The 97,596-nt window shown below is 61.4% G+C and carries 94 protein-coding genes and 1 pseudogene; 47 read left to right on the top strand and 48 right to left on the bottom strand.

What is annotated here, in order from left to right; all coding sequences use genetic code 11:
• Window positions 1-319: 319 nt before the first annotated feature.
• Together AC2YI2_RS30615 and AC2YI2_RS30620 are read right to left on the bottom strand one after the other, a co-directional pair.
• On the bottom strand, window positions 320-556 hold the full coding sequence (locus tag AC2YI2_RS30615; RefSeq protein WP_487390322.1) for a hypothetical protein: 237 nt from the start codon (window positions 554-556) through the stop codon (window positions 320-322).
• A 55-nt stretch (window positions 557-611) separates the two neighbouring features.
• Window positions 612-1,115, bottom strand: a complete 504-nt coding sequence (locus tag AC2YI2_RS30620; protein ID WP_487390323.1) for a hypothetical protein — start codon at window positions 1,113-1,115, stop codon at window positions 612-614.
• A gap of 159 nt (window positions 1,116-1,274) precedes the next feature.
• Between AC2YI2_RS30620 and AC2YI2_RS30625 the strand changes: the two are divergent.
• A pseudogene (locus AC2YI2_RS30625) lies at window positions 1,275-1,426 on the top strand (IS3 family transposase); the annotation flags it as partial.
• A gap of 212 nt (window positions 1,427-1,638) precedes the next feature.
• Here the strand turns inward: AC2YI2_RS30625 and AC2YI2_RS30630 are convergent.
• The 5 genes from AC2YI2_RS30630 to AC2YI2_RS30650 all read right to left on the bottom strand — a co-directional run bounded on the left by AC2YI2_RS30630 (window position 1,639) and on the right by AC2YI2_RS30650 (window position 8,048).
• Window positions 1,639-2,616, bottom strand: coding sequence for an ABC transporter ATP-binding protein (locus tag AC2YI2_RS30630; RefSeq protein ID WP_487390324.1), 978 nt, complete (start codon window positions 2,614-2,616; stop codon window positions 1,639-1,641).
• 3 nt (window positions 2,617-2,619) lie between these two features.
• Window positions 2,620-3,444, bottom strand: a complete 825-nt coding sequence (locus AC2YI2_RS30635) for a carbohydrate ABC transporter permease (protein ID WP_487390325.1) — start codon at window positions 3,442-3,444, stop codon at window positions 2,620-2,622.
• Window positions 3,441-4,301: a carbohydrate ABC transporter permease gene (locus tag AC2YI2_RS30640; protein WP_487390326.1), complete on the bottom strand. Its 861-nt coding sequence runs from the start codon at window positions 4,299-4,301 to the stop codon at window positions 3,441-3,443. Before AC2YI2_RS30640 ends, AC2YI2_RS30635 begins: the two co-directional genes overlap by 4 nt.
• Before the next feature lie 69 nt (window positions 4,302-4,370).
• Window positions 4,371-5,648 (bottom strand): ABC transporter substrate-binding protein, encoded by a 1,278-nt coding sequence (locus tag AC2YI2_RS30645; protein WP_487390327.1) that lies wholly within the window; start codon window positions 5,646-5,648, stop codon window positions 4,371-4,373.
• Between the two features lie 60 nt (window positions 5,649-5,708).
• The gene (locus AC2YI2_RS30650; RefSeq protein WP_487390328.1) at window positions 5,709-8,048 is read right to left on the bottom strand and encodes an alpha-L-rhamnosidase; all 2,340 of its coding nucleotides are present in this window, start codon (window positions 8,046-8,048) and stop codon (window positions 5,709-5,711) included.
• A 92-nt stretch (window positions 8,049-8,140) separates the two neighbouring features.
• Between AC2YI2_RS30650 and AC2YI2_RS30655 the strand changes: the two genes are divergently transcribed.
• The 4 genes from AC2YI2_RS30655 (at window position 8,141) to AC2YI2_RS30670 (ending at window position 14,107) form a co-directional block, all read left to right on the top strand.
• Window positions 8,141-9,217: a LacI family DNA-binding transcriptional regulator gene (locus AC2YI2_RS30655; RefSeq protein ID WP_487390329.1), complete on the top strand. Its 1,077-nt coding sequence runs from the start codon at window positions 8,141-8,143 to the stop codon at window positions 9,215-9,217.
• 343 nt (window positions 9,218-9,560) lie between these two features.
• Window positions 9,561-10,622, top strand: coding sequence for an aldo/keto reductase (locus tag AC2YI2_RS30660; RefSeq protein WP_487390330.1), 1,062 nt, complete (start codon window positions 9,561-9,563; stop codon window positions 10,620-10,622).
• A 446-nt stretch (window positions 10,623-11,068) separates the two neighbouring features.
• Entirely contained in the window at window positions 11,069-13,027 is a 1,959-nt protein-coding gene (locus AC2YI2_RS30665; protein WP_487390331.1) for an adenylate/guanylate cyclase domain-containing protein, read from the top strand.
• 189 nt (window positions 13,028-13,216) lie between these two features.
• On the top strand, window positions 13,217-14,107 hold the full coding sequence (locus tag AC2YI2_RS30670) for a calcium-binding protein (RefSeq protein WP_487390332.1): 891 nt from the start codon (window positions 13,217-13,219) through the stop codon (window positions 14,105-14,107).
• 9 nt (window positions 14,108-14,116) lie between these two features.
• On the opposite strand, the gene AC2YI2_RS30675 is transcribed toward AC2YI2_RS30670, so the two are convergent.
• The gene (locus AC2YI2_RS30675) at window positions 14,117-15,322 is read right to left on the bottom strand and encodes an MFS transporter (protein WP_487390333.1); all 1,206 of its coding nucleotides are present in this window, start codon (window positions 15,320-15,322) and stop codon (window positions 14,117-14,119) included.
• A gap of 154 nt (window positions 15,323-15,476) precedes the next feature.
• Between AC2YI2_RS30675 and AC2YI2_RS30680 the strand changes: the two genes are divergently transcribed.
• Window positions 15,477-15,734, top strand: coding sequence for a hypothetical protein (locus AC2YI2_RS30680; protein WP_487390334.1), 258 nt, complete (start codon window positions 15,477-15,479; stop codon window positions 15,732-15,734).
• Here AC2YI2_RS30680 and AC2YI2_RS30685 read toward each other — a convergent pair.
• On the bottom strand, window positions 15,700-17,124 hold the full coding sequence (locus AC2YI2_RS30685) for a mannose-1-phosphate guanylyltransferase/mannose-6-phosphate isomerase (protein WP_487390335.1): 1,425 nt from the start codon (window positions 17,122-17,124) through the stop codon (window positions 15,700-15,702). The genes AC2YI2_RS30680 and AC2YI2_RS30685 overlap by 35 nt on opposite strands.
• A 288-nt stretch (window positions 17,125-17,412) precedes the next feature.
• On the opposite strand from AC2YI2_RS30685, the gene lnt reads away from it, so the two are divergent.
• Both lnt and AC2YI2_RS30695 read left to right on the top strand, forming a co-directional pair.
• Window positions 17,413-19,005, top strand: coding sequence for an apolipoprotein N-acyltransferase (lnt, locus tag AC2YI2_RS30690; protein WP_487390336.1), 1,593 nt, complete (start codon window positions 17,413-17,415; stop codon window positions 19,003-19,005).
• 153 nt (window positions 19,006-19,158) lie between these two features.
• Complete coding sequence (locus tag AC2YI2_RS30695; protein ID WP_487390337.1) at window positions 19,159-19,578, top strand: helix-turn-helix domain-containing protein; 420 nt, start codon at window positions 19,159-19,161, stop codon at window positions 19,576-19,578.
• Window positions 19,579-19,628: 50 nt separating this feature from the next.
• Here AC2YI2_RS30695 and blaOXA read toward each other — a convergent pair whose 3' ends face one another.
• A complete protein-coding gene (blaOXA, locus tag AC2YI2_RS30700; RefSeq protein WP_487390338.1) occupies window positions 19,629-20,462 on the bottom strand; it encodes a class D beta-lactamase in 834 nt (277 codons plus the stop codon).
• A gap of 173 nt (window positions 20,463-20,635) precedes the next feature.
• Between blaOXA and metK the strand changes: the two genes are divergently transcribed.
• Together metK and trmB are read left to right on the top strand one after the other, a co-directional pair.
• Entirely contained in the window at window positions 20,636-21,874 is a 1,239-nt protein-coding gene (metK, locus tag AC2YI2_RS30705; protein WP_487390339.1) for a methionine adenosyltransferase, read from the top strand.
• A complete protein-coding gene (gene trmB, locus AC2YI2_RS30710; RefSeq protein WP_487390340.1) occupies window positions 21,871-22,602 on the top strand; it encodes a tRNA (guanosine(46)-N7)-methyltransferase TrmB in 732 nt (243 codons plus the stop codon). The genes metK and trmB overlap by 4 nt, the downstream gene beginning before the upstream one ends.
• A 28-nt stretch (window positions 22,603-22,630) precedes the next feature.
• Here trmB and AC2YI2_RS30715 read toward each other — a convergent pair whose 3' ends face one another.
• From AC2YI2_RS30715 to AC2YI2_RS30725, 3 genes are all read right to left on the bottom strand, one after another.
• Window positions 22,631-23,443: an alpha/beta fold hydrolase gene (locus AC2YI2_RS30715; protein ID WP_487390413.1), complete on the bottom strand. Its 813-nt coding sequence runs from the start codon at window positions 23,441-23,443 to the stop codon at window positions 22,631-22,633.
• Between the two features lie 182 nt (window positions 23,444-23,625).
• Window positions 23,626-23,856 (bottom strand): BQ00720 family protein, encoded by a 231-nt coding sequence (locus AC2YI2_RS30720; RefSeq protein WP_487390341.1) that lies wholly within the window; start codon window positions 23,854-23,856, stop codon window positions 23,626-23,628.
• Window positions 23,857-23,931: 75 nt separating this feature from the next.
• Window positions 23,932-24,366 (bottom strand): Hsp20 family protein, encoded by a 435-nt coding sequence (locus AC2YI2_RS30725; RefSeq protein ID WP_487390342.1) that lies wholly within the window; start codon window positions 24,364-24,366, stop codon window positions 23,932-23,934.
• Window positions 24,367-24,522: 156 nt separating this feature from the next.
• On the opposite strand from AC2YI2_RS30725, the gene AC2YI2_RS30730 reads away from it, so the two are divergent.
• On the top strand, window positions 24,523-25,467 hold the full coding sequence (locus AC2YI2_RS30730; RefSeq protein WP_487390343.1) for a nucleoside hydrolase: 945 nt from the start codon (window positions 24,523-24,525) through the stop codon (window positions 25,465-25,467).
• Window positions 25,468-25,618: 151 nt separating this feature from the next.
• Here AC2YI2_RS30730 and AC2YI2_RS30735 read toward each other — a convergent pair whose 3' ends face one another.
• The 3 genes from AC2YI2_RS30735 to AC2YI2_RS30745 form a co-directional block, all read right to left on the bottom strand.
• The gene (locus tag AC2YI2_RS30735) at window positions 25,619-27,850 is read right to left on the bottom strand and encodes a methyl-accepting chemotaxis protein (protein ID WP_487390344.1); all 2,232 of its coding nucleotides are present in this window, start codon (window positions 27,848-27,850) and stop codon (window positions 25,619-25,621) included.
• A gap of 183 nt (window positions 27,851-28,033) precedes the next feature.
• Window positions 28,034-28,939, bottom strand: coding sequence for a ribokinase (locus tag AC2YI2_RS30740; RefSeq protein WP_487390345.1), 906 nt, complete (start codon window positions 28,937-28,939; stop codon window positions 28,034-28,036).
• Between the two features lie 50 nt (window positions 28,940-28,989).
• Window positions 28,990-30,180 (bottom strand): DNA recombination protein RmuC, encoded by a 1,191-nt coding sequence (locus AC2YI2_RS30745; RefSeq protein ID WP_487390414.1) that lies wholly within the window; start codon window positions 30,178-30,180, stop codon window positions 28,990-28,992.
• 274 nt (window positions 30,181-30,454) lie between these two features.
• On the opposite strand from AC2YI2_RS30745, the gene AC2YI2_RS30750 reads away from it, so the two are divergent.
• From AC2YI2_RS30750 to truA, 6 genes are all read left to right on the top strand, one after another.
• Window positions 30,455-31,996: a globin-coupled sensor protein gene (locus tag AC2YI2_RS30750; RefSeq protein WP_487390346.1), complete on the top strand. Its 1,542-nt coding sequence runs from the start codon at window positions 30,455-30,457 to the stop codon at window positions 31,994-31,996.
• 65 nt (window positions 31,997-32,061) lie between these two features.
• Window positions 32,062-32,574 (top strand): peptide deformylase, encoded by a 513-nt coding sequence (gene def / locus AC2YI2_RS30755; RefSeq protein ID WP_487390347.1) that lies wholly within the window; start codon window positions 32,062-32,064, stop codon window positions 32,572-32,574.
• A 64-nt stretch (window positions 32,575-32,638) separates the two neighbouring features.
• The gene (locus AC2YI2_RS30760; protein WP_487390348.1) at window positions 32,639-32,926 is read left to right on the top strand and encodes a FitA-like ribbon-helix-helix domain-containing protein; all 288 of its coding nucleotides are present in this window, start codon (window positions 32,639-32,641) and stop codon (window positions 32,924-32,926) included.
• Window positions 32,923-33,345, top strand: coding sequence for a PIN domain-containing protein (locus AC2YI2_RS30765; protein ID WP_487390349.1), 423 nt, complete (start codon window positions 32,923-32,925; stop codon window positions 33,343-33,345). Before AC2YI2_RS30760 ends, AC2YI2_RS30765 begins: the two co-directional genes overlap by 4 nt.
• Before the next feature lie 20 nt (window positions 33,346-33,365).
• Window positions 33,366-34,301 carry a methionyl-tRNA formyltransferase gene (gene fmt, locus AC2YI2_RS30770; protein WP_487390350.1) on the top strand — a complete coding sequence of 312 codons (936 nt, stop codon included), beginning with the start codon at window positions 33,366-33,368 and terminating at the stop codon, window positions 34,299-34,301.
• Window positions 34,301-35,089: a tRNA pseudouridine(38-40) synthase TruA gene (truA, locus tag AC2YI2_RS30775; protein ID WP_487390351.1), complete on the top strand. Its 789-nt coding sequence runs from the start codon at window positions 34,301-34,303 to the stop codon at window positions 35,087-35,089. The genes fmt and truA overlap by 1 nt, the downstream gene beginning before the upstream one ends.
• Here the strand turns inward: truA and AC2YI2_RS30780 are convergent.
• From AC2YI2_RS30780 to dapD, 6 genes are all read right to left on the bottom strand, one after another.
• The gene (locus AC2YI2_RS30780) at window positions 35,084-35,677 is read right to left on the bottom strand and encodes a hypothetical protein (RefSeq protein WP_487390352.1); all 594 of its coding nucleotides are present in this window, start codon (window positions 35,675-35,677) and stop codon (window positions 35,084-35,086) included. The genes truA and AC2YI2_RS30780 overlap by 6 nt on opposite strands.
• The gene (dapE, locus tag AC2YI2_RS30785) at window positions 35,664-36,854 is read right to left on the bottom strand and encodes a succinyl-diaminopimelate desuccinylase (RefSeq protein WP_487390353.1); all 1,191 of its coding nucleotides are present in this window, start codon (window positions 36,852-36,854) and stop codon (window positions 35,664-35,666) included. The genes AC2YI2_RS30780 and dapE overlap by 14 nt, the downstream gene beginning before the upstream one ends.
• A 51-nt stretch (window positions 36,855-36,905) precedes the next feature.
• Complete coding sequence (locus tag AC2YI2_RS30790; protein ID WP_487390354.1) at window positions 36,906-37,280, bottom strand: DUF805 domain-containing protein; 375 nt, start codon at window positions 37,278-37,280, stop codon at window positions 36,906-36,908.
• A gap of 2 nt (window positions 37,281-37,282) precedes the next feature.
• Window positions 37,283-37,423: a hypothetical protein gene (locus AC2YI2_RS30795; protein WP_487390355.1), complete on the bottom strand. Its 141-nt coding sequence runs from the start codon at window positions 37,421-37,423 to the stop codon at window positions 37,283-37,285.
• A 62-nt stretch (window positions 37,424-37,485) separates the two neighbouring features.
• Complete coding sequence (locus AC2YI2_RS30800) at window positions 37,486-38,259, bottom strand: hypothetical protein (RefSeq protein WP_487390356.1); 774 nt, start codon at window positions 38,257-38,259, stop codon at window positions 37,486-37,488.
• Between the two features lie 94 nt (window positions 38,260-38,353).
• Complete coding sequence (gene dapD / locus AC2YI2_RS30805) at window positions 38,354-39,211, bottom strand: 2,3,4,5-tetrahydropyridine-2,6-dicarboxylate N-succinyltransferase (RefSeq protein WP_487390357.1); 858 nt, start codon at window positions 39,209-39,211, stop codon at window positions 38,354-38,356.
• 83 nt (window positions 39,212-39,294) lie between these two features.
• Here dapD and AC2YI2_RS30810 point away from each other — a divergent pair, with 83 nt between their 5' ends.
• Window positions 39,295-40,164 (top strand): LOG family protein, encoded by an 870-nt coding sequence (locus AC2YI2_RS30810; RefSeq protein WP_487390358.1) that lies wholly within the window; start codon window positions 39,295-39,297, stop codon window positions 40,162-40,164.
• Window positions 40,165-40,232: 68 nt separating this feature from the next.
• Here AC2YI2_RS30810 and AC2YI2_RS30815 read toward each other — a convergent pair whose 3' ends face one another.
• The 3 genes from AC2YI2_RS30815 to AC2YI2_RS30825 form a co-directional block, all read right to left on the bottom strand.
• Entirely contained in the window at window positions 40,233-40,709 is a 477-nt protein-coding gene (locus tag AC2YI2_RS30815) for an EF-hand domain-containing protein (RefSeq protein WP_487390359.1), read from the bottom strand.
• Between the two features lie 193 nt (window positions 40,710-40,902).
• The gene (locus AC2YI2_RS30820) at window positions 40,903-41,604 is read right to left on the bottom strand and encodes a pyrimidine 5'-nucleotidase (RefSeq protein ID WP_487390360.1); all 702 of its coding nucleotides are present in this window, start codon (window positions 41,602-41,604) and stop codon (window positions 40,903-40,905) included.
• 58 nt (window positions 41,605-41,662) lie between these two features.
• A complete protein-coding gene (locus tag AC2YI2_RS30825) occupies window positions 41,663-43,351 on the bottom strand; it encodes a flagellin N-terminal helical domain-containing protein (RefSeq protein ID WP_487390361.1) in 1,689 nt (562 codons plus the stop codon).
• A gap of 303 nt (window positions 43,352-43,654) precedes the next feature.
• Here AC2YI2_RS30825 and AC2YI2_RS30830 point away from each other — a divergent pair, with 303 nt between their 5' ends.
• Both AC2YI2_RS30830 and AC2YI2_RS30835 read left to right on the top strand, forming a co-directional pair.
• Window positions 43,655-44,737 (top strand): YjgN family protein, encoded by a 1,083-nt coding sequence (locus tag AC2YI2_RS30830; RefSeq protein ID WP_487390362.1) that lies wholly within the window; start codon window positions 43,655-43,657, stop codon window positions 44,735-44,737.
• The gene (locus AC2YI2_RS30835) at window positions 44,727-45,779 is read left to right on the top strand and encodes a M48 family metallopeptidase (RefSeq protein WP_487390363.1); all 1,053 of its coding nucleotides are present in this window, start codon (window positions 44,727-44,729) and stop codon (window positions 45,777-45,779) included. The genes AC2YI2_RS30830 and AC2YI2_RS30835 overlap by 11 nt, the downstream gene beginning before the upstream one ends.
• A 234-nt stretch (window positions 45,780-46,013) precedes the next feature.
• Here AC2YI2_RS30835 and AC2YI2_RS30840 read toward each other — a convergent pair whose 3' ends face one another.
• The gene (locus AC2YI2_RS30840; protein WP_487390364.1) at window positions 46,014-47,054 is read right to left on the bottom strand and encodes a Fe(3+) ABC transporter substrate-binding protein; all 1,041 of its coding nucleotides are present in this window, start codon (window positions 47,052-47,054) and stop codon (window positions 46,014-46,016) included.
• A gap of 173 nt (window positions 47,055-47,227) precedes the next feature.
• On the opposite strand from AC2YI2_RS30840, the gene rirA reads away from it, so the two are divergent.
• Entirely contained in the window at window positions 47,228-47,683 is a 456-nt protein-coding gene (gene rirA / locus AC2YI2_RS30845) for an iron-responsive transcriptional regulator RirA (protein ID WP_487390365.1), read from the top strand.
• 92 nt (window positions 47,684-47,775) lie between these two features.
• A complete protein-coding gene (locus tag AC2YI2_RS30850) occupies window positions 47,776-48,702 on the top strand; it encodes a carbohydrate kinase family protein (protein ID WP_487390366.1) in 927 nt (308 codons plus the stop codon).
• 13 nt (window positions 48,703-48,715) lie between these two features.
• Here AC2YI2_RS30850 and AC2YI2_RS30855 read toward each other — a convergent pair whose 3' ends face one another.
• Window positions 48,716-49,486, bottom strand: coding sequence for a CHAP domain-containing protein (locus AC2YI2_RS30855; protein WP_487390367.1), 771 nt, complete (start codon window positions 49,484-49,486; stop codon window positions 48,716-48,718).
• A 214-nt stretch (window positions 49,487-49,700) separates the two neighbouring features.
• The gene (locus AC2YI2_RS30860) at window positions 49,701-50,357 is read right to left on the bottom strand and encodes a glutathione S-transferase (protein ID WP_487390368.1); all 657 of its coding nucleotides are present in this window, start codon (window positions 50,355-50,357) and stop codon (window positions 49,701-49,703) included.
• A gap of 107 nt (window positions 50,358-50,464) precedes the next feature.
• On the opposite strand from AC2YI2_RS30860, the gene AC2YI2_RS30865 reads away from it, so the two are divergent.
• Together AC2YI2_RS30865 and AC2YI2_RS30870 are read left to right on the top strand one after the other, a co-directional pair.
• Entirely contained in the window at window positions 50,465-51,679 is a 1,215-nt protein-coding gene (locus tag AC2YI2_RS30865) for a polyhydroxyalkanoate depolymerase (RefSeq protein WP_487390369.1), read from the top strand.
• A 19-nt stretch (window positions 51,680-51,698) separates the two neighbouring features.
• Window positions 51,699-52,100 (top strand): ACT domain-containing protein, encoded by a 402-nt coding sequence (locus AC2YI2_RS30870; protein ID WP_487390370.1) that lies wholly within the window; start codon window positions 51,699-51,701, stop codon window positions 52,098-52,100.
• Window positions 52,101-52,107: 7 nt separating this feature from the next.
• On the opposite strand, the gene AC2YI2_RS30875 is transcribed toward AC2YI2_RS30870, so the two are convergent.
• Window positions 52,108-52,980, bottom strand: coding sequence for an NAD(P)-dependent oxidoreductase (locus tag AC2YI2_RS30875; protein ID WP_487390371.1), 873 nt, complete (start codon window positions 52,978-52,980; stop codon window positions 52,108-52,110).
• A gap of 186 nt (window positions 52,981-53,166) precedes the next feature.
• Between AC2YI2_RS30875 and AC2YI2_RS30880 the strand changes: the two genes are divergently transcribed.
• Complete coding sequence (locus AC2YI2_RS30880; protein WP_487390372.1) at window positions 53,167-53,781, top strand: TetR/AcrR family transcriptional regulator; 615 nt, start codon at window positions 53,167-53,169, stop codon at window positions 53,779-53,781.
• A 48-nt stretch (window positions 53,782-53,829) separates the two neighbouring features.
• On the opposite strand, the gene AC2YI2_RS30885 is transcribed toward AC2YI2_RS30880, so the two are convergent.
• Entirely contained in the window at window positions 53,830-54,084 is a 255-nt protein-coding gene (locus AC2YI2_RS30885; RefSeq protein WP_487390373.1) for a DUF1127 domain-containing protein, read from the bottom strand.
• Window positions 54,085-54,342: 258 nt separating this feature from the next.
• Complete coding sequence (locus tag AC2YI2_RS30890) at window positions 54,343-54,627, bottom strand: DUF1127 domain-containing protein (RefSeq protein ID WP_487390374.1); 285 nt, start codon at window positions 54,625-54,627, stop codon at window positions 54,343-54,345.
• A gap of 142 nt (window positions 54,628-54,769) precedes the next feature.
• On the opposite strand from AC2YI2_RS30890, the gene AC2YI2_RS30895 reads away from it, so the two are divergent.
• Complete coding sequence (locus AC2YI2_RS30895) at window positions 54,770-55,720, top strand: LysR substrate-binding domain-containing protein (RefSeq protein ID WP_487390375.1); 951 nt, start codon at window positions 54,770-54,772, stop codon at window positions 55,718-55,720.
• A 3-nt stretch (window positions 55,721-55,723) separates the two neighbouring features.
• On the opposite strand, the gene AC2YI2_RS30900 is transcribed toward AC2YI2_RS30895, so the two are convergent.
• Window positions 55,724-56,104 (bottom strand): YkvA family protein, encoded by a 381-nt coding sequence (locus AC2YI2_RS30900; RefSeq protein ID WP_487390376.1) that lies wholly within the window; start codon window positions 56,102-56,104, stop codon window positions 55,724-55,726.
• Window positions 56,105-56,252: 148 nt separating this feature from the next.
• Here AC2YI2_RS30900 and AC2YI2_RS30905 point away from each other — a divergent pair, with 148 nt between their 5' ends.
• A complete protein-coding gene (locus tag AC2YI2_RS30905; RefSeq protein ID WP_487390377.1) occupies window positions 56,253-58,241 on the top strand; it encodes a CocE/NonD family hydrolase in 1,989 nt (662 codons plus the stop codon).
• A gap of 249 nt (window positions 58,242-58,490) precedes the next feature.
• On the opposite strand, the gene AC2YI2_RS30910 is transcribed toward AC2YI2_RS30905, so the two are convergent.
• From AC2YI2_RS30910 to AC2YI2_RS30920, 3 genes are read right to left on the bottom strand one after another with little or no spacing between them, the layout of a single operon-like run.
• The gene (locus tag AC2YI2_RS30910; protein WP_487390378.1) at window positions 58,491-59,336 is read right to left on the bottom strand and encodes a transporter associated domain-containing protein; all 846 of its coding nucleotides are present in this window, start codon (window positions 59,334-59,336) and stop codon (window positions 58,491-58,493) included.
• Window position 59,337: 1 nt separating this feature from the next.
• Entirely contained in the window at window positions 59,338-60,459 is a 1,122-nt protein-coding gene (aroB, locus tag AC2YI2_RS30915; RefSeq protein ID WP_487390379.1) for a 3-dehydroquinate synthase, read from the bottom strand.
• On the bottom strand, window positions 60,456-61,040 hold the full coding sequence (locus AC2YI2_RS30920) for a shikimate kinase (RefSeq protein ID WP_487390380.1): 585 nt from the start codon (window positions 61,038-61,040) through the stop codon (window positions 60,456-60,458). The genes aroB and AC2YI2_RS30920 overlap by 4 nt, the downstream gene beginning before the upstream one ends.
• Before the next feature lie 160 nt (window positions 61,041-61,200).
• On the opposite strand from AC2YI2_RS30920, the gene AC2YI2_RS30925 reads away from it, so the two are divergent.
• The 6 genes from AC2YI2_RS30925 to AC2YI2_RS30950 all read left to right on the top strand — a co-directional run bounded on the left by AC2YI2_RS30925 (window position 61,201) and on the right by AC2YI2_RS30950 (window position 66,235).
• On the top strand, window positions 61,201-61,365 hold the full coding sequence (locus AC2YI2_RS30925; protein ID WP_487390381.1) for a hypothetical protein: 165 nt from the start codon (window positions 61,201-61,203) through the stop codon (window positions 61,363-61,365).
• Window positions 61,366-61,374: 9 nt separating this feature from the next.
• Window positions 61,375-62,316 (top strand): site-specific tyrosine recombinase XerD, encoded by a 942-nt coding sequence (locus AC2YI2_RS30930; RefSeq protein ID WP_487390382.1) that lies wholly within the window; start codon window positions 61,375-61,377, stop codon window positions 62,314-62,316.
• Between the two features lie 45 nt (window positions 62,317-62,361).
• Entirely contained in the window at window positions 62,362-63,312 is a 951-nt protein-coding gene (locus AC2YI2_RS30935) for an acetyl-CoA carboxylase carboxyltransferase subunit alpha (protein ID WP_487390383.1), read from the top strand.
• Between the two features lie 197 nt (window positions 63,313-63,509).
• Complete coding sequence (locus tag AC2YI2_RS30940; RefSeq protein ID WP_487390384.1) at window positions 63,510-64,952, top strand: L,D-transpeptidase family protein; 1,443 nt, start codon at window positions 63,510-63,512, stop codon at window positions 64,950-64,952.
• Window positions 64,949-65,188 (top strand): sulfurtransferase TusA family protein, encoded by a 240-nt coding sequence (locus AC2YI2_RS30945; protein WP_487390385.1) that lies wholly within the window; start codon window positions 64,949-64,951, stop codon window positions 65,186-65,188. Before AC2YI2_RS30940 ends, AC2YI2_RS30945 begins: the two co-directional genes overlap by 4 nt.
• Window positions 65,189-65,272: 84 nt before the next feature.
• The gene (locus AC2YI2_RS30950; protein WP_487390386.1) at window positions 65,273-66,235 is read left to right on the top strand and encodes a VOC family protein; all 963 of its coding nucleotides are present in this window, start codon (window positions 65,273-65,275) and stop codon (window positions 66,233-66,235) included.
• Between the two features lie 3 nt (window positions 66,236-66,238).
• Here the strand turns inward: AC2YI2_RS30950 and AC2YI2_RS30955 are convergent, their stop codons facing one another.
• From AC2YI2_RS30955 to mepA, 8 genes are all read right to left on the bottom strand, one after another.
• Window positions 66,239-67,015 (bottom strand): dioxygenase family protein, encoded by a 777-nt coding sequence (locus AC2YI2_RS30955; protein WP_487390387.1) that lies wholly within the window; start codon window positions 67,013-67,015, stop codon window positions 66,239-66,241.
• Between the two features lie 116 nt (window positions 67,016-67,131).
• The gene (locus AC2YI2_RS30960; RefSeq protein ID WP_487390388.1) at window positions 67,132-68,004 is read right to left on the bottom strand and encodes a dienelactone hydrolase family protein; all 873 of its coding nucleotides are present in this window, start codon (window positions 68,002-68,004) and stop codon (window positions 67,132-67,134) included.
• A 146-nt stretch (window positions 68,005-68,150) separates the two neighbouring features.
• The gene (locus AC2YI2_RS30965; RefSeq protein ID WP_487390389.1) at window positions 68,151-68,933 is read right to left on the bottom strand and encodes a 3-hydroxybutyrate dehydrogenase; all 783 of its coding nucleotides are present in this window, start codon (window positions 68,931-68,933) and stop codon (window positions 68,151-68,153) included.
• On the bottom strand, window positions 68,917-70,092 hold the full coding sequence (locus AC2YI2_RS30970; RefSeq protein ID WP_487390390.1) for a DUF3734 domain-containing protein: 1,176 nt from the start codon (window positions 70,090-70,092) through the stop codon (window positions 68,917-68,919). The genes AC2YI2_RS30965 and AC2YI2_RS30970 overlap by 17 nt, the downstream gene beginning before the upstream one ends.
• Window positions 70,093-70,140: 48 nt before the next feature.
• Entirely contained in the window at window positions 70,141-70,560 is a 420-nt protein-coding gene (locus tag AC2YI2_RS30975) for an MAPEG family protein (protein WP_487390391.1), read from the bottom strand.
• A 15-nt stretch (window positions 70,561-70,575) separates the two neighbouring features.
• Entirely contained in the window at window positions 70,576-71,127 is a 552-nt protein-coding gene (locus AC2YI2_RS30980; RefSeq protein ID WP_487390392.1) for a hypothetical protein, read from the bottom strand.
• Window positions 71,127-72,623 (bottom strand): IMP dehydrogenase, encoded by a 1,497-nt coding sequence (guaB, locus tag AC2YI2_RS30985; protein ID WP_487390393.1) that lies wholly within the window; start codon window positions 72,621-72,623, stop codon window positions 71,127-71,129. The genes AC2YI2_RS30980 and guaB overlap by 1 nt, the downstream gene beginning before the upstream one ends.
• A 181-nt stretch (window positions 72,624-72,804) precedes the next feature.
• Window positions 72,805-73,836, bottom strand: a complete 1,032-nt coding sequence (mepA, locus tag AC2YI2_RS30990; RefSeq protein WP_487390415.1) for a penicillin-insensitive murein endopeptidase — start codon at window positions 73,834-73,836, stop codon at window positions 72,805-72,807.
• Between the two features lie 248 nt (window positions 73,837-74,084).
• Between mepA and AC2YI2_RS30995 the strand changes: the two genes are divergently transcribed.
• The 5 genes from AC2YI2_RS30995 (at window position 74,085) to AC2YI2_RS31015 (ending at window position 80,849) form a co-directional block, all read left to right on the top strand.
• On the top strand, window positions 74,085-75,914 hold the full coding sequence (locus tag AC2YI2_RS30995; RefSeq protein ID WP_487390394.1) for an extracellular solute-binding protein: 1,830 nt from the start codon (window positions 74,085-74,087) through the stop codon (window positions 75,912-75,914).
• Between the two features lie 132 nt (window positions 75,915-76,046).
• Window positions 76,047-77,141 carry a microcin C ABC transporter permease YejB gene (locus tag AC2YI2_RS31000; protein WP_487390395.1) on the top strand — a complete coding sequence of 365 codons (1,095 nt, stop codon included), beginning with the start codon at window positions 76,047-76,049 and terminating at the stop codon, window positions 77,139-77,141.
• A gap of 1 nt (window position 77,142) precedes the next feature.
• Window positions 77,143-78,255, top strand: coding sequence for an ABC transporter permease (locus tag AC2YI2_RS31005; RefSeq protein WP_487390396.1), 1,113 nt, complete (start codon window positions 77,143-77,145; stop codon window positions 78,253-78,255).
• Window positions 78,252-79,877: an ABC transporter ATP-binding protein gene (locus AC2YI2_RS31010; RefSeq protein WP_487390397.1), complete on the top strand. Its 1,626-nt coding sequence runs from the start codon at window positions 78,252-78,254 to the stop codon at window positions 79,875-79,877. Before AC2YI2_RS31005 ends, AC2YI2_RS31010 begins: the two co-directional genes overlap by 4 nt.
• Window positions 79,878-79,889: 12 nt before the next feature.
• On the top strand, window positions 79,890-80,849 hold the full coding sequence (locus AC2YI2_RS31015) for a 2-hydroxyacid dehydrogenase (RefSeq protein WP_487390398.1): 960 nt from the start codon (window positions 79,890-79,892) through the stop codon (window positions 80,847-80,849).
• On the opposite strand, the gene AC2YI2_RS31020 is transcribed toward AC2YI2_RS31015, so the two are convergent.
• Window positions 80,843-81,922 carry a lactonase family protein gene (locus AC2YI2_RS31020; RefSeq protein ID WP_487390399.1) on the bottom strand — a complete coding sequence of 360 codons (1,080 nt, stop codon included), beginning with the start codon at window positions 81,920-81,922 and terminating at the stop codon, window positions 80,843-80,845. The genes AC2YI2_RS31015 and AC2YI2_RS31020 overlap by 7 nt on opposite strands.
• 198 nt (window positions 81,923-82,120) lie before the next feature.
• Between AC2YI2_RS31020 and AC2YI2_RS31025 the strand changes: the two genes are divergently transcribed.
• Entirely contained in the window at window positions 82,121-83,818 is a 1,698-nt protein-coding gene (locus tag AC2YI2_RS31025; protein WP_487390400.1) for a long-chain-fatty-acid--CoA ligase, read from the top strand.
• Between the two features lie 45 nt (window positions 83,819-83,863).
• On the opposite strand, the gene AC2YI2_RS31030 is transcribed toward AC2YI2_RS31025, so the two are convergent.
• Window positions 83,864-84,235 (bottom strand): nuclear transport factor 2 family protein, encoded by a 372-nt coding sequence (locus tag AC2YI2_RS31030; RefSeq protein ID WP_487390401.1) that lies wholly within the window; start codon window positions 84,233-84,235, stop codon window positions 83,864-83,866.
• Between the two features lie 180 nt (window positions 84,236-84,415).
• Here AC2YI2_RS31030 and pgi point away from each other — a divergent pair, with 180 nt between their 5' ends.
• Entirely contained in the window at window positions 84,416-86,035 is a 1,620-nt protein-coding gene (pgi, locus tag AC2YI2_RS31035; RefSeq protein ID WP_487390402.1) for a glucose-6-phosphate isomerase, read from the top strand.
• Window positions 86,036-86,044: 9 nt separating this feature from the next.
• On the opposite strand, the gene AC2YI2_RS31040 is transcribed toward pgi, so the two are convergent.
• The gene (locus AC2YI2_RS31040) at window positions 86,045-87,205 is read right to left on the bottom strand and encodes a YjgN family protein (protein ID WP_487390403.1); all 1,161 of its coding nucleotides are present in this window, start codon (window positions 87,203-87,205) and stop codon (window positions 86,045-86,047) included.
• Between the two features lie 280 nt (window positions 87,206-87,485).
• Window positions 87,486-88,202, bottom strand: coding sequence for a DUF1428 domain-containing protein (locus tag AC2YI2_RS31045; protein WP_487390404.1), 717 nt, complete (start codon window positions 88,200-88,202; stop codon window positions 87,486-87,488).
• A 102-nt stretch (window positions 88,203-88,304) separates the two neighbouring features.
• On the opposite strand from AC2YI2_RS31045, the gene AC2YI2_RS31050 reads away from it, so the two are divergent.
• Complete coding sequence (locus AC2YI2_RS31050; protein WP_487390405.1) at window positions 88,305-88,751, top strand: MarR family winged helix-turn-helix transcriptional regulator; 447 nt, start codon at window positions 88,305-88,307, stop codon at window positions 88,749-88,751.
• A gap of 289 nt (window positions 88,752-89,040) precedes the next feature.
• Here AC2YI2_RS31050 and AC2YI2_RS31055 read toward each other — a convergent pair whose 3' ends face one another.
• Window positions 89,041-90,537: a CoA-acylating methylmalonate-semialdehyde dehydrogenase gene (locus tag AC2YI2_RS31055; protein ID WP_487390406.1), complete on the bottom strand. Its 1,497-nt coding sequence runs from the start codon at window positions 90,535-90,537 to the stop codon at window positions 89,041-89,043.
• Window positions 90,538-90,661: 124 nt separating this feature from the next.
• Between AC2YI2_RS31055 and AC2YI2_RS31060 the strand changes: the two genes are divergently transcribed.
• From AC2YI2_RS31060 to AC2YI2_RS31085, 6 genes are all read left to right on the top strand, one after another.
• Entirely contained in the window at window positions 90,662-90,958 is a 297-nt protein-coding gene (locus AC2YI2_RS31060; RefSeq protein ID WP_487390407.1) for a putative quinol monooxygenase, read from the top strand.
• Between the two features lie 237 nt (window positions 90,959-91,195).
• Window positions 91,196-92,074 carry a LysR family transcriptional regulator gene (locus AC2YI2_RS31065; RefSeq protein ID WP_487390408.1) on the top strand — a complete coding sequence of 293 codons (879 nt, stop codon included), beginning with the start codon at window positions 91,196-91,198 and terminating at the stop codon, window positions 92,072-92,074.
• 127 nt (window positions 92,075-92,201) lie between these two features.
• The gene (locus AC2YI2_RS31070) at window positions 92,202-94,088 is read left to right on the top strand and encodes a CASTOR/POLLUX-related putative ion channel (RefSeq protein WP_487390409.1); all 1,887 of its coding nucleotides are present in this window, start codon (window positions 92,202-92,204) and stop codon (window positions 94,086-94,088) included.
• A gap of 76 nt (window positions 94,089-94,164) precedes the next feature.
• The gene (locus AC2YI2_RS31075; protein WP_487390410.1) at window positions 94,165-95,418 is read left to right on the top strand and encodes an MgtC/SapB family protein; all 1,254 of its coding nucleotides are present in this window, start codon (window positions 94,165-94,167) and stop codon (window positions 95,416-95,418) included.
• 144 nt (window positions 95,419-95,562) lie between these two features.
• Window positions 95,563-96,642 (top strand): alkene reductase, encoded by a 1,080-nt coding sequence (locus tag AC2YI2_RS31080; RefSeq protein ID WP_487390411.1) that lies wholly within the window; start codon window positions 95,563-95,565, stop codon window positions 96,640-96,642.
• Between the two features lie 17 nt (window positions 96,643-96,659).
• Window positions 96,660-97,175 carry a MarR family winged helix-turn-helix transcriptional regulator gene (locus AC2YI2_RS31085; RefSeq protein WP_487390412.1) on the top strand — a complete coding sequence of 172 codons (516 nt, stop codon included), beginning with the start codon at window positions 96,660-96,662 and terminating at the stop codon, window positions 97,173-97,175.
• Window positions 97,176-97,596: the final 421 nt, after the last annotated feature.

Here is a 97,596-nt window from a genome sequence, read left to right on the forward strand (position 1 = left end):
CCAGTGGGAAGTACGGTCTGATCCGACCAAATTGCGACGGCGTCAGCAAAAACAAATCACCCATGGCAAATCCTCCTGCCATCAGTGAATCAAAACCTCCGCGATATGCAAAGACCGTTAATCAATAGGGCCTGAGTCTAGCTCCAGCGCTTCTCCTTCAATGCTTCGTAGCACGCCAAATTCCTCCGACATTGATTCAAGAGGTGGCTGGTTATCCAAGGTCATTCGACAGAATACATTCTCTCGCTCCCTCCCGCACATCCAAGACAGACCGTCCTTGAGAGCAATTGCGCGATTCCGCCAAGGCTATTGGCCTCGATCAAGACAAAAATCTTCCTTTGATATCACTCTGAGCGTGTCGAATTGAAGAGGCAATTTGATTGATGATGTGTTTTTCCAAATGGCCTAGCCGATGTAGTCCGACGGCCCGCTGCTCTTCTGGGGGGTCGAAACGATAGCCCGAAAAGTACTGCCAACGCGGTAGGTCCGCATGTATCCAGCGCCATTCATGATCACTTTGCCTGTTCGACATGGCATCCGTGTCATCCTCGGCCATAGCATATCCTGCGTTCTAAGAGGCGGCAGTGACCGCGGAGGGGCGAACCACCGTTTTAGAAGCCATGAATCGCAATGGCGATTCCGAATGCGATGACAAACAAAATGCCGACAAAGGTCATCGCGCTCGCTATGAGGGCGGCCACTATCGGATAGGTGTTGCGCCAGGCCAGCGTTGCCGCAGTGATCGCGATGAGGGGCGATATAACGAAAATGACCGGGGTAACCTTGTCGTCGCCGTAAAAGTCGAGTCCTTGATCAATGGCGGCCGGCACCGTCGAAAGCCAGCCCAGCATCAGGCTTCCGGCGACAACAATGGTAGTGCCGCGAAGATCGCGCCGAGTAGCCAGCACGAAAGCGGCGACAGCTGCAACCACCTGGAGCCCGGCCATCGCGGCCGCCACCCATCCGGCGCGTCCGGAGCCTGGGTACCCCACCCCCATGAAAAGATAGGCCACATTCCAAAGGCCCGAATGGGCTTGCAGCGCAGCCGTGAGAACGAGCAGCGGCCACGCCACCCTTGCCGCCAAAGGTTTGTTCTGGTGCTCTTCGCGCGCCATTTCCGTTCTCAAAAACTCGGACTACCGCGGCCATGCAGCAGCCTGATGCCAGGCTCTCTGTGATAAATGGCTTCACACACCGGAATGTCCGCCCGGAAGAGGCATTTTGCCATCCCAGCACTCAATCGACAAGTCGGGGCCAACAGGAGCCAAGGCCCGGCCGAGTTTATCCATCGGCGTGGACCATGGAGGAGCTTCGATGCCGTGGAATTCGCCACGCACGAAGGCTTCTGGAGTCCATCGGAAACATCCATCCGGCCGAAGCCGAGCAGTATTATGCCATGCTGGACGTGCCAGCCATGGCCGCATAACTTAGTGAAATGACCTCCCGCAAACCTGGGGTGGTTCACCTAATTCGACTACGAATCTTCGCTACTTCGTTTTCATGTGCCAATGCTTTGGCATTGTTGCGCACTTGCAAAACGTCGAATCGCTAAGCGGCCTCTTAGCTGCAAATTCTGCATGTGCAGTTTTCAGCCAACTGTCTTTCGGTTGCATGTGAGTTACCGGCTCAGCCAATAGTTCAAAAGCGAAATTCCCGCCCCGGCATTGCCGACGCCCAGACAGTCACCCCCGGCTGGATATCCGTGTCGCCCACAGTTCGTGCCATGAGTGTCCCCACGTCCTCGCTCTCTATATGGACAATCGCATCCGCGCCGAGATGCTCGACGTGGCGGACGAGGCCGTGCCAGGTGCCGCTATCCCGCGACAGGGTGACATGCTCCGGCCTTATGCCATAGGTCTTGCAGCCCAGCCGCGCGGCCACCTCGCCCTCGAACAGGTTCATTTTCGGCGAGCCGATGAAGCCGGCGACAAAAGGCGTGGCCGGCTTATTGTATAGCTCCATCGGCGAGCCGACCTGCTCGATGCGACCGCCATTGAGCACGACGATCTTGTCAGCCATTGTCATGGCCTCGACCTGGTCGTGGGTGACATAAACCATTGTTGTGCCGAGTTTCCGATGGAGATCGGTAAGCTCGAGCCGCATCTGGGCACGGAGTGCCGCATCGAGATTTGACAGCGGCTCGTCGAACAGGAAAACCTGCGGATCGCGCACGATGGCGCGACCGATCGCAACGCGCTGGCGCTGGCCACCGGACAGCGCCTTGGGCTTGCGGTCGAGCAGTTGGTCGAGCTGCAGCGACGAGGCTGCTGCTCCGACCTTCGCCGCGATCTCCTCCTTTGGTCGGCCCGCGAGCGACAGGCCGAAGCCGATATTCTCGCGCACGGTGAGATGCGGATAGAGCGCGTAGGATTGGAACACCATGGCGATGCCGCGCTTGGACGGTTCGGCTTCGGTCACGTCGGCGCCGCCAATTTCCAGGCGGCCGGATGTAATCTCTTCGAGTCCGGCGATCAGGCGCAGCAAGGTCGATTTGCCGCAACCCGACGGGCCGACGAAGACGCAGAATTCGCCGTCTTCGATCGTCAGGTCGATGCCCTTGATCACGTCGACGGCGCCGAAGCTCTTTCTGACGTCGGAGAGAATGACATTGGCCATGGTCTATCCCTTGACGGCGCCGGCGGTCATGCCGGCCACGATCTGGCGGTTGAAGAAGATGAAGACGATCAACGGCGGGATCGTCACCAGCAGGATGTTCATGAAGAGCAGGTTGAACTGCGAGGAGAACTGGCTCTGGAAGTTATAGAGCGTCAGCTGCACCGTCACATTTTCCCGGCCAGGCAGGTAGTAGAGCGGGTTGGTGAAGTCGTTGAAGATCGCGATCGACTGCACGACGATGTTGGTCACGGTCACCGGCTTGAGCAGCGGCAGCACGACACGGAAAAAGATCTGCCAAGGCCTGGCGCCGTCGATGATCGCCGCCTCGTCGAGATCGCGCGGTATGGTCGAAATGAAGGAGCGGTAGAGCAGCACCGAGAAGGACATGCCATAGGCGACCTGGATCAGGATCATGCCCGTGATCGTCTTGAACAGGCCGAGCGACTGCAGCACCCAGATGGTCGGCACGACGGCCGGTGGGATCATCAGGCCGGCGAGCACGAAGCCGTAGATCACCTTGTTCCAGTCCGACGGCCGCCGCTGCAGGACATAGCCGACCATGGCCGAGAAGACGACGAGGAGCGTGACGGCGCAGACGGTGATCAGCGTCGAATTAAAATAGGCAAGCAGCAGCATGTAGTTGCGGGCTTCGATGACCGACATGAGATTGTCGAAGAGATGCCATTCGGTCGGCCATGCGAATCTCATCCTCGAGGCTTCCTGCCGCGACTTCACCGCAGTGAGGAAGATGAAGATGAAGGGCACGATGAAGACGATCGTGACGGCGAGAAGGCTTGAGAGCCCGAGTATGATCTGACGACGCTTCACAGGTCGACCTCGCGCCGATTGAACCAGATGGTGAGCGGCATGACGAGCGTGGCGATCAGCAGAAACAAGATCACGTTGCCTGCGGTCGAGAGACCGAAAAAGCCGGCCTGATACTGCTTGTAGATGACGCTTGCGATGACGTCGGAGGAGAAGCCCGGGCCGCCACGCGTCATCGCCCAGATCAGGTCGAAGGAGCGCAGGCCGCCGATCAGGCTGAGGGTGATGACCGTAATGGTGGCCGGGCGCACCAGTGGCACGGTGATGCGCCAGAACATCTGGCGCCGCGTCGCGCCGTCGATCCGCGCCGCCTCATAGTAATCGGGGCCGATCGAGGCGAGGCCGGCAATGTAGATCAGCGTGGCGAGGCCGACGCCCTTCCAGACATCGACCATGGCCACCGAGACGAGTGCGAGCGATGGATTGGTGAGCCAACCGGGACCATCGATGCCGATGGCTTCGAGCGCCACGTTGATGACGCCCTTGGTCGGATGCATGAGCTCGGAAAAGGTGAGGCCGACGCCGATGGTCGAGACCAGAACCGGAAAGAAGATCACCGTGCGCAGGAAGCCCTGGGCGAAAAGACCCGATGTAAGCAGCACCGCGAGGAGCAGGCCGGCGATCGTCTTGGTGCCGGAGGTTAGCACGGCATAGATCAGGGTATTGACCAGGCCTTGCACGAGGAAGGGTTCGGAGAAGAACTGGCGGAAGTTATCCAGTCCGATGAAGCTTGCCGTCATCAGATCCCAGCGCGTCAGGCTGAACCAGAATGAGGCGATCGTCGGAACGAGGAACAGCGCAGTATAGACCACGGCGGCCGGAGCCACGAACCAATAGGGATAGGGCGACCTGCGCGACATCTCATTCTCCGTGAGAGGTCCCCGCCCTGTCGAGTGGGCGGGGACTGCTGCCAAACCGGTAGGGAGATCTTACCAGTTCGGCAAGCCGAGCTGCTTGGCCTGTTTGCGCACATCGTCGTCATAGAGCTTGGCGGCATCGGCGGCCGAGCGGATGCCGGAGCCGACTTCGACGGTGATCTGCTCAAGCGCAGGACCCTTGATCGGCGAGAGGAATTCGAGCGCCGGCGCGGTGCCGCCTTCCTTCTCGAAATAGGGCATCAGGTCGGCGACGGCAGGCGGCACGTCGGCGGGCAGCTTGCAGCCCTTGACGAGATAGGGGCCCTGCGCGCCATTGGTCGCGGTCTGGATGTCGCAGCCTTCGATCGAGGCGACGAAGTCCAGGAACTTCTTGGCCTCTTCCTTGTGTTCCGAGGTCACCGGAATGAACAGGCCGGCAGGCATCCAGACGGTCAGGCCGTTCTTGGACGCATCGGGACCCGGTTGGGCGAAGAAGCCAACGTCTTTCAGGTTGTCGGGATAGTTCTGCTTGATAGCGCCGATCGCAAAGGTCAGCATCGGATAATGCGCGGCCTCTGCGGTTGCGACCATGCGGATGCCGTCGTCATAGGTGGCGGCACCGAAATCCTCGTTTAGATAGCCGGCCTTGAAGACCTGCTCGAGATATTCGAAGCCCTTCATCGCAGCCGGTGTCGTGGCATATTTCGCCTTGTTGGCCGTGTAGTCGGCGGAAAAGTTCGGCGCCTCGGCCTGCACGTTGTAGAAGTCGGCCAGCACGAAGAGCTGCGAGGTCCATGTGTCGCGGTAGGACTGGGCGACGGCGACCTTGCCTGCGGCCTTGATCTTCTCGTTGTTGGCCATGAACTCGGCCCAGGTCTTCGGCACCGACAGGCCCAGTTCCTGGTAGATCTTGCGGTTATAGAGAATGCCACCGCCCATGGCGGTGTTGATCGGCACGCCGTAGATCTTGCCCTCGGCGCTGACGACGGTCTTGTAGCTGTCGAGGATATTGGCCTGCGCCGGCAGGTCTGTCAGATCGACCAGCGTCTTGGCGGGGTTTAGCGCCTGGAACAGCGAACCGGAATTGTAGAGGAAGATGTCGGTCATCTCACCGGTCGAGAGCCGCGTCTTGATGATGTTGTCACCCTCGGCGCCGCCAGGTCGCTGCTCGATCTCGATCTTGATATCAGGATTCTTCTCTGTGAACGCCTTGGCGAGCGCCTCGGTGGCGGCCACCGTGTCGGGGCTGATGTCCACGAGGAATGTCAGCGTGGTTTCCGCCCAGGCCAGACTGGTCGATGCCAGCATGAAGGCCGCGACTGCCGTCGTTTTCAGGAATGTGTTGCGCATCAGATCTCCTCCTCAGATCAAAAAGGCGTAGCCATGGCGGGCTCATTCCCGCCATGACGTTCAGGTCATGCGAAAGGTAATGACATGGTCGCCGGCTGGCAGTGTGAGGCCCTCGGCGGGTATCGTGGCAGGACGGCCATCGATCGCGATGTCGCCACGCCGGTCGGACGGCACCAGCAGGCCCTCGCTGCCATCGGGCAAACGAAGCGTGTAGCGCACGGTCTTTTCGTCAAGCGTCCAGCCAGCTTCGATCCGGCCATAGACGCAATCATGCCACGCCTTGGCATGGCCGAGTTCGGGCAACACGACGGGGTCGACGATGACGCGGGCGAAGCCGGGCTTGGTTGCGTCTAGCGCGATGCCCGCTACGCTCTCGAACAGCCACTGGCAGACGGCACCATAGGCATAGTGGTTGTAGCTGTTCATGTCGGGATCGTAGATCGTGCCGTCGGGCGCCATGGCGTCCCAGCGCTCCCAGATCGTCGTCGCGCCGTGTTCGACCTGGTAGAGCCAGCCCGGAACCTTGCGGTTTAGGAACACCTTCCCGGCAAGATCGTCGAAACCGAGCTTGGTCAGAGCCGGAAGCAGCGCCGGCGTGCCGATGAAGCCGGTGCCGATCAGATAATCCGCGTCCTCGACGGCCGTGCGGAAATAGGCTCGCGCCGCCTTGTCATGCTCGGCCGGAACGAGGCCGTAGAGGAAGGCCAGCGCATAGGACGTCTGGTCGTGGTGGGCGAGGCGGCCCGAGGGCGAGATATATTCGTGCGCGAAGGCAGTGCGGATGCGTTCGGCGCGCGCCTTCAGATCTGCCGCCGCAGCGGTCTCGCCGATGAGATCGGCAATCCTGGCAGAGAGATCCGTGGAGATGAAATGATAGAGCGTCGCCGCACAATCGTCGGCAATGGTCGGCCGTGGCTTACGGTTGTCGCCGACGGGCTGAAGCCAGTCGCCAAAGGTGAAGCCCTTCGCGCCCCAATGCGACGACGTCTTGACGATCGGACCCTCGCCAAGCGACCAGAGATAGTCGACCCATTTGACCATCGCCGGAAAGCATTCCGTCAGCACCGCCTTGTCACCGTAATGCAGGTAGAGCTGCCAGGGGATGATGACGATGGCATCGCCCCAGCCGGTCGATCCGGCCCAATCGCCACGGCCGCCGATCGGGTGGAGCCGGGTCGGATCCGGCGAGAAATGCGGCACGGCGCCGTCGTCGCGCTGGTCGGCCATCACGTCACGCAGATATTTGCGGAGGAAGGTCTGGCTGTCGGCCAGCCAGCAGGCGGTGCCGGCAAACACCTGCGCATCGCCGGTCCAGCCGAGCCGTTCGTCACGCTGCGGGCAATCGGTCGGGACTTCGATGAAGTTCGAGCGCTGCGACCAGACCGTATTCTCGACCAGCCGGTCCACGGCAGCGACGCCGGAGGAGAAACCGCCGGCGCGCTCCGGTACCGACGAGATCGGGATCGAAGCAATTTCCGTAAGCTGCGCCTTACCTTTGATAGTCACACGCGCATAGCGAAAGCCCTGGAAGGTGAAGAGTGGCGCATAGGTCTCGGGGCCGTTGCCCCTAAGCGTATAGGCTGTCCGGCCGGCGGCGCTGCGATAGTTGCGGTTATCGAAGAAGCGATCGGGTCCCAATATCTCGGAATGTTCGACGAGTACTGTGGCGCCTGCCTCACCTTCGACCGTAAAGCGGACATAGCCACCGCAATTCTGACCGAAATCGTGGACCGTACGACCCTCCTCATCGGTCCAGCGCTCGACCACCTGCAGCGGCGGCAGTTCGCGAACCGGCGCGGTTTCGTGCGGCACGAGAAGGTCGGTGTCGAATGCGAGCGGCTCGACGCCATGCGTGTCCGACATCGCTTCGAGCCGGGCGTCATAATCCTCGCCGTAGTAGATGCCGGATTTGCGGACGGGCAAAAGCCCGCTCTTCCAACCGCCGTCGGTCGCGAGGATGGTCTCGCCACTCGACACGAGGTCGGCAATCGCCGCAATCCGGTCGCCCCAGCAATTGTAGATCGGATTGGCCGCCCACATCATCTGCGACCGGAACCAGCCGTCCGCAAGCCAGATCTCGATGCGGTTCTCGCCCGGACGCAGCAGCGGCGCCACGTCATAGGACTGATAGGCGATGCGATCGTCATAGCAGGTCCAACCGGGCGTCAGCAGATCATCACCGACGCGCTGCCCGTTGATGAAGGCACGATAGAGGCCCTGTGCAGAGATATGCAGCACAACATCGGCGGGCAGTGCAGCAAGCGAAAAATTGCGACCAACGAAGCTGGCAGGCGTGCCCTGGCCAGCATCCGAAAGCGGCGCAATCATCCGGCCGGTCCACTGGCGTCCCGGACGTGCAGCCGCCTGCGCGGCTTCGAGCCTTCGTTCCAGAATAGTCATCGTTCATTCTCCTCCACGAACGCAAGCCCTTACGGCTTCCTCACTGCGCTTGTGTATCGTTCTATGTGTAACGTTATACAAAATGCTTTGCCTTGCAAGATCTTTTTGCGTACCGTCTGATCAAGTTAATCGGTAGATACGAGCGCATGAACAAACCCAACCAGCTCGAGCGCGGCGATCGCGTCACCATCCGGACCGTCGCCGCGGATGCCGGTGTTTCGGTAGCCGCCGTATCGAAGGTCTTGCGCAATGCTTATGGCGTCAGCGATGCATTGCGCCGGAAGGTGGTCGAGTCGATTGAAAGGCTGAAGTACCAGCCGAGCATTGCCGCTCGCGCCATGCGCGGACAAACCTATACTGTCGGCATTCTGCTTATCGACATTGAAAACCCGTTCCTGCCGCAAATTATCAGTGGAGTGAACGAAAGGCTGGCATCGTCGAGCTACAAGGCGATGATCGGCATCGGGCAAGCCAACTTGCCCATCGAAAGCTCGTTCATCGAATCGATGATCGCCAACCACATGGATGGGCTCATTCTGGTCGCGCCGAAAGCGACCGGCGACATGATCAGCCGCTATGCCAAGAAGCTTCCGATCGTCGCCGTCGCACACCACCATGGGGCGGCGACACTCTATGACACGGTCAATGGTGACGACGAGCTCGGCGCACGGATCGCGGTTACTGCACTGCTTGCAGAAGGCCATCAGGATGTGCTGATGCTCTCGCAAGAGACCGGAGAATTCTCGGAAACCGGGGTCACGATTCCTCGCGAGATTGGCTACATCAATGCCATGACCGCGGCGGGGCTCGCGGATCGCGCTCGGATCATACGCATTCCAAACGCCGGACGGGAACGTGATGAAGCGATGAGGAATGTGCTCTCGTCGGACAGGCCACGCGCCATCTTTTGTTGGAGCGACTTGCATGGCATCCACCTGGTCAATCAAGCCAAGACCATGGGGCTCAACCTCCCCCGCGATCTCGCGATTGTTGCCTACGACAATTCCGCAGTCGCAAGCCTGCCACTGATCGATCTGGCAAGCATCGATCAGGAAGGTCGAAAGCTTGGGATCGAAGCAGCCGAATTGTTGCTGAGCCGCATCGGTGGACGTGCGGAAGCGCGGCACTTGCTGATAGAGCCGCATTTGGTCCGGCGCTCGAGCATATAGGGCCAACTGAGACGGCGCACGTGCCGCGGCGAGCTCCGGGCGGCGACGCGACATTGCTCGAAGCCGCCGAGACGATGGGGATTTCACGCTGTCGGGTGGTCGCACGCTCGCCGACGCCATCCGCAAGGCCGGCAAGACCGGCAAGACCCTGACGACCATTTATGTGAGCTGCAACGATCAGGACGACTTGTGCGGCCTCCGTCCTGGCGCCGAGGCTTTCCCGAATGCAAGTGTCCGAACTCTTAGCTCCTTGACGATTGTCCGAAACCCTGCTGCACATGAGAGGCGCCTGCATCTCCAGTTCACGATGCGGCTTTCATGACTCGGGAGAAGGAACACTGCCATGGAATATCGTCTCCTCGGCAAATCGGGGCTGAAGGTTTCAACCATAACGATGGGCACCATGACCTTCGGCGGCAAAGGCTGGGCGAAGACTGTGGGCGATCTCGGCGTCACCCAGGCGCGACGGCTGGTCGACATGTGCCTCGATGCCGGCGTCAATCTCATCGACACGGCCGATGTCTACTCCGACGGCGCGTGCGAGGAGGTTCTGGGTGAAATCATCGGTGGCCCGCGCCGCAACGGCGTACTTGTCGCGACCAAGGCCCGGTTTGCGATGGGAACCGATCCAAATGACGTTGGATCGTCTCGCTATCATCTGATCCGCGCCTGTGAAGCGAGTCTCCGACGCCTGAAGACCGATGTCATCGACCTGTACCAGTTGCACGAATGGGATGGCGTAACGCCGCTTGAAGAAACACTGGAGGCGCTTGACCAACTGGTTCGCCAGGGCAAGGTGCGCTACGTCGGTTGCTCCAATTTCTCCGGTTGGCACATCATGAAGGCGCTGGGCGTGAGCGAACGAGACAATCGCGCGCGCTTTGTCAGCCAGCAGATCCACTACACGCTCGAAGCCCGCGAAGCCGAATACGAACTTTTGCCGATCACCGTTGATCAAGGTCTCGGCGTGCTGGTATGGAGCCCGATCGCAGGCGGGCTGCTGTCGGGCAAGCATCGTCGCAATCAATCGACGCCGGAGGGAACGCGACAATTTGCCGGCTGGACCGAGCCTCCCATCCGAGACGAGAACCGACTTTGGAACATCGTTGATACACTCGTCGATATCGGCGAAGAGCGCGGCGTGTCAGCAGCGCGGGTCGCATTGTCCTGGCTGCTTGGCCGCCCAGGGGTCACCTCGGTTATCGTGGGGGGACGCACACCGGAGCAATTCGCCGACAACCTGGCCGCAGCCGAACTGCGACTGACTGACGAGGAACGGAGCCGTCTCGATTCCGTCAGTGCGCCGCCGATCTTGTATCCGTATTGGCATCAACTCAACACCGCGGCCGACCGCCTAAGCAATGCAGACCGCGTCCTCTTGGGATCCCATCTGGACGCCAAGTAATCCCGTGAGAAGGACATTTCGCGTGGAGCAGGTGAGACCAAGACGCCGGCCCCCATTGCTATCCGACCTCTCCGCTGCCGCGAGATTTGCGGGTCCTCTGAGAGTTCGCTGATCCGTTTATCTTAGTCGCCCAAAAACAAGAAGCCCGGCGCGGGAGGAGGCGCCGGGCTAGCATGAACGACCATCGGTGAGGGGAGGGAAACCGATGGTCTTGATGCGCCGGTCTGGGAGGAGGAAAGGACCGGCTTCACTTGAATATGAGATAGTGTTGTATCACGCTGACGACAAGATGCGGTTTGCGCATGGCTCCCATGAGCCCATTCGAAAGCCGGAATCCGGGTACCACTCATCCGATTGATGGCGCCGTGCCACTGGCGCCGTGAGCGCAAAATCGGCTAGACCAACCTTGACGAACGGCAGCTGATATTGCCGGCTGAGGAGAGCAGATGGCCCTGGCGACTGACGACGTGCGAAAGAACTGGCGCAGACCGACCTTGCGGCTGATCCTGAGCGTCGTCATGGTCGGGCTGGTGCTTGCCGTGGCCGCCTCGCTGATCGCTATCGGCTTTGTCCGTGCGCGCCAGACCGCCGTGGAGCGCGTGCAGGAGCGGATGAACGATTTCTCCGACCGGCTGACCAGCCGGCTGGCGATCATCTCCGGCGACACCGCCACCTTCGTCAACATCTTCGCCACGGCGCTCGGCGCCTTTGCCACCCCGCCGAACGAGCGGCTGGCGGACAAGCTGACCTTCGCGCGCGAGGCCTTGATCCGGTCGCCAACCGTCGACGGGATTTTCATCGGATATGAGGATGGCTCCTTCTTCCATGCCGTGAATCTCCGGGAAGATACCTGGCGCAAGGCGCTCGATGCACCAAAGGAAGCGGCCATCGCCGTGCGCATTGCCGACCGCACCGTTGGCCAGGCAAACACGACGGCGGTGTTCTTCCTCGACGCGAGCGGCAAGAGGCTCCAGGCGCAGCGTGTCGCGCCATCAAATTTCGATCCGCGGCAGCGCGCATGGTACCAGAAGGCGAAGGGCGGCACGACCGCCGTCGGGACCGGGCCCTATGCGACCGCCGTGACCGGCGCCTTTGCCATGACCGTCTCGCAGGCGCATGCACGCAGCCCCGGCACGGTGATCGGCGCAGACGTGCTTTTGACGCGTGTCACCGATTTCGTGACCGAGGAGTTACTCACGCCGAATTCCGTGGTCTTCGTTGCCGACGAGAGCGGAACGCCGGTCATCCATTCCAGCCAGACGGTCATGCAGAAGATCATCGCGGCGACCCATGACAAGGACGCCAATGCCTCGAACGGGGCCGATCCGCTGACCCGTTCGCTGAGCCGGGTGCTGCAGGCTCGCGATGGGCGCGTAGAGGCCGTCAATGTCGAGGATCGCACCTATGTGGTGATGACGGCAAAACTGCCGTCGACGCTCCTTTTTGCCGGCAGCACGATCGTCATGGCGGCCCCGCTCGATGAGTTGCTGGGGCCGGCCTATGACATGTTGTTCCAGGGCCTTGCCATCGCGGGCGGCGTGGTGGTGTTGGTCATCGTCGGCGCGCTTGTGCTCGCCGGCAGGATCACGCAGTCGCTCAACCAGCTGACGGAAAGCGCGCATCGCATGCAGACGCTGGATTTTCAGACCGAGATCGACGTGCCGAGCCGCGTGCGCGAGATCCATATGCTGTCCGGCGCCATGAAGCAGGCGCGGGATGCCATCTTCACCTTCTCGCTCTATGTTCCGAAGGAACTGGTGCGCAAGGGCATCGAGTCGGGCGAATTTTCGAGACGCACAGCGACGCGCCACGAGGTGACGGCGATCTTCACCGATATCTACGACTTCACCACGATCAGCGAGGGCAATTCGCCGGAGGCTGTCGTGACCATGCTGTCTGATTATTTCGACATCCTCAACCGCACGGTCAATGCGAACAACGGCACGATCGTGCAGTTCCTGGGTGACTCCATCTTCGCCATGTGGAACGCACCGGTGCCGGACGAGCATCATGCCGAGAATGCCTGCCGGGCAGCACTCGCCATGCAGGATGCGCTCACCGAGTTCAATGCCGGGCAGAAGCGAAAAGGCTTGCCTGAATTCCGCACCCGGTTCGGTCTGCATACGGGCGACGCCGTCGTCGGCAGCGTCGGCGCCGTCGACCGGCTGCAATATACGGCGATGGGCGACACGATCAATGTCGCCTCGCGGCTCGAGGGCATGAACAAGGAACACGGCACAACCATCCTCGCGAGCCGTGCTGTCTATGAGCAATGTCACGAGACGATCCTCTTCCGCCCCCTTGGCGGAGTCCACGCCAAGGGGCGGAAGGAGGAGATCGAACTCTTCGAAGTCGTGAGCCTGAGACAGACGGCGGCAGCGCCCGCGGCGAAAGCGATTGCCTGACCTTAATCGCGAAAATTTCGCGTCTGGACCGGCGATTTCCGTAGGCCGCGCGGAGCTGTTCGGTCAAATCTGAATATTACAACTTTCTGATACGTGACTCGGTCAACGAGACGTGCCGCAGCCCCACGCACCGGCCCGCCATCGCTCAACTCTCACGCCGGTAACGTACGGCACGCAAGGAGAAATGGCATGGCAATCATAAATTTCAGTACATTGGCTAACAAGGATAAGATCAATCTCGGCGGGGACAAACTCGTCTTCGACGGCGGCATCAGCGCGGCGGATGTCGCGATAGCCGAACTGAAAACCGGCGTTCAGCTCAACGCCGGGGGCAAGACGATTCTCCTGAAGGATTGGGAGCTCGGCAACCTGAACATCGACCAGGTGACCTTCAATAACGGCTCCGAACTCCTGGTCGGCGACAAGGTCTTTGCGACCACCAACGACGACAATGCCAACATGATCGAGCCCTTCTTCCCGGGCAACAAGAACCGGGACCAGTTGCGCGGCATGGGCGGCGACGACGAGTTGACGGGCGGCAAGGGCGACGACCTGATGTTCGGCCAAGGTGGCAACGATACGCTCTACGGTCAGGACGATGACGACTGGCTCGACGGCGGCAGTGGCAATGACATTCTCGAGGGCGGGGCCGGCAAGGACACCATCAAGGGATTTGCGGGCAGCGACACGATCACCGGGGGAACGGAAGCCGACAGGCTCGATGGCGGCAAGGGTGCCGATACATTCAAGATCACGGCGGCCGAGAGTCCGAATGGCGTCGGGCTGTTCGACAAGGTCGTGGAATTCATCTCGGCGAGCGACAAATTCGATCTCGATGCTGCCGGTGACGCAACCAAATATATCGAAGAGCGCCTCAGGACCGGCTCTTACGCCGACGCTTCGAGCAAGGCGACCGAGCTCCTTGTCGCGAATGAAGGCTTGAAGGAATATGTCTTCATCGCCGGCAACAGCAGAGGATGGTTGTTCGGCGACTTCAACAGCGACAGGGTCATCGATGTGGCGATCGAGATCCTGAACGGCGATAGTCTGGCGCGCCTCGACTTCTCCGACATCATCTGACGGTCGAACTCAGCCGGGGCGGTGCCCCGGCAGCTTCGGCAGCAAGATCGTGAGCAGGCCGAGGAGCGGCAGGTAGGACGAGACGCGGAAGACCCATTCGATGCCGTGGCTGTCGGCAAAGTCGCCGAGGAAGGCCGCACCCAGGCCTCCTGCCCCGAAGGCCAGGCCGAAGAAGATGCCGGCGATCATGCCGACGCGTCCGGGTACCAGTTCCTGCGCGAAGACGACGATGGCCGAGAAGGCCGAGGCGAAGATCAGGCCGATGATGATCGCCAACACGCAGGTCCAGAACAGGTTGGCATAGGGCAGCAGCAGCGCAAAGGGGATGACGCCGAGGATCGAGAACCAGATCACGAAGCGTGCCCCGAAGCGATCACCGATCGGCCCGCCCATGAAGGTTCCGACAGCAGCGGCGCCGAGGAACAGGAAGAGTATGAGCTGCGAGTTCTCGATCGACATGCCGAACTTCTCAATCGTGTAGAAAGTGAAATAGCTCGCCATCGAGGACATGTAGACGTTCTTCGTCGCCGTCAGCACGACGAGAATGATCAACGCCCAGAGAACCCGGTTGCGCGACAGCGGCAAGGCCCGGCTCACCGGTGCCTTGGAGGCGTTCAGGCGGCGATGCTCCATGAACCAGCGGCCGACCCAGGTCAGGATCGACATGCCGGCAAAGGCTATGACGGCGATCCAGGCGACGCTGCCCTGCCCGTATGGCAGCACGATGAAGGCCGCAAGCAGCGGGCCGATCGCCTGGCCGGCATTGCCGCCGACCTGGAAGACCGATTGCGCCAGCCCGTGCCTGCCGCCGGAGGCGAGGCGGGCAATGCGCGAGGATTCAGGATGGAACACCGCCGAGCCGAAGCCGATCAGGCAAGCACCCAGCACCAGGAACGCAAAACTATGGGCATTGCCGAGCACGATAAGGCCAAAGAAGGTGCTGGCCATGCCGACGGGCAGCGAATAGGGCATCGGCCATTTGTCGGTGACGATGCCGACGAGAGGCTGCAAAAGCGAAGCAGTCACTTGGAAGGCGAGCGTCAGCAAGCCGATCTGCACGAAGTCGAGATTGTAATTGGCCTTGAATAGTGGGTAGAGGGACGACAGCAGTGACTGCATGATGTCGTTGATTCCATGGCAGATACTGACCGCCATGATCACCGACAGCGTCGTCGTGCCATAACCAACAGGTGCGCTCCGATCCGTGACGGCCATCGGACTCTCCAATACCAAATCTCTCGTTATTTGGACGATTGTCTAGCAGGTCTGGCGACCATCGATAAGGTCACTCGTGCTCCGAAAGGTTCGCCCGGAACAAAAAAGTTCCTCCCGCGTTGCTTCCAATTGGGAGTCTGCGAGGTCATCCGTCATGTCGAGGCAGGCGTGGATTTGCGCTCTTAGTACACTCTTGATCAGCATCGTCCTGTTCGTGATCGGCGCGGCGACGATCCTGATTCTGCCGGGCCTTGCAACCGCGGCCCAGCTTCTGCTGCCGGTCATCGTACTGGTCAGCATTCTCGTTGCGCCCTTCGCGGGCGAGCGGCTCGCGCTCAGGCTGACGCCGGGCGAACACGCGCCTCACGATGAGGACGTCAACTCCGACCGAACGTATCCTCGAGGCGGATGATGTCATCCTCGCCGAGATAGGAGCCGGTCTGGACCTCGATCAGCTCGAGCAGGATCTTGCCGGGATTGGTGAGGCGGTGGACGTCGCCCTGGGGAATGTAGACCGACTGGTTCTCGCGCAGCATCTGGATGGTGTTGCCGATCTGGACCTCGGCGGTGCCGCGCACGACGATCCAGTGCTCGGAACGGTGATGGTGCTTCTGCAGCGACAGCTGCTTGCCCGGCTTGACGAAGAGCCGCTTCACCTGGAAGCGCTCGCCGACAAGGATGGAGGAATAGCCGCCCCACGGACGATAGCTGGTCCGATGCTCCTCGGTGAGCTTGGCGGTCGCCTTGTCTTTCGCGAGTTCCTTGACGACGCGGCCGACATCCTGCGCATCCGAGAGCCTGCCGACATAGACGGCGTCTTCGGAAACGACGACCACCGTGTCCTCTACACCGTTGACGGCTACATGCGTGCCCTCTGACAGGACGAAGGAATTCTTCGAATTGAACAGGCTGACGGGGCCGCGAGTCACGTTACCCTCTGCATCGCCGTCACTTTCCTTCCATACCGCGTCCCACGCGCCGAGATCCGACCAACGGATCGGCGAGGGCACGACAGAAGCGAGCGCTGTCTTTTCGAAGATGGCGTAGTCGACCGAAATGTCAGGCGACGCCGCAAACTCCGCCTCGCCGAGGCGGATGAAGTCCAGGTCTTCGCGCGCGGTCTTGACCGAAGCCTCGGCTGCGTTGAGCACGTCAGGCGCCAGCGCCCGGCATTCGGAGAGGAAGACGGCGCTGTCGAACAGGAACATGCCCGAGTTCCAGTAGTAGTTGCCTTGAGCGATCATCTCCTTCGCCCGATCTTCGTTCGGCTTCTCGACGAAGCGGGCGACGTGATGGGCGCCGCTCGGCTCTTTTTCGCCGGCCTCGACGTAACCGAAGCCGGTGGCAGGTGCGGTGGGCGTGATGCCGAAGGTGGCGAGGCGGCCGTCGCGCGCCGCCTTGGCGGCGGTATCGATGGCGGTGAGGTAAGCGTCATCCAGCGCGATGTTGTGGTCCGAAGCCAGCACATGCACCAGCCGCGGGCCGTTGCGCGAGGCGACCAAGGCAGCGGCAGCGATGGCCGGCGCGGTGTTGCGCGCGGACGGTTCGAGCAGCACGGCTTCGAGCTCGACACCGGCTTCCTGCGCCTGTTCGGCGACGAGGAAGCGGTATTCAGAGTTGGTGACGACGATCGGCTTGTCGTAACGGGTCGGGTCGGCGAGGCGCATCAGCGTCAACTGGAAGAGCGAGAGATCGCCGGTCAGCGCCAGGAACTGCTTCGGGCGCTGCGACCGCGACATCGGCCAGAGCCGCGTCCCCTTCCCACCCGCCAGAATTACCGGAACGATCAGATCATTGGCCATCAGTCTCTCCACCTCATCTGCCCGCCGCCTCACACGGCGCAGCCATCTGCTCAATAGCGCGACACGGCCGGCCGGGCTATCCCCGACCACACCGCGGTCCTCATTGCGCGCGACTGTGGCGCAAAGAGGGTTCCAGAAGGTTAGCGAAGCCGTTGCGCACGGATTTTCTTCGCCGATATCCTTAACGCGCGAGCTTTCGAATTAACCCGCGGCGTTTGGCGCGGACAAGCGCCCCGAAATGCTGCAAAACTGCGCCAAATCGGGTGATTCGGGGATGGGATGGTACGCATGCAGCGGTTCGCGGCCTATGTCATACTGAGTTCGGGCCTCAAACGGTTTCTCATAGCGCTGATCGCCGGAGCCCTCACCAGCCTGTCACAACCGCCTTTCGGCATTTTTGCGATCAATTTCCTGACTTTCCCCGTGCTGCTCTGGCTGGTCGACGGCGGGAGCGGCGATCCGGACCGCGGCTTGATCCGGCGACGGCTGTCGTCCTTCTGGGTCGGCTGGAGTTTCGGGTTCGGCTATTTCGTCGCGGGCCTGTGGTGGACGGGTGCCGCCTTGCTGGTCGAAGCGGACGAGTTCGCCTGGGCACTGCCGCTCGCTATCCTCGGCCTTCCCGCCTGTCTCGCTCTGTTCTACGGCTTCGCGACCTTCATCGCCCGGATGATCTGGACAGACGGGCTGACGCGTCTCCTTGCGCTCGCTGCCGCCTTCGGCATTGCGGAATGGCTGCGGGCGACGGTGCTCACGGGCTTCCCCTGGAATGCGATCGGCTATGCCATGATGCCTTTCCCGGTCATGATGCAATCCGTCGCGGTGACCGGAAGCTATGTGATGAACACGCTCGCCGTGCTCGTCTTCGCGGCACCCGCATTGATCTTCACTGGACGCGGCGGGCGCGCGGCGGCCGGCCTTGCCGTGATCCTGCTCGCGTCCCATGTCGGCTATGGCGCCTACAGGTTGCGGGAAGCGAGCGACATACCGGCTGAGACGACGCGAAAAGTGCGCATCGTCCAGCCGATGATCGACCAGGCCGCGAAGATCGACAATGGCGAGCGAAGCCGCATCTTTGAAGAGCATCTCAAGCTTACCGTCGAGACGCCCAGGGATGGAGGCAAGCGGCCGCATTATGTGATTTGGCCGGAGACGTCGATTCCCTTCATTCTGACCCAGAACCCGGACGCATTGGGGCGCATCGCCGAGGCGTTGGAAGACGGTCAAATTTTGATCGCAGGCGCCGTCCGCACCGAAAACGATGGTACAGGGACGCCGACGCGCTATTACAATTCGGCCTACATGATCGACTCCCAGGGGCAGATCATCGCGGCTTCCGACAAGGTTCATCTCGTCCCGTTCGGCGAGTACCTGCCTTTCGAGGAATTCTGGAACCGCCTGGGACTCACTGCGATTGCGGCCTTTCCGGGCGGCTATAGCGCCGCCCCTCGCTATCAGCACCTGACTGCACCAGACGGAACCAAGTTCCTCCCGCTGATCTGTTACGAGGTGATCTTCCCCGCTGAAAGCGCTGCCGAAGCCAGCACGGCAGACGCCATCGTCAATCTGACCAATGATGGTTGGTTCGGCCGCACGCCAGGGCCGTGGCAGCATTTTCACCAGGCCCGCATCCATGCTGTCGAAATGGGACTGCCGGTCATCCGAAACTCCAATAGCGGCGTATCTGCCATCATCGACAGCTACGGCAGGATACGGACCGGCCTCGATTTCGGAGCGGTCGGGGTTATCGACGGAGATATACCACCCAGGGTCAGGCTTCCATTTTCCGAACTTCCAAGAAGTCTGTACTTTTGGTTGTTGGAACTCAGTCTCATTATGGTACTCATTCTCACCCGTTTGAGTTTCAGTTTCACCCGCAATTGACCAAAAACCCCTAAAAAGGCATAGTATCCTAACCGGCGATTACGCGTTAAAGTGAGTATGCGTACGAAAGCTTCGTAAAAACGGCAGGATGCACGCGATACAATTGACGACTATCAAAAACCGGGGAACACTTCCTAAACAGGATACTAGACGATGGAAAACAAGAAGAAGCCCAACCCGATCGACATTCACGTCGGAAGCCGGATTCGGTTGCGACGGACTATGCTTGGTATGAGCCAGGAAAAACTGGGAGAAGCACTGGGGATCACTTTCCAGCAGATTCAGAAGTACGAGAAGGGTACGAACCGCGTTGGTGCCAGCCGCCTGCAGGCGATCTCCGGCATTCTCAACGTGCCCGTGTCCTTCTTCTTCGAAGATGCACCCGACGGTAATCCCGCCAACACACCTGCCGGTATGGCTGAAGCTTCGAGCTCCAACTATGTTGTGGACTTCCTGTCCTCATCCGAAGGTTTGCAGCTCAACCGCTCGTTTGTGAAGATCAGCGACCCGAAAGTCCGTCGCAAGATCGTCGACCTCGTCAAGGCGCTCGCCGCCGAGACCGAAGCCGAGTGAACGCATACGTTTGCGAGCCCCTTTTTTGGCGGGGGGCCCGCAACCGAAACTCATTTGCCGCGCATCAACGCCGGCAATTCTTCCAGGAAAGTGGCCCGAAGCGCCAAGCCTGACGGTTCGGTCGGCCGCGTCACGCCGATTCGCAAACGGGCGAATGCGATCCTCCGGCCGTGCTTTTCAGCCCAGCCGACGAACCATCCGATCGGACGCGTAGGATCGAGCTTGCCGTTCTTGCGCCTCAGTGACCCACTTCCGGTCTTGCCCTGAACTGTCCAGCCGTCCCCAGCTTCGAAAGACGGGACGATGCTCGCCGTCATGTCCATAGCCTCTCCGCTGACCGGCAGGTCGCGCGCCACAATGCGGCGCATGAAGGCCGCTTGCTCGTCGGCCGAAATCTTGAGCGACGACGAGAGCCAGGACTGTGTCAGGCCATCGCCCTTCCCTGGACTACCATTTGTGTCAGCGTTGCCGTAACCCAGCTTGCGGACATAGGCATCGAAGCGCTTGTTTCCGAGTTTGCGCGTGAGCTCCTGCGAATACCAGACTATCGAGTCCAGTTCCCAGGTCGTCGGATCGACCGGCTTGCGAGCGCGCTTGGGTGCGTCGAATTTGGCGTCATAGTCCCATCGTGGCGTGTGCCGGTCCTTCAGCACGCCGGCGTCATAACCCATTAGCGCAAGCGGCAACTTGAAGGTCGACATCGGCGTGAATCGCTCGTCGCATGTGCCGGTGCGAATGAGCGCGGCACCTGTTTCCTGATCGAGGATGAGCGTGCATTCGATGACATCAGGGGCGGATTTGGCTGATGAAACCGGGAGAACCGCGACGAGCGCGAGAGCCAGCGAAACAACATGCAGAAATGTATTTTCGAGAGAAGGCTTCATCGGGAATTCCTATTGTCCAAAACCACGGATAGACGGCTGAAAGTGGCCAAAAGCGGGCAAAACGTGCCAATATCGGGGGATATAAAGATATATCCATATGTTTGTGCGCTTGTCTTTCGCAAGCGAACTCACTACACAGAGCACCGCCATCTTCATTGAGGGGAATTCCCGTAATGCGCCCAAGCTATCTGTTCACCAGCGAGTCCGTTTCCGAAGGACATCCGGACAAGGTCTGCGACCGCATCTCTGACGAGATCGTCGATCTGGTCTATCGCGAAGCCATCAAGTCCAAGACCGATCCGTGGTCCGTCCGCATTGCCTGCGAGACGCTTGCCACCACCAACCGCGTGGTCATCGCCGGCGAAGTGCGCCTGCCGCACAGCCTGATGAAGAAAGACAAGAACGGCGTGGAGGTGATCAACCCCGCCAAGTTCAAGCAGGCCGCCCGCAAGGCGATCCGCGACATCGGCTACGAGCAGGACGGCTTCCACTGGAAGACCGCCAAGATCGATGTGCTGCTGCACTCGCAGTCGACCGATATCGCACAGGGTGTCGACAACGCTTCCGACCAGCAGGGTGAAGAAGGCGCGGGCGACCAGGGCATCATGTTCGGTTATGCCTGCAACGAGACCCCCGATCTCATGCCGGCGCCGATCTATTATTCTCACCGCATCCTGCAGCTTCTGTCGGATGCCCGTCGCAAGGGCGAAGGCGATGTCGGCAAGCTCGGTCCCGATGCCAAGAGCCAGGTAACCGTCCGTTACGAGAACGGCAAGCCTGCCGAAGTGACCTCGATCGTTCTTTCGACACAGCACATGGATGCAAGCTGGGATTCCGAGAAAGTCCGCAAGGTCGTGGAACCCTACATCCGTGAAGCCCTCGGCACTTTGCCGATCGCCAAGGAATGCAACTGGTACATCAATCCGACCGGCAAGTTCGTGATCGGCGGCCCGGATGGCGACGCGGGCCTGACCGGCCGCAAGATCATCGTCGATACCTATGGCGGTGCGGCTCCGCATGGCGGCGGCGCCTTCTCCGGTAAGGACACGACCAAAGTCGACCGCTCGGCTGCCTATGTCGCCCGCTACCTCGCCAAGAACGTCGTGGCCGCCGGCCTCGCCGACCGTTGCACCATCCAGCTCTCCTACGCCATCGGCGTCGCCCAGCCGCTGTCGGTCTATGTCGATCTGCATGGCACCGGCAAGGTGACCGAGGATCAGATCGAAGCCGCGATCCGCAAGGTCATCGACCTCTCGCCGACCGGCATCCGCCGGCACCTCAACCTCAACAAGCCGATCTATGCGCGCACCGCGGCTTACGGTCATTTTGGCCGCAAGGCAGGCCGCGACGGCTCCTTCTCCTGGGAGAAGCTGGACCTCGTCAAGCCGCTCAAGGACGCGCTCAAGGCGTGACCTCCGAAGACGACAAGATCGACGATACGATCGGTGGGGCGCGGAAATCGCGCTCCACCGAAGCCTTTTTCGGACGCCGCAAGGGCAAGACGCTTCGCCCGAACCAGGAGCGGCTGATCCATGGGGCGCTCGATCGGCTGCGGCTCGATCTCGGTGCGCCAGCGCCCAAAGTTCTCGCCATGCTTTTTCCGGTACCGGTGAAGACCATCCGCCTGGAAAGCGGTTTCGGCGGCGGTGAGCATCTGATCCACCGCGCCGCGACCAATCCCGACACCGGCTTCATCGGCGTCGAACCCTTCGTCAATTCCATGGCGAAGCTGCTCGCCCGCATCGAAGATCTGGGCCTCGAGAACATCCGGCTCTACGACGATGACGCAGTACAGGTTCTCGACTGGCTACCGCAAAGCTCGATCGACCATATCGACCTGCTCTATCCCGATCCCTGGCCGAAAAAGAGACACTGGAAACGGCGCTTCGTCTCCGACGTCAATCTCGAGCGTTTCCACCGCGTGCTGAAACCCGCCGGCCTCTTCTGCTTCGCCTCCGACATCGACACCTATGTGAACTGGGTGCTACAACATATCGACCGCCATGGCGGATTCGAATGGACGGCGCGGAATGCGTCGGATTGGCTGACCGCGTTCGAGGATTGGCCGGGTACGCGGTATGAGGCGAAGGCGCGGCGTGAGGGCCGGAGTTCGGCGTACCTGACGTTTCGGAAGGTCTGAGGGGGTTAGCCACAAGGAAGGCGCCCGTTCAGTTCCACTGGGGTAACTGGCCAAGAAACTCCAACACCGCCCCGTTGAACACATCCGGCCGCTGCACCGGCGCGAAATGCGTCACGCCGGGCAGCGTCACCAACTTTGCCCCCGCGACGCTACGCGCCAGATAGTCCGCATGTTCGGGCCGGATGAACTCGTCACTCTCGGCCTGCACGACCGTCACGGGCACCACGATCTCGGCCAAATCCTTCGCCGAGTAATTCGGCTGCGTCCGCTGCATCAGCCCCACCGCCTCGACAAACTCATCGAACCTTGCCGGCGTCGTCGACAGCGCGGCGTAGTCCTGTTTATGGCGTGAGAAACAGCGTTCGATCAGCGGCGTCATCTCGAAAGGCAGTGTGCCGGAGGGATCGACGTTGCAGGCGAAGAAGAACACGCCGGCGATGCGATCCGGATGATGATGGCCGAGAATCAGGCCCGTGCAGGCGCCGTCGCTCCAGCCCACGATCGCGGCTTTCCCGATGGAAAGCGCATCCATCACGGCGAGCACATCCGTGCCCATCAGATCATAGGAATAGGGCTTGTCATCGCGGGTGCTGCGGCCATGACCACGGCTATCGATGAGGATCGCGCGATAACCCGCTTCGACCAGCGGCGCGACCTGATGGCCAAAGTTTCCGGCATTGCCGAGGCCACCGTGCAGCAGGACCACCGCCGGCCCCGTACCGCAGTCGGCATACCATATCGACGCGCCGTCATTCAAGACACGACCGGTCCTCGCGTCCGCCGGAAGGGGCGTCGCTCCGACTGCGTCGAATCGCTCGAGATTGTCGTCTTGGAACTTCACCATGATCCGGGCCTCGCATTCCATTCGCGAGGCGAAGCTAGGATCACATATCGGCCTCGGTCAAGCCGAGCCGGTCTTCAATAGCTGGCATGTGCGCTCGCACGAGCCATGCGCTGGCGCTTGTACACCAATGCCACGCCGCAGCCACTCAGAACGCGATGCTGCGGAATTCCTGGACCCGCTTAGTGCAATGGCACCGTCTGCAGATCGTCCTCGGCGGCCTTGAAGAAGGTCGAGGAACGGTTGTCTGTCAGCAGGATCGGCGTACCATCAGCGCCGAACAGCGCCCAGAGGTCGATGCCCGGATTGAGATCCGGAGCCTCCGGGAAGACGCTTGCGACGTCCTCGGACCGCATCTTGCGGATATAGCCAACTTTGCCTGCGCCGAGATGCGCGAACTCATTTCTGGTCATGCGACCCGCCTGTGTATACTTGGAGATCATGATAAAACTCCTTCTAATTAGGAGACGCGGCAATTCCACGAATATTCAGTCTGAGACAGAAATATTAATTTTTCGCACCATTTTGGCAGGCTCCGGGCGAACAAGGTCTATCGACAAAAGACCGTTCTTGAGGATCGCGCCGGTCACCACCATGCCGTCGGCGAGCATGAATACCCGCTGGAACTGGCGCGCGGCGATGCCGCGGTGGAGGAATTCGCGCTCGCCCGGCTCTGCCGCCTGACGGCCGCGGATGGTGAGCTGGTTTTCCTCGGTGGTGACGTCGAGATCCTCGTCCGCAAAACCGGCCACAGCCAAGGTGATCCGCAGGCGGTCGGGGTCGCCGGTCACGGGATTGGCGCGCAAACGTTCGATATTATAGGGAGGGTAACCGTCGTTGATCTTGGAGAGACGCTCCAGCGTCTTCTCCATTGCGTCAAAGCCCAGGAGAAGCGGGCTCGCAAAGGGGGTTACACGTGTCATTCTGTCATGTCCTTGGCTGCAAGCGACAATTTTATGGACCTCAGAGAGCATCCACGCCGTTTCATATGGGTTAGAGACAGTCGAGTTGCAAGGCGTTGTTAGGGCGGCTAGATCATGTCGCCGAACGCTTACAGAATACTGAAAGGGAATTGAGGAATGGCGGATGCGCGCAAGGTCATAATCGATACGGATCCCGGTCAGGATGATGCCGCGGCAATCATGCTGGCGCTCGGATCACCCGACGAAATCGAGGTGCTGGGAATCACCACCGTCGCCGGCAATGTGCCTGTGGCGCTGACATCCAAGAATGCGCGCATTACCTGCGACTTCGCCAACCGCAAGGACATCAAGGTTTTTGCCGGCTGCGAGAAGCCCATCAAGCGGCAATTGGTGACCGCCGAGCATGTCCATGGCGCCACCGGCCTCGATGGCCCCGAGCTCTTCGAACCCGAGACACCGCTCCAGCCGCAGCATGCGGTCGATTTCATCATTGACACGCTGCGCAACGAGCCCGCGGGCACGGTGACGCTTTGCCCGCTCGGGGCGCTGACCAACATCGCGACCGCGCTCACCCGTGCGCCCGATATTGCAAGCCGGATCCAGGAGATCGTCCTGATGGGCGGAGCCTATTTCGAGGTCGGCAACATCACACCGGCAGCGGAGTTCAACATCTATGTCGATCCCGAGGCCGCCGAGATCGTCTTCAAGTCCGGCATCCCGATCGTGATGATCCCGCTCGACCTCACACACAAGGTGTTGACACTGAAGGCCCGCGTGAACCGCATCCGCGCGCTCGGCACCCCGGCGGCCGTGGCTTTGGCCGATATGCTGGACTTTTTCGAGCGCTTCGACATCGTCAAATACGGCTCTGATGGCGGCCCGCTGCACGACCCCAACGTCATCGCCTATCTCGTGAAGCCAAGTCTCTATGATGGCCGCATGTGCAATGTGGAGATCGAGACGGGTTCAGAACTGACGCTCGGCATGACGGTCGTCGACTGGTGGCAGGTCACCCAACGCAAGCACAACGCGCTCGTGCTGAAGGATGTCGATGCGGGCGGGTTCTTTGACTTGCTGACGGAACGGGTGGCAAGGCTCTAGGGTTTCGGCGGGATTCACCCTCACCAACTTCAGCCATGCATGAGACGTAGTCGAATGCCTAGACACGCTTGTTGAGGGGTGTTTCCGGTCCCCTCAAACCAAAGAGGCCCGGTCTTCCAACCGAGCCCCTCATCTCAAATGTAGTTAGGGCCTACGCCCGCATCCGCCGTGCGACCGAGCGCAAGTCGCTGGCCGACGCGCCGTCCGACACTCGGAACCGTGCTACGAGCGTCTTCAAGCGCGCCGCTTCGTCGCTGAGCGAGACCGATGCCGCAGTGGTCTCTTCGACCATCGCGGCATTCTGCTGGGTCACCTGATCCATGTGATGCATCGCCGTGTTCATTTCGCGCAGGCCCGCGGCCTGTTCGCTCGACGAGACCGAGATCATGTTGATCAGGCCGTTGATATGAACGACCTGGCCTGAAATGGCTTCGAGCGCCTTGCCGGTCTGGGCGACAAGTGCCACGCCGTCATTGACCTGAGATTCCGAAGTGCTGATCAGCGCCTTGATCTCCTTGGCCGCGGTGGCCGAGCGCTGGGCGAGTTCGCGGACTTCCTGGGCGACGACGGCAAAACCCTTGCCGGCGTCACCAGCGCGGGCAGCTTCGACGCCGGCATTGAGCGCCAGCAGATTGGTCTGGAAGGCGATCTCGTCGATCACGCCGATAATGTTGGTGATCTGCGCCGACGACTTCTCGATGCCGTGCATGGCAGTGATCGCGCTGTTGACGATGGAACCGGACTTGGCGGCTTCCTGGCTGGCGCTGTTCACCGCCGCAGCCGCCGTCTTGGCGTTTTCGGCACTCGAATGGACCTGCTCGGTCAGTTCGTTAAGCGCTGCTGCGGTCTCTTCGATCTGGGCGGCCTGCTGCTCCGTGCGATGCGAGAGGTCGTTGGCGCCAGAGGAGATTTCACTGGTGCCGCCGTCGATATTGGCAACCGCCTGGCCCACCATGCGCAGCGTCTCTTCGAGGCTCGCCACGGCGCCGTTGAAGTTCTGCTTGAGCTCGGCATATTCGCCGGGGAAATCCCTGGTGACGCGGAAGCTGAGATCGCCGGCGGAGAGCTTTGCCAGCGCATCCTTGAGTTCGCTCACCACCAGTTGCTGGACGCGCGCATTTTCGTTGCGCTCGGCTTCGGTGCGGCTGCGGTCCGTCTCGCCCTGCTGGCGGGCTTCGGCCGCTTCGGCTTCGAGGCGGTTGGAGTCCGCCAGGCGACCGCGGAAGGTTTCGAGCGCACGCGCCACAGCGCCGGTCTCGTCGGCGCGATCCTGGCCGGCTACTGGATTGGCGTAGTCGCCGGCGCTGAGGCGACCGACCGAGCCGAGAAGGCCTTCGAGGGGACGGGCAACGAAGCCGCGGGCCGCAAGATAGAGGCCGATCATCGCTGCTGCCATCATGACGAGACCACCGATGATCATCATCATCGTCTGGTCCTGGATCGGCGCGGCGACCGCAGCATCCGGGATATCCATGATCAGCGCCCATTTGACGTTGAGGCCAGTGAGTTCGAACGGATAGACGAGACGGCTGTAGCCTTGACCATTCGCGTTCTCGAGGCCTGGGATCGGCGTCACCTTCCCGTCTGCGATCGCGGCCTTGATTGCTTCCGGCTGGACGCCATCATAGTCCTTGTTGAGCAAGGCTGCATCCGGAGCAACCAGCCACTTGCCATCATGTGAGACGATGAAGACCTTGCCGGTACCGAAGGGCGAGAGCTTGGAGACATTGTCGGCCAGCATGGTCAGCGACACGTCGACGCCAGTGACACCGATGATCTTGCCGTCGACCGTGACGGGATAGGCAATAGAGCTCATCGCAGTCGGCGGAACGATTTCCGAGGCCACATAAGGCTTGGTGATCGCGCCGCCGTTTTCCTTGACCGCCTTGGCATACCACTCGGCCTCATAGTCCTCGCCAAAGGTGCTCAGCGAGATGCCGCCGGTCTTGTCCTTGGTCCAATAGGGCGTAAAGACGCCGTTCTTGTTGCCGGCGACGTCGAGCTTGTCCTTGGACTGTGCCTGCAGTGCGTCAAAGCCCTGCGGCGCCTCGGCGAACCAGCTGCCGAAGGCCATCTTCTGCTGTTCGAGATTGGTCTTGAGAATGTCGATCACGGCCTTGCGGTCGAGAACGCCCTGTTGCTTGCCGTGGGCGATGATGCCCGACATGGTTCGGGCGGCGCTGGCGAGCGCGCTGGTGTCGGTGACGATACCCTGGGCGATCGCCTTGGCCTCGGTCTCGGCCTGCTGGCCGATCAGGGAGCCGACACGATCACGCGTCTGGCTGATGAGAACGAAATTGGTTGCGATCAGCAGAATGGCAATGATCGCACCGGTAACCAGAAGCAGTTTCGGTGCGAGAGACTTCGGAGCGAGCTTCAGCATGATGGCCTCAAGGGAGTGGCGGATAACGCCGCTTCCATCATGGAAACATCATTGCGGGGGCAAATGGCCGGCGATCATCGCGCGGTCCGGGCGGCTGAGACTTGGATAAAGTCAATTGGTTAATGCCGCACAAATGCAAGCTGCGACACTTTGGCAATGTGCAGCTCTGGCCCGGATATCGGCTTATGCCTTGAGGTGTTTTTCGACTTCGGCCTGTATCGGGATCGAAGGCTGCGCGCCGGCCTTGAGGCAGGCGAGTGAGCCGGCAACCGCGGCGCGGCGCAGTGCCACCTCGAATTTGAGGCCCTGATCAAGACCGGCAGCGAGATAGCCGCAAAAGGTGTCGCCAGCGCCAACCGTGTCGATCGGCTCGATGACGAGCCCCTTGGCCTTATGGAGCGCGCCATTGCGAACCGCGACAACGCCTTCCGCGCCGAGGGTCACGATGATCGTCTGTTTCCGTTCCTGGTTGATCTGCATCATCTCGGCTTCACGCGCAGCTGCGTCGAGCCCCGACTTGCCGCAGAACAGCTCGAACTCGGTCTCGTTGGCAATGACGATATCGGCCATCTGTGCGAGGCGCCTGGCATCGGGGGTAATCGGCGCGATGTTGACGACGCTGGTGACGCCCTTCTCGCGCGCCGCTGTCAGCGCCGCCTCGATCGCGGGTGCCGGTATTTCCATCTGCAGCATCAGCGTGTCGCCGCGTTTCATGTCGGAGACGGCCGCCTTGGCATCGTCGACCTTTACCGTGCCATTGGCACCCGCGACAATCGCAATGACATTCTCGCCGTCGGCGCCGACAAAGATCAGCGCGACGCCCGTGGCTGTCGAGGCACTCTTCACCCGGTCGAGATTGACGCCATCGAAGCGCAGATAGGTCAGCGCCGGCACCGCGAATTCGTCCTCGCCGCAGGCACCCGCCATATGCACCGTGGCACCGGCACGGCGTGCCGCAAGTGCCTGATTGGCGCCCTTGCCACCGGGCGCCGTGACGAAATGATCACCGGTGACCGTCTCGCCCGGCTCGGGCAAACGGGTGACGCTGGCGATAAGGTCCATGTTGATGGAACCGAGAACGGTGATCATGGCAGAGCTCTATTGTTTTGATTTCCCCCGTCACTGTTAGGCCCGGTTTCTCAGTCCTCGTCAACCACTCTCAGCTTCAGCTGGCCCGTCCGGCTCTCGACACTCCGTGCAGGCTCGACGGCCGACGTCGCCGCCTCACCGGCTTCGAATTCCATCGCCTCGATCCTCTCGCCGCGCTTGGCGAGCTTGCTGGACGACGTGACGATCTGTTCGACATCCTTCTGGGCCGCTGCGAAGTGGCCCTGCAGCTTCTGGACGCGATCGTCGAGGCGGGTGAGATCCTCCATCAGGCGGATGACCTCGCCCTGGATCAGATGCGCCTGCTCGCGCATGCGCTGGTCGCGGAGAACCGACTGAATGACCTGGATCGACAGCATCAGCAGCGAGGGCGAGACGATGACGATGCGCGCCTTGTGCGCCCGCTGCACCACGCCTTCGAAATTCTCATGAATCTCGGCGAAGATCGATTCCGAGGGCACGAACATGAAGGCGGTGTCCTGGGTCTCGCCGCGGAGCAGGTATTTCTCCGAGATATCCTTGATATGGACCTCGATATCGCGGCGGAACTGCTGGCTGGCTACCTTCGTCCCTTCCGGGCCCGCCTCGCGGATCGCGTTCCAGGCCTCGAGCGGGAACTTGGCGTCGATCACCAGTGACGGCTGGCCGTTCGGCATCCGGATGAGGCAGTCCGGCCGCGAACCGCTGGACAAAGTCGCCTGGAATTCGTAGGCGCCCATCGGCAGGCCATCGGCAACGATGGTCTCCATGCGCGACTGTCCGAAGGCGCCACGTGTCTGCTTGTTGGAGAGGATTGCCTGAAGCCCGACAACGTCCTTGGCCAGAGCCTGGATGTTGTTCTGCGCCGTATCGATGGCGACCAGCCGCTCTTGCAGACGGCGCAGATTCTCGTGGGTCTGGCGCGTCTGCTCGGTCATCGTCTGACCGATCCGGTGCGTCATACCGTCGATACGCTGGTTGATCGACTGGTTGAGTTCGTGCTGCCGCGTGCCGAAAACATCCGCCATTGCGGCGATGCGGCCCTGCATTTCCGTCTGGGCCTTGAGGATCTCGGCCATGCGGAGCTCGGACTCCCTGGCACGTCGTTCGGCATCCTCCTGCTCGGCCCGTCTAGCACGTCCGGATGCGGAGAGCACGAAAAGCACGATGACCAGAAGCAGCCCCAACAGCGCTCCGGCGCCGACGAGAAGCGTGACGAGTGTCACGGGGAACTGACCGATCATGAAGACCGGCGTTTCGGCGGAGATAGAATCCAACATGCCGCAAGCTTATCCGATTCGCTCGCTGCCGCCAGATCAAAACGAGAACGCCCGGCGAGTTGTCCTCAGACGACACAGTATATTTCGGCGATGCGGCGAAGAACTGTCCGCCGACATGACATGCGTCAATTTCTACACGACTATTCGTAATTTTAGATAGCACTACATTAACCATGACTGATCAGAGTTGGAGTGAAACCGAGAAAGCGATTCTCGGGACACACAAAGGCATGAAGAGATGACCGCCCAGGACGACGCGCGCGAAATGCACCGGAAAAGACTGGACTTCCTCGGGCTCGACGACAGCCAGAAGGCGCTGCTCAAGACACTTCAGCCGCTGGTCCGGGAGTCGATCGGCGGCGCTCTCGACACTTTCTACAAGAAAGTGAGATCCACGCCCGAGACCGCACGGTTCTTCCGGGAAGAGGCGCATATAACCGGCGCCAAAGGGAAGCAGGCGAACCATTGGGAAATGATCTCCTCCGGCAAGCTCGACGAGGATTATGTCGCCAGCGTCACGACGATCGGCAAGACCCATGCCCGGATCGGGCTCGAGCCGCGCTGGTATATTGCCGGCTATGCGCTGGTGTTGGAACAGCTGATACACACGACAATGAGCAAGCACTGGCCCAGCATGTTCGGCAAGGGCAAGGCCGAAGGGCTCGCTGCCGAGGTTTCGGTGATCGTCAAGGCCGCCCTGCTCGACATGGATTATGCCATCTCCGTCTATCTCGATGAACTCGCAGGCCAGCGGGAACGGGCGGAAGCCGCCCGCAAGCAGGCGGAAGCCGAGCAGAGCGTGGCGCTCGGCGAACTCGGAAAGGTGCTCGCGCTCCTGTCCGGCGGCGACCTTGAATCCCGCCTGCCGGCCGGGCTGCCTGAGAATTATGCCGGAATGGCCGATCACTACAATTCGGCTGTGGAAACGCTGCGCCAATCGATCTCGATGGTGCGGCTCGCAGCGCAACAGATACTCGGCTCCTCACAGGAGATCAGCGACGCGACAGCGAGTCTCGCCCAGCGCACCGAGCAGCAGGCAGCAAGCATCGAGGAGAGCTCGGCCGCGCTCCACGAGCTCTCGGAGAGCGTGACGGCCACCGCACGCGGCGCACGGAAAGCCGCCAATGTGACCGGAGACGCCCTGTCCGTCGCCCAGTCTTCCGGCGCCGTCGTCTCCGAGGCGGTGGCGGCCATGGGCGCGATCGAACGTTCGTCGACCGAGATCTCGAAGATCATTTCGGTCATCGATGAAATTGCCTTCCAGACCAACCTTCTGGCGCTCAATGCCGGAGTGGAGGCTGCGCGGGCCGGAGAGGCAGGACGCGGCTTTGCGGTCGTCGCGCAGGAGGTCCGCGAACTGGCCCAGCGGTCCGCCAATGCGGCGAAGGAAATCAAGACGATCATCGCCCAGAGTTCCAGCCAGGTTCAGACCGGTGTCGCGCTCGTCAACAAGTCCGGCGAGTCGCTCGGGGATATCGTCGATCGGGTGCACGAACTCGACAGCATCATCCAGGGTATCGCGGCAGCCACCGCGGAACAGTCCTCGGGCCTGACCGAGGTCTCGGCCGCGATCGGCGACATGGATACCATTACACAACAGAATGCCACCATGGTCGATGGAACCTCCCGCCAGATCGCCGATCTGACGAGCGAAGTCGAGCGGCTCACCATCGCGCTCAGGGGCTTCAAGAGCCGCGACCCCGACAGCGACGTTCCCGCGCTTGACCGGAATGACCGCCGCCGGACCGAAGGAAACTGGAAGCGCGCTGGAGCCGCCTGATTTTCCATGACATGGGTGGTGCCGGAATATTGCAAGACCAACCGGCCTGTATTAAGTGACGTGGCATGACGATCAAGCCCCTCATAATCCTGCCCGACCCGGTTCTCCGACAAGTCTCCATGCCCATCGAACAGGTGGACGATGCCGTGCGAAACCTCTCGGCTGATATGCTGGAGACGATGTATGACGCTCCGGGGATCGGCCTGGCAGCGATCCAGGTCGGCATCCCGCGTCGCATGCTGGTGATCGATCTCTCCAAGGAAGACGAGGAGAAGAAGCCGCAGGTCTTCATCAATCCGGAGATCCTGCAATCTTCCGACGAGCGCTCGACCTACGAGGAGGGCTGCCTTTCGATCCCGGACTATTATGCCGAAGTCGAGCGCCCGGCCCGCATCACCGTCAAGCATATCGGCCTCGACGGCAAGGAGCAGGTCACCGAGGCCGAAGGCGTCCTGGCAACCTGCCTGCAGCACGAGATCGACCACCTGAACGGCGTGCTCTTCATCGACTACATTTCGCGGCTCAAGCGCGAGATCGTGATCCGGAAGTTTGCTAAGGCGTCCAAAATCAGAGCTTGAGCCCCATCCTTGATCGAACGCCGCGCAGCGCCTATGATATCAGTGATATCATGGGAGTGTCGTTGTGGGTGATCTGCTGATCAGGAATGTGCCGGAGGATCTGAAGCGGGAGCTGACGGAGGCCGCGCGTCAGGCCGGTAGCAGCCTATCGGACGAAGCCAAGCGGCGCCTCAGACACTCGGCTCCCGAGGAAACCTCCGTACCGCAAACGGGCGCTGAATTCCTTCAATCCATTCAAGCGCTCTTCGCAGATATTCCCGATGAGGAGCGGGAGGAATTTGCGAAGATCATGGACGAGATCGAGGAGGAGAGGAAGAAGGACTTCGGACGCCCCTTCAGCTTCGAAGAATGATCGTCATCGACACCAATGTGATCTCCGAAATCACGAAGCCTCGACCCGACGACAAAGTGCTGAAGTGGTTTGTGGCGAGCAGCCCGCCAGAGCTCTATCTGTGCAACGTCACAGTCATGGAACTCGAATTCGGTGCCGAGCGGTATCTCATTAAATACGGGTCGCTGAAATACCAACAGTTCGTAACCGGTCTTATCGATAGCCGCTTTCGAGATCGAATTCTCGACTTGGATCGTGACGCTTTTGCTAACGCCGGTCGACTGCGCGCACGTCGCGAAATGAGCGGCCGGATGATATCGGTTCAAGACGCCATGATCGCCGCCATCTGCCTCCAGCATGGCGCCACCCTCGCCACGCGCAACACAAAAGACTTCGAGGGGCTTGATTTGAAGCTCGCAAACCCGTTTGAAGGCGCCTGAAACTTCGACGGACGATACCAATGGCACTTCGCATCATCTTCATGGGAACGCCGGACTTTTCCGTGCCAGTGTTGAAAGCGCTGCACGCAGCAGGCCATGAGATCGTCGCGGTCTATTCCCAGCCGCCGCGGCCGGCCGGGAGACGCGGGCTCGAACTCACGCCCTCGCCCGTCCATCGTGCGGCCGAGGCGCTTGGCATCCCGGTCCGGACACCGCCCAACTTCAAGGATCCAACCGATGTCGACGCCTTCCGCGCGCTCGAGGCTGATGTCGCTGTCGTCGTCGCCTACGGCCTGCTGCTGCCGGAATCGATTCTGTCAGGCACGCGGCTCGGCTGCTATAACGGTCATGCCTCGCTCCTGCCGCGCTGGCGCGGTGCCGCGCCGATCCAGCGCGCGATCATGGCCGGCGATGACGAGACCGGCATGATGGTGATGAAGATGGACAAGGGGCTCGATACCGGCCCGGTAGCGCTCACGCAACGCCTCGCCATCGGCGAGACGATGACGGCGGGAGAGCTTCACGACCGCCTGTCCGAGGTCGGCGCGACGCTGATGGTCGAGGCCATGGCGAAGCTGGAGAAGGGCGATCTGCCGCTGACGCCGCAGCCCGTCGAGGGCGTGCTCTACGCCGCCAAGATCGGCAAGGCAGAGAGCCGGATCGACTTTGCCAAGCCAGCGCGCGACGTCCACGACCACATCCGCGGCCTCGCCCCCTTCCCTGGCGCGTGGTTCGAGGCCGAGATCAATGGCAAGGCGGAGCGTATCAAGGTGCTGAAGACCGAGATGTCCGTCGGCACCGGCAGACCGGGCACGGTGCTCGACGATCGCCTGGCCATCGCCTGCGGCACAGACGCGGTTCGTCCGCTGCGCCTGCAGCGCGCCGGCGGCAAGCCACTCGATCTGGCCGACTTCCTGCGCGGCACCCCTCTGCCCGCCGGCACGAGGCTCAGCTGATGCCGCGTTACCGCATGACCGTCGAATATGACGGCACGCCCTATGTCGGCTGGCAGCGCCAGGACAATGGCCACTCCGCGCAAGGCGCGATCGAAAAGGCAATCCATGCCATGACCGGTGAATGGGTATCGCTCCGCGCAGCGGGGCGGACCGACGCCGGTGTTCACGCCTTTGGCCAGGTTTGTCACGCGGATCTCAGCCGAGATTGGAAAGCCGAGACCGTCGCCAATGCCGTCAACGCCCATCTGGTCGCGGCGGATGAACGTGTGGTGATCCTCCATGCGGAGAAGGTGCCGGAGACGTTCGATGCCCGCTTCTCCGCCACCAAGCGGCATTACCTCTATCGTATCATCTCTCGGCCTGCGCCGCTGGCTATCGAGGCGATGCGCGCATGGCATATCAGGAAGCCTCTCGACCATGAGGCGATGCACGAAGCCGCCCAGATGCTGGTGGGCCATCACGACTTCACCACCTTCAGGTCCATCCGCTGCCAGGCGAAGAACCCGAAGCGGACGATGGAACGGATCACGGTGACGCGCAGCGGCGAGCTGGTGGAGATCCGCGCCTCGGCCCAGAGTTTCCTGCACAATCAGATCCGATCCTTTGCCGGCACGCTGAAGATGGTTGGCGACGGCCGGTGGTCGCCCCAGGATGTGAAGGACGCGCTTGAAGCACGCGACCGCAGCCGTTGCGGCCCGGTCGCCCCGCCGCATGGCCTCTATTTCATGGACGTGGAATATGGCGATACCTCGAAGCTCTTGCGCTACGAGGATGACGACGATCTATGATTCCACCAGTCCCAGCATCGTCAGAAGCTGCGACTGCACCATCAGCGGCACGGAAAACACCACCATGACCAGCACGAAGGCCGGCAGTTTCTGGCCTCCGAGTATCGCGATGGAGATCCGATAGGTGACGTAAACGTAGGTGCCGAGCGTCAACAGGTAGAGGAGCGCCGCCGAGGTATCGGCCGGCGCCCAGATCTGGATGAGACTGACCGGCACATAGGCCCATTGCAGCGGCACGGACAGCCAGTTGAAGGCAATGATCAGCGGCACTGCCACCCGGCCGAAGCCGGCAATACGCGCCAGGACCAACACCACCAGCAGCGGGATCAGCCAATTGGCGGCCTCGACCACGGCAAGCTTGAAGAAGAAGGACGGGCCCGTTTCGGTGCCTTGCGGCATCTGGGCCAGGAAATAGAGACGAAACGATGCCCAGCTGAGCAGCGTCGGTGGAAGACAGAACGGGATCGCCCACCACGACCGCCAGAAGCCGCGTTCGCTGAGGTCGAGAAACTGGAATCCCTCGGCCTTGCCGATCAGCAGCAGCCAGAGGCCGCGCATGTAGTATCCGACTTCGTCAAGCCGCGGCATCGGCAAACCAGCGCTCGATGAAGGTCTCGTAGATACCGGTCAGCGCTTCGAGGTCGGCGACCGCGACATTCTCATCCACCATATGCATGGTCTGGCCGACGAGGCCGAATTCGACCACCGGGCAATAGTCCTTGATGTAGCGCGCATCCGAAGTGCCGCCGGTCGTCGAGAGTTTCGGCGTGCGTCCGGTGCGCGCCTCGACCGCTGCGGTCAGGGAGGCGATCAGGCGATCGTCGCGGGTCAGGAAGACCTGGCTCGGCCGTTCGGCCCAGACGATGTCGTAACGCGCCGGCATCCGGTCGGGCCGCAGATCGTTGTCGGCGGCAGATGAATTTAGCCGGCGAATGATCTCGGCCTGGACACTCTCTGACGTCCACCTGTCGCTATGGCGGATATTGAAGGAGAAGGTTACGCGCGACGGGATGACGTTCGTCGCCTTGTTGCCCGTGTCTATGCTGGTGACCTCCAGGTTGGATGGCTGGAAATCGGCCGTGCCTGCGTCGAAGGGCGGGTTCATCAGCGCCTCAGCCATCTTGAGCGCCGCGCGCACCGGATTGTCGGCGAGATGCGGATAGGCCACGTGCCCCTGCACGCCATGCACGGTCACGGTGCCCGAGACAGAGCCGCGCCGGCCGTTCTTGATCATGTCGCCGAGTTGGTCGGGATTGGTCGGCTCGCCGACGAGGCAGGCATCCCACCGCTCACCCCTGGCGTGCGCCCATTGCAGGAGCTTGATCGTGCCGTTGATAGCCGGTCCTTCTTCGTCACCGGTAATCAGGAAAGACACCGAGCCCTTTGGGACGCCATGTTTCTCGATATGACGCGCCATCGCCGCCACGAAACAGGCAATGCCCCCCTTCATGTCCACGGCACCGCGGCCATAGAGGATGCCGTTCTCGATCTCGGCGCCGAAAGGCGCATGCGTCCAAGCCGCCTCGTCGCCGACAGGAACGACATCAGTATGGCCGGCGAACATGAGATGCGGACCACTGCTGCCTAGCCGGCCATAGAGGTTCTCGATATCGGGCGTGTTCTCGTCGGTCGAGACGATGCGCTCGATCACAAACCCGAGCGGCGCAAGCATGGCCTCCAGCGCGGCGAGCGCGCCGCCTTCGGCGGGCGTCACGGAGGGGCATCGGATCAGGGTCTGGAGATTGGCGATAGGATCAGTCGACATGGTGGGCAACGGATAGCCGATCAGCCGCAGTCTGTCACGGGTCTTTCCCGTCTATCTCGGCTGGTTGGGATAGCTGCCGTAGTGGTTGGCCGGGCCGGACGGGAACAGCAGGAAGAAGAAGAGTGCGAAGAAACTGACGACAGGCACGAAGAGCAGGAAAGCCAGCAGACCGGGGTGGCCAAGGTCGTGCACGCGCTTGATCGTCAACATCACCATGGAAACAATGCTCAGGAGCGCAACGACGATCAAGCCGAGGAAGGCAAGGATGAGAAGCCCATCGGCATTCAGGCGATCGCCGGCGAACATCTGGCCGATAGCGGCAAATTGCAGTGTGAACCAGAACAGAATGCCGAGCGCATAGGGGCCACGGGAAAGGCGACCCGAAGGACTGAAGAAGAACCACAGGCGGGATGGCTCCTGATCCATCGTCAAATACCGAACTTGCTCATGATGACGCCGCGGCACGTGCGCTCCAGCTTGGCGGCCGGGACCGAAAAGCTCCTCGCCGCCAAGGGATGCGGCGAGTTGGCAGAAGCCAGGGCAGCAAGCAACGGCAAGGCATTTTTCATGGAGCTTCCCTGGCGGATCGCAGAACTTCTGTCACGCCGGGCACCGCCACGTCAATCCGCGCTCAGAAGCCGTAGCCGAAGAGTGCGCTGATCTTGTAATTTCCATCCACCTTGCTGAAGCAGACATGCTTCTGCACCAGCGTCTGATGAGGCTCGATGTCTCCCATGTATCCCTTGATGCCGGCAGAGGAGATCATCGGGTGCCAGCGTTCCATGAACACGTTTTCCTTTCCCATCGCCATCAGGGTGCGTGGCGGAACGACAGCGACAACGGCCGATTTGCGGCTTTTGCCGACATAGAGCGTGATCGCCTTCCGGTAGAAGACGAGCTCGTCGATTCTCACGCCGGTCTCGCGCGCGAACTTCCCGACCGCCATCTGGTCGAAATCGAAAGCCGCATCGCGGCAGATCATGCCTGGAACATCGGGCAGCGTGCCCCAGGGATGTTTTGGATCTATGCGAGAGGCGATGTCCGTCATTGCGTCGGAACGATATTCCGACACTTCCTCTTGGCGGATCGAGCCCTTCTTCGCCTGCAATGTGAAGACCGAGTTCATGAGGTAGTCGGACGCGATATCCGCCCGCGCCTCGAAAGGCCGGAGCGGCGTCTCGTTCTTCATGAAGGTCTTCACTTTGGGTGCAAACAACCGGTCGATGGCCGCAAAATCGTACTCGGCGCGTCCGGTCCATTCATTCAGCACTTGTTCGCTGAACTCGACGAGTTCAGCATCGGGCTCAACGACATTCTTGTAGCCGACGACGATGCCTTCATCGGCCAAAGCCGGAATCGAAAACGCCGTCATCGCGGCGGCGAGGAATATTCTCTTCAGGATCATGTCCGTCTCCAATATCGGAGACCATGACGCATCGGCGCAAACAAAAATTCCGGCCTTTCAGCCGGAATTTCAATCTCATCGATTGCGCGCCCGATCAGTCGCGCAGCAATTCGTTGATACCGGTCTTGGAGCGGGTCTGCTCGTCGACGCGCTTGACGATGACCGCGCAATAGAGGTTCGGCGCCGGCTGGCCGTTGGCCATGGCCTTGCCAGATGCCATCGAGCCGGCGACGACGACCGAATAGGGAGGAACTTCGCCATACATAACTTCGCCGGTGGCGCGATCGACGATCTTGGTCGACTTGCCGATGAACACGCCCATGCCCAGTACCGAGCCTTCGCGGACGATGCAGCCTTCGACGACTTCCGAGCGGGCGCCGATGAAGCAATTGTCCTCGATGATAGTCGGGCCAGCCTGCAGCGGCTCAAGCACGCCACCGATGCCGACGCCGCCGGAAAGGTGGACATTGGCGCCGATCTGGGCGCAGGAGCCGACGGTCGCCCAGGTGTCGACCATTGTGTTGGCGCCGACATGGGCGCCGAGATTGACGAAGGACGGCATCAGCACGGCGCCGGGGGCGATATAGGCCGAGCGGCGGACGACCGCGCTCGGCACCGCGCGGAAACCGGCAGCCTCGAATTCCGACGCACCCCAGCCATCGAACTTGGACGGGACCTTGTCCCACCAGACCGCATCGCCCGGGCCGTTCTTGACCACTTCCATGGCGTTGAGGCGGAAGGAGAGCAGGACCGCCTTCTTGACCCATTGATGCACGTCCCAGGCACCGTTATGCCCACGCGTCGCGGCGCGCACCTTGCCGGCATCGAGCAGATTGAGCACCTCTTCCACGGCGTCGCGGACTTCACCGCGGGTGGACGTGTTGATGCTGTCGCGGCTTTCGAAGGCAGCGTCGATCATCTTTTCGAGCGAGGCGAGATCGGTGGCGGTCATGTCAATTCCTTAAACTTTGAAGGATTATTCTGGCCATCTTTGGGTATGCCGGCTGGCCGGCTCTATAGCGGATGGGAATATCGATGGCAAAGGGGAAAACCGACAGTTTGCGGCGCAAGGACGGTGCCTGGGCACCCCTCGAAAGCAACCGCGCGGACAAGTCCCGCGCCGCCATGGTTCCCGCTACTCCGCAGTCTCTTTCACCGTCCTACCGGCTAGCCTATGCGGACACCGACTTTCTCTCCCGGGAAGAGCTCCGCCCCATCCGCCTGCAGCTCGAACTTTTGAAGGTCGAGATGGCGTTGACCGAGCGCGACATCCGCTCGACGATCGTGCTCTTCGGCGGCGCCCGCATTCCGGCACCGGGCCAGGAGGCCTGGGCAGCGCGCAACGATATCCAGAAGCGCAATCTCGAAGCAGCCTCGGTGTATTACCAGGAGGCGCGGCTCTTCGCCCGGCTCTGCTCGGAATGGTCGGCCGGTTTCGGTTACAAGGAATATGTGGTCGTGACTGGCGGCGGACCGGGAGTGATGGAAGCCGGCAACCGCGGCGCTGCCGAAATCGGCGCCCCGACCATCGGCCTCAACATCGTGCTGCCGCATGAGCAGGCCCCGAACCCCTATGTGACGCCTGACCTCTCCTTCAACTTCCACTATTTCGCGATCCGCAAGATGCATTTCCTGATGCGGGCCAAGGCGATCGCAATCTTTCCCGGCGGCTTCGGCACGCTGGACGAGCTCTTCGAGGCGGTGACGCTGATGCAGACCGGCCGCATGGCGCGCATTCCGATCCTGCTCTTCGGCGTCGAATTCTGGCGGCGCGTGATCAATCTCGAGGCGCTGGCCGAGTTCGGGACGATCTCGCCCGAAGACGTGACGCTGATGCAGTCGGTCGACACGGCCGACGAAGCCTTCCGCATCATCCAGGATTTCTACCGTGAAGAGCCGGCCTGAGACCCGACATGAGAAAGGCGGCTCGCCATCGCGAACCGCCTCGGTGTCACAACTAGAGCGCTATCGGCTTATCGGCTGAAGTCGGCCGCGGAAATGTAGCCATCGTTGTTCTTGTCGCGCTTCTTGAACATGCGCTCGGCGACGCGCTCCATCTCGCCCTTCGACAGCACGCCGTCGCCATTGGCGTCGATCTTGTCGAAGCGCTTGTTGATGCGCTTGGCCGGGAACTTCACGAACTGCAGGCGGCCCTTGCCTTCAGCCTTGGCGCGCTTGCGCTCGGCCTTGAGCACAGCCTTTGCGCCGGAAACTTCGGACGAGCTCAGCGCACCATCGCCATTTGTGTCGATCTTGGAGAAGGTAACGGCGATGCCGCGGCTCATTTCGCTCTGCGAGATCTTGCCGTCGCCATTGAGGTCGGCGCGCTTGATCATGCGATTGATGCGCTTTTCCTTCTTGATCGGATCCTTCGCGGCAAAGGAAGGCGCCGCTGCGGTGACGGCGAAAATGCCAGCGAGCGCAGCGATCAGTGCGGTCTTGATTTTCATGATTCAGCCTTTCGTCGATAGAACGCGTCTATCTTTAAATGCAGCCCGTGCTGCTTGGTTGCTTCCTCTGGGCGGCTCGCGGGAAAGAGTTACGGTTCGACCGATCCGCCGCCAAAGTTGAAGCCTGTATAGAAACAGCCGGCTGAATGCGGGCTGAATGGGCGGTTCATTCTACATAAGGCCGCGAAAATACTCAAATGATCGCTTTCAGGAAGCCCGAAAGACGATTGGTGACGAAGTCGATATTGCCATCGTCCTCATCGAATTCTTCCCATCGTTCCAAACCCTTATGGCCAGGCTCCGGAATAATGAGAACCGTCTTCATGCCGAGCAGTCGAGGTACGATAAGATTGCGCGGCAGGTCTTCGAACATGGCGGCATTCTTGGTATCGACCCGGTGCAGGCTGGCGAATTTGTCGTAAGTCGCATTGGCTGGCTTCGGCACGAAATCCGCGGCGACGATGTCGAAAATATCCTCGAAATGCTCGAGAACACCGAGCGCGCGGGCTGCCGCTTCCGCGTGCTTCACCGTCCCGTTGGTGAAGATGAACTTGCGGCCCGGCAGCGCCTTGATCGCATCGGCGAGATCGGGATCGGCCAGCACCGGCGAATAATCGATCAGGTGGGCTGCTTCGAGGAAATGATGCGGATCGACGCCATGATGGTGCATCAAGCCGGCCAGCGTCGTGCCATGGTCGTAGTAATATTTCTTCTGCAACGCGCGAGCCTCGCCATATTCGAGCCCCAGCAGGTCCGAGACATAGGCCGTCATGTTCCTGTCGATCTGCGCGAAGAGATCGACGTGATGCGGATAGAGCGTGTTGTCGAGATCGAACACCCAATCGGTCACATGGGCGAAATCGGCCTTGGAGGGAAGTGCGGTCTGTGCGGTCATGCAACTCGCCTAGGCCGAGCGGCCATTCATTGCAAGTGTGAACTGCCGCGGCAAGCGCTTATCTGTAGAGCTGAAGGATGCCATCGCTCTTGGTATTGGCGATGTTCAGCGACTGGATGCCGAGCTGCTGCTGGGTCTGCAGCGCCTTCAGTCGCGTCGAGGCCTCATTCATGTCGGCGTCCACCAGCCGTCCCACGCCCTTTTCGATTGTCTGGCGGATCCTCTTGGCGAAGTCGTGCTGGGTCTCGATTCTCGTCCCGATGGCGCCGAGCTGGGTGGCAGCATTGGTGGTCTTCCTCAGCATTTCCTCGATGCCATCGAGATAATGGTCGAGCGATACCGCTGTGTCGGTGACATCGACGTCCTCAAGGTCGAAATCGAGCAAGAAGCCGATATTGTCGCGGACATTGCCAAGCGTCATCTGCGGCGCCTTGCCGCCGGCATCCGGATAGACGGCGTGATCGGCCGTCAATTCGATGTCGTTGCCACTGGCGATCGCCACCATGCCATGACTCTGGCCGGCAGCCGTCAGGACAGCGGCCAGCTCGCCAGCAGAACTGACGACGCCATCGCTCGTGCCGAGTGCAGCGTCGACGGTCGATCTGTCGATGGTAACAGTCGAAGTGCCACCGCTGCCGATCTTCACATCGAAGCTGAATTCCGAGCTGTTGTGCACGGTGAAGGTGGTGTCGAAGCCGAATGTGTAGCTCGGATACATATTGTCGTGGTCGATCACATGCACATTGCTTTCGAGACCCAGTCCGGAGCCGAAGCTCGACGTGACATTGCTGATCGCGATGCTCGATCCCGGATGACCGGATTGCTCCGTGGACGCGATTTCAAAGCGGCTGGGATCGTTGCCAGCGCGGTAGGAATTGGTCGTCGCCGGTATGCCATTGGTCTGGAAGTAATGTTCGAGCACGGCTCGCATGGCGCCCGCCGAGCCGATTGTCCCCGTCGCCGTGCCGAGTGCCGCGTCGATGACGTTCTTGTCGAGGGTGACGGTGGTGGTGTTACCCGACGAATAGGCGCTCTGATCGACTGTTAGGTCAAAGGAAAGCGTATCCGTCGCGCCGAATGTCTTCGGTCCGGTGAAGCCGTGATCCTGATGACCGACATGGCTTTCCGTCGTGAAATTGACATTGCGGAAGCCGCCGATCGTACCGAGGCTTCTGATGTCCTTCTGCAGCGATCCACCGCCGCCCTCGTTGATCATGCTGATCCTGGCAAGATCGAGGTCGATCGTTTTGACGGAGACCTGATTCTGGCTCGAGCGAACGAAGGACGCGACGATCTCCGTATTGAAGGTCGAGACATCGGCAAGATCCTGCGCCAAGCCCGTCTTCAGCCAGTTGACGCCGTTGAAATTCGACGACTGGGCAACCTGATCGACCTGCCGCTTGAGCTGTTCGATCTCCGTCTGGATCTTCCCCCTGTCGACGCCAGGTTCGCGCGCGGCGACGATCTTGGCCTTGATCTCGTCGAGAATGCCGATGCCCGATGTCAGCCCGCTATAGGCGACGTCGACCTTTGCGGCGCCGAAACCAAGCGCATCCGTGACCGCCGAGATAGCCATGTTGTCGGAGCGCATGGTTGTGGAAATCGACCAGTAGGCGGAGTTGTCCGACGAGTCCCGCACCCGGAGGCCGGAAGAGGTCTGTGCTTCAGCGTCCTGCAGGCCAGACGATGTCGCGCGTAGTACCCTCAAAGCGGCCGTGGCGGCAGCGTTTGTCTGAATACTGGTCATGCTCATTACCAAATTGCTTTTGTGAAAGAATCGCTTTTTGCGGGCATAAGTTCATTGACTTCATTCAAAGGTATGTAGGGTTAATGAAGATTGAAATCAGAGCGTGTTTCATTATTGTTTTTCACCAATTCCGGCATTTGAGCTCAACCGTTCGATATCGCACCGACCCTGCCGGGCTCCCTTTGCTCCGCGGCGGCTTGTCGGCCGCATCGACAAATGCTCATATCCGCCGGCGCAACCGAATAAGGCCACGCTGCCGACCGTTGCCTTGGAAGTCTGAATGTTTCGTTGAAAGGGCGGCCGATGGCCTTTGTCGATAGAGGGGCGAGCGATCTCGTGCGGGCCGAATTTCGCGGCAATGCCAGCGAATATTTCGGCATCTGGATCGTCAACATCCTGTTGACCATCATCACGCTGGGCATCTATTCGGCTTGGGCCAAGGTGCGGCGGATGCGCTATTTCCGTGGCAATACCTATCTCGACGGCCATTCCTTCGACTACCATGCCAAGGGCCTGCAGATTTTTCTCGGCCGCTTCATCCTGTTCATCGTGCTGTCGATCATCAATGTGGTCACCTCGGTATATCCGCTGCTGGCCATTGCGACGCCGTTCATCTTCCTTGCGATCCTGCCTTGGTTCGTGGTGCGGAGTCTCAAATTCAATGCGCGGGTAACCAGCTACCGCAATATCCGCCTTGATTTCACCGGCACGCCTTGGGGCGCCTTCAAGGCGGTGATCCTCGGCAGTCTCGTCTCGGCGTTCTCGCTCGGCATCCTGGCGCCTTTCGCCAGCCGTTGGGTGAATCGCTATGTCTTCAATCACCTGCGCTACGGTGATCGCGGTTTCGAGACCGACCCCAGCTTGGGCGCGCTCTATCGCGGATGGATCGTTCCCGCCTTGATGGTCGTGTTGGGCCTGCTGATTACGGCAGCACTCCTCTGGATCGTGGTATGGCCCATGGTCATTCAGTCGTCGGGCGCGCTGAACAATTACAGCGAGGAGCAGCAGATCGTCCTGACGGTTCTGGCGCTTTATGCCGTGGCCATCCCCATCCTCATCGTCTTCGTCGTGGCGGGATTCATCTATGGCGTCATGGTGCGCAATGTCGTGTTGAATTCTACGATCTTCGACGAAGCTCACCCGCTCTACAGCGACCTGTCGCGCGGCCGCTTCTTCTGGATCTACATATCGAACTTCGTGATCACCCTTGTCACGCTCGGCCTGATGCGCCCCTGGGCTGCCTGCCGAGAGGCGCGCTATATGGCCGAGCACACCGGCATCATCCCCAAGGGCGCTATCGGCGAGATCATGGCGTCGATCCAGGCATCAGGCTCTGCGATCAGCGCCGAATATATGGACATGGAGGGCATGGACTTTGGCTTCTGACGGCGTGGAAGTCGCCCGCGGCACCTGGCATCCGCCGCGCTCGAATGCGGCCATGGGCGCGAGCCTGCTGGCCGATGGTCTGCGGCTCTCGATCCGGCTCGACGACGGCTCGATCGTCTGCCGCGACGAGCTCAAGTCGATCCGGATCTCCGACCGGGTCGGCAGCGTCCCGCGGCGGCTCAATCTGCACAACGATTCGATGTTCGAAACATCGAACAATGATGCGATCGATGGACTGCTCAAGGCACACAAGGCCGATCGCACCGGCTGGATCGCCGAACTCGAGCAGTTCCGGCCGCGGCTGATCGGCTTCGTCGTCCTCGTCTTCCTGCTGGGTGCCCTGATCTACCGCTATGCGTTGCCGGCGCTGGTCGAGGTGGCCATCCTGGTGACGCCGCCCGTCGTGCCACAATGGCTCTCATCGGGCACGCTCGCCTCGCTCGACCAGACCATGCTGTCGCCCAGCAAGCTCAGCGCCGCCGAGCAGAAGACGATCCGGGACAGCTTCAACAAGATCGCGAGTTTCTCGACGCGCGGCGTCGCCAACTACAATCTCAATTTCCGCGATGGCGGCCTCATCGGAGCCAATGCCTTCGCGCTTCCCGACGGCACGCTCGTGCTGACCGACCAGCTCGTCCGCATGGCCGGCAGCGATAGCGAAATGATTCTCGGCGTGCTGGCGCATGAAATCGGCCATGTCGAGAAAGACCATGCGCTCCGGCAGATGTATCGGGCGGCGGGCCTTGCCGGCCTCATCATGCTGATCGCCGGCGATGTCGGCGCGGGCGGCGAAGAAGTGCTGACGGACGGCGCGGCGCTTCTTGCGCTATCCTATTCCCGCAGCGCCGAGAGCGAGGCGGACCACGTTTCCGTCCAGCTGATGGCCAAGGCCGGCCATGACCCTGCTGCGATCGGCCGCTTCTTCAAGCTGCTGGAGGAGAAGCTTGGCGACAAGGGCGGCACCAACATGCTCTCGACCCATCCCGGCACGCCGGAACGGCGCCGGCAGATCGATGATTGGGCGAAGGAAATGGGGAAGTAGGGGTCGCGATAGCGGTGATTACCCCTCACCAACTTCGGCCGAGGGTTCACTCCGTTCACCCGGCCTTCGTATCCTCTCCCACAAGGGGAGAGGTAAACTCGCGGCACCGCCTTGCCTCAAGTGAGGCCGGCGACTGAGGCGCCTACCTCTCCCCTTGTGGGAGAGGATAGCAAGCCCGCATCAGACATAGTCGAATGCCTGGGCGCGCTTGGTGAGGGTTAAACCAACTCACCTCTATTCCGTCGGCCCGTCGTTCAAACCAACCTTGTCGACCAGTTCCGACGCCAGCTTGCGATTCTTGGCGATCTCGACCAGCGGCAGCGTATCGGGCTTGATCGGGCCGAAACCCTTGACGATGGCAGACGGCTCTGCGCCCGGCAGAACGGGATATTCGAAAACCTGCTCGGCATAGATCTTCTGCGCGTCGCCTGCAGAGAGGAATTTCATCAGCTTCAGCGCATTGTCCTTGTTGGGCGCATTCTTCGCCAAGGCCATGCCGGAAATGTTCACATGAGTGCCACGATCGCCGGCATTCGGGAACAGGATGTTGACAGCACTCGCCCAATCCTTCTGCTCCGGCTCCTTCTCATTGGTCATCATGACCCCGAGATAGTAGGTGTTGGCGAGGCCGAGATCGCATTCGCCAGCGAAGATCGCCTTGGCCTGACTGCGGTCGGAGCCATTGGGCTTGGAAACGAGATTGGCCTTGAGGCCCGTGAGCCACTTTTCGGTATAGTCGGCGCCGTGATGGGCGATCATCGAGGCGAAAAGGCCGATATTGTAGGAATGCTGCGCGTCGCGCATGCAGATCTTGCCCTTCCACTTGGGATCGGCGAGTTCCTCATAGGTGATCGCAGTGTCCTTCACGCGTTCCTTGGAGGCATAGATCACGCGGCCGCGCGTGGTCAGGCCGAACCAGGCGCCGTCAGGGTCGCGGAAATTGGCCGGGATGTCCTTGTTGATGGTCTCGTCACTGACCGGCTGCGTCACGCCGCCGTCCTTGGCTTCCGTCAGGCGGGCGATGTCCACAGTAAGGATCACGTCGGCGGGGGAGTTCTCTCCCTCGGCCTGGATGCGCTCGACGAGACCCTTGTCCAGGAAAAGCACGTTGGTCTTGATGCCGGTTTCCTTGGTGAAGGCGTCGAGCAGCGGCTTGATCAGTTCGGGCTGACGATAGGAATAGACGTTCACTTCGCCATCGGCGAGAGCGGGAAAAGCTGCGCCGAGCAGCGTCAGCGTCGAGGCGAGTGAAAGAATCGATGTGGCTTTTGCCATGGTGCCCTCCAAACTTGGCTAATTTAGTAAACTTTTGGTCTAGTACGTCGGTTGCACCATAAGTCAATGGCTGAATCGCATTCCTAACATGATTGTGATTTTCCACTTTTTGGAATTGTTCCAAACTACATTACCGTCTATATAGACGGTTACGAACCGCCCAGGAGAACCGCATGCGGCTGACAAAGCAGACGAATTATGCAGTGCGCATCATGATGTACTGTGCCGCGAACGGCGACAAGCTGAGCCGCATTCCCGAGATTGCCAGGGCCTACAACGTTTCCGAGCTGTTCCTGTTCAAGATCCTGCAGCCGCTGCACAAGGCCGGCCTGGTCGAGACCCTGCGCGGTCGCAACGGCGGCGTGCGGCTCGGTAGAGCTGCCGACAAGATCACGCTTTTCGATGTCGTCCGCGTCACGGAAGAGAGTTTCTCGATGGCGGAATGCTTCGATGAAGGTGCCGTCGATTGCCCACTGATCGACAGCTGCGGGCTGAATTCGGCGCTGCGCCGCGCGCTCAACGCCTTCTTCGACGTGCTGTCGGAATATACGATCGACGACCTCGTCAAGGCGCGCCCCCAGATCCATATGCTGCTCGGCCTCGAAATCCCGGCAACCGCCGCCGCCTGACCCGATTTCCGCCGGCGCATCGAAATGCGCTGGCATTTTCATGGCCGTTGTTCTAATCGATTGAAAGACACATCGAGAGGGAGGCTTCGGACATGATCCTGTGCTGCGGGGAAGCGCTGATCGACATGCTGCCGCGTCAATCGACGCTCGGCGAAAATGCCTATGCCCCCTATGCGGGCGGCGCGATCTTCAATACGGCCATCGCACTCGGCCGGCTCGGCATCCCCACCGGCTTCTTCACCGGCCTTTCCGACGACATGCTCGGCGACGTGTTGCGCGAGACTCTCAAGGCGTCCGGCGTCGATGACAGCCCCTGTGCCATCTCGTCGCGCCCAACCACGGTAGCCTTCGTCAAGCTGGTCAACGGGTCAGCGACCTATGCTTTCTATGACGAGAACACCGCCGGCCGGATGATCACCGTCGATGATCTGCCCACGCTCGGCAATGATATCGAGGCGCTGCATTTCGGCGCGATCAGCCTGATCCCCGATCCCTGCGGCGGCACATACGAGGCCCTGCTTGCGCGCGAGCACGAGAAGAGCGTCATATCGCTCGATCCGAATATCCGCCCAGGGTTCATCAAGAACAAGCAAGCCCATTACGACCGCATCATGCGCATGGCGGCGCAGTCTGATATCATCAAGTTTTCTGATGAAGACCTCGAATGGTTCGGCATGTCAGGCGACCACGACACGCTGGCCGGCAAGTGGCTCGACATTGGCCCAAAGCTGGTGGTCATCACCAAGGGCGCCGAGGGCGCAGTCGGCTACACCAGATCGCACAAGGTCGAGGTCCCCAGCGAGAAGGTCACGGTGGTCGACACGATCGGCGCCGGCGACACGTTCGACGCCGGCGTGCTGGCTTCACTCCGTCGCGACAATCTCCTCACCAAGGCCCAGGTTGCGAGCCTTGACGAGAAAGCGATCCACAATGCGTTGGCGCTGGCAGCCAAGGTCGCCGCGGTCACTGTCTCGCGCGCCGGCGCCAATCCGCCCTGGGCGAAGGAAGTGGGGCTCTAAGAGCCCAGCGCGATCAAGGCACGCGGCCCCAGCCCAGTATCTTGTCGATCTGCCCAAGCGTGTAGGTATAACGCCGCACAAGCGACGGGAACGGGCCGCGATTGCCTTCGATCGTCTTGACGAGACCGTCCTCGTAGGCCTCGACAATGCCGATATGGCCCATCCAACCCGTCTTGGTGCCGCGCCAGAAGACGATGATGTCACCGGGTTCCGGCGGATTGGCGACACTTGCCAAGTAGGTCCAACCCTTGTCCTTGAACCGCTTCAATGTCTCGCGCGCGCCGGCCGTCGCCTGATAGGGCATATTGCCCGGATTGCCTTCCTTGAAGCAGTAGGAGACGAAGGATGCACACCAGCTTGCGCCTTCGGGCGCGCCAGTCACGGCGTGATAGCGCATCACATCCGCACCCTTGTTGTCGCCGCCCTTCTCGCCCTTGCCGACTTCCCGGCGGGCAATCTTCAGCGCGTTCCAGCCGATGTCTGATACGGTCGCCGGCTTGCCGGTGTCGGCCGGCGCAGGCGCGGGCGGAAAGTCGGGCAGATGCTTTCGGCCGAGTGCGACATCAAGCGCCCATTGCGTCAAGGGCCCGACCTCGCCGTCGACCTTCAGTGGCTGGAAGTTCGGACCGATATTGGCGGACTGGAATGCCATCACGGCAAGCTTCACGGCCGAGGTAAAGACATTGCCATTGTTGCCTTCGGCTTCGAATCCGGCACCCTTGAGGTCGTTGATGAGCTGGAATACCTGCACGCCAGCGAGACCAAGTTTGAGAAGTCCAAGCATATTTCTCCTCCTGGCGACAAAGGTCGCCTTGCCGCACGAAACGCACGTGCAGCCTGTTTGAGTTTCAATGAGTTGGCTTGGAACCGGCCCCGTATTTTAGACTGGCATATTTACCATAAATTGCAATAAAAACAAATGCAACCAAATTCTAGGCAAGCGAGAATCGGGTTGCAATCGCTCGGAGGTCGAAACGGAGTTAAGGAAATTAGCCGGCTTAAAACTCGACTTCGAGCTCGATGATCTCGTCGGCTTCGGCCTTGGCGCCCTCGGTCCATTCGCGCATCAGGTCCCAGTCAAGTATGCGGTCGCGATAGGCCGCGAGGTCGGGCGGAAGATCGACGGCGTAAGTCAGGAAACGGGAGCAGACCGGCGCATACATGGCGTCAGCGACACTGGGATGTTCCCCGAAGAGCCAGGGACCACCATAGGTCTCTAGACATTCCGACCAGATCGCCTTGATGCGTTCAATATCAGGCCGCGCGCCGGTGAAGACCTTGAAGGTCTCGTGCCGTGCCTTGATGTTCATCGAGAGTGCCGAGCGGAGATTGTAGAAGCCGGAATGCATCTCGCCGCTCACCGCACGGCAATGTGCCCGGACCACCTTGTTCTTGGGCAGCAGGTTCTTCTTCGGGAAGGTCTCGTTGAGATATTCGGCGATCGCCAGCGTGTCCCAGACCACGACATCGCCATGGGTCAGCCGCGGCACCAGAACAGAGGGCGAGAGGAGCAACAGCTCGCGCCGCGCATTGGGGTCGTCGAGGTCGATCATGACCTCCCGGAAGTTCAATCCCGCCATCTTGCAAAGCAGCCAGCCGCGCAGCGACCAGGACGAATAATTCTTTGATGAGATGGTGAGAGACGTCTCCGGCATTTCGATCTACTCCGCGCACTCTGCCGCCCCAAAAAGAAGTGCTGGCCAGCCCGGAAAAAATGCACTAGTTTTTCGCATTGCACAATGGAAAAGGTACGGGGGTGGGCATGCTGTACCGGGGTTACCAGCTGCAGGATGATCTCTGGGCGCCATGGCGCCTATGGGCGCGCAGCATGCTGGAAACGTTGAACTCCCGCTTTGGCGGCATGCGGAAATTCGTCGCCGGAGAATATCTCGCGGCGCTCGAAATGATCTCGCGCAACGAGTTGACGCACGCGCGCCCCGATTTCGCAATTGCGAAGGTGGCGACCGGCAACACCATGGCCGACGTGACCGAAGACGTCGCGCTCGACCTGCCTTTCGGCAAGCTTCTGCATTTCAAGAAGGATATCGAGGCACCTCAGCCAAAAGTGCTCGTGATTGCTCCGCTCTCCGGGCATTTCTCGACGCTTCTGCGCGGCACGGTGGAAACTTTGCTGCGCGACCATGACGTCTACATCACCGATTGGGCCAATGCGCGCGACGTACCGCTTTCGGCCGGGGCTTTCGGCGTCGACGACTATGTGGCCTATGTCATCCGCTTCCTGGAAGCGATCGGTCCGGGTGCGCATATCCTCGCGGTCTGCCAACCCTGCGTCCAGGGGCTGGCAACTGTCGCTGTCATGTCGCAGGAGAGCCATCCCTGCACGCCGCGGTCCATGACGCTGATGGCCGGCCCGATCGACCCGCGCGAGAGCCCGACCGAGGTCAATGAATTCGCTGTCTCCAAGTCACTGAAATGGTTCGAAAACTCAGTCATTTCGACGGTGCCGGCGCGTTATGGCGGAGGCGGGCGGCGTGTCTATCCCGGTTTCCTGCAATTGATTGCCTTCATGGCGATGAACATGGATCGCCACCGCAACGCCCACAAGAAGCTCTTCGACCATCTCGCCAAGGGCGAGATCAAGGAAGCCACCAAGATCAAGGACTTCTACGACGAATATTTCGCCGTCCTCGACCTGACCGAGGAATTCTATGTCGAGACCATCGACCGCGTGTTCCACAGGGCGGAGCTTGCGACAGGCGATTTCAACTACCGCGGCAAGAAGGTCGATCCCGCAGCCATCCGCCGCACCGCCCTGCTGACCGTGGAAGGCGGCCGCGACGACATCTGTTCGATGGGACAGACTGCCGCGGCACATGAGCTCTGCTCGTCGCTCCGGCCGCATCTCAAGCGTCATCACTTGCAGGCCAATGTCGGCCATTACGGCGTGTTCAACGGCAGGCGTTGGGAGAACGAGATCTATCCGGTTGTGCGCAACCACATCCTCAGCATGGAATAGGACCGAAGCGGGAGGCGACATGGCGGGCGAAGAAGATCTCGGAAAGCTGCTCGCGACCATGCAGCCGGAGTTACAGCCGGGCGCCTTCGTCTTTGCGACAATAGAGGGCCATGACATTCCAGCGGGGCTCGAACCGATCGGCACCTTCCAGGAAGCCGAAGGCACGACCCTGATATTACCGGCCCATGATGCCGGGCACCCAGCTATTGTCGCCAGCAAACCGTTGCAGCAGATTACTCTGACCGTGCATTCCTCGCTCGAAGCGGTCGGGCTCACTGCCGCCTTCGCGACGGAGCTCACGCGTCATGGCATCAGCGCTAACGTCGTGGCTGGATATTATCACGACCATATTTTCGTGGGCGCGAATGACGCCGATCGGGCGATGGCGGCTTTGAGAGGATTGTCGGAACGGTATCGATAAATCGCTCTCAACCTTTCTGCCGATCCTTCAACTCCAAGAACAGCCCGGCGTGATCCAGGTCCGCCCCATCGAGTTCATGCACGAAGCGATGGAACCGCTGCTGCTGCAGCTCCGCCTGTGGCAACTTTAGCCTTAGCGCTGCCGCTTCTTCCAACAGGTTGTTCAAATCCTTGAGCTGCAACGACGACCGGCCGCCGGGCGTGAAGTCGTTATCCGCCATGCGCTTGCCGTGCTGCTGGAGGATCACCGAATCGGCAAATCCCCCCTTCAGCGCCTCGCGCAATCGGTTCATGTCGGCGCCGGCAGACTGCATCAGCAGCATGGCCTCGGCGACAATGCCGATCGTGGTGGCGACAATGCCCTGATTGGCGAGCTTGGCGAGCTGGCCGGTGCCGGGCGGGCCGACAAGGGTGGGGCGACCCATGGCCGAGAGCGCCGGCCTGGCTGTCTCGAAAGCCGCTTCCTCGCCGCCGGCCATGATGGCCAGCGTGCCGTCGGTGGCGCCCTTGGTGCCGCCGGAGACCGGGGCGTCGAGTGCGCTGATAGCCTTGGCCTTGAGAAGATCGAAATGGTCGCGCGCCTCGCGTGGCTTGATCGAACTCATGTCGATGAAGACAGCGCCCGGTCTCATCGCTTCCGCCACGCCGCCGTCGAGAAGCGCGCGTACCGCGCTCCCGTCCGACACCATGGTGATCACGATATCCGAATCCCGCACGGCATCCACCGCAGAACCGGCAATATCCGCGCCATCAGCGCGTAGCGGCTCCGCCTTGTCGGCGTTGCGATTCCAGGCCGCCACGGGGAAGCCGGCCTTGAGAAGATTGCGCACCATGGGCGCGCCCATGAGACCGGTTCCGAGAAAGGCGATTCTGAGCGGCATGAGCATGATCCGGTTGGCGTGGCAGCCGGCGCCTTATAGCAATCCACACCCGAAGCTACAATTCGCCACCGTAATACTGACGATCGTCAATAAATGAACAATTTATTTCGGCACGACATGATCCGGGGCTTGGCTTCTGCGTAGAAACTCCTCAGGTCTAAATTATGGAATCGGAATACAGTTGGAATGGATACTCGTCTCAGGCGTCCCCCGAAGCAACAGCGCAGTCGCGGAAGGGTTGAGGAAATTCTCGCCGCAGCCAAGAAGCTGATCGGGGAAAAGGGTATCGATGCGGTCAAGATGCGCGAGATCGCCGCGCTGGCAGGCGGGCCGATTTCCTCCGTCTATCAATATTTCCCCAACAAGTCGGCCATCCTCGCCATGCTTTTCGCGCAATGGTCGGAAGAACTCGACGGGCTTGTCGAAGCCCGGTTTTCTGAGGTCACCGACGTCGCCGAGCTGATGGAGGCCGCTTCCGAGCTGCTTGATTACTTCTACTCCCGCGTGACGGAGGACTCGACGATCCTCGACCTGCTCAACGCCGTGCAGGCCGACAAGGCCCTGACGCATCTCGATCTCGCGGCCACACGTCGTCAGGCGGAGTGCTTCTGTCGAAACGGCGAGCGTTTCATACCCGAGATAAGACATGAGGAATTCCGCCGCGCGGCTTTCCTGATGTTCCATCTCGCCTTTGGCGCGGTCCGCCTGGCGGTCTGGGAACAGCCGGACAATGCCAGCGTGCTCGGCGACTTCAAGGCGATCATCCGGGGGCAGTTGTCTCTGTTCACCGCCCCCGTTTGAAACGCGCGCCATCGTCAGGCGATAGATTTATCCGGCTCGGTTGCGTGATTAGCGACCCATGCCGCGGCTGCGGGCGTGGTCCAGCATGGCCATGCGGTCAGCGCCGAATTCGGCGCCCGAAGCGCGCAGGACGTCGGCGCGCGAAAGGCCGATATCGCGGAGCAGATAGTCTTCCATCGCTGCAAGATCCTGCAAGGCGCGACGGTTGTTGCGATAGGCGGCGACGAGGCGGACGACCGAAGCAATGAGGCCGGTCGAGGCGAGGGGGTGGGCGGCGCCCTGGCTTTCAGTGATCATGGTCATCGTTGTGTTCTCCTGTAGTTGGACGGCGTTATACAGTTGGAGAACAGGCGCTGGCTGTTTCAAAGGTTACACGATGGAAACAGCTTTGAACCACGGCGGAAACTCTTGAAACAACAAAGAAAAAGCCCGGCCGGTTGCCTGGGATGGCAACAGACCGGGCAAGAATGCAGGGTAGCTTGGCGGACACCCTGCGGGGAAACGGTTCAGTCGGGAGGTCAGAACGTTTCAAACTCTACAACGCATGCTGACAAGAAACTGTCAGCGGTGGCGCACGCCCTTGAGCGGATTCTGCCGCGCAACGATGAGGTGCTGGGTCGGATCCAGGCTCGGCATCTTGAGCGCACTCTCGACGTCGCGGCGGGTCAGGCCGATATCGGCGAGTTGCGCATCGTCGAAGTCGCGCATGCTCACGACGAGCCGGCGATTTCGCCAGGATGTCAGCATCGAACCGGCGTGCTCAAAAAGCGCGACCACGCTGAATTTTGACAAATAGCTACCTCTGCCCGCAATCGCGCTTGCGGGCGCTTCTTCACAGATGGACATGGGTCTCTCCTTGACCGGCCCGCTTACTTGGCGGTTGGTCGGGCCGTCGTTTCGATGCTGAAAAGATGCAAGAAATCTATTGATCAGTCCAACGAATGTTTTTAATGATAACCATCAATCATCCTTATGAATGAGCTTCGTCATGGTCTCACCTCTCGATATTGATCAATTGCAGACATTCGTTGCCATCTCCGACGCCGGCAGTTTCACCAAGGCCGCCGACAGGGTGTTCAAGACCCAGTCCGCTGTTTCCATGCAGATGCGGCGACTGGAGGAGCGCATCCGAAAGCCGCTCTTCGTCAAGGACGGACGGGGCAACCGACTGACGCCCGAGGGTGAGAAGCTGCTCAACTACGCCCGCCGGATCATCCGCCTCAACAACGAGGCTGTCGCCGCTTTCGACGACAACCGGCTCGAGGGCACCTTGCGCATCGGCACGCCTGACGATTATGCCGACCGCTACATGCCCGAGATCATCCAGCGCTTCGCCCGCTCGCATCCCAATGTCGAACTCTACATCGTTTGCGAGCCCTCCGTGGACCTTGCCGAGAAGATGGCCAAGGGCGAACTCGATATTGCGCTGGTGACCCACAATCCGCTCGAGCGTGAATCCGAGGTGGTGCGGACCGAGCCGCTCTGCTGGGTGATGTCGGCCAACCATCCGCTGCCTGAGAATGCGCCGGTGCCGCTCGCAGTGGGCCGCCGCGATTGTCAGTGGCGTCGGCTCGCCTGCGCCTCACTCGATGCGATCGGCCGCGAATACCAAATCCTGTTCACCAGCTGGTCGTCGACCGTCGTGGCCTCGGCCGTGCTCGCCGGCATGGCAGTTTCCGTCCTGCCGGAATCGGCGTTGCGCACAGGCATGAAGGTACTCGGCCAGCCCGATGGCTTTCCGCCGCTCGCGCCGGTGCAGATCGGCATCATGAAGCGGACGGGCCTGTCGACTTCGCTCACCAATGCCATCACCGCTCATATCAGCGCCTGCCTCGACAATATCACGCCGCCTGGTGTGGACGATGAGATGGCGCGCGACATCGGCGTCTTCCCGCGTACCGGCCGCGTGCGCGCCGCGGCTCTGACGCCGGGCTGGTAAAGGCTAGCGGCCACCCAGCAGCCAGCCTGCCAGGGCCGCTGCCGCAAGCAGCCAAGTCACGACGATCACAATGAGGCCCGCACGACTCTTGGGCAGGCGGCCGGCTGCGTCGGCTTGGCTACGCAGTTCCGCCAGCGTAATGGCGGGAATCAGCCTTACCGCCAGCAGGATGCCCGCGGGGACGATAATGAGGTCATCGAGATAGCCGAGCACTGGTACGAAACCCGGAATGAGATCGATCGGCGACAGCGCATAGGCGACCGTCGCAGCTGCAATTGCCTTTGCGTACCAGGGCACACCGGGATGCCGCGCCGCAAGCCATAGGGTCGCGATGTCGCGCTTGATGATCCGAGCCCAGGCCTTCATTCGTTCCAGGAAAGTCATGAGGTCAGCTTAGTCTGAGCACGGGGCCAATGCGAGCAGCGGAATCAAAGCAGCACTGGCCGCTTTCCAACAATCGACGGCTGGACAGTCGACCTAATATGTCTGAGTTTCTCCCCCGAGATTCTCCATCCAATCGCGAGTGCATACCATGACCGGCCGTTCCTTCACCACCATCGAAAACCAGTGGATCACGCTGAAAGACGGCACCCGCCTCGCCGCCCGCATCTGGATGCCCGACGATGCCGAGAGCGACCCCGTCCCGGCGGTGTTCGAGTTCCTGCCCTATCGCAAGCGTGACGGAACGAGCCCGCGCGATGAATCGACCTATCCGGTCTTCGCGGCCGCAGGCATTGCCGGCGTGCGCGTCGACATCCGCGGCTCGGGCGAGTCCGACGGCGTGATCGACGGCGAATATACGCCGCTCGAATTGGCCAACGCGGTGGAACTGATCGAATGGATCGCAGCACAGCCCTGGTCGAACGGCTCGGTCGGCATGATGGGCATTTCCTGGGGTGGCTTCAACTGCCTGCAGGTGGCGGCGCTCCGACCCAAGCCGCTCAAGGCGGTGATCTCGATCGCCTCGACCGTCGACCGCTACAACGACGACATCCACTACAAGAACGGCACGCATCTCTCCGCCCAACTCTCCTGGGCAGCTACGATGCTGGCCTATCAGTCGCGTTCCCCCGATCCTGAGCTCACCGGAAACCGCTGGCGCGAGATGTGGCAGGAGCGGCTGGAGAAGGAGCCCTTCTTCATGGAAGAATGGCTGCAGCACCAGCGCCGTGACGACTTCTGGAAGCATGGTTCGATCTCGGAGAATTTCGACGATGTCGAAATCCCATCGTTGGTCATCGCCGGCTGGGCCGACGGCTATCGCAACACCCCGATCAAGGCAATCGAGGGCATGGGCGCGAAGTCCAAAGCGATCATCGGGCCGTGGGTTCACAAGTACCCGCATTTCGCCTGGCCGAAGCCGCGCGCCGATTTCCACGGCGAGGCGATCCGCTGGTGGAACCGCTGGCTGCGCGACGAGCAGAACGGTGCGGAGGACCTGCCGCAGGTGCGGGCCTATATCATGGACGCGGTGAAGCCTGCTTTGCGCCGTGACTTCGATCCTGGCTTCTGGATCGCCAAGGAGCGCTGGAGCGCCCCGGAGAAGGATGTTCTCGCCATCGGGACGGACGGCACCCTCGGCAAGGCCAAGGGCGGCACAGGCGATGTCCTGCTGCGCTCGCCACTTGATACCGGCACGTCCTCGGGCGAATATTTCACCCTTAAGCCCGATGTCGAAATGGCCATCGACCAGCGCGGCGACGATGCCGGCTCGCTGGTGTTCGAGACGGATCTGCTCACCGAAGCGCAAGATTATCTCGGCATGGCCAAGCTCAAGCTCGTTCTGAAATCCGACGCGCCGCTCGCCAATCTCTGCGCCCGCATCGTCGACGTCCATCCCGACGGCTCGTCGCTGCGCGTTGCCTTCGGCGTGCTCAATCTCGCGCATCGCAAGTCCAACGAACATCCCGAGGCACTCACGCCCGGCGAGGCGACCGAGATCGAGATGGATCTCGACGCCATGGGCTACCGCTTCGCGCCGGGCCACCGCATCCGGCTGTCGCTCTCGACCAGCTACTGGCCGATCATGCTGCCGCCGCCCTATGACGCCACGCTGACGATCGATACGGGTTCGATCGAACTCTCGCTGCCGAAGCTCGGCGCAGCCGAGCGGATCGAGATGAAGGAGCCGGAGGATCCCAATCCCCTGCCCAACTACCTCGAGCAGTTGCCCGCCGCCTCACGCCGCAGCGTCACCCGCGAACTGTCGACTGGCAAGACGGTCTACCGCATCCATGAGGACACAGGCCGCTACGAACATCCCGATACCGGGCTCGGCACGCGCCAGGTCCGCGAGGAGGAATGGTCGATATCAGAAGGCAATCCGCTGTCGATGGTCGGCGAGGCGAGCTGGGTCTGCGACATGGCTCGCGACGGCTGGTTCGTCCGAACGGTGTCTAGCGCGAAGATGACCTGCACGGCCGAGAACTGGGTGATCAGCGCCGAGGTGAAGGCGTTTGATGGGGACGAGCAGTTCTTCGAGAAGATGTTCGAGAAGGTTATTCCGCGGGATATGATGTAACGAGGAGTCCGACGTTTTCACCCCTCACCAACTTCGGCCAAGGTCTCGCTGCGCTCGCCCGGCCTTCGTATCCTCTCCCACAAGGGGAGAGGTAAATTCACGGCACCGTCTCGCTTCACCGGGAGAGGCGCTTGTAGCACCCTACCTCTCCCCTTGTGGGAGAGGATAGCAAGTCCGCGAGAGGCAAAGCCGATCGCTGGACGCGCTTGGTGAGGGGTGAAAGGCAGCTCGCGAGCTGTGCGGGAAACCCTACCGCCCCGGCGGCGCCAGCAGCAGAACCTCATTTGCCGGCCGGATCCTTAGCCGGGTAATTCTATTCTTCGCCCGCTTCATCACGATGAATCTCTTCCCGTGGAAAGTGAACGACTGGCGCTCCTCCGGGATGGAGCGGCTCTCATAAATCACCAGTCCCGCGATCGTCGTCGCATCCTCGTCCGGCAGCGACCAACCCATGGCCCGATTCAAGTCGCGGATCGAGACCGAACCGTCGACGACAATCGACCCATCCGCCTCCTTGCGCACGCCCGACAGGTCCGGCTGGCGGTCGTCGTCGATGTCGCCGACCACCTCTTCCAGGATATCCTGCATGGTGATCAGGCCCTGGACATCGCCGTATTCGTCGACCACGACGGCGAAATGCGTGTTGCGGCGCAGGAAGGCAGCAAGCTGGTCCTTCATGCTGGTGGTATCAGGCACGAACCAGGGCCGGTCGGCGATTTTCATGACCTCGAGCGTCTCCGGCCGGGCCTCGCCATTGGTCAGCGCACGGAGGATGTCCTTGGCGTGGATGACGCCGACGATATTGTCGGTCGAGTTCTTCCAGACCGGCATGCGGGTGAACTGGCTGTCGAGAATCGCACGCACCACGGCCTCGGGCGGATCATCAGCGTTGATCCCCTTCATGACCGTGCGGTGGATCATGACGTCGGAAATCTCGCGCTCGTCGAGTTCTTTCCAGCTGTCTCGCGCTCGGGCGCCGCCATTGCCGTGTTCACGCGGCGTGCTGCCGTTCTGCTCGGGTTCGCGCCCGCCGTCACGTTCGCCTTCGCCCGCGATGCGGGTCAGCCAGTGGCCGAACGAGGCAAGCCAGCGCATGTCAGCCCCCCAGCTTTTCCCGGAGGAAGGACAGGACTTCGGAGGCCGGCACGTCGTCGGCGACGAAAGACTGACCGAGACCGCGGGTGAGGATGAAGGTCAGCTTGCCGCCCTTCACCTTCTTGTCCTGGGTGATGGCTTCGAGCAGCATCTCAGCCGGCGGCAGGCCGCCAGGGATCTCACCCATGGAGACCGGCAGGCCGACCTCCTTGAGATGCTTTTCAACGCGCCTGGCCACATCCGGGCTTGCAAGGTTCATGCGGGCGGAAAACTGGTGCGCCAGCACCATACCGATCGCCACGCCCTCGCCATGGACCAGCCGCGCGGAGTCATATTCCGTCGCCGCTTCCAATGCGTGGCCGAAGGTATGGCCGAGATTGAGCAGAGCCCGCAGACCATTCTCGCGCTCGTCCTGCGCCACGACATCAGCCTTGGCCTGGCAGGACGTGGCGATGGCCTGGATGCGCGCCGCACCACCCTTCTCGAACATGTCGCGCCAGTTTGCTTCCAGCCATTCGAAGAAGTCAGGCTTGTCGATCAATCCGTATTTTGCGACTTCGGCATAGCCGGCGCGGAATTCCCGCGGGCTCAGCGTATCGAGCACGTCGGTATCCGCCAGCACCAGATCCGGCTGGTGGAACACGCCGATCAGGTTCTTGCCGTGGCGCGAATTGATGCCGGTCTTACCGCCGACCGAGGAATCGACCTGGGCCAACAGCGAGGTCGGGATCTGGATGAAGCGCGTGCCGCGACGGACGATACCGGCGGCGAAGCCAGTGAGGTCGCCGATCACCCCACCGCCGAGCGCGATGACCGCATCGTTGCGCTCGATCTTGGCTTCGAGAATGTGGTCGCAACTGCGGATCAAGGGATCGAAACTCTTGGTCTTCTCGCCGGCCGGCAGTGTCAGCGGGAAGACGGAAATGCCCTCGGCCGAGAGGCTCGCGGTTAGCACTTCGAGATAGCGCGCGCCGACATGCTCGTCGGTTATCACTGCCATGCGGCGGCCCTTGAGGCGGGCGGCGATTTGCTTGCCGGCGCGTGCGATGAGGCCCGGCCCGATCAGGATGTCATAGGACCGGTCGCCAAGTTCGACGCGGACGGTCTTTTCCAGTTCAGTCATTTCGCATTCTCATTTGCAAGCGATGCCACGGCGGCGATCACCTCGGCGGCCACGATGTCTTTTTTCACGTCGCGCGATTTCACCGCGAGATCGGCCTCGGCATAAACAGGATAGCGCGCGATCATCAGGTTCTCGAGCGTCTGCTTCGGGTTCTCGGTCTTGAGCAGCGGACGGTTGTCGCGCTTGATCACCCGCTCCCACAGTGTTTCGAGATCGGCATCGAGCCAGATCGAGACGCCGGCGGCCTTGATCGAGCCGCGCGTGTCGCCGTTCATGAAGGCGCCGCCGCCGGTCGAGAGCACGCGCGGGCCTGATCGCAGCAGGCGCTTGATCACGCGGTTCTCGAGCTTGCGGAACTCCGGCTCACCATATTTCTCGAAGAGTTCGGCGATGGTCATGCGGGAGACGCGTTCGATCTCGTGGTCGGAATCGATAAAGGGTATGCCGAGTTCGGAGGCGACCAGCTTGCCGATAGCCGACTTGCCCGCACCCATCAGCCCGACGAGCACGAGATTGCGCTTGCCCAGAACCTGTTTGGCACGGTCGGCCGTCGTCGGCTCGAAGATCGCCATCCCCTCCATGTGCTTCTCGTTCCCGCGTGTTTCAGTGTGTCCTAGGGGCAGGACATTCGTGCGTCAAGGCCGCGCACTTCTCGGCTTTCACCCTTGCACAAGCGTTTGAGCCCGACCATAACAGGAAAGCCTGTCCCCGAATCGAGATCAAGGACCCCCCGGCCGGCCGATGCCCACACTGTTCCGCTTCCTCTACTGGTGCGCGCTGATTGCCGGTATCATCTATGCCATCCTCTTTTCGCTCGCCCATCTCGTCGAGCCGAGGCCGCGGGATGCGACGATCGAGATCCCATCGGAGCGGACCAACCCGCCGTCTCAGGTACCCACCCAGTAAGGAGAGACCATGCGCGATCTCTCGGCCGCCCATGCAGAAGCCTTCCTGGAAATGATGAGCGCCGAGCGCGGCGCAGCCAAGAATACGCTTACCTCCTACGAAAAGGACCTCGACGAGCTATCGGCATTCCTGCGCACGCGCAACACGACACTCGGCGCTGCCGGAACCGCGGACCTGCAAGCCTTTCTCGGGCAGATGGCCCGGGAGGGCTACAAGGCCTCATCGCAGGCGCGGCGGCTCTCCGCGATACGCCAGTTCTACAAATTCCTCTATGCGGAAAACATCCGCGGCGACGACCCGACCGGCATCCTGGACGCGCCCAAGAAGGGCCGGCCGCTGCCGAAGACCCTGAGCCAGGCCGATATCGACCGGCTGCTGTCTCTCGCGGCCGAGGAAGCTGTGCGGGAAGGTCCGGGGCGGCTGGAACGGCTGCGCCTGCTGGCGCTGCTCGAACTCTGCTATGCCACCGGCATGCGCGTCACCGAGCTGGTCTCGCTCTCGGCGCGCGTCCTTGCCGAGAGTGGCCGCTTCCTGATCATCCGCGGCAAGGGCAACAAGGAACGGCTCGTGCCGCTCACCAAGGCCGCCATGGCCGCCGTCGCCGCCTATGGCGCAGAACTGAAGGCCGTGCATGGCGACAAGGAATTCGCCTATCTCTTCCCGGCCGACAGCGCCACCGGCTATCTTGCCCGGCAGGTCTTTGCTCGCGATCTCAAGAGCCTCGGGGCTCGCGCCGGCATATCGGCGGCGGCATTGTCGCCGCATGTGATCCGCCACGCTTTCGCCAGCCACCTCCTCGCCAATGGAGCCGACCTCCGCGTGGTCCAGGAACTGCTGGGGCATTCGGACATTTCCACCACTCAGATCTACACCCATGTACTGGACGAGGCATTGCGGGAACTGGTGGAAACGCATCACCCTCTTGCAAAAGCCGCAAAAAACGGGGATTAGAGCGCCACCGGCGGGAACTATCCCTGACGCTGTGAACGGGTGACCATGCACAACTATCTCGATTTCGAAAAGCCGATCTCCGATCTCGAAGGCAAGATCATCGAGCTCAAGACGCTCGCCGAGCAGGACGAGAGCATCGACACCTCGGACGAGATCAACCGGCTCGAGGCCCGGGCGCGCGACGCGACGATCGACATCTATTCCAAGCTGACGCCCTGGCAGAAGACCCAGGTGGCCCGTCATCCTGACCGTCCGCATTTCATCGACTACCAGCGCCAGCTGTTCTCGGAATTCACCCCGCTTGCCGGCGACCGCAAATTCGCCAATGACGATGCGATCCAGGCCGGCTTTGCGCGCTTCCGCGGCGAACCCGTCGTGCTGATCGGCCAGGAAAAGGGCAACGACACCAAGAGCCGCATCCGCCACAATTTCGGTTCGGCACGGCCTGAAGGCTATCGCAAGGCCATCCGCATCATGGAGATGGCCGATCGTTTCAGGCTGCCGATCGTGACGCTGATCGACACCGCAGGCGCCTATCCCGGCGTCGGTGCCGAGGAGCGCGGCCAAGCCGAAGCGATTGCCCGCTCGACCGAAGCCTGCCTCAATGCGCGCGTTCCGATCGTTTCCGTCGTCATCGGCGAAGGCGGTTCGGGAGGCGCGATCGCGATCGCGACCGGCAATCGCGTCTATATGCTGGAGCATGCAATCTATTCCGTGATCTCGCCGGAAGGTGCGGCATCCATCCTGTGGCGCGATTCGACCCGCGCCAAGGAAGCGGCGCAGAACATGAAGATCACCGCCGAGGACCTGAAGTCGCTCGGAATCATCGATGGCATCATTCCAGAGCCCGTCGGTGGCGCTCATCGAGCGCCTGAGAGGGTCATCAGCCAGACCGGCGATGTCATTGCGCAGGCGCTCGGCGAACTCAAGGGATCGGGCGATCTCCGCCAGGATCGGCGCCAGAAATTCCTTAATATGGGCCGCCAGCTCGGTTAGCACCCTTGCCGGCCGATTTTCGCCTAAACTCGGCCACATTCCTTCTCTCTGAAACGATTGCGGTTTCCCGCGACGGATTGGCTTGCACTGGTTAACCGGATGTGAATAGTCCGGTAACCAATTTTGCCGTATATAGCGAGCTGGAATCGCGGCGCCTCGCCGGCGCGCAAGTGGACAAGGTTGGATACGTTTTGGGCATGCGTTTCTCTCACGGACTTGTACTGGCGTTGGGGCTGGGCCTTTTGACGGGCTGCAGCACAGAAGAGACGCTCGGTGTCGAGCACGTCTCGAACCGGGTGGAACATCCGCTTCCGGCGAAGATGCGCCAGAAGCTCGTCAAGATGAATCTCACCATGTCGTCGCCGATCATGATGCGCATCTTCAAGCAGGAAGCGGTCATGGAGGTGTGGAAGGCCAATTCGCAGGACCGCTACCAACTCGTCGGCACCTATCCGATCTGTGCATGGTCGGGCCAGCTCGGCCCGAAGAAGAAGGAAGGCGACCGCCAGGCGCCGGAGGGCTTCTACACGGTCACGCCCGCCCAGATGAATCCACGCTCGGGCTACTATCTCTCCTTCGACATGGGCTATCCCAACAAGTTCGACCGGGCCTATGGCCGCTCGGGTCGCAACCTGATGATCCATGGTGCCTGCTCGTCGTCGGGCTGCTACTCGATCTCCGATGCTGCCGTGCTGCAGGTCTTCGCCTTCGCGCGCGACGCCTTCAAGGGCGGCCAGAAGAGCTTCCAGATCCAGGCCTTCCCGTTCCGGATGACCGCCGAGAACATGGCCAAGCACCGGTCCTCGGAACATTACGAATTCTGGAAGAACCTCAAGGTCGGCTACGACCATTTCGAGATCACGCATCGTCCCCCGGTTATCGACGTCTGCGGCAAGAAATATGTCTTCAACCAGGTCGGCGGCTGCGATTCCGGCACGCCGCCGGCGCTGACTTCAGCCTATCAAAGCTATTCGAAGACCTACGAGACCGCCTTCAACGCGGCGGCGAACAAGTATCCGGCCTCCTGGAAGGATACGACCGAATGGGACCGCAAGGCACAGGAACGTCTTGCTCGCCGCATGGGCAAGGTGGCCAACATCCCGAACGACGCCAACTATGTCGTCGTCGATCCGTCGGCCAAGCGTACCGAGACGTCTGACTCGGTCGCCTCCTATAGTGAGGCGAAAAAGAAGATAGAAGCCAAGATGCGCGGCTTGCCGCCGACCGTCGAATATATCTCGGTCGCCGAAGTCGAATACCGCAAGAAGATCGCCGCGGAAAAGCAAAAGGAACTGGAAAAGATCGAGAAGCGCCTGGCCAAGGCGAAGATCCCGGTTCCCGAAGCCAATCCCGTCAAGCCGGTGATGCAGGCCTATGCGGCCGAAGAGCAGGAAGCCGAGGTTCCGTTCTGGAAGGTCTGGGAAAAGAAGATCAAGGCCGCCCCGCCCGTTGAGGTGACCACGGCCGATCCGGCAGCACTTCCTGTCATGACCGAAGGTACGCAGTCCAAGAAGAAGATGGACGAAAAGGTTTCCGCCAAGACGCCGGCCGATGGTGCCGAAGAAAAGCCTGTCGCTGCGCCGGTCGTGACGACCGAAGCCGACAAGCCGAAGGAAAAGCCGTTCTGGAAGGTCTGGTGAAGCCGGACGACGCGCTTATCCGGCTCGATCTCCGCGGGTTGAAATGCCCCTATCCCGTCCTCAAGACCGAGAACCGCCTGTCGGCGGTTCGATCCGGCACGCTGCTCGAGGTCGAGACCACCGACCCTCTTTCCGCCATCGATATTCCACATTTCTGCAACGAGAACGGCCATGAACTCGTCTCGCAGGAGAAGACGGATGGCGGCCACCGCTTCGTGATCCGCAAGAAAGTGTGAACGCTCTATCTCCCCGGCGCGATGTTGCATTTCCCCCTCGATAGGCTCATCTCTTGTCGAAAGCAGCCAGCCTACGGGAAAACCATGTCAGAACACGATCTATCCCGCCGCGCCGTGCTCCAGTTCGTCGCTACGGGAACCATTGCCATGTCGCTAACTTCGCTCGCCCCTGCCGCAGAGGCAGCACCCAGTTTCGCCGTCACGCGGCCGATCCATATCCGCTCGGTGTCGCTGAAAGTACGCGACCTGCCCATGATGACCGGGTTCTATAACCAGATCATGGGCATGGATATCTTTTCACAGGACGAGAGCGAGAGCGTGCTTGGCAAGGATGGCCAGGCGCTGTTGACGCTGAAGGCGCGCCCCGCCGGCGAGCCCGACAGCGGCCGTTCGGCCGGCCTGTTCCATACGGCTTTCCTGATGCCGGACCGCGCTTCGCTCGGCAAATGGCTGATCTTCGCCGTCAAGAACGGCGTGCCCTTTACCGGCTTCTCGGATCATCTCGTCTCGGAAGCGCTCTATCTCGACGATCCCGAGGGCAATGGCATCGAGGTCTATGCCGACCGCGCGCCCGAGACCTGGCGCTGGAACGGAGACCAGATTGCCATGGCAACGGAAAGGCTGAACATCGACAGCCTCGTCGCCGGCCTGCCGGGCGACGCCACCATGCCTTACGTGGCACCCGAAGGCTTCCGCATCGGGCATGTGCATCTGCGTGTCGGCGATACCGCCAAGGCCGAGGACTTCTATCTGAAGACCGCCGGGCTCGACATGATGGCCAAGATCCCAGATGCCAGCGCGATCTTCCTCGCCAATGGCCGCTACCACCACCATATCGGCGCCAATGTCTGGCGCAGCCGCGGCGCGGGCCTGCGCGACGAGAAGATGAACGGCCTCGACGACCTCGCCTTCTCGGTTTCCGAACCCTTGATGGACGGCCTGCGCCGCCGGCTCACGGCCGCGGGCAGCGACTTCCACGAGCAGGGCGACACGGTCGAAGCGCTGGACCCGTGGGGCACGCGCGTCAAGTTCGTCAGCGCGGTGTGAGACTCAGGCCGCGACGCCGATCGTGATCGAGGACGATAGCACGCCGCCGTCGAGCTTTTCGAAGTCGAACATGTAGTTTTCCGTGTCCTTTATCGGGATGATGTTGTCGTCACCGTTGCGGGTGTCCCGCGCCGGCCGGCCTTCGTAATCCGGATGCTGGCCGTAGACGATGTCGCTCAGATTGTCGTCGAAATAGATTTGGCTGACCAGCAATTCCCGGCCCCCTGTCACGATCCGGCAGTGAATGTGGATCGTGCGGCCCGAATACCAGCCCGGATAGGCGGTCATGAATGCCGCCACACCGTTGGCATCCGTCGATTGCCGGCCACGAAAGGCCAGTCCCTGCAGCGCCTCGGCATCATCGAGGGTACACATGGCGGCGGCTTCGCGACCGGAATAGACGCCACGATGGTCGGTATGCCAGATTTCCACATCGGCGCCTTCGATGGGGCGGCAATCGCCGGCATGAACCAGCCGGAAGGCAACGCGCATCGGCAGGCCCGTCCTGCCTTCGGTAATGTCGGGCCGCACCGGCACGCCGTTGACATGGCAGGGTCCGAGCGTCTGGGCAACGGTCGTGCTGCAATTCGGTCGCTCGCGAAAGACCGGCGGCGGCAACTTGCCGGTTGACACGGCTCGCGTCCCGCCAGAGAGGAAATCGCTGCCTTTCCAGTCGAAGCTCCGCGCGGCTATGGCGCCATGCCGTCCTGGCCAGAGCGCAACACCTGCCGCACTGCCTGCGACGGCCAGTCCACCAAGGATCAGGGTCCTTCTCTTCATGCTGCTTCTCAAGCTCGTCGTCGCCGGGCTGATCTAGCGCAAGCCGTGAAAATTCCAAACTAAATCATAGTCGATAAGTGGTGCGGCCGGGACGGGGGCGAGCCCCGGCCGCGGGGTCAGCCGAGTTTCTGCTTGAAAAACTCGACTGTCCTGGACCATGCCAGGTCGGCCGCTTCCTTGTTGTAGCGGGCCGCCGAGGTATCGTTGTTGAAGGCGTGGTTGGCGCCCTCATAGATGAAGATCTGGAAGTCCTTCTTGTTAGCCTCAAGCGCCGCCTTGTAGGCGTCGATGCCTTTGTTGATCCGATCGTCGAGCCCGGCATAGTGCAGCATCAGCGCCGCCGTGATCTTGGGCACGTCCTCGACCGGAGGCTGAGCACCGTAATAGGCGACGCCCGCCTTGAGATCGGGCGACAGCGTTGCCAGCCGGTTCACCTGGCCGCCTCCCCAGCAGAAGCCGATCGCGCCGACATTGCCGGTCGAATTCGCATGCGTCTTGAGAAATTCCACTGCGGCAACAAGATTGGTGCCATAGATGTCAGGCGTGATCGCGCCGATCATCTCGCGCGCCTTGTCCTCGTCCTCGGGCGTGCCGCCCGAGGGGGACAGCATATCCGGCGCCATGGCGAGAAAGCCTTCGAGCGCCATGCGGCGCGTCACGTCCTTGATGTGATTGTTGAGGCCGCGATTCTCATGGATCACGATCACCGCCGGCAGCTTGGTGGCGTCCTTGGGCATGGCCGCATAGGCCTTGATGTCGCCGGGCGCGCCGCGGTAGGTGAGGTCGGTGGTCGTCAGCCGCGCATCGTCGACCGACACCACTTCGGCGGCGGCCTGGCTGGCCGCCAGAAGCGGCGCGATCGCTGCTGCGGCGGCACCCGAACCGGCCAATCTCTTGAGCGTTTGCATGAAGGCGCGGCGATCGAGTGTCAGATGCGTATATTCATCATAGGCATCGATCATGGCCTGGGTAATCCGGGGCTGTTCCATGGCGTTTCGCTCCCTGCTTGTCCCTTTGCTGTCAGCCACCTTAGCCGCGAGTAAGGCAAAGGCCACATCCGGCATCGCAAATGCGGGCGCCGCGCAGTCAAAATTGTGTGATGGAACTTCCGCGAATTTCGAGCGTTAATTTAACCCTATTCGACATGCCAGCCGTGGCTCGCGATCAGCGACTGCCCGGTCAGGGCATTGGTCGGGAAGGCGGCGAAGAAGAAGGCCACCTCGGCGACATCCTCGATCGTGGTGAATTCGCCATCGACCGTCTGGCCGAGCATCACCTTCTTGACGACTTCCTCCTCGGAGATGCCGAGTGTCTTGGCCTGTTCCGGGATCTGTTTCTCGACCAGCGGCGTGCGCACGAAACCGGGGCAGATCACGTTGGAGCGGATGCCGTGGATACCATTTTCCTTGGCGACCGACCGCGCAAGGCCGAGCAGGCCATGCTTGGCAGTGATATAGGCCGACTTGGCGGCCGAAGCCTCCTTGGAATGGACCGAACCCATATAGAGGACCGCGCCGGACTTCTGCTTCTGCATATGCGGCAGCACGGCTTTGGTGGTGAGGAAGGCGCCGTCGAGATGGATCGCCAGCATCTTCTTCCAGTCAGAATAGAGGAAGTCCTCGATGCGGTTGACGATCTGGATGCCGGCATTGGAAACGAGCACGTCAACCGTGCCCCATTTCGCGACGACATCGGCGACGCCCTTGTTGACCGCATCCTCGCTGGTCACGTCCATGGCGATGCCAACGGCCTCTCCCGGACCCATTTTCGACAGTTCCGCCGCGGTGGCCTCCGCCGCTTCTGCCTTGAGGTCGGCGATGGCGACCTTTGCGCCCGCCTCGACATAGCGCTTGGCGATTCCGAGTCCGATGCCGCTCGCAGCACCCGTGACGATTGCGATCTTACCTTGCAGGTTCATGTAGTCCTCCTTCGGATCTTGCGTGGTCCCGGCGGTAGTCGATCGAGACGAAACCGTCATCGGGGATCACGCGGTTGTTCCATTGCGGCGACGCGAATGTCTTCATCACGTCGTCATATCCGGCGCGCCAGTGCTCTTCCATGGTCAGGCGCGAGAATTCGTTGTCCATCGCATGGGTCTCATAGGTCTTGCGCGCATAGATGAGATGCACCGCCGTCACCGCGCCGCGATCGTCCTGCTCCTTCAGATATCTGACATCGCGGTCGTTGGCGAATTCGGGTGGCAGCTTGGCGAGCAGGCGGCGGAGTGCCTTCTCGTGGCGCGCATGCCGGGCGGCTTCGTTGGTGTTGAGACGGGTCCGACTCGAAAAGCGGATCTCCTTCTCGCGGGCGAGCACGTCGGACATGTCGCGCGGCATGGCACCCTTGGCGGAGAACAGGTCGACCTGGAAGACACAGATGTCCTCGCGGGTATTGCGCTCGTCGATGATCCACTGGAACGGGGTGTTCGAAACCAGGCCGCCATCCCAATAGAACTTTCCGTCGATCTCCACTGGCGGAAAGCCTGGGGGCAGCGCACCGGAAGCCGCGACATGATGCGCTGTAATCGGCACCGGTCGCTCTCGCAGCCGACAGGGATGGGTGTCGAAATAGGCGAAATTGCCTGACATGACGTCCACCGCGCCCAGGCTGAGCCGGATCTTGCCACGATTGATCAATTCCCAGTCGACGAGTGCGTTCAGGGTGTCGATGAGTGGCGACGTATCGTAGAGACTGATCGCGGCATCCGGCTCGGCCAGATATTGCCAAGGCATCAAGGCCCGCGGGAGATAGAAGCCGTTGACGCCGGCCGTTGCACTGAAGGCGGCGGAATATTCGTTGAGCCATTTGCGGATCAGCGGACCCGTCTCGACAGGAAGCGTTCCCGGCCCGGATGTCGCCAATTCCCAGAAGCGGCGCAGGTTGCCGACGCGCTTCTCGTCCGGGCTTCCTGCAATGATCGCAGCATTGATCGAACCAATCGAAATGCCGGCGATCCATTCGGGCCTCACACCCGCCTCATGCAGCGCTTCATACGCGCCGGCCTGGTAGGCACCGAGTGCGCCGCCGCCTTGGAGAACCAGGTATTTTCTGTCCTTGCCGAGGTCCATGTCGAACATTCCGTCAACCTATAGGAGACATATAGGCCGGAATGCTGCGCTGCAAAATTAATTTATGGCAAGGTTGACCGCCAGCCACAGCCAGAGCAGGCCGTTGACCGCATAACCGGCAATGAAGACCGGCACGCGATAGCGCAGCCGGTTCTGGCCGACATGAATTATGGCATGGGTGATGCGCAGCCCGACGAAGATCCAGGCGAGCAAGACCGCGATCATCCCGGCATTCCCGGTTGCGTAGTTGGCGATACAGCCCGCGATGAACAGGACCGGCAATTCATACTGGTTGGTCAGATTGTTCTTGAGGAAGCGCGTCTCCTCGGGCTCGGTCACATTGTCGCGGAGTTGCGACAGCCTCACCCGTCCCGCCTTCACTGCCGCCTTCCTGCGATTGAAGAGCAGGTAGTAGACGACGTAGATCAGCGCGATCTGAACGATCACGGGCCAGAATATGGCGGTGGACTGCTGCATGCCTGATGTCTCCGTTCAGCCGACAACGGCCTTCAGGACAATCAATACGCCGGCATCAAGCAATACGATCACCATGGCGAGCGAATAGCTCCAGAGCTTGAACGCTGTGACACGCGAGGCGGCACGGATCGCGTCGTCTCTCGGCTCGGCCGGCAGCGCGTCGACCATCGCACCGATCCGGGCATTTTCGAGATAGTCGAAGCCGACAGCGATGAGGCTGGCCGAAATGCCGAGGTAGAGCGTCAGCCGCGGCACGAAATGTGCTGCGCCGAGAATGCCGGAAAAATGCAGCGACCAGCCGATCAGCGTAACGCCGGTCAACGCCGGCAGATATTGATCGAGCTTTCGCACGCGGTTGACGCGCGCAAGCCGCTCGCGGTCGCCATGCAGCACCTTCATCATCTTCTTCACGCGCCGAACGTGATAGCCGAAGAAGCTATGGGCCTGCAGCGCCGTAAAGGCCGGTGCCTGGATGCGCATATAGGCGGCGAGCAGGACGCTGGCGACCGTGGCAAGCCACAGTGCCGGCAGCCAGTCGCCCGTGAACATCCAGCCCAGACCTGGCATCAGGCACCGCCGTGATAATTCGGGCTTTCCCGCGTGATGGTCACGCCATGCGGATGGCTTTCGCGCAGACCGGCGCCGGAAATGCGCACGAAAGTCGCCTTTTCCTGGAAATCGGGAATGTCCTTGCCGCCGACATAGCCCATCGAGGCGCGAAGACCGCCTGCAAGCTGGTGCAGGACGGAAGCGACCGGACCCTTGTAGGCAACCTGTCCTTCGATACCCTCGGGCACCAGCTTCAGCGTATCGCGCACTTCCGCCTGGAAATAGCGGTCGGCCGAGCCGCGCGCCATGGCGCCGACCGAACCCATGCCGCGATAGGCCTTGAAGGAGCGGCCCTGGTAGAGATAGGTCTCGCCGGGGCTCTCGTCGGTTCCCGCCAAGAGCGAGCCCACCATGACGGCTGAAGCGCCGGCCGCGATCGCCTTTGCCAGATCGCCCGAGAATTTGATGCCGCCATCGGCGATCACGGGAATGTTCTGTTTCTGGGCCGCATCGACAGCCCCCATGATCGCGGCGAGCTGGGGTACGCCGACACCCGCAACGATGCGGGTGGTGCAGATCGAGCCCGGACCGATGCCGACCTTCACGGCATCCGCGCCCGCATCGATCAGCGCCTGCGTCCCATGCGGCGTGGCGACATTGCCGGCCATGATGCGGACCGAGTTCGAAAGCTTCTTGGCGCGCGTCACGGCATCCAGCACACGCTGGGAATGACCATGCGCGGTATCGATGACGAGAAGGTCGATGCCGGCATCGATCAGCCGTTCGGCACGTTCGAAGCCATCGTCGCCGACGCTGGTGGCGGCAGCGACACGGAGCCGACCCTGCGCATCCTTGGAGGCATTCGGGTTGAGCTGCGACTTCTCGATATCCTTGACGGTGATCAGGCCGATGCAATGACCCTCGTCATCGACAACCAGCAGCTTCTCGATGCGGCGATTGTGAAGCAGGCGCTTGGCCTCGACTTGATCGATGCTCTCCTTCACCGTGACGAGGTTTTCCTTGGTCATCAGTTCGTGAACCGGCTGGTCCGGATTGGTGGCGAAACGGACATCGCGGTTGGTCAGGATGCCGACCAGCTTGCCCGTACGGGCATTACCGGTGCCGAGCACGACGGGGATGCCCGATATGGAATGCGTCTTCATCAGCGACAGCGCTTCGGCGAGCGTTCCATCCGGGCTGATCGTCACCGGATTGACAACCATGCCGCTCTCGAACTTCTTGACCTGGCGGACCTGCTCGGCCTGCTCGATCGGGGTGAGGTTGCGGTGGATGACGCCGATGCCGCCGGCCTGGGCCATGGCGATCGCCAGCTTCGCCTCGGTGACCGTGTCCATCGCAGCGGAAAGAATGGGAAGATTGAGCTCGATATCGGCCGCGATCTTGGTGGCGATATTGGTCTGCCCGGGCATGACTTCGGAGTGACCCGGCTGCAGCAGCACGTCGTCGAACGTGAGCGCTTCGAGCCCGGTTGCAGTTTCAATGATACGTGCCATGCCATGATCCTTAAAAAAACGGCCCGGTGGCGGTTGGGAGAACCGCGTTGGGCGCGTGTGGACTATCGGAAGATGACGCGGGCTCGTAACACGAAGAAACGCGGAAGGGAACTGCCCGACGCGTGAATTTTCAATGATAATGCAACGCCGCCGGAGTGGCAGCATCGCAAATCATTGTCGCTTATTGCATCGACGGCCGCACCAGCGGGAATGGTACGCTGCCGAGCGGGGGGATGAAGAGCGAGAAGTCGTCGCTTGTCGTCACCAGCGCCGTGGCAACAGGCTGTTCGGCGACAAAGGCCGTTACCGGCACCTGCGTGTCGGTGATCATGCCATCGGACCGGTACTCTGCGACTGCCATGTTGGCGACCGAAGGCGCCTTGAGCACAAGGGCGCAGGCATCCGGCAGGGCCGACATCATGAGATGCTTGGGCTTGGCGACCTTCACCGGCTTGGTCGGTTTGACGACTGGGCGCGGTCTGACCTTGTCGAGCCAGTCGGCGACCTGTTTACCGCAGCCGCTATCCGTCGGCGGATCCACCTGATCCTCGCAGCCGGAAGACCCAGGCGGGCATTTCATGCGGATGTGGAAGTGGTAGTGATGGCCCCAGATCGGCCGGATCTTGTTGAGCACGGACCTGTCCGAACCCTCGAGCGTGTCGCAGAGCTTCTTCTTGATCGCGGGATGGACGAAAACGCGCTCGACCTGCGGATAGCGCGCCGCGCGGACGATCAAGCGCTGATGCGCCTTGGTCCATTTTCTGTTGTCGACCTGCACCATGCTGGGCTTCAGCACCGAGGCCTCGGGAACGACTTCGCGCTCCTGATAGGTGAGCGGACGATTAGGCATCGGCGTCAGCCAGATATCGGCGTCGAGGCCGATCTGGTGCGAGGCGTGGCCCGACAGCATCGGCCCGCCGCGCGGCTGCGAGATGTCGCCGATCATCAGCCCGTTCCAGCCGTCTTCGGCCTTGGCTTCACGCGCCAGCCGCTCGACGAGCGCGATCATTTCGGGCGTGCCCCAGCGACGGTTGCGCGACAGATGGATCACCTGCCACGCCGGCCCGTCCACCGGAATGGCGATGCCGCCGGCCAGGCAGCCCTTGGCGTAAAAACCGAGCGGCATGGCGCGTTGCTTGGAAGGCAGTGTCAGCTTGCCGAAGAGCTGCTTGGCGGGCACGGCGTCCTGCGCCAGCGCCGCCGATGCTGCCATCAGCACCGACAGGATCAGTGCGGACAGCTTGAAACCGAATGCTCTCAAACCGGTTGTCCCCTTTTCGCCGCGTCTTGCCCGTCACACTCAACGGGATCGTGATTTGCTACGCAGTCTAACCAATTCCATGATTCTGGTGAATCCATGGTGAAGGCCGAAAGGGGCGGCAGAAGCCTCTTAGAATTGCCATGATGGCGTTTTCATGCACTGTTGCTGCAAATCGGCAACGATTGTTGAAAGGAATACAGATGGGTTTGATCGTCTCGGGACTGCGTGGGGGACTTATACTGGCGGTCGCCGCTTTCTCCTTGGCCCTGCCCGCGATGGCTCAAGATGCTCCATGGACCAATGGCATATCGGTCATCGGCGAACTCAAGTATCCGCCGGGCTTCAAGCATTTCGACTATGTGAACCCGGATGCGCCCAAGGGCGGCACTCTCAAGCTCTCCGATCTCGGCACCTTCGACAATCTCAATCCAGTGGTGAACAAGGGCAATATCGCCGCCGGCATCGGCATGGTCTACGAGACGCTGATGAAGAGCTCCCTGGACGAGGCCTTTTCGAGCTATGGACTGATCGCCGAAAGCATCGCCTATCCGCCCGACTTCGGCTGGGTCAAGTTCCGGCTCAACCCGAAGGCCAAATGGGCCGACGGCCAGCCGATCACCGTCGAGGACGTGCTCTTCTCCTTCGAGAAGACCAAGGAACACGACCAGACCAAGTATTTCTATTACCAGCACGTCAAGGCGGGCACGAAGACCGGCGACAACGAGGTCACCTTCGAGTTCGACACCAAGGGCAACAGGGAACTGCCTGCCATCATGGGCCAGCTGATCATCGTGCCGAAACACTGGTGGGAAGGAACCGCGGCCAACGGCAAGAAGCGGGATGTGAGCGCCACGACGCTCGAGCCTGTCCTGGGTTCGGGACCCTACAGGATCAAGTCCGTCAATCCCGGCAATACCGTGGTCTACGAGCTGCGCGACGACTATTGGGGCAAGGACCTCAATGTCAGTCTCGGCCAGGACAATTTCCGCACCGTCACATACACATTCTATGCCGACCGCAATGTCGAATTCGAATCCTTCCGCGCCGGCGACACCGACTACTGGGCCGAGAACGAGGCGAAGCGCTGGGCGACGCAATACGACTTTGCCGGCATGAAGGAAGGCAAGGTCAAGCGCGAGACGCTGCCGAATGACGGCCGCAACACCGGCGTGATGGTGGGTTTCGTGATGAACCTGCGCCGCGAGCAGTTCAAGGATGTCAGGGTCCGCAAGGCGCTGAACTACGCCTATGACTTCGAGACCCTCAACCGCACGCTCTTCTTCGACCAGTACAAGCGCGTCAATTCCTTCTATTACGGCACGGAACTCGCCTCATCGGGCTTGCCGCAGGGCAAGGAGTTGGAGATTCTGAACGAAGTGAAGGATCTGGTGCCGCCCGAGGTGTTCACCGAGGAATACAAGAATCCCGTCGCCGGCGATCCCAAGATCTTCCGCGAGAACATGTTCAAGGCGATCCAGTTGCTGAAGCAGGCGGGCTACGAACTCAAGGGCAGCAAGATGGTCGATTCCAAGACCGGCAAGCAGCTCACCATCGAAATCATGCTCAACTCGCCCGTGGTCGAGCGCGCCGTGCTGCCCTATGCGCAGAACCTGAAACGTATTGGCATCAATGCCACCGTGCGCTCGGTCGACGCCTCGCAATATGTCGAACGCTCCCGCAAGCGCGACTTCGACATATTTTATTATGCCTGGGGCGAGTCGCTCAATCCGGGCAACGAGCAGGCCGACTATTGGGGCTCGCAGTCGGCCAAGACCGACGGCTCGCAGAACTATTCCGGCATTTCCGATCCCGGCATAGACGCCCTCGTCAAGCGCGTGGTCTTCTCGACCGATCGCGACGATCATATCGCGGCAGTCAAGGCACTCGACCGGGTGCTGCTCCATCACCAGTTCGTCGTGCCGAGCTACACGACCCGCGATTCCCGCATTGCCTATTGGGACAAGTTCGACCGGCCCAAGGAGCTTCCCTACTATTCCACCGGCTTCCCCACGATCTGGTGGGCCAAGTAGGATTGAAGCCTCGCGAAAGGCTTGCGCTTTAGGGAAATTCGGCCTTCCTTGCGAAACGCGAATCACCTGTTGGCCGTAAGCGCCGGAGACCAGCCTTGATCGAGCATATCGCCGAAAAGACGGAGACCTGACTTGGGAGCCTATATCCTCAGGCGCCTTGCGCTGATGATCCCCACCCTCTTCGGTATCATGCTGCTTTCCTTCATCGTCGTGCAATTCGCGCCTGGCGGACCCGTCGAGCAGGTCATTGCGCAGATTACCGGCCAGGATTCGAGTGGCGACCGGCTGACCGGATCGGGTAACGAAGTCGGCAATTTCGATCCGGCATCGTCCGATTCATCAAGCCGCTACCGCGGTTCACAGGGCCTCGACCCTGAATTCATCAAGAAGCTCGAAGTCCAGTTCGGTTTTGACAAGCCGGCCTATCAGCGCTTTGGCGAGATGATGTGGAACTATGCCCGCTTCGACTTCGGCGAGAGCTTCTTTCGCGACGAAACGGTGCTGAACCTGATCATCGAAAGAATGCCGGTCTCCATCTCCCTCGGCCTCTGGATCCTGCTCTTCTCCTACGCGATCTCCATTCCGCTCGGGATCAAGAAGGCGGTCAGCGATGGTTCGACCTTCGACGTTTGGACCTCTGGCGTGGTCATCATCGGCTATGCCGTGCCGGGCTTCCTGTTCGGCATCCTCCTGATCCTGCTCTTCGCCGGTGGATCGTTCTTCGACTGGTTCCCGCTGCGTGGCCTGGTTTCGGACAATTTCGACGAGCTCTCCTGGCCGGAAAAGATCCTGGACTATGCCTGGCACATGGTGCTGCCGATCACGACGCTGGTGCTCTCCTCCTTCGCCACAACCACGCTGCTGACCAAGAATTCCTTCATCGACGAGATCAAGAAGCAGTATGTCGTGACCGCCAGAGCCAAGGGATTGACCGAGAACCGCGTTCTCTACGGCCATGTCTTCCGCAACGCGATGCTGATCGTCATTGCCGGCCTGCCGGGCGCCTTCATATCGGCTTTTTTCAGCGGCGCGCTGCTCATCGAGTATCTGTTTACCCTCGAGGGCCTCGGACGCCTCGGCTATGATGCGGTGGTCAAGCGCGACTACCCGATCGTCTTCGGCACGCTCTACATCTTTTCGCTGATGGCTCTCGTCGTCGGCCTCATCTCGGACCTCATCTATACCTGGGTCGATCCGCGGATCGACTTCGACAAGCGGGAGGTCTGACATGGCAGCTCCCGTGAAGAGACCTCGGCTCAGCCCGATCAACCAGCGACGCCTGCAGAACTTCAAGGCGAACCGGCGCGGCTACTGGTCGCTCTGGATATTTCTCGTGCTCTTCGGGCTCAGCCTGTTTGCCGAATTCATCGCCAATGACAAGCCGATCATCGCCTCCTACAAGGGTGAGATCCTGGTCCCGGTGCTGGTCGATTATCCGGAGGAGAAGTTCGGCGGCTTTCTGGCGCAGACCGATTACCGGTCCGACATCATCCAGGAAGAGATCAACGCCAATGGCTGGATGATCTGGCCGCCGATCCGGTATTCCTACAATACCGAGGGATTCAATATCCCGCATTCGGCGCCGACGGAACCGTGGTGGATGATCCGGGATACGGCGTGCTCGGCCTATCCGCTGGGCAATGACGATCCGAATTGCGACCTCGGCAATCTCAATTGGCTCGGCACCGACGACGGCACCCGCGACGTGCTTGCCCGTGTGATCTACGGCTTCCGCATCTCGGTGCTTTTCGGCCTGGCGCTCACGCTGCTCTCGGCCGTCGTCGGTGTCTCTGCCGGCGCCGTGCAGGGCTATTTCGGCGGCAGGGTCGATCTCCTGATGCAGCGCTTCATCGAGATCTGGTCGTCGATGCCGGTGCTCTACATCCTGATGATCCTGGCGGCCGTGCTGCCTCCGGGCTTCTTCATCCTGCTTTTCATCCTGCTGCTGTTCTCCTGGACGGCCTTTGTCGGCGTGGTCCGTGCCGAGTTCCTGCGCGCCCGCAATTTCGAATATATCAGGGCGGCGCGCGCGCTTGGGGTCGGCAATGCCACGATCATGTGGCGGCACATGCTGCCCAATGCCATGGTCGCAACGCTGACCTTCATGCCCTTCATCCTGTCGGGCTCGATCACGACGCTGACCTCGCTCGACTTCCTCGGCTTCGGCATGCCGCCGGGCTCGGCTTCGCTGGGTGAACTCGTGGCGCAGGCCAAGAACAATGTCCAGGCGCCCTGGCTCGGCTTCACCGCCTTCTTCACACTGGCGATCATGCTGTCGCTGCTGATCTTCATCGGCGAAGCGGTCCGCGATGCCTTCGACCCGCGGAAGACATTCCAATGACCGAACCCCTCCTCTCCATCCGTGATCTCTCCGTTGCCTTCCATCAGGGCGGGCAGACCTCGCTTGCGGTCGATCGCGTCTCCTTCGACATCGCCAAGGGCGAGGTCGTGGCGCTGGTCGGCGAGTCGGGTTCCGGCAAATCGGTCACCGCCAATTCCGTCCTCAAGCTCCTGCCCTATCCCGCCGCGAGCCATCCCTCGGGCCAAGTCTTCTTCAAGGGCAAGGACCTGATCAAGGCGACGCCGGATGAACTGCGTAAGGTTCGCGGCAACGATATCACGATGATCTTCCAGGAGCCGATGACCTCGCTCAACCCGCTGCACTCGATCGAGCGGCAGATTGCGGAAATCCTCCACCTGCATCAGGATATGACTGCGGCGGCGGCGCGAAAACGGGTGATCGAACTGCTCAACGAAGTCGGCATCCGCGAGCCCGAGAAACGGCTCGGTGCCTTCCCGCATGAGCTCTCCGGCGGCCAGCGGCAGCGTGTGATGATCGCGATGGCGCTCGCCAACCGCCCCGAGCTGCTGATCGCCGACGAGCCGACGACTGCGCTCGACGTCACGGTGCAGGCCCGCATTCTCGAACTGCTCGCCAAACTCAAGGCCGACTACGGCATGTCGATGCTGTTCATCACCCATGATCTCGGCATCGTCCGAAAGTTCGCCGATCGCGTCTGCGTCATGACCAAAGGCAAGATCGTCGAGGCAGGACCGACGTCGGAGATTTTCGCCAATCCGCAGCATGCCTACACCAAGCACCTGCTCGCCGCGGAACCCAAGGGCGAACCGCCGGCATCGGACGATTCCAAGCCTATCATCATCGAGACCGATGATCTCAAGGTGTGGTTCCCGATCAAGACCGGCTTCCTTCGCCGGATCACGGATTACGTCAAGGCGGTCGACGGCGTGGACCTCAAGCTCCGGGCCGGCCACACGCTGGGCATCGTCGGCGAGTCCGGCTCCGGCAAGACGACGCTCGGTCTTGCCATGACCCGTCTCATTTCATCCGAGGGCCGCGTTGCTTTCGTCGGACGTGACATTCAGGGGTTTGGCTTTGCCGAGATGCGGCCGCTGCGGAAGGAGATGCAGATAGTCTTCCAGGATCCCTATGGCTCGCTCTCACCCCGCATGTCGGTGGGCGACATTGTCGGTGAAGGGCTCTCCATCCATGAACCTTCTCTCAGCGCGGACCAGCGCGACGCCCGCGTTTCCGAAGCACTCACCGAGACCGGCCTCGATCCAGAGACACGCCATCGCTATCCGCACGAATTCTCAGGCGGACAGCGCCAACGCATAGCGATCGCCCGTGCGATGGTGCTCAAGCCAAAATTCGTGATGCTCGACGAACCGACTTCGGCGCTCGACATGAGCGTGCAGGCCCAGGTGGTCGAGCTGCTCGGCGAATTGCAGGTCAAGCACGAGCTCGCCTATCTCTTCATCTCCCACGACCTCAAAGTCGTGAAGGCGCTCGCCAACGACATCATCGTCATGCGCAACGGCAAGGCCGTAGAGACGGGAACGGCGAAAGAGCTTTTCGCCGACCCCAAGGAAGATTATACCAAGGCTCTCCTCGCTGCTGCCTTCGATATCGAGGCGAAGCCCGTTCCTCCAGCCGCCTGACAGAGTGCCGAAATGCCTGCCAAAAGTCCCGTCATCGTCGATCTTCGCTTTCATCCGGAACAGGTCCGGGAAGGCCTGAAGAATGCTTTTCCCGGCCGCGAGGTCATTAACCGCGCCGATCCGGCAAGCCGCGACAAGGATCTCTCGACGGCGCATTATGCCGTGCTCTGGAAGCCGCTCGACGATCTCTTCCTGCGCGCCAAGGGCCTCAAGGTGCTGTTCTCAGGCGGCGCCGGCGTCGACCATGTGCTGACCCTGCCCGGCCTGCCCGACCTGCCACTCGTGCGCTTCGTCGATCCCACGCTCACCACGCGGATGAGCGAATGGGTGGTGATGCAGTGCCTGATGCATCTTCGCCAGCATGTTGTCTATGAGCGGCAGCGCGCCAAGAAGCTGTGGGCGCCGCTCACCCAGCCGGAGGCCTCCGAACTGACCGTCGGCATCATGGGCATGGGCGTGCTCGGCACAGATGCCGCCTGCAAGCTCAAGGTCATGGGCTTCAACGTCATTGGCTGGTCGAAGTCCCGGAAGTCGATCGAAGGCGTCGAGACTTTCGAAGGATCGCAGCTCGACGCCTTCCTCGGCAAGACCGATATCCTCGTCGGCCTCTTGCCGCTGACCTCGGAAACATCCGGCATCTTCAATGCCGAGCTCTTCGCAAAGCTACGCCGAGGCGGCCCGCTCGCGGCGCCTTTCTTCATCAATGCTGGTCGTGGCGGCAGCCAGGTGGAGGCCGATGTCATCGCAGCGCTCCGCAAGGGCGTCCTCAAGGGTGCCTCGCTTGACGTCTTCGAGACCGAACCTCTGCCGTCGACCTCGCCGCTCTGGACGATGGACAACGTGCTGATGACGCCGCATTCGGCCGCCGATTCCGACGTGAAGGCATTGTTCGATCATGTCGAACGGCAGATCGAGCGGGTCGAGGCGGGCAAGCCGCTCGAACATCTCGTCTCGCGTCAGTCCGGCTATTGATCGAGAAAGATCACATCCATCGCTGACGGCAGATCGATGATCTGAGCCGGGTGAGCGGACATCTTTCCCGTCTCGAAATCCCGTTCGAAAAGCGCCACGTTGCCGGACTTCTGGTTGGCGACTGCCAACAGTGTTCCGGTTCGGTCGAGCCGTATGGCGCGCGGGAATTTTCCGCCGCACGGCACCTCGTCGCGCAGGCGCGCCATGCCGGTCTCCGGGTCGATCCAGAAGGTGGCGATCGTATCGGCCCCTCGGTTCGCCAGCATGAGATAGTGTCCGTCCGGCGAGATGGCGAGGCCGGACGGATAGTTTCGGCCCGCATGTGGAGCCTTCGTCGCGGCATCGGTATCAGCAAGCTCGGCCATGCCGGCGCTGGAGTCGTAGCGCAGCGTCAACAGCGTCGAATCGAGCTCACCGCAGACATAGACGAACGGTCTCGATGGATGGAACGCGCAATGGCGCGGGCCCGAGCCGGCGGGCAGTTTCACTTCACGAGCCAAACGAATGGCGCCCAAATCCTGGTCGAAATGATAGAGCCAGAGCCCGTCGGTGCCGAGATCGACGGCGGCAAGCAATCGGTTGTCAGGGCTGAACATCACGCAATGGCTATGCGGTCCTTCCTGTCGAGACCGGTCGGGGCCATGGCCAGCCTGCGACAGGACAACCGCGAGCGGATCGATGCCGCCTTCGGCCGAGATCGGAAACAGGGCAATTGCCGCGTCGTCACCTGCCCTTTCGGCGCGATAATTGGCAACGGCCAACCAACGGCCACTCTGGTCGAGTGCTGCGTGAACCGCGGCACTACCGCCAGTCGGCCGGCTGCCCTTGAAAACAAGCCTCTCGCCATCAAGCGCCAGCGCGCTCACCTGGCCTTCGCCGTCCATCTCCGATGTGACGAACAGCGTCCGGCTCCTCTTTGCAGGAGCGAGGAAGGATGGAGACGGTGCGTCCATGGTCTCGGAGAGCATCCGCGGCGGCTGGCTGATGACCGGCCAGTCGTAAAGCCGGGTAACAGCCGGCAGGCGATTTCCGTCCCGATCCTTGCCTTCCGCCGAAGCCGTCGCAAACCGCATTCCAATCTCCGCCACATGATTCCCGCACCGTCATCCCATGTTGCATCGACGCGGTCCAGCAGGCGTAATGCGATCTTAATTGACGCTTACGTAAAATGTATATCACCGCCGAATTCCCTTGCAGGATGGGCCGACTTTGCTCATCTTGAGATTAGCGAAGCGGTTGGGGAGCCGTGCGAGAAAGTGGAGGAACAACAAATGACGGGAGCAAGCCCCGCAGTCCATGACCATCTGGCGGGCCGTCACTGGCTCAAGTCCTACCCGGTTGGAATTCCTGCTGAAATCGGACCATTGGAGCACAGCTCCGTCGCCGGCCTTTTCGAAGCGAGCTGCCGGAAATATGCGGCCAAGCCCGCCTTCATCTGCATGGGCAAAACCATGACCTATGCGGAGATCGACCGGGCCTCCGCCAAGGTCGCTGCCTGGCTCCAGGCCAAGGGTCACAAGAAGGGCGAGCGCATCGCCGTGATGTTGCCCAACGTCCTGCAGTATCCCGTCGTGACCATGGGCATCCTGCGCGCGGGCCTGACGGTGGTGAATGTCAACCCGCTCTATACGCCGCGCGAGCTCGAGCATCAGGTCAACGACGCGGGCGCGACCGGCATCTTCGTTCTCGAGAACTTTGCCCGGACAGTCCAGCAGGTCATCGGCAAGACACAGCTCAAGACCGTCGTCGTCGGGACGATGGGCGACATGCTGGGGCTCAAGGGCCATATCGTCAATCTCGTTGTCCGCAAGGTCAAGAAACTGGTGCCGGAATGGTCGCTGCCGGGTCACACGCCGTTCAAGCAGATCATGGCGGGCAGCGGAAACTTCAAACGCACGGATATCGGCCTCGACGACGTGGCCTTCCTGCAATATACGGGTGGCACGACCGGCATTTCCAAGGGCGCTGTTCTCACCAACCGCAATGTGCTGTCGAACGCCGCGCAGAGCGGCATCTGGCTGACCGCGGCCTACAAGATGAAGGGCGCCGACCCCAACAACGTGCTCTACGTCTGCCCGCTACCGCTCTACCATATTTTCGCGCTGACCGTGAACATGGTGATGGGCATGGCGGAGGGGGCGACAAACCTGCTGATCCCGAATCCACGTGACATTCCGGGCTTCGTCAAGGAGCTCGGCAAATACAAGGTCAATTTCTTCCCCGGCCTCAACACGCTGTTCAACGCGCTCGCCAACAACGAGGATTTCAAGAAGCTCGACTTCTCGAGCCTGATGCTGACGGTGGCCGGCGGCATGGCCTGCCAGCGCCCGGTCGCCGAGAAGTGGGAAGCAATAACCGGCGATGTCATTCTCGAAGGCTACGGCCTCTCCGAGACCTCGCCCGTCGCCTCGGTCAACCCGCCCGGTTCCACGACCTTCTCAGGCACGATCGGCCTGCCCATCCCCTCGACCGAATTCGATATCCGCGACGACGACGGCAAGAGCGTGCCGCTCGGCCAGGTCGGCGAGATTTGCATCCGCGGCCCTCAGGTCATGGCCGGCTACTGGAACCGACCCGACGAGACCGCCCGTGTCATGACCCCGGACGGCTATTTCCGCTCCGGCGACATGGGCTTCATGGACGAGAACGGCTTCGTCAAGATCGTCGACCGCAAGAAGGACATGATCCTGGTCTCCGGCTTCAACGTCTATCCCAACGAAGTCGAGGAGGTCGCCGCCGCCCATCCCGGCGTGCTCGAAGCCGCGGCGATCGGCGTGCCCGACGAGAAGACTGGGGAGGCCGTCAAACTCTTCGTCGTCCGCAAGGACCCGAACCTCACCGCCGAGTCGGTCAAGGAATTCTGTGCCCAGGGCCTGACCAACTACAAGCGCCCGCATTTCATCGAGTTCCGCGACAGCCTGCCGAAAACGAATGTGGGCAAGATTCTCAGGAAGGAACTGCGGGGTTGATCTGGTCTTGAGGCGAGGGTGCTTTGCGCCCTCGCCTTCGTGACGCTATTCCACGATTTTCCAGTACGAATCCTTCTGCACCACCTTGCCATCGCGGAAGGTGTAGAAGTCGCAGCCCCGCACGTGCTTTCTCACGCCGTCTTGTGTGGTACCCGTGAGCGTCCATTTCGACATTCCGGTATTGGCGCCAGCGTCGACGAAATGCTCTTCTTCGCCATAATGGACGTCGGGCAGGCCTTCAAAGCGGGTTGCGAGTGCCGCGCGGACCCTGTCCCTGCCCTCAAAACGGGCGCCCCAGGGCTCGCTTCCTCTCGGCATCTGCAGGACGCAATCGCTCGAGAAGAATGACATGATCCGATCGAGATCATGGGCGTTGAAGGCGTCGCATAGCGAGACCAGAGTCAACCTGATATCCATCGCTGTCCTCCCCCGACCGCGTCGAATACGGTCTTATCGCATGTCAGGATAGCACGGATAGGCTCTTCCAAGGAGATAAGCCGCGCCGCACAAAACCATCAATCCGATCTTCTTTTTGCCTTGTTCCAATCGGTTGAAATGAGTAGCGTCCGGCCACATTGACCAGGAGGGCACGAGGCCATGTCTGCGATATCAGATAAGCTCAAGGACGCCGTTTCATCCACCAGCGCCACCGCCATTCGTGAGGCCTTTGCGGCCGATCCGGAGCGGTTCGACAAATATCACGCCTGGTTCGAAGACCTGCTGTTTGACTATTCCAAGACGGCAGTGAACGACACGATCCTCGGCCTGCTCGAACAACTCGCCGCCGAAGCCGGCGTCGCCACCAAGCGCGAGGCGATGTTTTCGGGCGAGATCATCAACATCACCGAAAAGCGCGCCGTGCTGCACACGGCGCTCCGCAACCGCTCCAACGCGCCCGTCATGGTCGACGGCAGGGATGTGATGCCCGACGTCAATGCTGTTATCGCCGCCATGGGCAATTTTGCCGAGGGCGTGCGGTCCGGCAGCATCCCCGGCGCGACCGGCAAGAAGATCACCGATGTCGTCAATATCGGCATCGGCGGCTCCGACCTCGGCCCCGTCATGACCACGCTGGCGCTCGCACCTTACCATGATGGCCCGCGCCTGCATTATGTCTCCAACATCGATGCCGCCCATATCGCCGACACGCTGAAGCTGCTCGACGCCGAGACGACGCTGTTCATCGTGGCCTCCAAGACCTTCACCACGATCGAGACGATGACCAATGCCCAGACGGCGCGCGCCTTCATAGCCGATGCGCTGGGCGAGGCTGCGGTGAAGCATCATTTCGCCGCCGTTTCCACCGCGCTCGACAAGGTCGCGGCCTTCGGCATCGAGGGGACACGCGTCTTTGGTTTCTGGGATTGGGTCGGCGGCCGCTATTCGATCTGGTCTGCCATCGGCCTGCCGCTGATGCTGGCGGTCGGCGCGGACGATTTCGGAAAATTCCTAGACGGCGCGCATGCGATGGACAACCACTTCCGGTCCGCGCCCTTCAATCGCAACGTACCCCTGCTGCTCGGCCTGATCGGCTACTACCAGCGCAACATTCTCGGCTACACATCCCGCGCCGTCATCCCCTACGACCAGCGCCTCAGCCGCTTCCCGGCCTATTTGCAGCAGCTCGACATGGAGTCGAACGGCAAGGGCGTGGTAATGGATGGCTCGCCGGTGGAAGGCTCGTCGGGCCCGGTCGTCTGGGGCGAACCCGGCACCAATGGCCAGCACGCCTTCTTCCAACTGCTGCATCAGGGCACCGATGTCATCCCGGTCGAGTTCATGATCGCCAAGCAGGGCTTCGAGCCCGAGCTGCGCTACCAGCACGAACTGCTGATGTCGAACTGCCTCGCCCAGGGCCAGGCACTGCTCAAGGGCCGCACAGTGGCCGAGGCCAAGACCCAGTTGCTCGCCCAGGGCTGGGAAGACAAAAAGGCGGACCAGATCGCGCCGCATCGTTATTTCAGCGGCAACCGCCCATCGATCACCTTCGTCTATGACAAGCTGACCCCGTTCGCGCTCGGCCGCCTGATCGCACTCTACGAGCACCGCGTCTTCGTCGAAGGCGTGCTGTTCGGCATCAATTCCTTCGACCAGTGGGGCGTCGAGCTCGGCAAGGAACTGGCGACCGGCCTGCTGCCAGTTGTGCAGGGCAAGAAAAGCACCGAGGGACTGGATTCGTCGACGGCGGGGCTGGTGGCGGCGCTGAAGGGCGCCTGACCTCCGCCGCTAGAACCCGATATCGAACCCGTCCGAATCCAGGAACTCCGAGCCGAAGGCGCTGCCCGTCGTTTCGAGCTGCGACTGCAGTTCGTCGACATCACCCATGATCCAGAGACCGGTGAAGGCAGCGACGAAGCGACGTTCGCGCACCGCCGCCCAGGGCCGCATCAGTCCGAAGCTCGCAATCGTCACCACGGTGTTGGAGATCAGGATCCAGGCATAGTGGAAGCGGGGCACGTCACTGACCAGGCGATGCTTGTCGTCGAATGTCGCAGCGCTCCACATGACGTTGCGGACGCCGATGCGATAGACGATCAGCATCAGGTAATAGGAGAGCAGGAAGGGGATGATCGCCACGTAGCTGAAGACCACGTGGAAGATCGCCCGCCACCAGTCCGACCGCATCACCTCGGTGGGCATGACGTCATATTCATGGCTCAGCGTATAGGCGAAGAGAAAGAAGGACGGCACCAGGCCGACGATCAGCAGGAGGGCCGGCAGCCAGATCGACTTGTAGATCGAGCCGATCCGGCCCCTGGTGATGAAGCGGCGGCCGCCATAGCTCGCGCCATCGAACAAGTAGTTGTAATAGATCTTGCTGAAGATGGGGGCGAGCAATCCGAACGAGACAAGGCCGAGCACCCCGCCCAGGAGCAGACTGACATAGGCTTTGAGCAGGCTGCCGCGGAACTGGAAGCGCAGGTTGCGATAGCTCGTAATCCGTGCCTTGAACCGCAGTCCGCGCTCGACCAGCCAGGGCAACGCGATCAGCACCAGGACCACGATCCCGAACGTCGCGAGCGGATAGGCATCGCCGATCAACTGGGTGATGACGAGATAGGCCGCGACCAGCAGCCAACCCTTGAGCAACTGGCCGCCGGTCGCATGATAATCGAAGCCAAAGCCGGCCAGCGTCGTGTTGGCATGGAAGAAGCGGTTGCGCCGCACCTTGGCCCAAGGCGCGTAGAGGCCGAGCGTGACCAGCGTCAGCAGCGTGTTGACAATCCAGATGCCGAAATAGTCGCGCGCGGTGCCGTGGAATTCGGCGCGGTGCAGCACATGCGTCCGTTCGAGGCGGAGCTGCTCGGCTTGCTTCGTCGTGATGCGTACACGGGGTAGTAGCTGTTCTCTTTCCACGCCGTTTCCGACGGCTGCATCCATGACCATGCGGGTATCCTCGCACTGCGCATTCGCGCTCCCGAACCATGATATTCAACCTGCAGCAGGCACGGATCGCCTGGCCTCGCGAATATCGATTTGTCCGGAAGACGTGTGAGCGACGCGATTTCATCCTGTCGTCGCAGGGGTGCCCTGTGCCCTGGGGAACAGGGCAAACGAGAACGGCCGCCCGCGATCAAGCGAACGGCCGTCCCCAACCCTGATATCCTGCCCTCTTCGCGCTGTCGGCTGGCGGAACCGACCGGCAAAGCCGATATCCGGGCAAGCCTTAGTGTGCGTCCATGACCGGCACGAATCCGCCCCAGACCCGGCGCGTCTCGTCTTGCGGCGGGTTGCCCTGGTGCATGCGGGGATCGGCGAAGATCTTCTGCCAGGCGGCATCACGAACCGCCTTTGACGGCCACTCGACCCAGGAGAAGACGACCGCCTCGCCCGGCTCGGCATTCACCGATCGGCGGAAGTCGGTTACCTTGCCGTCGGGCACGTTGTCGCTCCAGGCATCGACGACGCGGGTCGCGCCGTTTTCCATCAGGATATCAGCGACACGTTCGGCGTAGGCCGAATAAGCGGCGCGGCTGTCGCCCGGCGTCGGCACCAGCGCGCCGTCGATATAGCTCGCCTTGCCGCGCTGGCCCCTCTCGAGAATTCCCTGGAAGCCGCCGTAGATCATGCGCTGCCCATCGAAGGGCATGTCCTTGCCGATCTCGGCCATGCGCGGATCAGACATGATCATCTTGTTGGCCTCATCGGCCACGGTTTTCGAGGCATATTCATGCCAGGAAAACACGATCTTTTCCCCGGGCGTCGCTTTCACCGCGCGACGAAAATCGGTCACCTTGCCTTCCTGCACATCATCGTCCCAGGCCTCGACCTGGCGCTGGGCACCGTATTCGCGGAACAGCGGGATGCCGGCATTGGCGGTGTCGATATAGGCCTGCCTGTTGGCTTCCGGCACGGCGACGACAAATCCTGAAACATAGGTCATGACTTTCTCCTCTCTGGTAGCGGTTGCGATTCCCCTTGGGGAAACGCCTCATGTCAGAAGGCGTTGGCTTGACTTTTAGGTTGATATCAACATAATTGCGACATGTCAAATAGCTGCATCGTCCCGTTCGAAACCACACTCCATGTCAGGGACCACTGCCTCTGCCTCGCCGCCCAGCGCGCGGCGCGCCGGCTCGCCCGGCGGTTCGACGAGGCACTGAAGCCGATCGGCATCACCAGCGGCCAGTTTTCGCTTCTGATGTCGCTCAACCGGCCCGAACCGCCGACGATCGGCTCTGTCGCCAGCCTGCTCGCCATGGACCGGACCACGCTGACGGCCAATCTCAAGCCGCTGGAGCGGCGCGGGATGATCGCACTCGCAGCTGATGAAAAAGACCGCCGGAGCCGGCGCGTCCGGCTTCTGAATGCCGGAATGGCGGCATTGAGCGCGGCGCTGCCAATCTGGATCGGCACGCATGCGGAGATCGACGCAGAACTGGGCAGCGATCAGGCGGTGGCGCTGCGCGGTGGGCTGCGGGCGGTGGCGTGAGCCGCCACACCCCTCACCAAGCGCGCCCAGGCATTCGACCTTCGGTCTCATGCGGGCTTGCTATCCTCTCCCAGAGGGGGAGAGGTAGGCTGCCACAAGCACCGCTTCGCTTGAGGCACCGTGTGCGCCGCGAGTTTACCTCTCACCTTGTGGGAGAGGATACGAAGGCCGGGTGAACGTGAGTGAACCCTTGGCCGAAGTTGGTGAGGGGTTAGCGTCCGCACCGGAAGCAAAAGAGCCGGCGGAGATATCTCCCCGCCGGCCCCAATGCATTCGCTTTCCGAAGACCTTACTTCATCGTCGGCATGACGAACTCGGCGCCGTCCTTGATGCCCGACGGCCAGCGGCTCGTGATCGTCTTGGTCCGTGTCCAGAACTTGAACGAGTCGGTGCCATGCTGGTTGAGGTCGCCGAAGGACGAGGACTTCCAGCCGCCGAAGGAGTGATAGGCCAGTGGCACCGGGATCGGCACGTTGATGCCGACCATGCCGATATTGATGCGGGAGGCGAAGTCGCGGGCCGCGTCGCCGTCACGGGTGTAGATCGCGACGCCGTTGCCATATTCGTGCTTCATCGGCAGGTCCAGCGCTTCCTCGTAGTTCTTGGCGCGGACGACCGACAGGACCGGTCCGAAGATTTCCTGCTTGTAGATGTCCATGTCAGGCGTGACGTTGTCGAACAGGCAGCCACCGATGAAGTTGCCGTTCTCGTAGCCCTGCAGCTGGAACGCACGGCCGTCGACGACGAGCTTGGCGCCTTCCTCGACGCCCTTGTCGATCAGGCCGAGGATGCGGGCCTTGGCTTCCTTGGTGACAACCGGGCCCATGTCAGCCTTGTCGTCGGTATAAGGACCGATACGCAGCGATTCCACCATCGGTGTCAGCTTGTCGATCAGGCGGTTGGCGGTTTCCTCGCCGACCGGGACGGCGACCGAGATCGCCATACAGCGCTCGCCGGCCGAACCGTAGCCCGCGCCCATCAGGGCGTTGGCGGCCTGGTCGAGATCGGCGTCGGGCATGATGATCATGTGGTTCTTGGCGCCGCCGAAGCACTGGGCGCGCTTGCCGTTCATCGCGGCGGTGCCATAGACGTAGCGGGCGATCGGGGTCGAGCCGACGAAGGACACGGCCGAGATATCGCTGTGTGTCAGGATGCCGTCGACAGCCGACTTGTCGCCGTTGACGACGTTGAGGATGCCGGCGGGCAGGCCAGCCTCGATCATCAACTCGGCAAGGCGGATCGGCACGGAGGGATCACGCTCCGAGGGCTTGAGGATGAAGGCGTTGCCGCAGGCGATGGCCGGGGCAAACATCCACATCGGGATCATCGCCGGGAAGTTGAAGGGCGTGATGCCGGCGCCGATACCGACCGGCTGGCGGATCGAATACATGTCGATGTTCGGGCCGGCGCCTTCGGTGAACTCGCTCTTCATCAGATGCGGCGCACCGATGACGAATTCGCAGACTTCGAGGCCACGGATCACGTCGCCCTTGGCATCGTCGATCGTCTTGCCGTGCTCGCGGGAGAGCATCTCGGCCAATTCGTTCATGTTGTCGTTGAGCAGTTGCACGAACTTCATGAAGACGCGGGCGCGGCGCTGCGGATTGGTAGCGGCCCATTTGGGCTGTGCGGCCTTGGCGCTCTGCACCGCCGCATTGAGTTCGGCCTCGCTTGCCAGCGCCACTTCGGCCTGGATTTCGCCGGTCGCCGGGTTGAATACCGCCTGCTTGCGGCCGGACGTGCCGGCAACCTGCTTGCCGTCGATGAAATGCCCGATCTGGTACATGGATTTTCCTCCGTGATTATGTTGGTGCGGATCTTACGCTTCAATTTGCACAAAGCAATGGAATGGAATAAGCATCCGTTGTGCATGAATTAAAGTAACGAGATGGTGCAGCATGGACGGCAAGATGGTCAGAATTGCGGAACTGGAGATCGATCCGGAGCAGTTGGACGCCTATCGCGCACTGCTTGCGGAGGAGATCGCGGCATCGGTGGAGAAGGAGCCGGGCGTGCTGATGTTGCATGCGGTGGCGGAGCGGGAGCGGCCGGAGCAGATCCGGATTCTGGAAGTCTATGCTGACCGGGAGGCTTATGAGGCGCATCTCAAGACGCCGCATTTCCTGAAATACAAGGAGGGGACGGCGGGCATGGTGAAGGCACTGAGGCTGGTGGATGTCGATCCGGTGATGATGCGGGGGAAGTAGGAACGCTGTGGATTTACCCCTCACCAACTTCGGCCATGCATTCGACTATGTCTCATGCGGCCTACGTATCCTCTCCCACAAGGGGAGAGGTAGGATGCCTCAAGTTCCGCCTTTGCTCAAGGCACCGAGGTCGCCGCGGGTCTACCTCGCCCCCTGTGGGAGAGGATACGAAGGCCCGGTGAGCCTTGCGAACCGTTGGCCGAAGTTGGTGAGGGGTAAAACGTCGAGGCTCTCCCCATGAACTGGGATGACGTCCGCATTTTCCTCGCCGTGGCCCGCGCAGGCCAGATCCTCGCCGCCTCCAAGCGATTGGCGCTCAACCATGCCACCCTCTCCCGACGGCTCACTGCATTGGAGGAAGCGCTCGGCACCCGCCTCTTCATCCGCCGCACCAATGGCTGCGAACTGACCGAACAGGGTGAAGTCTTCCTGGCCTCTGCCGAACGCATGGAAACCGAAATGCTGGCGGCGCAATCGAGCCTCGGCCGCACCGATACGGCGATCGCCGGCACCGTCCGCATCGGCGCGCCGGATGGTTTCGGCGTCTCGTTCCTCGCGCCGCGCATGGGGCGGCTGCTCGAACGCCATCCGGAGCTCAAGATTCAGCTTGTGCCGGTGCCGCGCGCCTTTTCGCTGTCGAGCCGCGAGGCCGATATTGCCATCACGCTCGAGCGGCCGGAACAGGGCCGGCTTATCTCCTCCAAGCTCACGGACTATACGCTGGGTCTCTACGCCTCCCGCGCCTATGCGGAGGCGAACGGGGCGCCTGACGACGCCGAAGCGCTCAAGAGCCACCGCCGCATCGGCTATGTCGAGGACCTGATCTTCTCGCAGTCGCTGAATTTCACCGGCGAAGTGATGCGCAACTGGAATGCCGGCTTCGAGATTTCATCGGCCACCGGCCAGACCGAAGCCGTGCGCTCCGGTGCGGGCATCGGCATCCTGCACAATTACATTGCCCGGCAGTATCCGGATCTCGTCCGCGTCATGCCCGATACCGCAATCCAGCGCACCTACTGGACCGTCTTCCACGAGAGTGCCCGTGACCTCGCGCGCATCCGCATCGTCGCCGATTTCCTGCATGAGATCGTGCGGGAAGCCCGAGGCATTTGGTAATCGGGCATATGGTAAATGAAGTCTTATTAACGCTACTGGCAATTTATTACCCCATATCGCCTTGAAGCATCTGTAAAACTTGTCACTGACGCGTCTATACGGTGGACTTGGACGCGAGGGGACAGACGTGAAAGACAAGATCAGCTTTTCGAGCAAGCTCCGCTATTGGTTCGATCAGACCATGGCGGCGGGCACTGGCGCGCTTATCGGTTGGCTCGGCATCATCTCACTCATCATCATTCTGGCCTTCGGCGCGCTTATCGCGATCACCGGCGTCGCCCAGCAGGACGGCGAGACCCTGACCTTCGCCGAAGCGGCCTGGGCATCGCTGATGCGCACGCTCGACGCCGGCACGATGGGCGGAGACTCGGGCTGGGTGTTCCGCGGCGTCATGCTGCTTGTCACGCTTGCCGGCATCTTCGTCGTCTCCACCCTCATCGGCGTGCTGAGTTCGGGTATCGAAAGCAAGCTCGACGAGTTGCGCAAGGGCCGCTCGCAGGTGCTCGAGAAGGATCATACGATCATTTTCAACTGGTCGCCCTCGATCTTCGATGTCATCTCTGAACTGGTGATCGCCAACGAAAGCCGCCGCCATCCCCGCATCGTCGTCATGGCGACGAGGGACAAGGTCGAAATGGAAGAGGAGATCGCCGCCAAGGTGGCCGATCTGAGGAACACCAAGGTCATTTGCCGCTCGGGCGACCCGACCGACCTTTACGACCTCTCGATCGTCAATCCCAACGCCTCGCGTTCGATCGTCATCCTGTCACCCGAAGCGGCCGACCCGGACTCCAGCGTCATCAAGACCATTCTCGCGCTGACCCAGGGACCCGGCCGCCGCGACGAGAAATACCGCATCGCGGCTGAAATCCGTGATCCTGTCAATGCTGAACTGGCCGAGATCGTCGGCGGCGGCGAGGCGCAGTTGGTGCTCGCCGACGACCTGATCTCGCGCATCGTCGTCCATTCGAGCCGCCAGCCGGGCCTGAGCGCCGTCTATACCGAACTGCTCGATTTCGACGGCTCGGAAATCTACACGACCGCCGAGCCGAAGCTCGAGGGCAAGTCGCTGGCCGAGGCCGCGATGTCCTACGAGAGCAGCACGATCATCGGTCTCGTCTCGCCCGAGGGACAGGTGGAACTCAACCCCGACAAGACCCGCCGCATCGCCGGCGGCGAGAAGCTAGTCCTGATCGCCGAGGACGACGACGCGATCATGTACAAGCCATTCACCGGCGCCGTCGATCGCTCCATCATGCGCCGCGCCGAGGAGCAGGTGCTGGCGCCGGAGCGTACGCTGCTGCTCGGCTGGAACCGCCGCGCGCCGATGATCGCCTCCGAGCTGTCGCGCTTCGTGGCGCCGGGCTCGGTGCTGACCATCGTCGCCGATACCGACGACCTTGCCGGCAAGTCGCGCGGCATCCGCCTCTACGGCACCAACCTGCAGCTCGACATCCGCGAGGGCGATTCCTCGTCGCGCAACGTCATCCGCAGCCTTGATCCGCTTTCCTACGATCACGTGCTCGTACTCGGCTACAACGAGGACCTCGACGCCCAGCCGGCCGACACGCGCACACTGGTCACGCTGCTGCATCTGCGCCAGATCGCCGACGGCGCCGGCACGCGCTCCAGCGTGGTCAGTGAAATGATCGACGTCAGGAACCGCGAACTCGCCGAAGTCTCCAAGGCCGACGACTTCGTGGTCAGCAACAAGCTTGTCAGCCTGATGCTCGCCCAGGCGGCCGAGAACGAATACATGACCCGCATCTTCGGGAACCTGCTCGATGAGCAGGGTTCGGAGCTCTATCTCAAGCCCGCGACCGACTATATCGAGACCGGCGCCGAGGTCGATTTCTACACGATCACGGTCGCCGCCATGCTGCAGGGCCAGACCGCCATCGGCTACCGCAAGCACAATAGCAATGGCACCTGGTCGGTGAAGATCAATCCCGCCAAGTCGGAGAAGATCCGTTTTGAAGCCGGCGAGCAGGTGGTCGTGCTCTCGCAAAGCTGAGGCCATGGACCGCATTGATGGGGCGGCTATACTGCCTCTCGACCCGCAAGCCGGCGTCGCCGCATGAGGAAGAACGATGGACCCGCTGGTATTGCGTTTGGGACTGGCGCTTGCCATCGGCCTTCTGGTCGGGCTCGAACGCGGCTGGCGTGAGCGCGAGGCACCGGCAGGGAGCCGGACAGCCGGCATCCGCACATACGGCATTTCCGGCCTGCTCGGCGGTGTGACGGTTGCGCTCGGCGAGGCCACGCGAAACTCGCTCGTGCTTCCCGCCGGCTTCATTGCCTTTGCCGCCGTCTTCGCCTGGTTCAAATGGCACGAGGCCGAGCACGATGAGGATTTCAGCGCGACATCGGTGATCGCGGCCATCGCCGTCTTCGCCTTCGGCGCGCTTGCGGTCGCCGGCAAGCCGATGGAGGCCGCTGCCGGCGGCGTGGCGTTGACCACGGTGCTCGCCAGCCGCGAGTTGCTGCATGGCTGGCTCAAGCGCCTGACCTGGATCGAACTGCGCTCCGCGCTCGTGCTCGCCGTGATGACTGCGGTGGTGCTCCCACTGCTGCCCGATCGACCGGTCGACCCATGGAACGCGATCAATCCGCGCCAGATCTGGTTCTTCACCATCCTGATGGGCGCACTCTCCTATCTCGGCTATATCCTGATCCGCGTTGCCGGTCCCTCGCGTGGGCTGATCTACTCGTCGCTGGCCGGCGGACTGGTCTCCTCGACCGCCATGACACTGTCGCTTGCGCGGACCGATGGCGATCCGCATCGCCGGGCGGGCGCGGCTTGCCTTGCTGCGGTCGTATCCGTGCTGCGGATGCTCGTTATCACGACCTTCATCGGCCCCGACATCGCGGTCTACGTTGCGCCGCCGACGATCTCAGCGGCGATCGTCTTCGCGCTGTTCGGCCTGATCCTGCTGCGCGCGGCCTTGTCGGACACATCCAGCCATGAACACCGCAACCCTCTCGATCTCAAGCCGATCCTGATCTCGGCGCTGATCCTGATGGTCATGTCGACCTTCAGTGCGATCTCATCGCGCTATTTCGGCGCGTCGAGCCTTCCCATCACCGCCGCGATCGCCGGCATGGCCGATGTCGACGTCGCCGTTCTGTCCATGGTGCGGCTGCAGAATGGGCCGACGCCGCATGAGATACTCGGCCTTGCCATCCTCGCCGCTTATGCATCCAATGCTCTGGTGCGGTTCGTCAGCGCGGCCGCGATCGCGCCGCGATCGTTTTCACTGTCTTATGGCGTTGCGACCACTGTCGCCCTATCGGCAGCCTTTGTCGTCTACTGGTTCCTGCCCATCGCAAAATTTTTTCAGTAGCATTAAATAATTGATTTCAGAGGCTTAAGCCCTCCTCGTGGCTCTCCCTAGCCGATTCTTGCGAAGATTTTCGTCGATACATGTTGCCAACCACATATCTCGTTCCTAGATATCTGTTGCCAACCACGTAACGGAGAGCTCGCCATGAATTCCCTCTTCACGCCGACCACGCTCGGTAACATCAATTTGCCCCATCGTCTCGCGCTCGCTCCGATGACCCGGAGCCGCGCCAATGCTGATGGTACGCCCACCAATCTGGTGCCGATCTACTATGCGCAGCGAGCTTCGCTCGGCCTGCTCATCACAGAAGGCACCCAGCCCTCGGAAGACGGCCAGGGCTACATGCTGACCCCAGGCATCCACAGCGCCGATCAGGTGGCCGCCTGGAAGAAGGTCGCGACCGCGGTTCATGCCGAAGGCGGCCACATCTTCATGCAGATCATGCATTCCGGCCGCATGGGCCATCCCGACAACACGCCGCATCACCGCGATCTCGTGGCCCCCAGCGCCATCAGCGCCGGCCAGACGATGTTCACGCCGACAGGCCCGCAAGAAACACCCACTCCGCGCGCACTCAGCCGCGACGAGGTCCTCCAGACCATTGATGACTTCCGCAAGGCAGCCCGCAATGCGATCGACGCCGGCCTCGATGGCGTGGAAATCCACGGTGCCAATGGCTACCTGATCAACCAGTTCCTCGCATCCAACGCCAATATCCGCACCGACGAATATGGCGGCAAGATCGAGAACCGCGCCCGCTTCGCGATCGAAGTTGCCAAAGCCGTCGCCGATGAAATCGGGCCTGAACGGACCGGCATCCGGCTGTCGCCGGGCCTGGAAATCGGCGGCCTGAACGATGGACCGGATGGCGAGGAGCTCTACCGCTACCTCGTGACGGAACTGAACAAGCTCGGCCTCGTCTATCTGCACCTGCATCATTTCGGCAACGACGCGTTGCTTGCGGACCTTCGTGCCCGCTGGTCGCAGAAGCTCTTGGTGCTGCGCTACGATCGCCCGCTCGACGATATCGCCAAGGACCTCGACAGCGGCCTGGCCGACATCGTGCCGGTCGGCCGCTGGGGTCTCGCCAACCCAGATTTTGTGGAACGCCTCAAGTCGGGCGCTTCATTGAACGACCCTGATCCGTCTACGTTTTACAGCGGCGGCGCGAAAGGCTATATCGATTATCCGACACTGCAATCGGCAGAAAGTGCCGTTGCCTGACAGGACCGTGTGAGAAGATGGACGAAGTAAGCCGCGAATGCCTTGAGCATGTGCCCTGCGCATGCCTGAAGACGGACTATCCGGTGAGCTTCGCCATCTTCGCGCTGGCCCGATCCCACCGGGCGAAGGCGGCCACCATGCTGGCCGATATCGGCCTGTTCCCGGGCCAGGAAATCCTGTTGATGCAGCTTGCAGAGAAAGACGGCAAGCCGCAGAAATCACTTTGCGAGTCGATCGGGCTCGACCATTCCACCGTCGCGAAATCCGTGGCGCGCCTGGAGCGCGACGGCCTGATCGAACGCCGCAAGTGTCCCGAAGACGGCCGCGTCTCGCAGGTCCATCTCACCGCCGAAGGCCGCAAGATGACCGACGCGATCACCAAGGTTTGGGCCGAGCTCGAACGCCAGACGATCAAGGATCTTTCCCAGAGCGAGCAGCAGTTGCTGATGGCGGTGGCGAAAAAGATCGTCGTCAGCACAGCCGTCCCCGAGGAAATCGCAGCCGAGTGCGATCGGCTCGCGATCTTGGCGTAACGCAGCCAGCTCAGTATTTGCGATCTGCCGATTCCCGCTTCTTTTCGTGTCTCGATCAGCCCGATCGGCGTCCTTAGGTCAGCCGCCACATGGCGGCGGCCGGGATGTTGGAGGCACGGTCCCGGATAGCAAGGTGTCCATTTGGGCATGGCCTGTACCAGCCGCCCTGCCGGCACATCCTCCGCCACCGTCCAGTCATTTTCCGTATATCGACTGCGAGATTGGCTGCGTCAACCACTCGCTCCGTTTGATGTGGCAACTCTCGAGTGCGTTAACCCACAAAAGCTTGGGCCCGTCTGGATGAACGGGTTGGCCCCTTCAAATGTTGGACTTGAAGCCAATGTCTTATGCGACTTTGCGCTAAGTGGATTGAAAGCAACGTTGTCGCAACCCTAAGTAAAATGGCTTATGCTGGCGGCGC

This window comes from Rhizobium sp. SRI_017 (assembly GCF_057586295.1).

Coding starts and splice junctions, on each gene's coding strand:
- AC2YI2_RS30615 (WP_487390322.1), bottom strand. CDS start 556: ATGGCCGAGGATGACACGGATGCCATGTCGAACAGGCAAAGTGATCAT.
- AC2YI2_RS30620 (WP_487390323.1), bottom strand. CDS start 1,115: ATGGCGCGCGAAGAGCACCAGAACAAACCTTTGGCGGCAAGGGTGGCG.
- AC2YI2_RS30630 (WP_487390324.1), bottom strand. CDS start 2,616: ATGGCCAATGTCATTCTCTCCGACGTCAGAAAGAGCTTCGGCGCCGTC.
- AC2YI2_RS30640 (WP_487390326.1), bottom strand. CDS start 4,301: ATGTCGCGCAGGTCGCCCTATCCCTATTGGTTCGTGGCTCCGGCCGCC.
- AC2YI2_RS30645 (WP_487390327.1), bottom strand. CDS start 5,648: ATGCGCAACACATTCCTGAAAACGACGGCAGTCGCGGCCTTCATGCTG.
- AC2YI2_RS30650 (WP_487390328.1), bottom strand. CDS start 8,048: ATGACTATTCTGGAACGAAGGCTCGAAGCCGCGCAGGCGGCTGCACGT.
- AC2YI2_RS30660 (WP_487390330.1), top strand. CDS start 9,561: ATGGAATATCGTCTCCTCGGCAAATCGGGGCTGAAGGTTTCAACCATA.
- AC2YI2_RS30665 (WP_487390331.1), top strand. CDS start 11,069: ATGGCCCTGGCGACTGACGACGTGCGAAAGAACTGGCGCAGACCGACC.
- AC2YI2_RS30670 (WP_487390332.1), top strand. CDS start 13,217: ATGGCAATCATAAATTTCAGTACATTGGCTAACAAGGATAAGATCAAT.
- AC2YI2_RS30675 (WP_487390333.1), bottom strand. CDS start 15,322: ATGGCCGTCACGGATCGGAGCGCACCTGTTGGTTATGGCACGACGACG.
- AC2YI2_RS30680 (WP_487390334.1), top strand. CDS start 15,477: ATGTCGAGGCAGGCGTGGATTTGCGCTCTTAGTACACTCTTGATCAGC.
- AC2YI2_RS30685 (WP_487390335.1), bottom strand. CDS start 17,124: ATGGCCAATGATCTGATCGTTCCGGTAATTCTGGCGGGTGGGAAGGGG.
- lnt (WP_487390336.1), top strand. CDS start 17,413: ATGCAGCGGTTCGCGGCCTATGTCATACTGAGTTCGGGCCTCAAACGG.
- AC2YI2_RS30695 (WP_487390337.1), top strand. CDS start 19,159: ATGGAAAACAAGAAGAAGCCCAACCCGATCGACATTCACGTCGGAAGC.
- blaOXA (WP_487390338.1), bottom strand. CDS start 20,462: ATGAAGCCTTCTCTCGAAAATACATTTCTGCATGTTGTTTCGCTGGCT.
- metK (WP_487390339.1), top strand. CDS start 20,636: ATGCGCCCAAGCTATCTGTTCACCAGCGAGTCCGTTTCCGAAGGACAT.
- AC2YI2_RS30720 (WP_487390341.1), bottom strand. CDS start 23,856: ATGACCAGAAATGAGTTCGCGCATCTCGGCGCAGGCAAAGTTGGCTAT.
- AC2YI2_RS30725 (WP_487390342.1), bottom strand. CDS start 24,366: ATGACACGTGTAACCCCCTTTGCGAGCCCGCTTCTCCTGGGCTTTGAC.
- AC2YI2_RS30730 (WP_487390343.1), top strand. CDS start 24,523: ATGGCGGATGCGCGCAAGGTCATAATCGATACGGATCCCGGTCAGGAT.
- AC2YI2_RS30735 (WP_487390344.1), bottom strand. CDS start 27,850: ATGCTGAAGCTCGCTCCGAAGTCTCTCGCACCGAAACTGCTTCTGGTT.
- AC2YI2_RS30740 (WP_487390345.1), bottom strand. CDS start 28,939: ATGATCACCGTTCTCGGTTCCATCAACATGGACCTTATCGCCAGCGTC.
- AC2YI2_RS30745 (WP_487390414.1), bottom strand. CDS start 30,180: ATGATCGGTCAGTTCCCCGTGACACTCGTCACGCTTCTCGTCGGCGCC.
- AC2YI2_RS30750 (WP_487390346.1), top strand. CDS start 30,455: ATGACCGCCCAGGACGACGCGCGCGAAATGCACCGGAAAAGACTGGAC.
- def (WP_487390347.1), top strand. CDS start 32,062: ATGACGATCAAGCCCCTCATAATCCTGCCCGACCCGGTTCTCCGACAA.
- AC2YI2_RS30765 (WP_487390349.1), top strand. CDS start 32,923: ATGATCGTCATCGACACCAATGTGATCTCCGAAATCACGAAGCCTCGA.
- fmt (WP_487390350.1), top strand. CDS start 33,366: ATGGCACTTCGCATCATCTTCATGGGAACGCCGGACTTTTCCGTGCCA.
- truA (WP_487390351.1), top strand. CDS start 34,301: ATGCCGCGTTACCGCATGACCGTCGAATATGACGGCACGCCCTATGTC.
- AC2YI2_RS30780 (WP_487390352.1), bottom strand. CDS start 35,677: ATGCCGCGGCTTGACGAAGTCGGATACTACATGCGCGGCCTCTGGCTG.
- dapE (WP_487390353.1), bottom strand. CDS start 36,854: ATGTCGACTGATCCTATCGCCAATCTCCAGACCCTGATCCGATGCCCC.
- AC2YI2_RS30790 (WP_487390354.1), bottom strand. CDS start 37,280: ATGGATCAGGAGCCATCCCGCCTGTGGTTCTTCTTCAGTCCTTCGGGT.
- AC2YI2_RS30795 (WP_487390355.1), bottom strand. CDS start 37,423: ATGAAAAATGCCTTGCCGTTGCTTGCTGCCCTGGCTTCTGCCAACTCG.
- AC2YI2_RS30800 (WP_487390356.1), bottom strand. CDS start 38,259: ATGATCCTGAAGAGAATATTCCTCGCCGCCGCGATGACGGCGTTTTCG.
- dapD (WP_487390357.1), bottom strand. CDS start 39,211: ATGACCGCCACCGATCTCGCCTCGCTCGAAAAGATGATCGACGCTGCC.
- AC2YI2_RS30810 (WP_487390358.1), top strand. CDS start 39,295: ATGGCAAAGGGGAAAACCGACAGTTTGCGGCGCAAGGACGGTGCCTGG.
- AC2YI2_RS30815 (WP_487390359.1), bottom strand. CDS start 40,709: ATGAAAATCAAGACCGCACTGATCGCTGCGCTCGCTGGCATTTTCGCC.
- AC2YI2_RS30820 (WP_487390360.1), bottom strand. CDS start 41,604: ATGACCGCACAGACCGCACTTCCCTCCAAGGCCGATTTCGCCCATGTG.
- AC2YI2_RS30825 (WP_487390361.1), bottom strand. CDS start 43,351: ATGACCAGTATTCAGACAAACGCTGCCGCCACGGCCGCTTTGAGGGTA.
- AC2YI2_RS30830 (WP_487390362.1), top strand. CDS start 43,655: ATGGCCTTTGTCGATAGAGGGGCGAGCGATCTCGTGCGGGCCGAATTT.
- AC2YI2_RS30840 (WP_487390364.1), bottom strand. CDS start 47,054: ATGGCAAAAGCCACATCGATTCTTTCACTCGCCTCGACGCTGACGCTG.
- rirA (WP_487390365.1), top strand. CDS start 47,228: ATGCGGCTGACAAAGCAGACGAATTATGCAGTGCGCATCATGATGTAC.
- AC2YI2_RS30850 (WP_487390366.1), top strand. CDS start 47,776: ATGATCCTGTGCTGCGGGGAAGCGCTGATCGACATGCTGCCGCGTCAA.
- AC2YI2_RS30855 (WP_487390367.1), bottom strand. CDS start 49,486: ATGCTTGGACTTCTCAAACTTGGTCTCGCTGGCGTGCAGGTATTCCAG.
- AC2YI2_RS30860 (WP_487390368.1), bottom strand. CDS start 50,357: ATGCCGGAGACGTCTCTCACCATCTCATCAAAGAATTATTCGTCCTGG.
- AC2YI2_RS30865 (WP_487390369.1), top strand. CDS start 50,465: ATGCTGTACCGGGGTTACCAGCTGCAGGATGATCTCTGGGCGCCATGG.
- AC2YI2_RS30870 (WP_487390370.1), top strand. CDS start 51,699: ATGGCGGGCGAAGAAGATCTCGGAAAGCTGCTCGCGACCATGCAGCCG.
- AC2YI2_RS30875 (WP_487390371.1), bottom strand. CDS start 52,980: ATGCCGCTCAGAATCGCCTTTCTCGGAACCGGTCTCATGGGCGCGCCC.
- AC2YI2_RS30880 (WP_487390372.1), top strand. CDS start 53,167: ATGGATACTCGTCTCAGGCGTCCCCCGAAGCAACAGCGCAGTCGCGGA.
- AC2YI2_RS30885 (WP_487390373.1), bottom strand. CDS start 54,084: ATGACCATGATCACTGAAAGCCAGGGCGCCGCCCACCCCCTCGCCTCG.
- AC2YI2_RS30890 (WP_487390374.1), bottom strand. CDS start 54,627: ATGTCCATCTGTGAAGAAGCGCCCGCAAGCGCGATTGCGGGCAGAGGT.
- AC2YI2_RS30895 (WP_487390375.1), top strand. CDS start 54,770: ATGGTCTCACCTCTCGATATTGATCAATTGCAGACATTCGTTGCCATC.
- AC2YI2_RS30900 (WP_487390376.1), bottom strand. CDS start 56,104: ATGACTTTCCTGGAACGAATGAAGGCCTGGGCTCGGATCATCAAGCGC.
- AC2YI2_RS30905 (WP_487390377.1), top strand. CDS start 56,253: ATGACCGGCCGTTCCTTCACCACCATCGAAAACCAGTGGATCACGCTG.
- AC2YI2_RS30910 (WP_487390378.1), bottom strand. CDS start 59,336: ATGCGCTGGCTTGCCTCGTTCGGCCACTGGCTGACCCGCATCGCGGGC.
- aroB (WP_487390379.1), bottom strand. CDS start 60,459: ATGACTGAACTGGAAAAGACCGTCCGCGTCGAACTTGGCGACCGGTCC.
- AC2YI2_RS30920 (WP_487390380.1), bottom strand. CDS start 61,040: ATGGAGGGGATGGCGATCTTCGAGCCGACGACGGCCGACCGTGCCAAA.
- AC2YI2_RS30925 (WP_487390381.1), top strand. CDS start 61,201: ATGCCCACACTGTTCCGCTTCCTCTACTGGTGCGCGCTGATTGCCGGT.
- AC2YI2_RS30930 (WP_487390382.1), top strand. CDS start 61,375: ATGCGCGATCTCTCGGCCGCCCATGCAGAAGCCTTCCTGGAAATGATG.
- AC2YI2_RS30935 (WP_487390383.1), top strand. CDS start 62,362: ATGCACAACTATCTCGATTTCGAAAAGCCGATCTCCGATCTCGAAGGC.
- AC2YI2_RS30940 (WP_487390384.1), top strand. CDS start 63,510: ATGCGTTTCTCTCACGGACTTGTACTGGCGTTGGGGCTGGGCCTTTTG.
- AC2YI2_RS30950 (WP_487390386.1), top strand. CDS start 65,273: ATGTCAGAACACGATCTATCCCGCCGCGCCGTGCTCCAGTTCGTCGCT.
- AC2YI2_RS30955 (WP_487390387.1), bottom strand. CDS start 67,015: ATGAAGAGAAGGACCCTGATCCTTGGTGGACTGGCCGTCGCAGGCAGT.
- AC2YI2_RS30960 (WP_487390388.1), bottom strand. CDS start 68,004: ATGGAACAGCCCCGGATTACCCAGGCCATGATCGATGCCTATGATGAA.
- AC2YI2_RS30965 (WP_487390389.1), bottom strand. CDS start 68,933: ATGAACCTGCAAGGTAAGATCGCAATCGTCACGGGTGCTGCGAGCGGC.
- AC2YI2_RS30970 (WP_487390390.1), bottom strand. CDS start 70,092: ATGTTCGACATGGACCTCGGCAAGGACAGAAAATACCTGGTTCTCCAA.
- AC2YI2_RS30975 (WP_487390391.1), bottom strand. CDS start 70,560: ATGCAGCAGTCCACCGCCATATTCTGGCCCGTGATCGTTCAGATCGCG.
- AC2YI2_RS30980 (WP_487390392.1), bottom strand. CDS start 71,127: ATGCCAGGTCTGGGCTGGATGTTCACGGGCGACTGGCTGCCGGCACTG.
- guaB (WP_487390393.1), bottom strand. CDS start 72,623: ATGGCACGTATCATTGAAACTGCAACCGGGCTCGAAGCGCTCACGTTC.
- mepA (WP_487390415.1), bottom strand. CDS start 73,836: ATGGCAGCATCGGCGGCGCTGGCGCAGGACGCCGTGCCCGCCAAGCAG.
- AC2YI2_RS30995 (WP_487390394.1), top strand. CDS start 74,085: ATGGGTTTGATCGTCTCGGGACTGCGTGGGGGACTTATACTGGCGGTC.
- AC2YI2_RS31005 (WP_487390396.1), top strand. CDS start 77,143: ATGGCAGCTCCCGTGAAGAGACCTCGGCTCAGCCCGATCAACCAGCGA.
- AC2YI2_RS31010 (WP_487390397.1), top strand. CDS start 78,252: ATGACCGAACCCCTCCTCTCCATCCGTGATCTCTCCGTTGCCTTCCAT.
- AC2YI2_RS31015 (WP_487390398.1), top strand. CDS start 79,890: ATGCCTGCCAAAAGTCCCGTCATCGTCGATCTTCGCTTTCATCCGGAA.
- AC2YI2_RS31020 (WP_487390399.1), bottom strand. CDS start 81,922: ATGCGGTTTGCGACGGCTTCGGCGGAAGGCAAGGATCGGGACGGAAAT.
- AC2YI2_RS31025 (WP_487390400.1), top strand. CDS start 82,121: ATGACGGGAGCAAGCCCCGCAGTCCATGACCATCTGGCGGGCCGTCAC.
- AC2YI2_RS31030 (WP_487390401.1), bottom strand. CDS start 84,235: ATGGATATCAGGTTGACTCTGGTCTCGCTATGCGACGCCTTCAACGCC.
- pgi (WP_487390402.1), top strand. CDS start 84,416: ATGTCTGCGATATCAGATAAGCTCAAGGACGCCGTTTCATCCACCAGC.
- AC2YI2_RS31040 (WP_487390403.1), bottom strand. CDS start 87,205: ATGGTCATGGATGCAGCCGTCGGAAACGGCGTGGAAAGAGAACAGCTA.
- AC2YI2_RS31045 (WP_487390404.1), bottom strand. CDS start 88,202: ATGACCTATGTTTCAGGATTTGTCGTCGCCGTGCCGGAAGCCAACAGG.
- AC2YI2_RS31050 (WP_487390405.1), top strand. CDS start 88,305: ATGTCAAATAGCTGCATCGTCCCGTTCGAAACCACACTCCATGTCAGG.
- AC2YI2_RS31055 (WP_487390406.1), bottom strand. CDS start 90,537: ATGTACCAGATCGGGCATTTCATCGACGGCAAGCAGGTTGCCGGCACG.
- AC2YI2_RS31060 (WP_487390407.1), top strand. CDS start 90,662: ATGGTCAGAATTGCGGAACTGGAGATCGATCCGGAGCAGTTGGACGCC.
- AC2YI2_RS31065 (WP_487390408.1), top strand. CDS start 91,196: ATGAACTGGGATGACGTCCGCATTTTCCTCGCCGTGGCCCGCGCAGGC.
- AC2YI2_RS31075 (WP_487390410.1), top strand. CDS start 94,165: ATGGACCCGCTGGTATTGCGTTTGGGACTGGCGCTTGCCATCGGCCTT.
- AC2YI2_RS31080 (WP_487390411.1), top strand. CDS start 95,563: ATGAATTCCCTCTTCACGCCGACCACGCTCGGTAACATCAATTTGCCC.
- AC2YI2_RS31085 (WP_487390412.1), top strand. CDS start 96,660: ATGGACGAAGTAAGCCGCGAATGCCTTGAGCATGTGCCCTGCGCATGC.